This is a genomic window from Streptomyces sp. NPDC012835, assembly GCF_042900885.1.
Lineage (GTDB): Bacteria > Actinomycetota > Actinomycetes > Streptomycetales > Streptomycetaceae > Streptomyces.
The window spans coordinates 1097563-1209951 of the sequence record NZ_JBIBBW010000002.1; the positions used below are offsets into that span (position 1 = coordinate 1097563).

The window sequence follows — 112389 nt, forward strand, 5'->3', positions numbered from 1 at the left end:
CCTCGATCCCGAACTGGTCGTGTACGGGGGCGGGTTCTCCCGCTCGGCCGATCTCATCGTGGAGCCGCTGCGGCGGGAGCTGGACCGCTGGTGCATCCGTACCCCGGAGGTCAGGGTCTCCGCCTTCGGCGACGAGGGAGTGGCCCTGGGCGCGCTGCGGCTGGCGCTGGACCATGTCGACCGAGGTCTGCACGAATCCGGTGAAATCGCCGCACCGGAGAGTTTTCTGACGCCGGGTGGGCCGGGGCGGCGCCGGTCGGTCCCGCGATCCGCTCCGTGACCCAATCGAGTCTTGACTTACTTTCCCTGGAATCCATCATTAGGCATTAACTTTCACGGCCCCGGACAGCATCGCTGCCCGGGGTCGGCCGTTGGTGCGTGGCGCCTGGTGCGCCTCGTTCATGAGGAGGTCCGGGCATGGGGAAGCTGGCGCGCGTGGGAGCGGCTCTGCTGGGGGTGGTGCTGTCGGTCTCCGCCTGTTCGGGCGGAGACTCGGCGGGGAGCGGCGGCGACGGGAAGGCGGTGCTGTCGTACGCGATCTGGGACAACAACCAGAAGCCCGTGATGGAGAAGCTGGCCAAGGAGTTCCACCGGACCCACCCGGACGTGACGGTCAAGGTGCGGCTCACCGCGTGGAACGAGTACTGGGCCAAGCTGAAGACGGCCGCCTCCGGCGGCGCGACCCCCGATGTCTTCTGGATGAACGGCCCCAACTTCCAGCTCTACGCGTCCAACGGGGTGATCAGACCGCTGGACGAGAAGTCGGCCGAAGGGCCGGTCGACCTGTCCGTCTACCCCGAGCAGCTGATCGATCTGTACACGTACGAGGGCAAGCACTACGGGCTGCCCAAGGACATGGACACGGTCGGGGTCTGGTACAACAAGGCGCTGTTCGACGCCCGGGGGGTCGAACACCCGGCGGACGACTGGACCTGGAGCGACTTCAAGAAGGCCGCCGCCCGGCTGACCGATCCCGCCAAGGGGGTGCACGGCGCCGCGGCGGAGCTGACCAGCTTCCAGGAGTACCAGTACAACACCATCGCCCAGGCGGGCGGTTACGTCATATCCCCGGACGGCAAGAAGTCCGGCTACGACGACCCGAAGACCATCGAGGGCCTGCGCTTCTGGACGGACCTGATCGAGAAGAAGCAGTCGCCCGACCTCAGAACCATGACCGACACGGCCCCGCTCCAGCTGTTCGAGGCGGGCAAGATCGCCATGTACTGGGGCGGTTCGTGGAACGCCGGCGAGTTCTCCGCGAACGAGTACACCAAGGACAAGGTGGACGTGGCGCCGCTGCCGCGGGGCGAGAAACGGGCCGCCGTCATCCACGGGGTGGCCAACGTGGTCTCGGCCAAGACCGCCCACCCGCGCGAGGCCGATGAGTTCGTCCGCTTCCTCGGCTCGAAGAAGGCCGCCGCCGCCCTCGGCGAGGCCGGGCCGCTGCCCGCCTACACGGGCACCCAGGACGGCTGGGTGAAGGCGCATCCGGAGTTCGCGCTGCGGACCTTCCTGGACGCGGCCGACTACGCGGTGCCGTTCCCCGTCTCGAAGAACACCGCGGCCTGGAACGAGGCGGAGCTGACCCATCTCACCAGGGCGTGGACCGGCGAGCAGTCCGTCGCCGAGGCATCCACCGCTCTGGCCGGGGCGATGAACGACCTGCTCGCCAAGGAGTGAGATGACGATCAGCTCCAGCCGTGAGTCCCTGACCGACGGCCCCGGTCCGGCCCCCGCACCGGCCCCCTCTCCCGCTCCCGCCCCGGCCTCCGCCCCTGACCCCGCCTCCGCCCCCGCCTCCGCCTCCGCCTCCGGGAGATCCCTGTTCGGCCGGCCCCTGCCACGCCGGGACCGCGTCGCGGAGGCCCTGTGGGGGTACGCGTTCATCGCGCCCGTCGGTCTCGGCCTGGCCGTCTTCTACCTCTGGCCCGTCGTCCAGACCGGCTACTTCTCGCTCACCGAGTGGGGCGCCTTCGGCGGCCACACCTGGACGGGGCTCGACAACTACCGCCGCCTGCTGAGCGACCCGGAGGTCGGCACCTCCCTGGTCAACACCCTGACGTACACGGTGCTGGGGCTGCTCGCCATCCCCCTCGCGATCGTCTTCGCCGCCCTGCTGAACCGGGAGGGGCTGCGCGGGGTGGGCGTCTACCGGACGCTGTTCTTCCTGCCCGTCGTCACCATGCCCGTCGCCGTCGCCATGGTCTGGCGCTGGCTGTACAACGGCGACTACGGGCTGATCAACCACGCGCTGTCGCTGTTCGGCGTCGACGGCCCCAACTGGATCGCGGACCCGGACACGGCCCTGTACGCGCTGGTCCTGGTGGGCATCTGGAGCAGCGTCGGCTACAACCTGATCATCTTCCTGGCCGGGATGCAGGCGATTCCCCGGGAGTACTACGACGCCGCCGCCATCGACGGGGCGGGTCCGGTACGGCAGTTCTTCAGGATCACCCTCCCGCTGCTCTCCCCCACCGCGTTCTTCGTGTCGGTCATCTCGGTGATCGGGTCACTGCAACTCTTCGACCTGGTCTACGTCCTGGCCGGTTCGGGGCAGAGCGCGCGCGCGAACCCCGCCTTCCCCCGGCTCCAGACGGTCGTCCAGCTTTTCTACGACCGGGCCTTCGTGACCAACGACCGAGGCTACGCGGCGGCGATCGTGATGGTGCTGCTGGCCATCATCGTCGCCCTGACGGCCCTCCAGTTCCGGCTCCAGAAGAGGTGGGTGCACTATGGCTGAGTCCCGGCCGCGCGCACGGACCAGGTCCCACATCGGGGTGCACGCCGTGCTGATCCCCGCCTCGCTGGTGATGATCGCGCCGTTTCTCTGGCAGTTCATCACCTCGCTCCAGACGCTCTCCACCGCCACCCGGGTGCCGCCGTCGCTGCTGCCGGCGGGCCACTGGGAGAACTACGGCAAGGTCTTCGGAATGCTGCCGTTCGGCGAGCAGTTCCTCAATACCGTGCTGATGGCGGCGGGCCGCACGGCCGGACAGATCCTGCTCTGCCCACTGGCCGCCTACGCCTTCGCCCGGCTGCGCTTCCCCGGGCGTCAGCCGCTGTTCGGGCTGTTCCTGTGCGTACTCATGGTGCCGCCGCAGCTTTTCATCATCCCGCAATACCAGATCATGTCGTCCCTGGGGTGGCTCAACTCCCTCCAGGCGCTGATCGTTCCGGGCATGTTCAGCGCCTTCGGGGTCTTCCTGCTGCGGCAGTTCTTCCTCGGTCTGCCGCCCGAGCTGGAGGAGGCGGCCCGCCTCGACGGCGCGGGACCGTTGCGGATCTACTGGTCGATCATGCTGCCGCTGGCCCGCCCCGGAGTGATCGCACTCTCCGTGCTCGCACTGCTCTGGTCATGGAATGATCTTTTCTGGCCACTGGTGGTCAACACCGACCCGGAGCAGATGACACTCTCCGCCGGACTGGCCACGCTCCAGGGGCAGTTCCAGACCGACTATCCGGTGCTGATGGCGGGTTCCCTGCTGGCGTCGCTGCCCGTGATCGCCGTCTTCGTCTTCCTCCAGCGCCAGTTCATCCAGGGGATCGCGCACACCGGCGTCAAGGGCTGACCCCGACGCCCCTTCCCCGCCGCAGCCTTCCGGCCGCCGCACCGGCCGGATCCCCCCACCGGGCCGCGATCCCGAGAGATCCCGGCCCCGACAGAAAGGAAGCAGCCCGATGAAGAGACCAACCCCCGGCCGACTCCTCCTCAAGGGCCTCACCCTGCTGGCCCTGGTCGGCACCGTGCTCGCCGGCGCCTCGCCCGCCTCCGCCCGGCTCGCCGACGCGGCGGCCGAGAGCGAGACGAGCGCCGCCTCGGTGACGTACACCCAGACCACCGAGAACATCGCCAACCCCGAGCGCGGCTTCTACCACCACCAGGGCGACTGCGACAAGACCGACTTCAGCGCCGCCACCCTCGCGAGCTACCGCACCAACGAGTCCGTCTCGCTGGTCATGTGCGTCTTCTACCTCGCCGACTTCAAGAACAGCGCGATCAGCCAGACGGCGCTGAACCGGCTCCAGCGGCAGTTCGACACCGTGCGCGCCGCCGGGCTCAAGACCATCGTGCGGTTCGCCTACACCGAGTCCACCGACGGCGCCGACGCCACCAAGGACCGCGTCCTCTCCCACCTCGACCAGCTCGCGCCGTACCTGAGCGCCAACAGCGACGTCATCTACGTGGTCCAGGCGGGCTTCGTCGGTGCCTGGGGCGAGGGGTACTACACCAAGAACTTCGGCGACGCGGGCACGATCACCACCGCCGACTGGGCCAACCGCAAGGCCGTCGTCGACAAGACCCTCAGCTCGCTGCCGTCCACCCGGATGGTGCAGCTGCGCACGCCCAAGTACAAGCGCACGATGTACGGGACCACCGCGCTGCCGGCCGCCCAGGCGTACAACGGCTCGTCGAACGCCCGGATCGGCCACCACAACGACTGCTTCCTCGCCAGCGCCGACGACTACGGCACCTACGAGAACACGGCCGTCGAATACCCCTATCTCGCCGCCGAGACGAACTACCTGCCGATGGGCGGCGAGACCTGCGGTGTCAACACACCCCGGACGAGCTGCCCCACCTCGGTGTCCGAGCTGAAGATGTTCCACTGGTCCTACCTCAACACGGACTACGAGCCGAACGTCATCAACGGCTGGCGCAGCGGCGGCTGTCTGCCCGAGATCACCCGTAACCTCGGCTACCGCTTCGCCCTCCAGAGCGGTACATACCCGACCACCGCGAGCCGGGGCGGCACGCTGCCGGTCAGTATCACCGTCAAGAACGACGGCTACGCGGCGCCGTTCAACCCGCGCGGCCTCGAACTGGTGCTGCGCAACAACGCCACCTCGCAGGTGTACCGGCTCGCCCTGACCGGCGACCCGCGCACCTGGCTCGCTGGCACCACCACCACGATCGACCGGAGCGTGACCCTGCCCAGCACCCTGCCGGCGGGCAGCTACAGCCTGCTGCTCAATCTCCCCGACCCGGCGCTGCCGCAGAATCCGCTGTACTCGATCAGGCTCGCCAACGCCTCCACGTGGGAGGCGGCCACCGGCTACAACAACCTGCTGCAGACGGTCACCGTGAGCTGACCGGCACCAGGGGCCGGCCCCGGGCGCGTCCGACAGCGCCCGTGGCCGGCCCGCTGACATCCCCGGCAGGTGCGGGGATCTCAGCGGCCGAGCACGCCGTCGCAGGCCGTGCGCAGCCGTCGGACGCCCTCGGTGATCTCCCCGGCGCCCGCCACCGCGGCGAAGCTCAGCCGCAGATGCGCGGCGGGCGGCTCCGCCCCGAAGTACGGCCGGCCCGGTGCGACCGCGACGCCCGCGCGCAGGGCGGCGGAGACGACGGCCCGTTCGTCGGTGCCGTCCGGCAGGCGCGGCCAGAGGTGGTAGCCGCCGGCGGGGACGTACGGAAGCGCGAGTTCGGGCAGCGCCGAGCGCAGGGCGGCGGTCATCGCGTTCCTGCGGTGCGTCAACTCCGCCGAGAGGGTGCGCAGATGGCGGCTCCAGGCGGCGGATCCCACGAGTTCGAGCGCGGCTTCCTGGAGCGGGCGCGGGACGAAGAAGGTGTCGACCACATGGATGGCGCGCAGCCGTTCCAGGACCGGGCCGCGCGCGGCCAGCGCGGCGACCCGCAGGCTCGGTGAGGTCGCCTTGGTGAGCGAGCAGACGTGGACGACGACGCCGTCGGGGTCGTCCGCGGCCAGCGGGCCGGGCAGCGGGCCCGCGTCCTCGTGGACCAGCCGCCGTACGAAGTCGTCCTCCACGACGAACGCCCCGGCCTCCCGGGCGATCCGCAGCACCTCGGGCCGGCGGGCCGCCGAGAGCACCGCGCCGGTGGGGTTCTGGAACAGCGGCTGGCAGATGAAGACCTTGGCGCCGGAGGCGCGGAACGCGGCGGCGAGCAGCTCGGGCCGTACCCCCTCGGCGTCCACCGGCACCGGTACGGGGCGGAGCCCGGCCGCGCGGGCGATGGCCAGCATCCCCGGATAGGTGGGCGATTCGACGAGGAGGGGCGCGCCGGGCGGGGCGAGTGCCCGCAGCGCCGTGGTCAGCGCGCTCTGGCCGCCCGCCGTGATCAGTACCTCGGCGGCGGTGCGGGTCTCCCCGATCCCCCGGGCGAACCAGTCGCGCAGCCCCGGCAGGCCGTCGACGGGCGGCCGGCCCCAGGCGCCCGGCCGCCGGCCCGCCCTGGCCAGGGCGGCGCCCATCGCCTGCTCGAGCTGGAGCGAGGGGTGCAGATAGCCGCCGTTGAACTCGATGACGCCCGGCGCGGGTTCGGCGAGGGTGACCAGCACCCCGGAGGCGTCGACGGTGCGCGGTACCGCGTCGGCCGGGGCGTCGGCGCTGAGGGTGATCTCCTGCCAGGAGGTGTCACCGGGCCGCGGTGTCGCGGTGCGGGCGGGGGCGCGGAAGGCCCCGGCGCCGGGGCGGGTGGTCACGAGCCCTTCAGCGGCGAGCCGGGCGAGGGCGCGGGAGACGGTCACCGGTGAGACCCGGAAGCGCTCGACCAGGGCACGACTGGACGGCAGCTTTCCACCGGGTGAGTAGCGGTTCAACTCCGATCGTAGGGAGTTCGCCAGATCGGCCACGCTGCTACGCTCTTGCATGACAACACAGGATAGCGCTACCGATTCCGGATCGATAGCAGTCGGTGACGCGGCCGGCGGCGCCCACCGGGACACCGGCGGCACACTGCTCGCCGTGCTCGGCGTCGTCTCCTTCTCGCTCACCTTCCCGTCCACCGTATGGGGGCTGGAGAGCTTCGGCCCCTGGTCCCTCGTCGCCGTGCGCGGTGTGCTCGCCGCGCTCCTCGCGGGCGTTTTCCTGCTGGCGCTGCGGGTCCGGCTCCCCGGGCGCCGCCACTGGGCCGGGCTCGCGGTGGTCGGCGGCGGGGTCGTGGTGGGCTTCCCGCTGCTGACGACGCTGGCGCTGGAGACCTCCACCACCGCGCACGCCGCCGTCGTGGTGGGGCTGCTGCCGCTGACCACGGCCGCGTTCGGCGCGGTGCGCACGGGCCGGCGGCCCTCCCGGAGCTTCTGGCTCGCGGCGCTCGCCGGCGCTGCCGTGGTCATCGCCTTCGCGGTCCAGCAGAGCGGCGGCGCCCTCTCCGCCGGGGATCTGTATCTCTTCGGCGCGCTGCTGGTCTGCGCGGCGGGCTACACGGAGGGCGGCCGGCTGGCCCGGGAGATGCCCGGCTGGCAGGTGATCGGCTGGGCGCTGATCTGCTGCCTGCCGCTCTCGGTGGCGGGCGCGGCGGTGGCGCTGTCCCTCGAACCGGTGCGCCTGTCGGCCCACGGGGTGACCGGGCTGGTCTGGGTGGCGGCCGGTTCGACGTTCTTCGGGCTGTACGTCTGGTACCGGGGCATGGCGTCGATCGGCACCGCCAAGGCCAGTCAGCTCCAGCTCGCCCAGCCGCTGCTGACCCTGGTCTGGTCGGTGCTCCTGCTGGGCGAACACCTCACGCCCGCCGCCCCGGTGGCCGCCGTGGCGGTGCTGGCCTGCATCGTGGTCACCCAGCGGGCCCGTACGTGAGTCCGGGGCGGCGGCGCCCGCGCGGCGCCGCTCAGGGCAGCGGCCGGGCCCGCTTCCGGTAGTGGTCCGCCACCACCCGGCTCATGGCGCCGATCCGGTCGGCGCGGACCTCCTTCGCGGCGAAGTAGCAGTGCCCGCGCACCCCCGCGTACTCCCGGGCGAGCGTGAGGTGACGCGACAGCTCGGCCGGGTCCTGCCAGGCGGCGGGCTGCGCCGGGTCGCCCGCCTTGTAGAGGGCCTCACCGACGTACAGGTCGACGCCTGTGCCCCGGACCACCCCGTCCCACCAGCGCAGCAGTTTCGCGTAGTCGCAGGCCGCGTCGCCGATGCTCCAGTACAGCTGCGGGACGATGTGGTCGACCCAGCCCTTCCTGACCCACGCCCGGGTGTCGGCGTACAGGTCGTCGTACGTCTGGACGCCGCCCCTGGTGTGCGAGCCGAGGGGGTCGGTGGCGGCGTTGCGCCACACACCGAACGGGCTGATGCCGAACCGTACGTCCGGCTTGGTCTTCTTGATCCGCTCGCCCGTCTCCCTCACCAGCCGGTCGATGTTGTCCCGACGCCAGGCCGCCTTGCTGGAGAAGCCGGAGCCGTGGCGCCGGTAGGCCGCGGCGTCGTCGAAGGTCTGGCCGGCCACCGGGTACGGATAGAAGTAGTCGTCCCAGTGGACGGCGTCGACGGCGTACCGCTCGACCGCGTCGAGCATCGCCTTCTGCACGAACGCCCTGACCTCCGGCAGACCCGGGTTGTAGTAGAGCTTCCCGCCGTACGGGACGGTCCACTCCGGGTGGACCCTGGCCGGGTGCGTCGCGACGAGCCGCGCGGGGTCGGTGTGGTTGGCGACGCGGTACGGGTTGAACCAGGCGTGCAGTTCCAGACCGCGCGCGTGCGCCTCCCGTACGGCCGTGCCCAGTGGGTCCCAGCCGGGGTCCTTGCCCTGGGTGCCGGTGAGGCACTGGGCCCAGGGCTCGTGCGGCGAGGGCCACAGCGCGTCGGCGGTCGGCCGGACCTGGAGGACGACCGCGTTGAGTCCGCGCTCGACGGCGGTGTCGAGGTGCCCGAGCAGCTCGGTGCGCTGCGCGGCGGCCGTCAGCCCGGCCTTGGACGGCCAGTCTCGGTTGGCTACGGTGGCGATCCACATCCCGCGCAGCCCGGAGCGCGGCGCGCCGCTCCGCCCCGCTCCGGACCGGGCCTGCCCGACCGCGGACGCCGTGTCCCCTGCCGTCAGCAGGGTGGCGGCCATCCCCACCCCGGCGGCCACGAAGCCCCGTCTGCCGATCGGCCCGATCCCTCGGCCGCTCGGCCCCGTCCGCTGGTTACCACTGTGCTCCATGCGCCGTCCCTCGCGTGTGCGTACGGCCCGCCACCGGTCGCGGCGGTCCGGTCCACCCGTCTGGTCATGCCCGCCCCGGCCCACCGCCCACACCCCCCGGCGGAGTAACGTCCTGTCCCGGGCGGGCGCCGGAATCACCCGGGGGACCTGCCGGGACACGGACCAGCGAAAGGCACGATGTGACCGACACCCTGGGCGATATCGTCCGCGTCGGAGTGGTGGGTTGCGGCCAGATGGGCGCAGGCATCGCGGAGGTCGCCGCCCGCAGCGGCCTGGAGGTCATGGTCGCCGAGACCACCGGCGAGGCGCTGGAGATCGGCCGGACCCGGCTGCACAACTCGCTCTCCAAGGCCGCCGAGCGCGGCAAGATCACCGAGGAGGAGCGCGACGCCACCCTCGACCGGCTCAGCTTCACCACGGACCTCGGGGAGTTCGCCGACCGCGATCTCGTCATCGAGGCCGTCGTGGAGAACGAGCAGGTCAAGACGGAGATCTTCCAGGTGCTCGACCAGGTGGTGACCCGGCCGGACGCGATCCTCGCCTCCAACACCTCCTCCATCCCGCTGGTCAAGCTCGCCGTGGCGACCTCCCGCCCCGACCAGGTCATCGGGATCCACTTCTTCAATCCGGCCCCCGTGCAGAAGCTCGTCGAGCTGATCCCCGCGCTGACCACCTCCGAGGAGACGACGCTGCGCGCCGAGGCCGTCGTCCAGGGCGTGCTGGGCAAACACGCCATCCGCGCCCAGGACCGCTCGGGCTTCGTGGTGAACGCCCTGCTCATCCCGTATCTGCTGGCCGCGGTCCGGATGTACGAGTCGGGCATCGCGAGCCGGGAGGACATCGACAACGGGATGGAGATGGGCTGCGCCCACCCGATGGGCCCGCTCAAGCTCGCGGATCTGATCGGTCTGGACACCGTGGCCTCGGTCGCCGACTCGATGTACGCCGAGTACAAGGAACCGCTGTACGCCGCCTCCCCGCTGCTCCAGCGGATGGTGGACGCGGGCCGGCTCGGCCGCAAGACAGGCGCGGGCTTCTACGCGTACCCCACGGTCTGACCCGTGCGGCCAGTGCCCCCTCAGCGCCGCCCGCGCCGGCGCCGGGGGCGCTCGGACGGCGTGTACAGGCCCTGGGCGACCAGGCGTTGCTGACGGACGCGCTCCATGAACGCGGAGAGGCCGAAGGTCACCCCGATGGCCGCGCCGATCGCCACGCCGACGAGCGCCTCGGCCGGTCCGTCGACCGGCAGGACGGTCACGAGCGAGGCGACGGTGAGCGGGGCGGCGGCGACGAGCCCGGTCGCCAGCGGGTGACGTGCGACGAAAAGCTGGAACCGGGTCGGGGGTCTGTGCCCGCCGAGGAAACGGTCCGTCTTCGCAAGGCTCTCGTTCACCCTGCGTCGGGTCAGTGGCATGGAGCGAGGATATCGGTACGGAAGTGCTCGTACCGCCCCCGGCGCTACTCCTGGTAACCGCGATTCGCACGGCGTGTGCGAAGGGGGCGCGCATATGCCCTCCACACACCCTGACGCCGTGTACCCAGGGGTAGTTGACTCGGTTCCACTCAGCCGGTGACCCACCGGCACCTTGGGAGACCTTCCCCGAACAGGAGCGGTTCCGTGAACACCGACCCCGACCGGTCCGCGGTCGTCGAAGAGTACGCAGAGTTACGCAGGAGTCTCGACGTGGGTGTGGCGAGATCCGACGGCAGGATGGCATTGCTGGCGCAGCGCATCGACCAGACCGACAAGGACGTGACCGATCTGGCCGTGCGCGTCGCGGCGCTGGAACACGCCCGGTGGCCGCTGCCCGCTGTGGCGTCGCTCTGCGCGCTCGGCGCGCTCGCGACGACGGTCTGGCAGGCCGTCGGCCGCTGAGGCGCTGTGCGACCACGGTTTCAGCCGGTTACCCCAGCCGCAGGTGATGGAGCATCAGCAGCCCGGCCGTCATGTTGGCGGCCGGGATCTCGCCTCTGGCGATCATGCCGGGGATCAGTTTGAGCGGTACCCACTCCCGGCGCGAGGACTCGAAGTCGTCCTCGGGATGGCCCATGTACGTGGCCTCGTCGGACCAGTAGAGATGGTGCCGGGCGTCGCTCAGGCCGTTGGACGGCTCCACGGTGAGGAGATGCCGGAGCGGGCCCGGTCGCCACCCGGTCTCCTCCTCCATCTCCCGCGCCGCCGCTGTCTCGATGTCCTCGCCGTCCTCCACGACCCCCGCGGCCAGCTCCCAGCCCCAGCTGTCGGTGATGAAGCGATGGCGCCAGAGCATCAGCACCTCGTTGGCTGAGTTGACCGCGGTCGCCACGGCGACCGGGCGGAGCCGGATGAGGAAGTGATCCAGATGGCGGCCGTCGGGGAGTTTGACGTCCGCCAGATTGACTTGGAACCAGCGGTTCTCATAGACGGTTTGTTCACTTAGTTTCGTCCACTGCACGTTTCTGCCACCTTCCGACAAGTTGATGGCAATATCGCAGCAGTAGTACGAGCACGCGGGAACGCGCGGGCGCTCATGGAGGGGCTCACGAAGGGGCTCACGGAGACTTACAGCGGAACGCGCAGCGCCCCCTCGATCAGCTCCGCCGTCTCCTCCGCCACGGCGGAACCGCTGGCCACCAACTGCTCCCGGACGGTGCGCAACCGGTCCCGCAGCCGCTGGGACTCCATGCCCATGGCCCGCTCCGCCATCTCCGCCGCCGTCCTGGCGGCCCGGTCCGGTTCGCCCTGCCGCAGCTCGATATGGCTGAGCATCGCCAACCGGTGGACCCTGCCCCGGTCATGAGCCGGGGTGTCCACGGCGGCTGTCGCGTGTACCCGGGCGGCCGCGAGATCACCGAGACTGAGGAGTGCCTCCGCCACCTGTACGTTGACCAGCCCCGGTTGTACGTACCCGGTCTCGTCCGGCTCGCGGGCCGGCCGGATGCGCTCCGCCTCTGTCTCGGCCCGCCGGATGCAGCCCAGCGCGCCGCCGCCGTCCCCGAGATGGGCGTACGACTTGGCCTGCATCGCGTACAGGTCGGCGGCGAGCGCCGGGGTGATCTGACGGCCCGCCGTGCGCAGCGCGGCCTCGGCGAAGGCCACGGCCTGGCGGTACTCCCCCAGATACAGCGACTGGTTGACCAGCAGCACGATGACGTAGGCGCCCAGCCCCCGGTCGCCGCTGGCCTTGGCCAGCCGCAGCGCCTGGTGGAAGTAGCGCTGCGCGAGTCCGTGCGCGTCGGAGTCGTAGGCGCAGATACCGGCCACCGCCACCAGTCCCCCGGTGGCGCGGTGCAGTTGACGGCCCAGCGCGTCGGTGTACCCGCCGCGCAGCAGCGGCGCGGCCTCCGCGTTGAGGAAGCGGACGATACGGGCCCGGGTGGCGACCCCGCCCGCCCTGCGGTACATCAACTCGTAGTGCGCCCTGGCCGATCGCAGCAGTTCGATGTCGGCGGGGCCCACCCGATTGGTGCCGCTGCGCGAGACGTCGGAGTCCTCGGGCGGGTTCTCCCACTCCCAGACGGGCATGACCGCGGGCGTGCCGGTGACCGTGGGGGCGCCCACTATGTGCGGCCGTTGCTGTTCGTCGCTGCGCCACAGAGCGGTGGCCCGCTCCACGAAGCCGGAGAGCGGCGTGCCGTGCGGGACCGGCGCCTCGCCCGCCACGCCGAGCCCGATGTCGTCGAGGGTGAGCGGCCGGCGCAGCCGGTCGCCGAGCACCGCGCAGATCAGGTCCGGCACCTGGCCGCGCGGCCGCTGGCCCTTCAGCCACCGTGATACGGCGGTGTGTTCGTACCGCAGCGCGAGTCCCCTGCTACGGCCCGCCTGGTTGACCCGGGCGGCGAGACCGGCATGGGAGATGCCCGCCTCGTCAAGCAGGGAATCGAGCAGAGAATTGGGCTGCATGTGCCCCTCCGGTGGCTCGGCCGAACCAGAGTAGTGGAACGGGAAACGCACGGGGTGTGAACGTAATGCCCGGTTCCGCGACCTGCGCACCCTGCCGCGGACCCTCCCGGGACGATTGACTGAATCGCCACCTGAAAAAGGCGGCCGGGCCGTCGGCTCCCCCCTCGTACAGTGCGACGGCCCGCACCCCGCACCGTCCGCTCTGCCGGAACCTGCCCGACGCTCTGCCGGCAGGGCGGACGGGACCACGTGTCCGGCCCTCTCCCCCGCCGTCACCGCCCCCGCCCGTTGTGGCGAGGGCGGTGGGAGGGGGCCGGGCGGGTGGGCAGCACCGGCTCGCCGGACTGCGGGGGCACGCGTTCGCGGTCGTCCGTGGCGGGACGGTCGTTGCGCAGGACCAGGAGTGCCATGTCGTCGGTGACCCGGCCGCCGGTGTGGCGCAGCAGCGCGGAGTGGAGCTGGCGCACCATGGCGGCGGGCGGCAACGGCGGTCCGGAAGCGGCGCGTTCGAGCGCTTCGGGCAGACCGAAGAAGCGCCCGGCGGAGTCGCGGGCGTCCTCGGCGCCGTCGGTGTGCAGGACGAGCGTCTCGCCGGGCAGCAGCCGGCCGCAGCGGTACGGCGGCAGGCTGGCGGGCAGCGGCATGGTCCCCAGCGGGGGCAGCGGCTCGCCCGCGGCGAGCCGGGCCACCCCTCTGCCGAGCCGATAGGGCCACGGATGGCCGCAGTTGAGCGCCCGCACCTCGGCGTCGGCGCCGATCTCCAGGAGCAGCAGGGTGACGAACTCCTCCGCCGACAGGGACTCCTGCTCGGCGGCGCCGGCCCCCGCGCGGCCGGGGGACGCCCGCCCGCGCCCCAACTGGTCGCGCAGCTGGCGCTGGTGGGCCCGGTCGAGACGGCGCAGGACGCCGTCGAGCCCGGCCTCGTCGTACGCGGCCTCCCGGAAGCTGCCGAGGACCGCGGCGACCATGCCGATGGCGGGCAGCCCGTGGCCGCGCACATCGCCGATGACGACGCGGACGCCGTGCGCGGTGGCCACGGCCTCGTACAGGTCGCCGCCGACCTCGGCGCCCCGGGAGGCGGAGATCTGGCGGGCGGCGAGCGTCAGCCCGTCCAGCCGGTGGGGCAGCGGGCGGATCAGCGTCTCCTGGGCGGCGCGGGCCACGGCCCGGACCTCGCCCAGCTCGCGCGCCGCCCGGCGCCGTACCCGGATCAGGAGGTAGACCATCACCAGGACGAACGCCACACAGGTCACCACGCGTGCGGAGAAGTTCTCCCGGGTGGTGGTCGGGCGGGTCAGCTCCCAGGTGACGACGAGCGCGAGCAGCCCGCCGGGCACCGCGCACTCGACGAAGCCCCAGGAGGCGGACGCCTCTTCCAGCTCGTCGCGTTCGTCGGCGGACGGGCCGCGGGACGCGTCGTCCCGCGGAGTGGTCCGGTTCATCCGCCGGACCCCCTCGGCAGGTGTCCGGCCGTGCACCCCTTCCGCGGGGACCACGCCGGGCTCGGGAGCCCCCGTACCGCGCTCGAGGCACGCTGCCGAGATCCCGCTGTTGTCGGTCGCCATGACCCGGCCACGACTCCCTCCTCCACCTCGCGGTGCGCCGCACCGGACCCGCTCGCCGTTCGGCCTGATCCGCAACGCAAGACCCTGAGCCGCTCGGCGTACGTCGACCGTCGTGGCCGGATCGATTGTGTCGATCACTGGCGCCCGTTGGCGAACCACGCCCGGCATCCTCACTCGAACGAGTGAGGGGCGCGTCCAGGGAATCAGGACGCGCCCCTCACGGGCCGGTTCTCGGTCGAACAACGCACCGAACGGCCAGGTCGGACGGTACGGGGTGCGCGGGCGGTCAGGCGCCCCGCAGCACCGCCCCGGTCCGCTCGGCGGCCAGGGCCACCGCCGCGTCGCGCGCGGCCGTCGCCTCGTCGACGGTCAGCGTGCGGTCCGGCGCGCGGAACCGCAGGGCGTAGGCGAGGGACTTGCGGCCCGCGCCGATCTGCTCACCGGCGAAGACGTCGAACAGCCGCAGCGACTCCAGGAGTTCCCCCGCACCCTCGCGCAGCGCCCGCTCCACCTCGGCGGCCGGCACCTCGGCCGGGACGACCAGCGCCACGTCCTGGGTGGCGACCGGGTAGGTGGAGATCCTCGGCGCCCGGGGCACGCCGGCGGACGCCCGCTCCAGGAGGTCGAGGTCGATCTCCATGGCGCAGGTGCGCTCCGGCAGGCCGAGCGCCTTGACCACCCGGGGGTGCAGCTCCCCGGCGTGGCCGACCGGCGTCTCCTCGCCGTCGATCGGGGCGAACAGCGCCGCGCAGCGGCCGGGGTGCCACGGCTCGTACCGGCCCGCCCGGACGGTCAGTTCGACGCCGGCCTCACGGGCGACGGTACGGGCCGCCTCGACGGCGTCCGCCCACACCGAGGGCGTGCCCCTGCCCCACCAGCCGGCCTGCTCGCGCGCACCGGCCAGCACGACGGCCGCGTGGCGCGGCTGGCGCGGCAGCGCGGTGTCGAGCGCGGCCACCTCCTCGTCGGTCGGGCGCCGGTCGACGGGCAGCCGGACCGGCACGGTGTCGGCGCCGGTGGGCCGGAAGACCAGGCCGGTCTCGAAGAGCGCCAGATCGTGCGAGCCACGGCCGTCGTTGCGGCGCAGCGCGGTGATCAGGCCCGGCAGCAGCGTGGTGCGCAGCGCGGGCTCCTCGTCGGACAGCGGGTTGACGAGCGTGACCGTACGGCGGCGTTCGTCGTCGGCGGGCAGCCCGAAGGCGTCGAGGACGGCGGTGCCGGTGAACGGGTAGTTCAGCGCCTCGACATAGCCGGCGCCGGCCAGCGCGCGGCCGACCCTGCGGTGCAGCCGCTGGCGCTCGGTGAGGCCGCGTCCCGAGGGCGGGGTGGGCAGCGTGGAGGGCAGGTTCTCGTACCCCTCCAGCCGGATGACCTCTTCGGCGAGGTCGTTGGGCGCGCCGAGGTCGGGACGCCAGGACGGCACGGTGACGACCAGCTCGTCCTGCCCGTACACGTCGCAGCCGATCTGCTGGAGCCGGCGCACGACGGTCTCGCGGCCGTAGGCGACGCCGGCGACGCGGTCGGGGTGGTCGGCGGGCATGGCGATGGTGTGCGGCGCGGACGGCGCGAAGATCTCGGTGACCCCGGCCTCGGCCGAGCCGCCGGCGAGGAGCACCAGCAGGTCGACGGTGCGCTGCGCGGCGGCGGCCGTGGCCTGCGGGTCGGTGCCGCGCTCGAAGCGCTTGGACGCTTCGGAGGGCAGCTTGTGGCGGCGGGCGGTCCTGGCGATGGAGATCGCGTCGAAGTGCGCGGCCTCGATGACCACCTCGGTGGTGCCCTGCGCCTCGCCGGTCTCCGGGTGGGCCGTGGTGTCGGCGATCTCGGTGTGGGCGCCGCCCATGACGCCGGCGAGGCCGATCGGCCCCCGGTCGTCGGTGATGACCAGGTCCTGGGCGTCCAGGACGCGGGCGACGCCGTCGAGCGTGGTGATCTTCTCGCCCGGCTGGGCACGGCGGACGCCGATCGGCCCTTCGAGGCGGGCGCGGTCGTAGGCGTGCAGGGGCTGGCCCAGCTCCAGCATCACGTAGTTGGTGATGTCGACGGCGAGCGAGATCGGGCGCATCCCGGCCTTCTGAAGCCTGCGGCGCAGCCAGACGGGGCTGCGGGCCTCCAGGTCGAGACCGGTGACCGTGCGGGCGGTGAAGCGGTCGCAGCCCCTGGGGTCGGCGATCTTCACGGGGTGGCCGTACGCGTTCGGCGCGGGTACGTCGAGCAGCGCGGGGTCGCGCAGCGGCAGCCCGTAGGCGATGGCGGTCTCGCGTGCGACGCCGCGCATCGACAGGCAGTAGCCGCGGTCGGGGGTGACCGCGATGTCGAGGACCTCGTCGACCAGCTCCAGCAGGGCGATGGCGTCGGTGCCGGCCTCGTGCTCGGGCGGCAGCACGATGATGCCGCCGGTGCCGTCGTCGCCCATGCCCAGCTCGTCGCCGGAGCAGATCATGCCGTGCGAGGTCCTGCCGTACGTCTTGCGCGCGGAGATCGCGAAGTCGCCGGGGAGGACGGCGCCGGGCAGGACCACGACGACCTTGTCGCCGACGGCGAAGTTGCGCGCGCCGCAGACGATCTCCTGCGGCTCGCCGGTGCCGTTGGCGGTGCCGACGTCGACGGTGCAGAAGCGGATGGGCTTCTTGAAGCCCTCCAGCTCCTCGATGGTGAGGACCTTGCCGACGACGAGGGGGCCCTTGAGGCCGGCGCCGAGCTGCTCGACGGTCTCGACCTCCAGACCCGCGGAGACGAGTTTGGCCTGTACGTCACGGCCGGTCTCCGTCTCCGGCAGGTCGACGTACTCCCGCAGCCAGGAAAGCGGGACGCGCATCAGATCTCCATCCCGAACGGCCGGGTGAACCGGACGTCACCCTCGACCATGTCTCGCATGTCTTCGACGTTGTGGCGGAACATAAGCATCCGTTCGATGCCGAACCCGAAGGCGAAGCCGCTGTACTTCTTGGGGTCGACGCCGCAGGCGGTGAGCACCTTGGGGTTGACCATGCCGCAGCCGCCCAGCTCGATCCAGCCCTCGCTGCCGCAGGTGCGGCAGGGCCGGTCGGGGTTGCCGACGGAGGCGCCGCGGCAGACGTAGCAGACCATGTCCATCTCGGCGGACGGCTCGGTGAACGGGAAGAAGTTGGGCCGGAGCCTGGTCTTCATGTCCGTGCCGAAGAGGGCCTGGACCATGTGGTCCAGGGTGCCCTTGAGGTCGGCCATGGTGAGGCCCTCGTCCACGGCGAGCAGCTCGATCTGGTGGAAGACCGGGGTGTGCGTGGCGTCCAGCTCGTCGGTGCGGTAGACCCGCCCCGGGCAGACGATGTAGACGGGCGGTTCGCGGTCGAGCAGGGCCCGCGCCTGGACGGGCGAGGTGTGCGTGCGCAGCACCACGCCGGACTCGTCGTCCTTGGTGCCCTCCGGGCCCTGGACGAAGAAGGTGTCCTGCATCTGGCGCGCGGGGTGGTCGGGGACGAAGTTCAGCGCGTCGAAGTTGAACCACTCCACCTCGGCCTCGGGCCCTTCGGCGACCTCGTAGCCCATGGCCACGAAGACGTCGGCGACCCGCTCCATGAAGGTGGTCAGCGGGTGCCGGGCGCCGGCCGGGACGCGGTCGTACGGCAGTGTGACGTCCACCGCCTCCTCGACCAGGACCCGGGCGTCGCGCTCGGCCTCCAGCTCGCTCTGACGGGCGGCGAGGGCCTTGTTGACGGCGCCGCGCGACTGGCCCACGCGCTTGCCCGCCTCGGCCTTGGCCTGGGGCGGCAGCGCGCCGATCTCGCGGTTGGCGAGGGCGAGCGGCGACGTGCCTCCGGTGTGCGCGGTCTTCGCGTGGGCGAGCGCGTCGAGATCGCCGGCGGCGGCGAAGGCGGCGAGCGCCTCGTCCCGCATGCGCTCGATCTCTTCCGGTTTCAGTGCCTCGACCTCGACCGGGTCGTACGACTTGTTGGGTGCGGACATCTCTTCCCGTACTTCCGATTGGCTGGCGAAACGACCCTGCTCGATCACTGGGGGCGCGGAGGTGCCAAAGGTCGAGTCTAAAGGTCGTACGAAGGTGAGGGAGCCCGTGGGCGGTCCGGACCGGTCAGGACAGATGGGCCGGAGTGCCGACGGGCAGGATAAATCGGAACTCGGCGCCGCCGCCGGGTCCCCGGCCGACGGTGATCGTTCCGCCGTGGGCCGCGACGATGCCCTTGACGATGTACAGGCCGAGCCCGGTCCCGCCGCGCTTGCTGCCCCGCCAGAAGCGGGTGAAGACGCGGCTCATCGACTCCTCGGGAATGCCGGGCCCCTCGTCGCACACGGTGACGGCCGTCCCTTTCTCCGTACGGGCCGCGTGCTGGATCTCCGCGGCCGACACCTCGATGGTGACGGTTCCCTCGCCGTGGCGCACCGCGTTTTCCAGCAGGTTGCCGAGCACTTGGTCGATCTTGTCGGGATCGGCCCACAGATCGGGCAGCGGTTGCTGGATCCGGACGAGGAAGCGGTCCGGGGACTGCCCGGAGGCGGTGTGCGACTGCACGTGGCGGGCGACGGCCGTGCCGACGTCGACGGGCTGGCGGCGCAGCTCCAGTCGTCCGGAGTCGATGCGGGAGATGTCCAGCAGCTCCGCGATCAGCCGGGTGACCCGGTTGGCGTCGGCGTCGACGGTCTCCAGCATCAGCCGCTTCTGGTCGTCGGTGAAGCGCTCCCATTTGGCGAGCAGGGTGGCCGTGAACCCTTTGACGGAGGTGAGCGGGGAGCGCAGCTCGTGGGCGACGGTGGCGATCAGCTCCGCGTGGCTGAGTTCGGTACGGCGGCGGGCCTCGGTTCCGCGCACACAGACGACCAGCCGGTGGACGGGCCCGGTGGGGTAGGCGCGGACATAGCGCGCGGAGACGAGCACCTCGCGGCCGCCGGGCAGCAGGAGATTGCGCTCGGGCTGGCCGATCCGGGTCGCGAGGCCGCCGTACGGATCGGTCAGGGTCCACCAGCGGCGCCCCTTCAGGTCCTCCAGCGGCAGGGCGCGCTCCAGTGGGCGGCCGAGGGCATCGGAGCGGGGTATGGCGGTGATTCGGGCGGCGGCGGCGTTGAAGCAGACGACCCGGCCGGTCTCGTCGGCGACGATCAGCCCGTCGGGCAGGTCGTCGGGGTCGATCCCGGGGAAGCCGTCGGGCCGGTCGGCCCCCGGAGCGCTCCCGGCGTGACCGTCGCGGGCCTCGTCCGCGTCGTCCGCGCCGGGCGGGGAGTCCCTCGGGCCGGTCGTCCCGGGCGTTCCCGCGCCGGTCCCGGGCGCGGGAGGTAAACCTGCCCGGACAGCGGCGGATCCGCTCGCACCGACGGTCATGCCCGCACCCCACCTCTTCCGCGTAGCTCAGTGGGTCCCCGAAAGCGCAACAGTACTAGCTGTGGGTGACGGAGCGGACCCCCTCAGCACGTACCGCGGACCCGTTGGGCCCGTGCCGAGGCGTAGAGACATACGGCGGCGGCGGTCGCGAGGTTCAGACTCTCGGCCTTTCCGTGGATCGGCACCCGTACGACGGCGTCGGCGAGGGCCCGGGTCTCGGCGGGCAGCCCCCACGCCTCGTTGCCGAAGACCCAGGCGGTGGGCGAGCCCATGGTGCCCGCGTCCAGCTCGTCGTCCAGGTCCCGTTCGCCCGCGCCGTCGGCGGCGAGAATCCGCACGCCGGCGTCCTTGAGCCCCTGGACGGCGTGCTCGACGGGGACGCCGACGGCGACCGGCAGGTGGAACAGCGAGCCGGCCGAGGCCCGTACCGACTTCGGGTTGTACAGGTCGACCGAGGCGTCGGTGAGGACGACGGCGTCGGCGCCGGCCGCGTCCGCGCAGCGCAGTACGGTACCGGCGTTCCCGGGGTCGCGGACGTTGGCGAGGACCGCGACGAGCCGGGGCCGGGCCCGCAGGATGTCCTCGAACGGCGCGTCGAGGAAGCGGCAGACGCCGAGCAGCCCCTGGGGGGTGACGGTCTGGGACACGTCGGCGAGCACCGTGTCGGGCGCGAAGTGGACCCGGGCGCCGGTGGCCCGCGCGGCCTCGACGATGCCGGCGTACCGCTCGGCCGCCTCGGTGGTGGTGAACAGCTCGGTCAGCGTGGGCTGGCCGCCGTCCGCGCGGTGGGCCACCGCCTCACGTACGGCCTGCGGCCCCTCGGCGATGAACAGGCGTTCCTTGCCGCGGAAGGCCCGCTTGGCGAGCCGCCGCGCGGCCGTGACGCGCGGGGAGCGCGGGGAGATCAGCTCGGGGGTGCCCATCGTGCCCATCGGCGGCGGTTCTCACTTCTCGTCCGGGGAGGTCTGGCGGTCGGCAGGTCTGCGGATCAGGAGGGACAGGGGTGCGGGGGTACGGGGAGGGAACGCGCCGGACCCGCAGGCGTGATGCCTGCGGGTCCGGAGGAAGAGCACACGCTGCCTGACGGATCAGGCGGCGGCCTTCGGAGCGTTGACGTCGCTCGGGAGGGCCTTCTGGGCGACCTCGACCAGCGCGGCGAACGCGTTGGCGTCGTTGACGGCCAGCTCGGCGAGGATCTTGCGGTCGACCTCGACGTTGGCGGCCTTCAGACCCTGGATGAAGCGGTTGTAGGTGATGCCGTTGGCGCGGGCGGCGGCGTTGATCCGCTGGATCCACAGCTGACGGAAGTCGCCCTTGCGCTTCTTGCGGTCGTTGTAGTTGTAGACGAGGGAGTGGGTGACCTGCTCCTTCGCCTTCCGGTACAGGCGCGAGCGCTGGCCGCGGTAACCGCTGGCCGCCTCGAGGATTGCCCGGCGCTTCTTGTGGGCGTTGACTGCCCGCTTGACGCGTGCCACGTGTTGACTCCTTGTAGCGGGACCGTGGGGGTACTCACACGGTCCGGAAAACGAATGGGTCCCGGTCCTGCGCCGCGCCCCCGGTCACCGGGGGCCGCGACGTCACTTGCCGAGAAGCTTCTTGATCTTCTTGGCGTCGCCCGGGGCCATTTCGGCGTTGCCGGTGAGGCGACGCGTCAGCCGCGACGACTTGTGCTCAAGCAGGTGGCGCTTGCCGGCCCGCTCCCGCAGCACCTTGCCGGAGCCGGTGATCTTGAAGCGCTTGCTGGCACCGCTGTGCGTCTTGTTCTTCGGCATGGCGCCGTTCTCTCCTCGTCGGTGGCGCGTCCAGCCGGTCGGATTCGACCGGCGCGCGGGCGCGTCAGATCTCTGGTGTGTGGTTCCGGGCGGGGCCGGGGGTCGCCTGGGTGGCGACCCCGCGGATCACGCGTCGGAGGATGCCTCGGCGGGAGCTTCGGCGACAGCTTCGGCCTGGGCCTCGCCCGTCGCGTCCGCCGACTCCTCGGTCCCGTGGCCCTGACGCTCGGCCTTGCGGGCGGCCTGCGCCTCGCGGGCCTCGGCCATGGCCTCGGTCTTCTTCTTGTGCGGGCCCAGAACCATGATCATGTTCCGGCCGTCCTGCTTCGGGTTGGACTCGATGAAGCCGAGTTCCTCCACGTCCGAGGCAAGCCGCTGGAGCAGTCGGAAGCCCAGCTCGGGACGGGACTGCTCACGACCGCGGAACATGATCGTGATCTTGACCTTGTCCCCCTGCTTGAGGAACCGGACGACGTGACCCTTCTTGGTGTCATAGTCGTGCGGGTCGATCTTCGGCCGGAGCTTCATTTCCTTGATGACCGTGTGCGCCTGGTTCTTGCGCGCTTCACGAGCCTTCATGGCCGACTCGTACTTGAACTTCCCGTAGTCCATGAGCTTGCACACGGGCGGACGGGCTGTCGCCGCGACCTCGACCAGGTCCAGGTCGTACTCCTGTGCGAGCTCCAGGGCCTTGGCGAGCGGCACAATGCCCACCTGCTCACCACTGGGACCGACAAGTCGCACTTCGGGAACGCGAATCCGGTCGTTGATGCGGGGCTCGGCGCTGATGGATCCTCCTCGGTAGCACCACACGACTGTCTGGCAGACAGCCGCGTAACGTCTGTTGGCAGACCAACCGCGGCGGAGCATCAAAAATGCCCCGGACGGCACACAGGCAGCAGCTCCTTGAATACCGGAGCACCGCCGTGCACGAATCACGGGGCGCATCGGGCGGCTCCATCGTCCGTACGGAACGATGGGCACCGCCTGACCGGTGACCCGCCGCCCGCAGAGGGCAGCCAGGTGGGAGATCGGAGCCTCCACTTGTGGGCCGGGCACACATGTGTCCGGCCGGTCGTCACTCCAGGTTAGCAGCTCCCCCGGGCGCGCGCTAACCCGCTGCGTCCGGTCCGGCTCCCCGCCGTCCGCCCCCGCGCTCCCGGGGAAAGGCCCGCCCCGGCGTACGCCTATCGTGTGACACATGAGCGACGCGACGACCCCACCCGAAGAATCCCCCGGCTACGACGCCATGGCCCGCGACATCGCGGAGGTCCCCGCCGTCGAGGTGATCGTCACGGTCGCGGTGAATCTGATGAGCGCGGCGGCCGTGAAGCTCGGGCTGACCGACGAGGGCGACGAGCACAAGGACCTGGACGAGGCGCGCAAGCTCGTCCACGCGCTGGCCGGGCTGATGGACGCGAGCGCGACGGAGATCAGCTCCTTCCACGCGGCGCCGCTGCGCGACGGGCTGAAGTCGCTCCAGCTGGCCTTCCGGGAGGCGTCGCTCGTACCGGACGAGCCGGGTCAGGGGCCCGGCGAGAAGTACACCGGTCCGGTCTACGGCTGACCCGCGGCCCGTCCGCGGCCGCGGCCGGGCGCGCCGCCCGGGCGGCGGACGGGCGGCTTCCTATCCGCGTACGAACAGGGGCTCGCCGGGTGGCGTGGCCTCGGCCGGCAGCAGTGCCAGGTCGAGTCCGCGCACCAGGCGGGCCCTCAGCACGGCGTCGGCCGCGAGCGCCTCGGCGATCCGGCGGGCGGCCTCGGCCTGCGGTGCGGCCGGGTCCAGGACGAGCGCGAGGATGCCGTCCGCGCTGCCGGGCCCGAGATACGCCCGCAGCACGGCGCGCTCCGCGGTGACGGCCGACCGTACGGCGGCGGTGACCGCCGGATCGTCCAGCGGGTCGGCGCTGGCCCGGCCCTCGGCGAGGGCCAGCAGGGCGGGGCCGGTGAGCTGATACGTGACGGGCCCCGCCAGATCCAGCACCAGGGTGTCGGCCTGTTCGTGGGCGGCGGCCCGCAGCGCCTGGTGCAGCGGTACGGCGACGGGCCTGGCGCCGGGGTCCCAGCGGGTCAGCGCCTCGGTGGAGGTGAAGGCCGGCAGCGCCCGCCGGTCCCCGGACCGGAGCGTCGGCACGGCCATGTCGCTGGTCTTCTCCCGGCGCAGCCCGTTCGCGTCCTCCTCCGTCTCGCCGAGCACGGCGACGATGGGGACCAGCAGCCGGGCGTCCTGGAGCGCCGCCAGCACCCGCCCCTCGGCGGTCCGGTCGACGGACCAGGCGGCGAGGGCCGCCGCGAGAGCCGGATCGGCGGTGCCGTCGTCGTCGGAGAACGCGGATGCGGGGATGTTCTTGAGCGCCACGGGACGAGAGTAGACGAGGGCCGGGGAACGCGGGGTCGTCGGGTGGATCTCCCGGTCGTGGTGCGGTCCGGGCGACCGCCCGGCCCCGGCCCCCGCCCCGCCCGTGCGCCGCTCAGCGCCGGGTGCCGGGTGCGCCGATCCTCCGGACGCCGCCGCGCCAGAGCAGCACGGCGCCCAGGAGCAGCAGCGCCCCGGCCGCGCCCGCGGCGGGGGCGATCCAGGCAGCCGGTTCCGGGTCCTCGCGCACGGCGTCGGGGCCGTCGCCGAAGTACCGCTTGCCGTAGCTCGCGGCGCCCGCTGCCTGGCCCTTCAAGTCCGTACGGGACAGCTTCGCGCCGGCCGCGAGGGCGGCGGCGGGGTCGACGAATCCGTATCCCCTGGCGTCGTCGCGGCCGTCCTTCGGCGCGTCCCGCGCGGTGTCGGCGAGGAGCTTCTTGATCTGGGCGGGGGTGAGGTCGGGATGGGCCGAGCGGATGAGCGCGACCGCGCCCGAGACGAACGCGGCGGCGGCGCTGGTGCCCCAGCCCTCGTAGTAGCGGCGGTCGGGGTCGGCGATGATGACGTCGACGCCGGGCGCGCTGACGGTGGCGTACCAGCGGCGGGTGGAGAAGGCCGCGTGGGTGCCGTAGCGGTCGACGGCCGTCACCGCGATCACACCGGGGTAGGCGGCCGGGTAGGAGATGTTGTCGCCCTTCTCGCCCCCGTTGCCCGCCGAGGCGACGACGACGGCCCCCTTGGCGAGGGCGTACTGGACGGCGGCGTCCTCGCCCGGTTCCGGGTGGGCGGACTCGCTGTCGTCGCCCAGGGAGAGGTTGATGACATCGGCGCCCTGGTCGGCGGCCCACCGTATGCCCTCGGCGAGTGCTCCTCCTTTGGAGGAGCGTGCCTTCGTCCTGGCGGGGTCGCTGCCTTCGAGGATGACCCGGACGGGCAGGATCTTCGCCTCGGGGGCGATGCCCAGCACGCCGTCGGACCGGTCGTATCCGTGGCCGTGTCCCGCGATGATCCCGGCCATGGCGGTACCGTGCCTGGCCCATGAGCGGTCGCCGCGTACCGCCCCGAAGCCGATCAGGTCCTTGCCCGCCAGCACCTGGCCCGCCAGGTCGGGGTGGGTGTCGTCGACTCCGGTGTCCAGGACCGCGACGGTGATGCCCGTGCCCTGCGCGCTGCGCCAGGCCGCTTCGGTGTGCATCGCTTCCAGCGCCCACTGCCGGATCCGGATCGCGTCGGCGTGCGCGGGGGTGGCGGGGACGAGGAGGAAGGACGCGGCGGCGAGGACGGCGGCGGCGCGGCGGCGGCGCCCGGTGGTCCTGCGGGGCATGGCGGTCCTCGGGGGCTTCGGGGGCGGGTTCCGGGTCACCGGGGTTCCGCCGTACGGGCGTCGGCGGCCTCGCGGAACCCGCGTTCTATCCGGTCCGCGACGCCCTTCGCCTCATGGCCGAGCCCCGACTGCGCCGGCGCGGTGGTGGCTCCGGTGGCCATGGCCTCACCGGCGGGCTGCGGGGCGGTGACCTCGCGCCCGTCGGCGAAGCCGGAAACGCCGTACACGAGGACGGGCGCGTCGGTGAGGACGTTCACCGACCAGCTGGCTCGCTGCGTGGCCCCGAATCCGGCGGCGGGGGTGCCCTCGACGGGGAAGGCGCGGGGCATCAGGTCGGCGCGCCGGTCGAGCTTCTCGTCCCGGAAGCGGGCACGCAGGGTGTCCATGGCCGCCGCGTCGGCCTCGGTGAAGACGAGCCCGACGGTGGTGACGCTGCTGGAGGTGGCGTCCACGTAGGTGGCGCGCAGCACCCGTTGGCAGCCGACCTGGCCCACCGTCCTGAGCAGCAGGGGGTCGAGGGCGACGGAGCAGTCACTGTCCGGGGCGACGCCGACCCGCGTCCAGTCGCGGTCGGCGCCTCCGGGCCCGGCGCCGTCGCCGTCCAGGGTGCGGGGGAAGAGGGTGTCGACGGGGACGCTGTGCCAGAGGGAGCGCGCGGTGGCGAAGCTGTCCCGGGCGGCGGGTTCCGCCGCCGAGTCGCCGGTGAGCCAGGTGCCGGTGGCGGCGCCGCCGATCAGTCCGAGGCCGAGCACACCGCAGACGAGGGCGGTGGCGGCCCGGCCGGGGTGCCGGGGCTGCACGGGCACCAGCCGGGCGTGCTCCTCGGGTATCGCGGCGTCCGCCGGGGCCCAGGCGTAGGAGGGGTGCGGGGGCGGGAACGCCGCCTCGGCGCCGCGTTGGGGAGGGATCCGGGACGCGGGAGCGACGAGGGGGGCGGGTGGGGCGGGAGGTGCCACGGAAGCGGGCGGTGCCGGTGGTACCGGAGAGACGGGTGGTGCCGGGGACGCGGGAGGTGCCGGAGAGGCGAGGGGTGCCACCGGGGCCGTAGCTGCCGTGGCGGGAGCGTTCTCGCGGCCCGTACGGGGGCCTTCGGCGGGCGCGGTCGCGGGGCGTGGCGGGGCCGTGGGGCGCGGCGGTACGGGAGCCGAGGGGGGTACGGCGGCGCGTGGTGCCTCGGTACTCATCCGCCCCCCTGTGCCGCTGTCCTGACCGACCGGTTCACCGCATGGCCGATCACCTTACGGAAGAGGCCCGTTCGACGCGGCGTGTCCGTCACTCTACGGGCTGGGGAGGACCCGGCGGGAACGACCGCTGAGGCCGGTGGTGTTCTGCCCAGAACATCCCCCTACCGTGCGGTAGCGGGCTCTGGCAGGCTGCGGGCCATGAATCCGCGTACCACTGACCGGGCTCGGTACGACCGGGCCACCGCTCACCTCGACGCGCCGCTCGCCGTCGTGGATCTCGAAGCGTTCGACGCCAACGCCGACGATCTCGTGCGGCGGGCCGGGGGCAAGCCGATCCGGGTGGCGAGCAAGTCCGTACGCTGTCGCGCGCTGCTGGAACGGGTCCTGGCCCGCGACGGGTTCGCGGGGATCATGTCGTTCACCCTGGCCGAGTCGCTGTGGCTGGCGCGGGCCGGGTTCGAGGACGTGCTGCTGGCCTATCCGTCGGCCGACCGCGCTTCCTACGCGGAGCTGGCCGGTGATCCGCGACTCGCCGCCGCCGTCACGGTGATGGTCGACGATCCGGCCCAGTTGGACCTCATCGACGCGGCGCGTGAGGGAGGCCGGGAGGAGCTGCGGGTCTGTCTGGAACTCGATACGGCCCTGCGGCTGTTCGGCGGGCGGGTCAGGATCGGCGCGTTGCGCTCCCCGCTGCGCGAGCCCGCCCAGCTGGCCGAGCTGGCCAGGTCGATAGCCCGGCGCCCCGGATTCCGGCTGGTCGGGGTCATGGCGTACGAGGGTCATATAGCCGGGGTGGGCGACACCCTGGCCGGGCGCCCGCTGCGCTCGCGGGTGATCAGGGCCATGCAGTCCACCGCCCGCCGGGAGCTGGTGGAGCGGCGTGCGGCGGCGGTCCGCGCGGTGCGGGCCGTCGCGCCGGACCTGGAGTTCGTCAACGGCGGCGGTACGGGCAGTGTGCAGCACACGGCGGCGGAGGACGCGGTGACGGAGATCGCCGCGGGCTCGGGCCTCTACGTTCCCCGGCTGTTCGACAACTACACGTCGTTCACCGGCCGCCCCGCCGCGCTGTTCGCCCAGCCGGTGGTGCGCAGGCCGGGGGTCGGGGTGGTGACGGTGCTGGGCGGCGGCTATCCGGCGTCGGGGGCGGCGGGCCGGGACCGGCTTCCGGTGCCGTATCTGCCGCAGGGGCTGCGTTTCGACGGGCAGGAGGGCCCCGGCGAGGTGCAGACCCCGCTGATCGGCTCGGCGGCGGACGATCTGCTGATCGGTGACAAGGTGTGGTTCCGGCACGCCAAGGCCGGTGAGCTGTGCGAGCGGTTCGACACCCTGCGGCTGGTCGAGGGCGACCGGGTGGTGGCGTCCGTCCCCACGTACCGGGGTGAGGGCCGGACGTTCCTGTGAGCGCGAGCGCCCGCCGGGCCGGCCGGGCGGGCGCGGACCCGGCACCGGCCGGGTCCGGCCGGGCACGGCCCGGGAGTCGCCCTACACCGGGGTGACGTACGCCCCCGCGATGCCGCCGTCGACCAGGAAGTCGGTGGCGTTCACGAACGAGGCGTCGTCGCTCGCGAGGAAGGCGACCGCCGCCGCGATCTCCTCGGCGGCGGCGAAGCGTCCCACCGGGATGTGCACCAGCCGGCGCGCGGCCCGCTCCGGGTCCTTCGCGAACAGCTCCTGCAACAGCGGGGTGTTGACCGGCCCCGGGCACAGCGCGTTGACCCGGATGCCCTCCCGGGCGAACTGCACGCCCAGTTCGCGGGACATCGCGAGCACTCCGCCCTTGGACGCGGTGTAGGAGATCTGCGAGGTCGCTGCGCCCATCCGCGCCACGAAGGAGGCGGTGTTGATGATGGAGCCCCGGCCCTGGCTCCGCATGTAGGGGATCGCCGCCTTGCAGCACAGGTACACGGAGGTGAGGTTGACCTCCTGCACCCGCTTCCACGCTTCGAGGCCGGTGGTGAGGATCGAGTCGTCGTCGGGCGGCGAGATGCCCGCGTTGTTGAAGGCGATGTCGACGCTGCCGTAGGTGTCGTACGCGGTCTTGAACAGCGCCTCGACCTGCTCGGCGTCCGTGACGTCGACCTGGACGAAGGTCCCGCCGACCTCCTCGGCCGCGGCCCTGCCCGCGGTCGCGTCGATGTCGCCGCAGACGATGTGCGCCCCCTCGGAGGCGAGGCGCCGGGCGGTGGCGAGGCCGATGCCGCTGCCGGCGCCGGTGATGACCGCCGTACGGCCCACGAGCCGGCGGCAGACGATGTCGTTCTGGGGAGCGGTCATGGGGTCAGACCTCCGTACTGATGAAGACGTTCTTGGTTTCGGTGAACGCGGCGAGGGCGTCCGGTCCGAGTTCGCGGCCGAGTCCGGACTGTTTGTAGCCGCCGAAGGGTGTTCCGTACCGGACGGCGCTGTGCGAGTTGACGGAGAGGTTTCCGGCGGCGACGGCGCGCGAGACCCGCAGCGCGCGGCCCACGTCCCGGGTCCAGATCGATCCGGCGAGGCCGTACTCGGTGGCGTTGGCCAGCCGGACGGCGTCCGCCTCGTCGTCGAAGGGCAGCACGACGGCGACGGGTCCGAAGACCTCCTCGGTGGCGACCGGCGAGTCGGCGGCCGCCCCGGTGAGGACGGTCGGCGGGAACCAGAAGCCGGGGCCGTCCGGTGCCCGGCCCCGGATGCCCTGCGCCCCGTCGGGGACGTAGGACCGTACCCGCTCCAGCTGGGCCGCCGAGATCAGCGGGCCCATCTGGGTCCTCTCGTCGGCCGGGTCCCCGACGACGACGGACTCCACGGCGGGGGCGAGCAGTTCCAGGAACCGGTCGTGGACCTCGCGCTGGACGAGGATGCGGGTACGGGCGCAGCAGTCCTGCCCGGCGTTGTCGAGGAAGGCCATCGGCGCGCTCGCGGCGGCCCGTTCCAGGTCGGAGTCGGCGAAGACGATGTTGGGGCTCTTGCCGCCGAGTTCGAGGGTCACCCGTTTCACGAGCGAGCTGCTCCGCGCCATGATCCGCTTGCCGACGCGGGTGGAGCCGGTGAATACGATCTTGGCGACGCCGGGGTGGTCGACGAGCGCCTCGCCCGCGACGTCCCCCGCGCCGGGCAGGACCTGGAAGAGTCCTTCGGGGAGCCCGGCCGCCAGGGCGAGTTCGGCGAGCCGGAGCGCGGTGAGCGGGGTGGTCTCGGCGGGCTTGAGCAGGACGGCGTTGCCCGCAGCGAGGGCGGGTGCGGTGGCCCAGGCGGCGATCGGCATGGGGAAGTTCCACGGGGCGATCACGCCGATGACGCCGAGCGGTTCGAGGAGGGTGAGGTCGATTCCTCCGGCGACAGGGATCTGGCGGCCGGTCAGCCGCTCCACTCCCCCGGCGGAGTAGTCCAGGAGGTCCCGGACGTTGCCCGCCTCCCAGCGGGCGTTGCCGATGGTGTGGCCGGCCTGGCGGACCTCGGTCCTGGCCAGTTCCTCCTTGTGCTCGTCGACGACGACGGCGAACCGGCGCAGCGCCCTGGCGCGGTCGGCGGGGGCGAGCGCCGCCCATCCGCGCTGGGCGGCGGCGGCCCGCCGTACCGCGGCGTCGACCTCCGCGGGGGTGGTCGCCGCGACGGTGGCGACGGTCTCCCCGGTGGCGGGGTCGAGGATGTGGTGTTCGGCCACGTGGTGTTCCCGCACGTCGTCCCTCACAGGCGTTCGAAGGAGCGGCGAAGCTCCCAGTCGGTCACCGCGGCGTCGAATGCCTCCACCTCGACGCGCGCCATGTTGCGGTAGTGCGCCACCACGTCGTCGCCGAAGGCGGCGCGGGCGACGGGGCTGTTCTCCCAGAGCGCGGCGGCCTCGTGCAGGGTGGTGGGGACCTGCTCGTGGCCGGCGCTGTAGGCGTTGCCGGCGCACGCTTCGGGGAGTTCGAGTCCGTGCTCGATGCCGTGCAGCCCGGCGGCGACCAGACCGGCGACGGCGAGGTACGGGTTGACGTCCCCGCCCGGCAGCCGGTTCTCGAAGCGCAGGGACCGGCCGTGCCCGACGACCCGCAGCGAACAGGTGCGGTTGTCGTAGCCCCAGGCGACGGCGGTGGGGGCGAACGAGCCCGGCTGGAAGCGTTTGTACGAGTTGACGGTCGGCGCGTACAGCAGGGAGAAGTCGCGCAGCGCGGCGAGCTGGCCCGCGAGGAAGTGGCGCATCACGGGCGACATGCCGCCGGGTCCCTCACCGGCCATGACGTTGGTGCCGTGGGCGTCCTGGAGCGAGAGGTGGATGTGGCAGGAGTTGCCCTCGCGCTCGTTGTACTTGGCCATGAAGGTGAGCGAGACGCCCTCCTGCGAGGCGATCTCCTTGGCGCCGGTCTTGTATATGGCGTGCTGGTCGCAGGTGACGAGCGCCTCGTCGTACTTGAAGACGATCTCGTGCTGGCCGGGGTTGCACTCGCCCTTGGCGGACTCGACGGTCAGTCCGGCGGCGGCCATCTCGTTGCGGATGCGGCGCAGCAGGGGTTCGACCCGTCCGGTGCCGAGGACGGAGTAGTCGACGTTGTACTGGTTGGCGGGGGTCAGTCCCCGGTAGTCGCTGTCCCACGCCTGTTCGTAGCTGTCCTTGAAGACGATGAACTCCAGCTCGGTGCCGACGTGCGCGGTGAAGCCGTGCTCGGCGAGGCGCTCCAGCTGGCGGCGGAGGATCTGGCGGGGCGCGGGGGCGACGGGTGAGCCGTCGTGCCAGGCGAGGTCGGCGACGAGCATCGCCGTGCCCTCGTTCCAGGGGACGCGGCGCAGGGTGGCGAGGTCGGGGCGCATGGCGAAGTCGCCGTATCCGCTGTCCCAGGAGGACATCGCGTATCCGTCGACGGTGTTCATCTCGGTGTCGACGGCGAGGAGGTAGTTGCAGCCCTCGGTGCCGTGCTCCAGGACGTCGTCGAGGAAGAACGGAGCGGCGAACCGCTTGCCCTGGAGCCGTCCCTGCATGTCGGGGAAGGCCAGGACGACCGTGTCGATCTCGCCGCTCGCCACGAGGGCACGCAGCTCCTCGACGCTGAGCGGGGGTGTGCGGTCTGCCACGGGGTTACTCCTCCTTCGGTCAGCCGGAAGCCATAAGGTATGCCTGTAGACCATTGATTGGGAAGGGGAAACGGCGACGTGGCGAAGAGGGGCGAGTCGGCCGGCCCGCCGGAAGCGGACCCGCTGACTCCGGTACTGCGGCCCGTGCGGGCGGGCAACGGCTTCGAGGAGGCGCTGGAGCAGATCCTCCGGATCGTCCGGCTCGGCCTGGTGGCGTCCGGTGAACGGCTGCCCGCCGAGCGGGTGCTGGCCGGGCGGCTGGGGATCAGCCGGGTCACCCTGCGCGAGGTCATCAAGGTCCTCCAGGACCAGGGGCTGCTGGAGAGCCGGCGCGGCAGGTACGGCGGGACGTTCGTCCGCCCCCGGCCCGACGCGCCGGCCCGGGGAGCCGAGGAGGAGCTGCGGCGCCGGGTGGCGGGCGTGGACATCGAGGACGTGCTGCGCTTCCGCGAGGTGCTGGAGGTCGGCGCCGCGGGGCTGTGCGCGGCGGACGGGCTGGACGGGGAGCGGGCGGCGCGGCTGCGGTCGGCGCTGGCGGCGACCCGGGACGCGCCGCTGGCGGATTACCGCAGGCTGGACACGCTGCTGCATCTCACCCTCGCCGAGCTGGCGGGCTCCACGACGCTGACCGAGCAGTACGCGGCCGTCCGGGCGTCGGTGAACGATCTGCTGGACTGCATCCCGCTGCTGGTGCGGAACCTGGAGCACTCGCAGCGCCAGCACACGGCGCTGGTGGAGGCGGTGCTGGACGGGGACGCCGACGGGGCGCGCGAGATCGCCCGCGAGCACTGCGGCGGCACGGCGGCGCTGCTGCGCGGCTTCCTCAGCTGAGCGCCCGAACGCCCCGGCCACGCCCGCCCGGTCGCGGGCCGCGCCCGTGGGCCAGGTCCGTCCCATCCGTAACAGCCGTTTAACGCCTGAGCCTTGCGCGCGGCCATCCGGAGCGTAAAGGTGTGGCCTCACACCTTTACCCCGAGGCAGGAGCTGCTCATGTCCGACGGCACCGACGCGCTCACCCCACCGGCCGACACGGCCGACGGCGCCGACCAGCGGGACACCGACTATCTGAAACGGCGCGCGCTGCGGCGCGGCAGCGCGGGCTGGCTGCTGCTGACCGGTCTCGGGGTCGCCTATGTCGTCTCCGGGGACTTCTCCGGCTGGAACATCGGCCTCTCCGAGGGCGGCTTCGGCGGCCTCGCGATCGCCATGGTGCTGATGGGGGTGATGTACGCGTGTCTCGTCTTCTCGCTCGCCGAGCTGTCCGCCATCCTCCCCACCGCCGGCGGCGGCTACGGCTTCGCCCGCCGCGCGCTGGGCACCTGGGGCGGCTTCCTCACCGGCACGGCGATCCTCATCGAGTACATCCTGGCTCCGGCCGCGATCTCCATCTTCATCGGCGAGTACGTCGAATCCCTCCGTCTCTTCGGTCTGACGGCCGGCTGGCCGGTCTATCTGGCCTGCTTCGTGATCTTCATCGGCATCCATCTCTGGGGGGTCGGTGAGGCGCTGCGCTTCAGCCTGGTGGTGACGGCCGTCGCGGTGGCGGCGCTGCTGATCTTCGCGGTCGGCGCCTTCACCGAGTTCGACGCGAGCGGACTCAACGACATCCCCGTGGACGAGGCGGCGTTCGGCGCGAACTCCTGGCTGCCGTTCGGCGTGCTGGGCATCTGGGCGGCGTTCCCGTTCGGCATGTGGTTCTTCCTGGGGGTGGAGGGGGTGCCGCTGGCCGCCGAGGAGGCCAAGGACCCGGTGCGTTCCATGCCGAGGGCGCTGTCGATCGCCATGGGCGTGCTCGTCCTGCTGGCGCTGGTGACCTTCTTCGCCGCGACGGGGGCGCGGGGTTCGGCCGCCGTCCAGGAGGCGGGCAACCCGCTGGTGGTCGCGCTCCAGGGCGACGGCGAGCCGACTCCGCTGAGCCGGTTCGTGAACTACGCGGGTCTCGCTGGTCTGGTCGCGTCTTTCTTCTCCCTGATCTACGCCGGCTCCCGGCAGCTGTTCGCGCTCTCGCGCGCGGGCTATCTGCCCCGGTTCCTTTCCCTCACGAGCGCCCGCAAAGCCCCCTATCCGGGTCTTCTGATCCCCGGCGCGATCGGCTTCGCGCTGGCGGCGGCCACCGGGGACGGCGGCCGGATGCTCAACGTGGCGGTGTTCGGCGCGACCATCTCGTACTCCCTGATGGCCCTCTCCCATCTCGTGCTGCGCCGCCGCGAGCCGGGCCTCCCCCGCCCGTACCGCACACCGGGCGGCATGCTCACCTCCGGCGTGGCGTTCGTCCTGGCGCTGTCGGCGCTGGTCGCGACGTTCCTGGTGGACAAGGACGCGGCCTTCATCGCGCTCGGCGTCTATGTCGTCGCCCTGGCCTACTTCACCTTCTACAGTCGGCACCGGCTGGTGGCCGCGGCGCCCGAGGAGGAGTTCGCGGCGCTGGCCGCGGCCGAGGCCGAACTCGAACGGGACTGACAGTGCGCACAGCGCGAGAGACAGCACGAGAACCAGCACGGAGGACGCGACCATGAAGCCCCTCATCGGCGTCAGCACCTATCTGGAGACGTCCGTCTCCTGGGGCGTCTGGGAGCTGCCCGCCGCTCTCCTGCCCGCCGGCTACCCCCGGCTCGTCCAGCGGGCGGGCGGTCTGGCCGCGATGCTCCCGCCCGACCCCGGTCCCGGCGCCGCCGCCTCGGCGGTGGCCCGGCTGGACGGGCTGGTGATCGCGGGCGGCCCCGATGTGGAGCCGGTACGGTACGGAGCCGACCGGGACCCGCGCACCGGGCCGACGGCCCCGGAGCGCGACGCCTGGGAGCTGGCCCTGATCGGGGCGGCCCTGGCCTCCGGGACCCCGCTGCTGGGGATCTGCCGGGGCATGCAGCTGTTGAACGTGGCACTGGGCGGAACGCTGGTGCAGCACCTGGACGGTCACACCTCGGGCGTGGCCGGCCGCTTCGGCGAGCACGCGGTGAAGCCGGTGCCGGGCACCCGCTACGGCGATCTGGTGCCCGAGGAGTTCTCCGTACCGACGCACCACCACCAGAGCGTGGACCGGCTGGGGGCGGGGCTGACGCCGTCGGCGTTCGCTGCGGACGGCACGGTCGAGGCCGTGGAGCTGGCCGGCCCGGCGTGGGCGCTGGGGGTGCAGTGGCATCCGGAGATGGCCGAGGACACCCGGGTGATGGCGGCCCTGGTCGAGGCCGCGTCCGCCCGCACCGCCGGCATCGGGGCGGGCGCGGGCGCGTAGAGGGGATCAGCGGGAGGCGGCCGGTACGGGCCCCCGGTAAGGACACCCGGCACGGAGGGGGTCAGCCGGCAGCGGCGGGACCGGCCGAGCCGCCGCGCCCGGGGCCGAAGGCGCCACGCGTCAGGGAGAGCAGATCCCGCGCGGGGCCCGTCGGCCGGGTGCCGGCGGGCCAGACCGCGCGCAGGTCGCGGCGCAGCCGTACGCCCGCCACCGGCACCTCGACGAGCCGGTGGGCCGCCAGCTCCTCGCCGACCGCCAGCTCGCTGAGCACACAGGGGCCAGCCCCGCTCACCGCCGCCGCCTTCAGCGCCGTGGTGGAGGCGAGTTCCAGCAGCGGTTCGGCCGGCCCGCCGTGGGAGGCGAGGCCGGCGTCGAGGACCTGGCGGGTGCCGGATCCCGGTTCCCGCAGGATGAGCGGGGCCCCGGCCAGCTCGGCCGGGTCGAGCGGGGCGCGGCGGCGGGCCCAGGGGTGGCCGGGCGCGGCGACGATGACGAGCCGGTCGTGGCCGACGACGGCCGAGTCGAGGCCGTCGGGCGCGGCGAGGCCCTCCACGAAGCCGAGGTCCGCCTCATGGCCCAGGAGCCGTTCCGCGACGGCGACGGAATTGCCCGCGTGCAGCGAGACGGCGGTGCCGGGCCGCTCCCGGCGCAGCGCTATCAGCCAGCGCGGCAGCAAGTACTCCGCGATGGTCATGCTGGCGGCGACCCGCAGCCGCGAGTCCCGGCGCCCGCGCAGCGCCTGCGCTCCCGCGTCGAACGCCTCGGCCGCCTCCACCACGCGCCGGGCCCAGTCGGTGACCAGCGCGCCGGCGTCGGTGAGCCGTGAGCCGCGCGGTGAGCGGTCCACCAGGGCGACCCCGAGCTGACGCTCCATGGCCCGGACGCGGCTGCTGGCGGCGGGCTGGCTGATGCCGGTCTCGCGGGCGGCCCGGCCGAGGCTGCCGAGCCGGGCGACGGCGAGCAGCAGCTCCAGCGCCCCGAGGTCGGGCACCCGGTGGGCGAGGGGCCCGGTGGTGGGCGGGCAGGAGTGGGCGGCGGACGGCACATCGGTCATAAGTCCAGGTTATGACCTCATAGGGAGAACGGGCCTGGTGGGCGCCCTGTCCGAGGACCAGAGTGGTCGTATGGCCCTTCTCGCGCGCTCCGACGCGCACCCCGCCGCTCCTGCCGCCCCGGTCCGCGCGCGGGGAGACTCCGGTGGTCGGCTGCCCGCGCTGCGGCATCTCGGACCGAACTGGTACGCGACGGTGATGGGCACGGCGGTCGTCGCCGTCGCGGGGGCCGGGCTGCGGGCCGGGGCGCCTGGGCCGGCGGGCGGGATGCCGGGGCTGGCGGCCGGGTGCGTGGTGATGTGGGCGCTGTCGGCGCTGCTGCTGGTGTTCCTGCTCGCCGCCCGCGCGGGTCACTGGCTGCACCACCGCGACCGGGCCGGCGCCCATCTCCTCGATCCGGCCGTGGCGCCCTTCTTCGGATGCCTGGCGATGGCGCTGACGGCCGTGGGGAGCGCGACGCTCGCCGTGGGGCGTGAGGTGCTGGGCGAGCGGGTGGCGGTCGCCGTGGACGCGACGCTGTTCGGCGCGGGCACGCTGCTGGGGCTGGCGCTCGCGGTGACGATCCCGTACCTGATGGTCGTACGCCACCGCCCGGCGCCGGCGGACGTCTCCCCCGCCTGGCTGCTGCCGCTGGTGGCGCCCATGGTCTCGGCGGCGGCAGGGCCGCCGCTGGTGCCGTATCTGCCGGCGGGCCAGTGGCGGGCGGCCCTGCTGTTCGGCTGTTACGGACTGTTCGGGGTGAGCCTGCTCGCCACGCTGACGGTGCTGCCGCTGATCCTCGCCCGGCTGCTGCTGCACGGCCCGCCGCCGCTCGGGACGACCCCGCTGCTGTTCCTGGTCCTCGGCCCGCTGGGGCAGTCGACCACCGCGCTCCACCAGCTGGCCGGGGCCGCTCCCGCCGCCGTGGGCGCTTCGCCCGCGCGGGCGCTCGACGTCCTCGCCCTGCTGTACGGGGTGCCGGTGATGGGGTTCGCGCTGTTCTGGCTGGTGCTGGCGGCGGCGCTGGTGGTGCGGGCCGCCCGGCGCGGGATGCGGTTCACGATGACGTGGTGGGCGTTCACGTTCCCGGTCGGTACGTGTGTGACGGGCGCGGCCGGTCTGGCGGGGCGGACCGGGCTGGTGGCGCTGGAGTGGCTGGCGGCGGGGCTGTTCGCGGCCCTGGTGACGGCCTGGGCGGTGGCCGCGTGGTGCACGGCGCGCGGCGTGCTCGGCGGGACGCTGCCCGCCGCGCCGGCTCCGCCCGCCGCCCCTGCCGCGTGAGCCGCCGCCCGTGCCGGGCGGCGGGGCGTCTCAGCGCCGGGGATCGACGGTCGCGTCGATGTGCTCGGCCACGGCGACGACCAGGATGCGGGTGCCGGGCTCGGTCGCGCGCCACCGGTGGCGTACCCCGCCGGAGAGATACAGCGTGTCGCCGCGCTCCAGCCGGTACGCGCGGCCCTCCGCCTCGACCTCGGCGGCGCCGTCGGCGATGTACATGATCTCGTCGTTGCGGTGCTGGTACTCCCGGCCGGTGTCCTGCTCGCCGGTGAACTCCTTGGCGTTCAGCTGGTGCCCGCCGCGCACCACCCGGCGGACCCCGGGGCCGGGGTCGGCGGCCCGTACGACATCGACGGTGCGTGCCGAGTCGGCGGCGGCGTGCAACTGCGCGGGGGTCGTCTCCAGGGCGTCGGCGACCCGCTCCAGGGACCGGACGCTGGGCCTGGCGCGCTCGTTCTCGATCTGGCTGAGAAAGGGTACGGACAGTCCGCTGCGGGCGGCCACCGCCGCCAGAGTCATCCCCAGGGACCTGCGCCGCCTGCGGACGGCCGCGCCCACCCTGAGCGCTTCCTTGTCGTCCATGACTGGCTCCCTCCCGACCGGATCGTCATCCTCTCAGAGTTGACGCCCGCACAAGAGCTGTCCTCCATGATGCGCGCGGCCGGGGCGGAAGGGAAACACGCCGAAGGGGTGGGTGTCGCCCGATCGGGCGACACCCACCCCTGGTGCGCGGGTGCTTCCGCGCGCGGATCAGGTGCCGCGCGCGTTACCGGCTACAGCGGAGCCATCTTGTCCGCCATGCCCGGATTGTCATCCATCCAGGTCTTGACAGCCTCTTCCTCGTGCCCGGTGCCGGCCTTCTGGATCTCGTTCTCCAGGCTGCCGAGCTGGTCCTCGCTCAGCTTGAAGTCCTTGAACCACTTGGTCAGCTGCGGGTAGTTCTCCGGGAAGTCCTTGTGCGCGACCGTGGTGAGCCGGTCTCCGTCGCCGAACGCCTTCTGCGGGTCCTTCAGCTTGGTCAGCTCGAATTCGTTGTAGGCCCAGTGCGGGGTCCACAGCGCGACCGCGATCGGCTCCTTCTTGGCGTACGCGCGCTTCAGCTCGGCGAGCATGGCCGGCGTGGAGCTGTCGACGACCGTGTACTCCTTGTCGAGACCGTAACCGGGCAGCACGTCCTCCTTGAGGACGTTCATCTCCTCGGTGCCGGGCTCGATGCCGACGATCCGGCCCTTGAACTCGTCGCCGCGCCCCTTGAGGTCGGCGAGCGAGTCGACGCCCTTCATGTACGAGGGGACGGCCACCTCACGCGTGGTCGGCCCGTACCAGGAGCCGAGCTGCGTCAGGTCGTTCTTGTACTTGTCCCAGTAGCGCTTCTGCGCGTTGGGCAGCCAGGCGTCGAACTGGACGTCGACCTGGCCCCGCGACATCGCGGTGTACATCGGCCCGAGTTCGAACTGCTTCAGGTTGACCTTGTAGCCGCGCTCCTGGAGGACCGCCTTCCACAGGTAGGTGGCGGCGATGTCCTCCTCCCAGGGGAACCAGCCGATCTCCACCGCGCGCTGCCGCTCGTCCTTGCCGTCCGCGGTCTTGGCGGCGGCACCGTCACCGACGGGGGTCCACTTCTCGGCGACCCCGGGGTTGTCCTTGAGCCAGTCGCGCACGGCGCTCTGCTCCTGGCCCTTCTGGGCCGACTGGATCTTGCCTTCGAGGCTGGTGAGCTGTGCCTCGCTCATCTTGAAGTTCTTCAGCCACGAGGCGACCCGCGGGTTGTCCTCGGTGAAGCCCTTGCGCGCCAGGGTGTGCACCCCGTCGCTCTCCGCGCCGAACGCCTTCTTCGGGTCGGCGAGCTTGGTCAGGTCGTAGCTGTCGTACGCCCAGTGCGGCGACCAGAGCACGACCGCGACGGGCTCCTTCTTGGCGTACGCGCGCTTCAGCTCCGCGAGCATGCCGGTGGTGGAGCCGTCGACGAGCTTGTACTCGCTGTCGAGGCCGTACGCCTTGAGGACCTTGTCCTTGAGCAGGCCCATCTCACCGGCGCTGGGCTCGATGCCGATGATCCGGCCCTTGAAGGTGGAGCTCTTGCCCTTGAGGTCGGCGAGGGACTTGACGCCCTTCACGTACGAGGGGACGGAGATCTCCAGGGAGGTCTTGTCGTACCAGGCCCCCATGTCCTCCAGCTTGTCCTTGTACTTGGCCCAGTACGAGGCGTGGGTGACCGGCAGCCAGGAGTCGGTCTGGATGTCGATCTGACCGCCGGCCTGACCGGTGTAGAGCGAGCCGGCCTCGTACTGCCGGGCGTCGACCTCGTAACCGCGCTGCTCCAGCAGCTCCTTCCAGAGGAAGGTGGAGGCGATGCCCTCGTCCCAGGGGATGTACCCCATGCTGATCTTCTGGCCCTTGCCGACGTTGTCGGCGTCGGCGGTGGTGGAGGACGACGAGCCGCCGAAGAGGCCGATGCCGCCCGCGACGAGCGCGAGGACGACCACACCGGCGATCGCGACGACGGGCTGCGGGCGGTGGTTCCAGATCTTCGCGCCGCCGGCCAGTTCCTTGGCCTTGTTCAGCGCGCGGCGGCCGACCGGGGAGACCTGGAGGCTGAGCGAACCGGTGATCCGGTCGAGGAACACGGCCAGGATGACCACGGAGAGGCCCGCCTCGAAACCGAGGCCGATGTCGATGTTGCCCAGCGCGCGGTACACGGCGCCACCGAGGCCGCCGCCGCCGACCATGCCGGCGATGACCACCATGGACAGGCCCAGCATGATGACCTGGTTGATCCCGGCCATGATCGTCTGAAGGGCCAGCGGCAGCTGGACCCGCAGCAGGGTGTTGCGCGGGGTGGTGCCGAACGCCTCCGCGGCCTCGACCAGCTCGCCGTCGACCTGGCGGATACCGAGTTCGGTCATCCGGACGCCGGGCGGCAGGGCGAAGATGATCGTGGCGACGATGCCCGGGACCACACCGATACCGAAGAAGACCACGCCGGGGATCAGATAGACCATGGCGGGCATGGTCTGCATCAGGTCGAGCACCGGCCGGACCAGCGAGCTGACCGTCTTGGAGCGCGCCGCCCAGATACCGAGCGGCATCGCGATGACCAGCACGATGATGGTCGCGACAAGCACCAGCGACAGGGTCTCCATCGCCTCGCCCCACAACTCGATCGAGTCGATGAGGGCGAATCCGACGAAGGTGAGCGCGCCGGCGGACAGGCTGCGCAGCCACCAGGCGAGCACGGCGAGGATGCCCGCGAGCAGCAGGGGTTCCGGGGCCGACAGCACCGCGTTGATGCCGTCGTACATGCCGGAGACGATCGAGCCGATGAAGTCGAACAGCCAGGACAGGTGGTTCTGGAGGAAGTCGACAGCGCTGTCGACCCAGTCGCCGAGATGGAGCCTAGGCACGTGCGACCGCCTTGTCCGCCGCGGCCGGGGTGGCGGCGGGAGCGTCGGTGGGGGTCATCGGTTCGCCGAGCACGGCGAGCAGCCGGGCGCGCGGCACGACTCCGACGAGTTCGCCCTCGTCGTCGACGACCGCGACCGCGACGCCGCTGGTGGAGCACGGCGTGAACAGCTCGATGATCGGGGTGGACTCGGGCACGGTGGCGGGGGCCGCGTCGATGACGTCCCGCGCGGTGCGCAGTTCCTTGCCGTCGTCCGTACGGGTGCCGATGACGGTGTCCGTGTCGGCCATGATCGCGCCCGCGGTGAGCACCCGGGAGCGGTCGACGTCCTGGGTGAAGGAGGCGACGTAGTCGTTGGCCGGGGTGACGAGGATGTCCTCGGCGCTGCCCAGCTGGACGATCTCGCCGTCGCGCATGACCGCGATCCGGTCACCGAGGCGCATGGCCTCGTTGAGGTCGTGGGTGATGAACACGATGGTCTTCTTGAGCCGTTTTTGGAGCTGGAGCAGCTGGTCCTGCATGTCGCGGCGGATCAGCGGGTCGAGCGCGCTGAAGGACTCGTCCATCAGCAGCAGGTCGGCGTCGGTGGCGAGCGCGCGGGCCAGACCGACGCGCTGCTGCATACCGCCGGACAGCTCGTCGGGCCAGGACGACTCCCAGCCGCCCAGGCCCGTCAGCTCCAGCGCCTCAGCGGCGCGCCGGTCGCGCTCCTCGCGGGGCACTCCCTGTACTTCGAGTCCGTATCCCGCGTTCTCCAGCACGCTGCGGTGCGGGAAGAGCGCGAAGTGCTGGAAGACCATGCTGATCTTGGTGGAGCGGACCGCCCGCAGATCCTGCGGGCTCAGCGCGGTGAGGTCCTGCCCGTCGAACAGGACCTGTCCCGCCGTGGGCTCCAGCAGTCCGTTGAGCATGCGCAGCAGCGTGGACTTACCGGATCCCGACAGGCCCATCACGACGAATATCTGGCCGGGCTCGACCGTGAACGAGGCGTCGATCACCGCGGCGGTCGTACCGTCGGCGCGCAGCTCGTCACGGTCCGTACCGTTCTTGAGCTTCGTCACGGCTTCGTCTGGTCGTCTGCCGAAGACCTTGTACAGGTGTTCGGCTTGCAGCCTGGACACATACACCTCACGCGTTGAACGGAATACGGCCCGCAACCCCCGCGGGCGGGCCGTGGAGCGAGCGGAGTCGGCCCGCTCACCGGCTGCACTACTTGAACTTGCAACCTGGTTCGCTCCGGGTCCGCGCCTGCCCCCACTTACACAAGCCAAACAAATGAGTGATTCAGATCACATCAACTGACGGTCATCTTGGCTCGTTAGCCTCTTTCGGCTATGGGCCGGTCACCGTTCGTGACCACGGAGGCCGGGCGGGACACCCGAGGCGCCCGGCGGCCGGAATTGTCGGTGGGGCGGGGCATGATCGGAGATGTGACGCCTCGCCTGATGCTCCTCGACAGCGCTTCCCTCTACTACCGCGCCTACTTCGGGGTCCCCGACTCCGTGAAGGCCCCGGACGGCACCCCGGTCAACGCGGTGCGCGGTCTGCTCGACTTCATCGCGCGGCTGGTCCAGGACCACCGCCCCGACCAGCTGGTGGCGTGCATGGACGCCGACTGGCGGCCCGCCTGGCGGGTGGAGCTGATCCCCTCCTACAAGGCCCATCGCGTGGCCGCTGAGCACACCGGGGCCCCCGACGAGGAGGACACCCCAGACACCCTGGCCCCGCAGGTCCCGGTCATCGAGGCGGTGCTCGACGCGCTGGGCGTCGCCCGGGTCGGCGTGGCGGGGTACGAGGCGGACGATGTGATCGGCACGCTCGCCGGGCGGGCGCGCGGTCCGGTGGACATCGTCACCGGCGACCGCGATCTGTACCAGCTGGTCGACGACGCCCGGGAGGTGCGGGTGCTCTATCCCGTGAAGGGGGTCGGGACGCTCCGGGTGACGGACGAGGCGCTGCTGCGCGAGAAGTACGGGGTCGACGGCTCCGGCTATGTGGATCTGGCCCTGCTGCGCGGCGACCCGAGCGACGGGCTGCCGGGAGTGCCCGGCATCGGGGAGAAGACGGCGGCCAAGCTGATCACCGCGTACGGCGATCTGGCCGGGATCATGGCGGCGGTGGACGACCCGCGCTCGAAGCTCACCCCGACACAGCGGGGCCGGCTCGACGGCGCGCGGGAGTATCTGGCGGTCGCCCCGAAGGTCGTCCGGGTCGCCGGGGACGTCCCGCTGCCGGAGTTCGACCCCGTCCTGCCCTCGGAGCCGCGCGACCCGGCGCTGCTCGACGCGCTCGCCGTCCGCTGGGGGCTGGGCGGCTCATTGCAGCGGCTGCTCGCCACTCTCCACCACTGAGTGTTAACTTAGGCATACCTAAGCTCATGCCAGTCGAGGGAGACCACCATGGCGGAGAAGCCGGCCCGTACGTCGCCGAAAGTCCATGAGGGACAAGTCCTGCGCACCGAGTGGATCACTCCGCACATGGTGCGCGTCGTCCTCGGCGGTGAGGGGCTGGCCGCCGTCCGGGCCGGTGAGTTCAGCGACCACTACGTGAAGGTGCTGTTCGACGCCGAGGGCGTGACCTACCCCGAGCCCTTCGACATGGACCGCATCCGCGCCGAGTTCCCGCGCGAGCAGTGGCCCGCCAACCGTACGTACACGGTGCGGAGCTGGGACCCGGCCACGCTGGAGCTGGCCATCGACTTCGTCGTGCACGGGGACCAGGGACTCGCGGGCCCGTGGGCGGCGCGCGCCCAGGTGGGCGAGACGGTACGGCTCCTGGGCCCGGGCGGTCTCTACGTCCCGGAGGCGACGGCGGACTGGCATCTGCTGGTCGGTGACGAGAGCGCCCTGCCGGCGATCGCCGCCTCGCTGGAGCGGATGCCGGCGGGCGCCGTCGTGCACGCCTTCGTGGAGATCTCGGGTCCCGCCGAGGAACAGAAGATCACCGTTCCGGACGGGACCGGGGTCACCTGGCTGCACCGAGGGGACCGTCCGGTGGGGGAGGCGCTGGTCGCCGCGGTCCGCGAGCTGGACTTCCCGGCCGGTGACGTCCAGGCGTTCGTCCACGGCGAGGCCGGCTTCGTGAAGGAGCTGCGCCGCCATCTGCGGCTGGAGCGCGGCGTGCCGCGCGAGCGGCTGTCGATCTCGGGGTACTGGCGGCTCGGCCAGAGCGACGAGGCGTGGCGGGCCGTCAAGCGCGAGTGGAACGAGCAGGTGGAGCGGGAGCAGGAGCAGCCGGCCCCGTAGCCGCTCCGCCGACCTGCGTCCAGCGGATCCTTGAAGGCCATGCGTACGTGTTCCGGCGTGCGGGTGGCCTTTTCGGCGTGCCCGTGGCGGGGTGCCGGAGCGCACGGGTCCGTACGGCGGCTGCTCGCGCGTCCGGCGGCTGTCGGACCTCCGTGCGAACATCGGCCGTACCCATGAGCGCCCGGCCGGCCCCTCCCTCCCGCCCGGACCAATCCACGTGGGCACCGGCTCCGAATCCCCGGTGAAGCCCGGCCGGGTGACGCGCCCACCGGCGCGACCGGCCCGTCGCACCTGTGTCCGTACCGGAGGAAAGCCGCGTGAAAGAAGCCGTACAGATCGGGGGGCCCGCCTCGGCGGGGCCCGATATACAGGATTTGCTGGTCCAGGTGGCCAGAGGGGACCAGGACGCCTTCTCCCGCGTGTACGACCAGGTCTGCGGGCCCGTCCTGGGGCTGGTGCGCTCCGTGCTGCGCGACCCGGCCCAGTCGGAGGAGGTGGCGCAGGAGGTGCTGCTGGAGGTGTGGCGTACCGCCGCCCGCTTCCAGCCGAGCCGCGGCAGCGTCATGACCTGGGTGCTCACCCTCGCCCACCGCCGGGCGGTGGACCGGGTGCGCTCCGCCCAGGCGTCCAGCGACCGCGAGCAGCGGGCCGCCCTGCTGGAGCGCACCCCGGCCTACGACGAGGTCACCGAACAGGTCGAGGCGAGTCTCGAACGTGAGCAGGTGCGCCGCTGTCTGCGCGCGCTCACCGAACTCCAGCGCCAGTCGGTGAACCTGGCGTACTACCAGGGCCTCGCCTACCGGGAGGTCGCCGAGCTGCTCGCGGTCCCGCTGGGTACGGTCAAGACCCGATTGCGCGACGGTCTGATCCGGCTGCGTGACTGCCTGGGGGTGAACGCATGACCGTCGCCGATCTGCACACGTTGACCGGTGCGTACGCGCTGCACGCGCTGGCGCCGCAGGAACGCGCCGAGTTCGAACGCCACCTGGAGGCGTGCGAACCGTGCGCCCTGGAGGTGCGCGAACTGGCCGCCACGGCCGCCAGGCTCGCCGGAGCCGTGGCCGTGACGCCGCCGCCCGCCCTGAAGGAGCAGGTGCTGCGGCGTATCGCCACCGAGCGGCAGGACCCGCCGAAGGTGGCGCCCCGGTCCCGCCCGGGCGGGGCCGCCCGGAGCCGCTCGCTCTCCCGCTTCGCGCTCGCCGCGTGCCTGGCCGGCGCCGTCGGGTTCGGCGGCGTCGCGGTGTGGCAGCACCAGGAGGCGCGGGACGCGCGGCACCGCGCGGAGGCGTCGCGGCTCCACTCGCAGGAGCTGGCCGAGGTGCTGGCCGCCCCGGACGCCAAGGTCGTCACGGGCAGGCTGACCGACGGCGCGACGGGCACGGTCGTGATCTCCCGCGGCCGGGACAAGGCCGCGTTCATCGCGTCGGGGATGCCGGAACCGCCCAGCGGCAAGGTGTACGAGCTCTGGTACAACGACGGCGGCACCATGCGCGCCGCCGGGCTGATGGACCCGGCCGGCGGCTCCGCGTCGGTGCTGATGGAAGGTTCCGTGAAGGACGCGTCCGGAATGGGTATCACAGTGGAACCGGCCGGTGGCTCGAAACAGCCCACCTCCGACCCACTGGCCCTGATGGACTTCCCGAACGCCTGATGGGAGCGTCGCCATGAGCACAGCGGTGGTGTTGTTCACCTCCGATCTGCGGGTGCACGACCAGCCGGCGCTGCGCGCCGCGCTGGCCGGTGCCGACGAGGTCGTCCCGCTGTTCGTCGCCGACCCCGGCATCGCCGCCGCGGGCTTCGACGCGCCCAACCGCCGGGCCTTCCTCGCCGACTGCCTCGCCTCCCTGGACGCCGCGCTGCGTGAGCGCGGTGGCCGGCTGGTGGTCCGCGGCGGCGACCCCGTCGAACAGGTCTGCCGGGTGGTCCGCGAGAGCGGTGCCCGGTGGGTCCATGTGGCCGCCGGGGTGAGCGGATACGCGACGCGCCGGGAGGAGCGGCTGCGGGCGGAGCTGGAGCGGGCGGGGGCGAGCCTGGTCGCGCACGACGCGGTGGTCACAGCGGTGCCGCCGGGACAGCTCGCCCCGGCGGGCAAGGACCACTTCGCGGTGTTCACGCCGTACTTCCGCCGCTGGGAGGAGACGGGCACCCGCGCGGTGGGCGCCGCGCCCAGGACCATCCGCGTGCCCGACGGGATCACCGGGGAGCCGCTGCCGGAGCGGAGCGCGGTCCAGGGGGTCTCCCCCGGACTCGCCCGCGGCGGGGAGGCCGTGGCCCGCGAACGGTTCGCCGCGTGGTCGGCGGGCGGGATGGAATCGTACGAGGAGCGCCACGACGACCTGGCGGGCGACGCCACCTCCCGGCTCTCCCCGTACCTCCACTTCGGCTGCCTCTCGGCGGCGGAGCTGGTGCGCCGGGCGCGGCGCAGGGGCGGGGCGGGCGCCGAGGCGTTCGTACGGCAGCTGGCCTGGCGGGACTTCCACCACCAGGTGCTCGCGGCCCGGCCGCGGGCCGCGTGGTCGGACTACCGCACGCACGGCGACCGGTGGCGTACGGACGACAAGGAGATCACCGCCTGGCGCGAGGGACGCACCGGATATCCGGTCGTCGACGCGGCCATGCGCCAGCTGCTGCACGAGGGCTGGATGCACAACCGGGGCCGGCTGCTGGTGGCGAGCTTCCTCACGAAGACCCTGTACGTGGACTGGCGGGTGGGGGCGCGTCACTTCCTGGATCTGCTGGTGGACGGCGATCTCGCCAACAACCAGCTCAACTGGCAGTGGTGCGCGGGCACCGGCACGGACACCCGGCCCAACCGGGTCCTCAACCCGCTGATCCAGGCCAAGCGCTTCGATCCGCGCGGTGACTACGTCAGGCGCTGGGTGCCCGAGCTGGCCGGGGTGCCCGGCTCCTCGGTGCACCGGCCCTGGCAGCTGGACGAGCGGGACCGGGCCCGGCTGGACTATCCGGACCCGGTCGTGGACCTCGCGGAGGGCCGGGCACGCTTCGCGCGCGCCCGTGGCCTCGAAGGCGGCTAGCGCCCCTCCCCGCACTCGCTCCGCTTCGGCGGCAGCGGGAAGAAGCCGCTGGTCCGGGCGGTGTACTCGGCGAAGCCCGGCCGGTCGGCCATGTGCCGTTCCAGCAGCCGCTTTCCGCTGCCGTTGATCAGCAGGAAGCTCATCACCAGCGGGCTCACGACGGTCGCCGCCGCTGCCGCCGGGGCGTCGCAGACGATCAGGAACAGCCCCCACCAGACACAGAAGTCACCGAAGTAGTTGGGGTGGCGCGTCCAGCTCCACAGCCCCCGGTCCATGACCCGGCCCCGGTTGGCGGGGTCGGCCTTGAACCGGGCGAGCTGGCGGTCACCGACCGCCTCGAAGAACAGTCCGACCAGCCACAGCGCGCAGCCCGCGTACGCCAGGGGACCGAGCGGTCCCCTGGCGTACTGCGCCGCCTGGACGGGCAGCGAGACCAGCACCACCAGCGCTCCCTGGAGCAGGTAGACCATGCGCAGGGCGTACAGGTTCCGGTGGCCGGGGGCCTTGGCGAGCATCGCCTCGTACCGCGCGTCCTCGCCGTGGCCGCGTCCGCGCGCCGCGATATGACCGGCCAGCCGCACCCCCCACACGGCGGTCAGGACGGTGACCAGCAGCCGCCGCGCTTCGTCGCCCTCGCCCGCCGAGACGGCGTACGAGACGAGCGCGACCGCGGTGAAGGCGATGCCCCAGGCGATGTCGACGATCCGGTGGAGCCCCCGGGCGACGGCGATGGCGAACGTCACGAGCATGACGGCGAGCGCGGCCACAGCGGCGGCGCCGATCCCCTGGCCGAACGCCGCCCACGGGAAGCCGTTCACCGGGAGGTCTCCTTGGTCAGCAGCATCTGCTGCACATCGAGATAGCCGGAGCGGAAACCCGCTTCGGAGTAGGCGAGGTAGAAGGTCCACAGCCGGCGGAAGACGGCGTCAAAGCCGAGCGCGTCCACCTGCTCGGCCCGTTCGGTGAAGGTCTCGCGCCACAGCCGAAGCGTCTCGGCGTAGTGCGGTCCGAAGCCGTCCCGGGCGGCGACGCGCAGCGCCGTGTGCGCGGCGGTGATCCGCTCGATGGCCTCGACGGAGGGCAGGAAACCGCCGGGGAAGACGTACTTCTGGATCCAGGTGAAGGTGTCCTCGGAGGCGAGCATCCGGTCGTGCGGCATGGTGATCGCCTGGAGGGCGATCCGGCCGCCGGGCGCCAGCAGCCGGTCCAGCGTGCCGAAGTACTCCTGCCAGAACTCGGCTCCGACGGCCTCGATCATCTCGACGCTGACGATGGCGTCGAAGGAACCCTCCACCGCGCGGTAGTCGCACAGTTCGACCCGGACCCGGTCGGCGTAACCCGCTGCGGCGATCCGCTCGCGGGCCAGGTCGCGCTGTTCCCGCGAGAGCGTGACGGTGAGGACCCGGGCGCCGCGCGCGGCGGCGCGCAGGGCCAGTTCGCCCCAGCCGGTGCCGATCTCCAGCAGTTCGGTACCGGGACCGGCCCCGGCCTCGTCCAGCAGCCGGTCGATCTTGCGGTGCTGGGCGGCGGCGAGCAGGGAGCGGTCGGCGGGAAAGCCGCGGAAGAGGGCCGAGGAGTAGGTGAGCGTCTCGTCGAGGAAGAGCGTGAACAGGTCGTTCGACAGGTCGTAGTGGCGGCTGATGTTGTCGCGCGACCCCTCGGGGGTGTTGCGCTGGGCGGTGGGCCGCTTCGGCGCCCAGACGCCGCGCAGCTTCTGGAGCGGCCCGGGGATCAGGGTCGCCGCGCGTTCGGCGAGCACGGTCAGCACACCGACCAGGTCGCGGGCCTCCCACTCACCGGCCATGTAGGACTCGCCGAAGCCGATGAGCCCGCCCGCGCCGATCCGGCGGAAGAACGCCTTCGGATCGCGGACCTCCATCAGCGGGCCGCCGAGGCCGACGGTCTCGCCGCCGGCGAGGCGTACGCGCAGCGGCAGCCGGGCCAGGGCGTGCCGGACGACCCGCTCGGCGACGGCTGTACGGAGCCATGAGGCGGGAGGCTGACGCGCCACGTCGGGCCAGCGCCGCTCGTCCACGGCGGTGGGCCGCGCGGTGGCCGCCGCCGGGGCCGGCGACTCGGGAGTCCGGTGGGACTCCGGGGACAGAGGGGACACGGACACGCTCACTTCACACCTTCCTGCGGGCTGTGGTGGGGACGGGGACGTACGGGCAGCCGGCGCAGCAGGAGCCGGATGCCGTGCAGACGGATGCCGAGGGAGACGAGGGCGGTCGGCCAGGGGTGCCGCAGGGCGGTGCGGACCAGGGCTCCGGTGGTGGCGAGGCGGCGCTCGCCCCGTACGGTCGCGGTGAAGGGCCGCCCCCCGTCCCGCTCCAGCCGGACCGTGAGGCTCAGCCGCTCCCCCGGCTCCGGCAGCCGCATCCGGTAGGCGCCGTCGACGGGGAAGAACGGGGAGACGTAGAACTCCTTGTCCACCGTGGCCCGTCCGCTCCCGTCGGGCCGCAGCAGATAGCAGTGCCGCTCGCCGTAGGTGTTGTGGACCTCGGCGACGACGCACAGCTGCCGGCCGTCGGACCCGTGGCACCAGAAGAGGGTGAGCGGGTTGAAGACATGGCCGAAGACCCGGGCGTGGGCGAGCATCGTCACCCGCCCGTCGGCCAGATCGATCCCCCGGGCGGCGAGGAACTCCTCCAGGCCGGCGCGGATGGTCGGCCGCGTGCCGCCGAAGTGGTCCCGGGCGTCGAACCGGGCGAGCGGGCGCAGCGGGCGGGGCAGCCGCGGCGGCCGGTCGGGGTCGATCAGCCACATGTAGGTGCGGTGGCGCAGGGTGTAGCGGGTCGGCGCGGTCCTGACATGGCCGACGAGGCAGGTGTAGAGGGCGGGGACGGTGGTCGCCGGCCGGGCGGTGGTGCTCACCACGTCACCCCCAGGGCCGCCGCCGCTTCGACGCCGGAACGGCAGCCGTCCTCGTGGAAACCCCAGCCGTGGTAGGCGCCCGCGAAGGCGGTCACGGGGCCGCTGAGGGCGGGCAGTTCGTGCTGGGCGGCGACGGACTCGGGGGTGTAGACGGGGTGTTCGTAGACCATGCGAGCGATGACACGCTCCGGGTCCACCAGGTCGGCGCCGTTGAGGGTGACGACGTGGGTCTCGGGTGCGTCGAGCCGCTGGAGCCGGTTCATGTCGTAGCTGACCCGTACGGCGTCGGCGCCCGCGTCGCAGGACGGCATCGAAAAATTCCAGGACGCGCGGGCGTTCCTGGCGCGGGGCAGCACGCTCGTATCGGTGTGCAGCTGGGTGGGGTTGCGGGAGTAGCGGAACGCGCCGAGGACGCGGCGCTCGTCGTCGGTGGCGTCGGCGAGCATCCGCAGCGCCTGGTCGGGGTGGACGGCGACGACCACCGCGTCGTAGCGCCGGGGGGCGGCGTCGTCGGTGACGATCTCGACCCCGTCCGTGAGGCGGCGCACGGCTCGCACCGGGGTGTTGGTGCGCACGGTGTCCAGGTGTTTGCCGACCTGCTCCACATACGCGCGCGAACCGCCGCTGACGGTGCGCCAGACCGGGGAGCCGCCGATGGCGAGCATGCCGTGGTGCGCCATGAAGCGGAAGAGGTAGCGGGCCGGGTAGCGCATCGCGGTCCGCGCGTCGCAGGACCAGACCGCCGAGACGACCGGGGTCATGAAGTGCGAGGTGAAGTACGGGGAGAAGGCGCCCTCGGCGAGGAACTCGCCGAGGGTCCGCTCCGGGCGGCCGCCGTCCTCGGCCGCGGCCGTCGCGAGGAGGGCGCGGGCGCGCCGGTGGAAGACCGGCACCTCGGTGAGCAGCCGCAGATAGCGCGGGCCGAGCGCGTTGCGCGGCCGGGCGAAGAGTCCGGCGGGGCCGCGTGCCCCGGCGTATTCGAGGCCGCAGCCGTCGCACCGTACGGACATGCTCATCTCGGATTCCTGGGTGGCGACCCCCAACTCCTCGAAGAGTCTGAGCAGATGGGGGTAGGTGCGCCTGTTGTGCACGATGAACCCGGAGTCGACGCGGTGCACCCGCCCGTCGGCGGACGGTACGTCGTGGGTGTGGGCGTGGCCGCCGAGCCGGTCGTCGGCCTCGTACAGCGTCACGTCGTGTGCGCGCCGGAGCACATAGGCGGCGGTCAGTCCCGCCACTCCGCTGCCCACCACGGCCGTACGCGGGCGTTCGCCGCTCATCGCCACTCCCTTGTCCGTCCGGATCACCGGGGCCCGGCCCCTCTGCGGTGCGTTCGGTAGTGCATTCGGACCAACGGGTCCGGGGGATTGGTCGGCGGTGCGATCTTTCTGCGCGCGGTACGTTTTTTACTTCGTTCGGGTGGCCGACCAATCCGTTCGGCGGGCGGCGCCGAATGGCCGGTGTGAGCGAAGACCGAGAAGTTCCGGCCCCGCAGGCCCGTCCCCGTGACTGGCCGGCCCGACTGCTGCGCGGCGGCTGCGGCGCGCTGAGCGGGCTGATCACGGGGTTCACGGCGCTGGGCGTCGCGGAGCTGGTCGCGTCGGCCGTACGGCCCGAATCGAGTCCGGTCACGGTGGTCGGCGGTGCGGTCATCGACCTCACCCCGCCCGCTCTGAAGGACTTCGCCGTACGGAACTTCGGGACCGACGACAAGCTGGTGCTCCAGCTCGGCATCCTGGCCCTCCTGGCGCTCTTCGCCATGGCGGTCGGAGTGGCCGCGCCGCGCCACCGGTTGTCGGGCTCGGCGGCGGTCCTGGTCTTCGGCGCGATCGGAGCGGTGGCGGCGGTGAGCCGGCCCGACGGCGGTCTCCTCGACGCACTGCCTTCGGTCGTGGGCGCTCTGGTGGCCTCGGCGGTGCTGTACACGCTGGCCGGCAGGCTCTCGCCCCGTCCTCGATCCGCTGCCGTCGCGGACGGGGACGGAACCTTCGACCGGCGCGGCTTTGTGATCGCCGCGACGGCCGCCGTGGCGGCGTCGGCCGGAGCGGGCGTCCTCGGGCGCCGGCTCAACGCGTCGGGGGCGGCCGACGCCGTCGCGTCGCGGGCCGGTGCCGTACTCCCGAAGCCCGCCTCACCGGCCCGTGCGGTGCCGGCGGGCGCGGACCTCGGAATCCGGGGCCTGTCCTCCTTCACGACGTCCAACAAGGACTTCTACCGGGTGGACACCGCGCTGGTGGTGCCCCGGGTCGATGCCACCGCATGGCGGCTGAGGATCCACGGCAAGGGCGTCGCCCGTCCACTGACGTTCGGTTATGACGATCTGCTCCGGCGGGAGTTGATCGAGCGCGACATCACCCTGACCTGTGTGTCCAACGAGGTCGGCGGTCCCTATGTGGGCAATGCCCGCTGGATCGGCGTCCGGTTGGCCGACCTGCTGCGCGAGGCCGGGGTACGGCCCCCGTCCCGGGGCGGTCCGGCCGACCAGATAGTGGCGCGCTCGGTCGACGGGATGACCATCGGATCACCGGTGGAGACGGTGATGGACGGGCGCGACGCCATGCTGGCGCTGGGGATGAACGGGGAACCGCTCCCCTTCGACCACGGCTTTCCGGTACGGATGCTGGTGCCCGGCCTGTACGGCTACGTCTCGGCCTGCAAGTGGCTCCAGGACCTGGAGATCACCACGTTCGCCGAGTACGACGCGTACTGGGTGAAGCGCGATTGGTCCAAGGAGGCTCCGATCAAGACCGAGTCGCGGATCGACACGCCCCGGCCGTTCGCCTCCCCCAAGCCGGGCAGGGTCCCGGTCGCCGGGGTCGCCTGGGCCCAGCACCGGGGCATCGCCCGGGTGGAGGTCCGGGTCGACGGCGGCGACTGGCACCCGGCGAAGCTCGCGGCCGAGGACACCAGGGACACCTGGCGCCAGTGGGTGTGGGAGTGGCCCGCGACCAGCGGCAACCACACCCTGGAGGTCAGGGCCACCGACCGGGACGGCCACACCCAGACCTCCGAGCGCGTCGGGACCGTACCCGACGGCGCGACCGGCTGGCACTCGGTGGTGGTCGCCGTGACCTGACCGGGCCGGCGCCGTCACCTTCCGCGACACCGTGCTCCCACCACGGCACCCCCATGCCGGAGCACGCCCCACAGACCAGCACACAAGCCATGAACACCCCCCGTGTGCGGAACAGTCCGCGCATGACTTCCAAGGAGATACGACATGATCGCCACCCGTTTCCAGCGTGCCGCCATCGCCCTCGTGGGCGCCGCCGTGCTGCCGCTGGCCCTCACCGCCTGCTCCGGTGACGACGGCAAGGACAGCAAGGACTCGGCGACCGCCGCCGCTCCCAAGGAGTCGGCGACCACCGACGACGCGGCCGGCACCGGCGACCAGCCCTTCGGTACGGCCTGTGCCTCGGTGCCGAAGACCGGCGCGGGCAGCTTCGACGGCATGTCGAAGGACCCGGTCGCGACCGCCGCCTCCAACAACCCCGACCTGTCCACGCTGGTCACCGCGGTGAAGAAGGCCGGCCTGGTGGACACCCTGAACAACGCCAAGGACGTCACGGTCTTCGCGCCGACCAACGAGGCGTTCGCCAAGATCCCGAAGGCCGACCTGGACAAGGTCCTCGCCGACAAGGAGACCCTGACGAAGATCCTCACGTACCACGTCGTGGGCGAGAAGCTGGCCCCCAAGACGCTGGACAGCGGCACTTTCCCGACCCTGGAGAAGAGCACGCTCACCACCGCGGGCTCGGGCGAGTCGTACACCGTGAACGACTCCGCCAAGGTCGTCTGCGGCAACGTGCCCACCGCCAACGCGACCGTCTACATCATCGACACCGTCCTGATGCCGAAGATGTGACCCGGTCCGTCCCCGCCTCGGGGACCGGCCGCTGAGGACGGGAGCGGCCGGCGCGATCTTCTCGCGCCGGCCGCTCCCGTGGGCGACTTCGCCGGGCCGTCAGCCGACCGAGCTGTAGGCCACCACTCCGCGCAGCACCTCGTCGACCGCCTTGCGGGCGTTCTTCGCGACCGTGCTGTTCTCGCGCGGGGCCGCGGCGGCGATCTGGCCGAGCACGTCGATGACCTGCTTGCACCAGCGCACGAAGTCCCCCGCCGGCATCTCCGCCTCGCGCAGCACCTCGTCGAGCCCCTTGCCGGAGGCCCACATGTGGACCGGCCAGGCGAAGCCGACGTCGGGCTCGCGCTGTCCGACGCCCTCCGTCTGGCTGATCTTCAGGTCCTCCTCCAGGGCGTCGAGCCGGCCCCAGATACGGACCATCTCGCCCAGCGCCTTCGCCGCCGCGCCCGAGGGCACCTTGGGCGCCACCGCGTCATCGGCCTGCCGCGCCTCGTACACCAGCGCCGAGACGCAGGCGGCCAGTTCGGCCGGTGAGAGCCCTTCCCAGACTCCCTCGCGCAGGCACTCGCTCGCCAGCAGATCCAGCTCGCCGTAGAGGCGGGCCAGCCGCTTGCCGTGCCGGGTGACCTCGTCGCCGCGCAGGTAGTCCAGCTCGGTGAGGAGGGCGACGATCCGGTCGAAGGTGCGGGCGATCGTGTTCGTCCTGCCCTCGATCCGGCGCTCCAGCTGCCGGGTGTCCCGCTGGAGCCGGTGGTAGCGCTCGGCCCAGCGGGCGTGGTCCTCCCGCTCGTCGCAGCCGTGGCAGGGGTGCGCGCGCAGATCCGCGCGGAGCCGGGCGATCTCCCGGTCGTCGGCCGCCGCGGCCCGCTGCTTGCGGTGCCGATCGGGCACGATGTGGCCGGCCTTGGTGCGCAGCGCGGAGGCCAGATCGCGCCGGGACTGCGGCGAGCGCGCGTTGAACGACTTGGGGATGCGCATCCGCTCCAGGGCCTCCACCGGGACCGGGAAGTCCATCGAGGCCAGCCGCTTGACCTGGCGCTCGGCGGTCAGCACCAGCGGACGCGGGCCTTCCTGGTACTCGAAGCCGCGGTGTCCATTGGCGCGCCCGGCCGGCAGCCCCGGTTCGAGCACCAGCGCGAGGCCGGCGAACTTGCCGGTCGGCACATGGATGACATCGCCCGCCTTGAGCTTCTCCAGCGACGCGGCGGCTGCCGCCCTGCGCTGGGCCGCGCCCTGTTTGGCCAGCTCCGTCTCGCGGTCCTTGAGATCGCGGCGCAGCCGCGCGTACTCCTCGAAGTCTCCGAGATGACAGGTCATGCCCTCGCGGTAGCCGTCGAGGCCCTCCTCGTTGCGCTGGACCTGACGGGAGATCCCGACGACCGACCGGTCGGCCTGGAACTGGGCGAAGGAGGTCTCCAACAGCTCCCGCGAACGATGGCTGCCGAACTGCTGCACGAGATTGACGGCCATGTTGTACGAGGGCCGGAAGCTGGAGCGCAGCGGATACGTCCGGGTCCCGGCCAGTCCCGCCAGCGCGCCGGGGTCCATGCCGCGCTGCCAGAGCACCACGGCGTGGCCCTCGACGTCGATGCCCCGGCGTCCCGCCCGGCCGGTCAGCTGGGTGTACTCGCCGGGGGTGATGTCGGCGTGCGTCTCGCCGTTCCACTTGACGAGCTTCTCCAGGACCACGGACCTGGCGGGCATGTTGATGCCGAGCGCCAGCGTCTCGGTGGCGAAGACCGCCTTGACCAGGCCGCGGACGAACAGCTCCTCCACGACCTCCTTGAAGGTCGGCAGCATCCCGGCGTGGTGCGCGGCGACGCCCCGCTCCAGCCCCTCCAGCCACTCGTAGTAGCCGAGGACATGGAGGTCCTCACCGGGGATGGAGGCGGTGCGCTCCTCCACGATCTCGCGGACGCGGTGGCGCGCGTCCTCGTTGTTGAGCCGCAGTCCCGCGTACATGCACTGCTGCACGGCGGCCTCGCAGCCGGCCCGGCTGAAGATGAAGGTGATGGCGGGGAGCAGCCCCTCGGCGTCGAGGCGCTCGATGACCTCGGGCCTGGCGGGCGTCCAGATCCGGCCGCGCTGGCGCCGCTCGCGCTCCCGGTCCGCCTCGCGGACCATCTTGCCGCGGCGGCGCTCGCGCGGGTTGTACGTGCGCTGGTTCTCCATCCGGGCGAGCCGGACGAGATCGGGGCTGACCTCCCGCTTGCCGACTCCCCGGCCGCCGTGGTCGGTCTCCTCCTCGAACAGGTCGTACATCCGCCGCCCGGCCATCACGTGCTGCCACAGGGGCACGGGCCGGTGCTCGGAGACGATCACTTCGGTGTCTCCCCTGACGGTGTCCAGCCAGTCGCCGAACTCCTCGGCGTTGGAGACGGTCGCCGAGAGCGAGACCAGGGTGACCGACTCGGGGAGATGGATGATCACCTCTTCCCAGACGGCGCCCCGGAAGCGGTCGGAGAGGTAGTGCACCTCGTCCATCACCACATAGCCGAGCCCCAGGAGCGACTGCGAGGAGGCGTAGAGCATGTTCCGCAGGACCTCGGTGGTCATGACGACCACCGGAGCGTCCGCGTTCACGCTGTTGTCACCGGTCAGCAGGCCGACCTTGTCCGCGCCGTAGCGCTTGGCCAGATCGGTGTACTTCTGGTTGGAGAGCGCCTTGATGGGGGTGGTGTAGAAGCATTTGCGGCCTTCGGCGAGGGCCAGGTGCACGGCGAACTCGCCGACGATCGTCTTGCCGGAGCCGGTGGGCGCGGCCACGAGCACGCCCTTGCCCGACTCCAGGGCCCGGCACGCCTCGATCTGGAACGGGTCGAGAGCGAAGTCGTACATCTCGCGGAACGGCGCGAGGGCCGTGGCCTGGTCGGCGGCGCGGATCCGGGCAGCGGCGTAGCGCTCGGCTGGGGAGAGGTCCTCTGTCATCTTGCGTTCGAGCCTACCCGCCACCTCCGACAGTCAGCCCGATCTTTCCGCGCGCTCGGCCGACCGCCCGTGGGCGCGGGGGCCGGTCACCGTCGGCCGGCCGCCCCCGACCGCCCGTCGGCCCGCGCTACGGGAAGCGGCCCGCCGGATCGTCCGGGCGGGCCGCTCGGGGCGCCGGGGGCGCCGTCGGGTCAGGTGACGTCGTCGTAGCCGTTCAGCCGGTCGGTACGGCCGCCGTCCGACTGGCCGGGCAGGGCGGGCCGCGAGGAGCCGGAGGTGATCCCGCCGATGGGCTCGGGTGTCAGGTCGAGGTCGGACGCCTCGTCGTCGCCGAGATCGCGGTCCGGGTTGCCCAGCTGCCTGCGCCGGTCGTTGAGCAGCGAGAAGCCGCACGCCACGAAGTAGAGCACCGCGAGCGGACCGGCCAGGACCAGCATGGAGATGGGGTCGCCGCCGGGGGTGGCGATGGCGGCGAAGATCGTCAGGCCGACGACCATGCCGCGCCACCAGCCGAGCATCCGCTTGCCGCTGAGCACCCGGGTCAGATTGAGCAGGATCAGCAGGAGCGGCAGTTCGAAGGCGAGGCCGAAGACGATGACCATGCGTGTGATGAGGTCGAGGTAGTCGTCGAGCGGCAGCAGGTTCTTGGCGTCCTCGGGGGTGAAGCTCAGCATGATCGACGCCGTTTCCGGCAGGATCGTGTAGGCGAGGGTCGCGCCGCCCAGGAACAGCGGGACGCCGAGCGCGACGAAGCCGAGCGCGTAGCGCTTCTCCTTGTTGTGCAGCCCGGGGGCGACGAACGCCCACAGCTGGTAGAGCCACACGGGGGTGGCGGCCAGCACGCCCGCCATCAGCGACACCTTGAGCGCGATGGTGAAGGGCGACATCAGGCCGCTGGTGACCATGTCGGCGCACGGCTTGCCGTTCACCATGGTCGTGGCGCCGTTCGCGCAGCCGACCGACGTGAGGATCGGATCCATCAGGAATTTGAAGATCCGCGCCTGGAAGAACATCGCGATGACGATCGCGATGAGAATGGCGAGAACCGACTTCAGCAGACGGTTCCGCAGCTCGCGCAGGTGCTCCGTGAGAGGCATGCGCCCCTCGGTGTCTCTCTCCTGCTTCGGGGCAGACTTGCGCAACCCGCGTCCCTCGTCTCGTTCCGGCAAACGTCGCTGTGGTCGGTGGTCGCGTCAGCTCTGCGCGGTGCGGTTCTGCTCGGTGACGGGACGAGCGCTGGACACATCACCCGGCGCGGCCTGGATGGTGCGCGCTGCGGTCTGCGGCGCCGCGGCGTCGGGCTCGGCTGCGGCCGGGGCCGGCTCGTCGTCCTTCTTCATGGCCTTGGCCTCGCTCTTGAGGATGCGGGCCGACTTGCCGAGCGAACGCGCCATGTCGGGCAGCTTCTTGGCACCGAACAAAAGAACGATGATGCCGATGATCAGAAGGAGCTCGAGAGGCTTGAGATTGCCGATCATGGACGACTTCCTTCTCACTGGGCGGCTGGTGGGGGGCTGCCGGTACCGCCGAACGTACGTCTGGCCAGGATGCTCCCAGCGATCGTAACGTGCGGGGGTGAACGAAGGGCAATCCCCGTGCGTACTTCGGTATCCGTCCCCCGGCCCGCACACGCCGGGCCCCGCTCAGCAGCGTACCCGCTGAAAACTCCGCACAGGAGGGGGCGTACCCGTACGGAAAGCACCCGTACGGAAACTAGCGGAGCGCGTCCCCCGTGGCGGCCAGCCGGGTCGCCGCCCGCTCCAGGTCCTCGGCCGCCAGGTTGATGCGCTCGGCGGTGGCGGCGACCTGCCGGCCCAGCCGCCGGGCTTCGAGGAAGACACGGACCGCCAGCACGCCGAGTACGGCGATCCCGCAGAAACCCAGGGCGATGGCGAGCATGGGCCAGAACATGGACGGAACCTCTGCCGTTCTACGGAGGGGAGTACGCACCGGGCGCGGCGCGGGTGCGGGTGCGGGTGCGGGTGCGGGTGCGGGTGGGGTTCTACGGGGTGGAGTGCAGTCGCAGCGTGCGCACTCCGCCGCCGGTGAGGAGTTCCACGATCCGCTCCCCCGCCGGCTTGCGGACGGCCGCTTCGCATTCGGGGCAGGTGAAGGAGTAGAAAGTGGTGCTGCGGCTGGCCCCGATCGCCAGCCGCAGCGCCCCGGCGGACAGCTCGAAGGCGGCGCGGCACTCGGGACAGGCGGCCTTGAAGAGGACCGGGATCACGGTCGAGAGCCCCGGCAGCCCAGAAGTCGCCGACATTGTTCGTGGTTCTCCCTCGTCGTCGTGCTGCACGCTTCGTGTGTCGTACGTGTGCGCTGTGCTCGTGCGTCGCGCGCGGCCCCGGCCGTCCCGCGGCCCGTTCTCCGGCGCCCGCGGGAGGCCGCCCGGCTCAGCCCCGGCCGGCGTAAGCGGCGAGCGCCTCGGCCGCCGCCCGCCGCGCGCTCTCGGCCACCTCCGGCGGGGAGACGATCCGGCCGTCACCGCCGAGCCGCAGCGCGAGCCTCCCCAGTGAGGCGGGCTCGGGGGTGCGCAGCGTGATCCGGAGCCCGCCGTCGGGCAGCTCGGCCGCGCTGTCGTGCGGGTAGTACTCGGCCACCCAGCGACCGCCGGGGCCCACCTCTATCACCACCTCGGGGTCCTCGGCCGAGGGCTGCACCAGCCCCTCCGAGAGATCCCTCAGCTCCAGCTCGGGAGGGGCGGCCGGGGCGTCCAGCAGCTTGATCTCGGCCACCCGGTCGAGCCGGAACGTACGCCGGGCCTCGGAGAGCCGGCACCACGCCTCCATATAGGTGTGCCCCACGGCGAACAGCCGGATCGGGTCCACCTCGCGCTCCGTCAGCTCGTCGCGCGCCGGTGAGTAGTAGCGCAGCCAGAGCCGGCGGCGCTCGGAGATCGCGCGGTCGACCTCGGCGAACACGCCGCCCTCGGATTCGAAGATCACCGACAGCCTGGAGCTGGCACCGGCCGCCTCGCCCGCCGCGGTCTCCAGCTTGGCGGTGGCCCGCAGCAGCGCCTCCCGGTCGCCCTCGCGCAGCCCCGGCAGGGTGGCCACCGCACGGGCGGCGACGAGCAGCGCCGTCGCCTCGTCGGCGGCCAGCCGCAGCGGTTCGGCGACATCGTCCGGGTTGTGCCACCAGATGCGGTCGCCGTCGGTGTCGATGTCCAGCAGATCCCCGCCCCGGAAACTCGTCCCGCACATGGGCAGGACGTCGAGGTCGGAGATCAGCTCGTCCTCGCTGATGCCGAAGGCCCGGGCGACATCGCTGACGTGCGCGCCCGGTCGCTCCCGCAGATAGGTGACCAGCGAGAGCATCCGCCGGGTCTGGTCGATGGCGTTGGCTGCCATGGTTGTACGAGTCCCCCTCAGCCCAGGGCCACGGCGCGCAGCCGTTCCAGGACATCGGCCCGCAGGTCAGCGGGCTCCAGTACGAGCACGTCCGGGCCGAACTCCACCAGCCAGGCGTCGAGTCCGTGGCCGTACGGGATCTCCAGCTCGTCCCAGCCGTCGCCCAGCTCCCGCGACGACACCGCCCGGGCGCGCAGCGGGTAGCCGCATCCGGCGCGCAGCCTGATCACCGCGGAGCGGGTCGCGGTCTCGCCCGCCCAGGTCTCCACGGTCTCCCTGACGGTGACCACATCGGGTACGGGTGCGCTGAAGGCGCCCGCGCGGGAGCGGACCCGCCCGGAGATACGGGAGAGCCGGAAGACCCGCTCGGCGCCCCGGTCCCGGTCCCAGCCCGCCAGATACCAGTGTCCGCGCCAGCACTCCAGGGTCCAGGGCTCCACCTGGCGCGGCTCGGCCGTGGCGGCGTTGGCCTTGCGGTAGTCGAAGGCGACGGGGCGCCGGTCGCGGCAGGCGAGCATCAGCGGCTCGAAGGCGGCCTCGTGGACGGGGATCCGGGGCTCCAGAGCGCCGTGGTGTGCCTCGTACGAGTCCTCCGCCTCCGGCATCCCGGCGGCCCGCAGCTTCTGGAGCGCGCCGCTCGCCGCGCCCGCCAGCCGTGCCTGCTGCCAGACCTTGGCCGCGAGCCCCAGGGCCGCGGCCTCCTCGGCGTCGAGCGTGATCGCGGGGAGGCGGTTGCTGTCGCGGCGGGCCAGATAGCCCGCGTCGCCGTCCAGGCTCTCCACCGTCTCGATGACCAGGCCGAGTTCGCGCAGGTCTTCCTTGTCGCGCTCGAACATCCGGTTGAACGAGTCGTCGGTGCCCGCTTCCAGATACGCCTCGATGGAGCCCCGCAGCTCACGCTTGCTGAGCGGACGCCTGGTCCCGAGGAGACACAGCGCCAGATTCATCAGTCGCTCGGCCTTGGCAATGGCCATCGACGTCTCGCACCCCTTTTTGATCGTGCCGCCTGCGCCCGCTGACCGTACCGCTCCGGGGTGTCACCGCCAAAGTGGAGGGGGCCGGGCACGGCGGAGGGCCCGTGCCGGACGGCACGGGCCCTCATGATCCTGCCGCGCGACTCAGGCGGAGACGAGGTCGCAGACGAAGATCAGCGTCTCGCCCGGCGCGATGGCACTGCCGGCGCCCCGGTCCCCGTACGCGAGGTGCGCGGGGATGATCAGCTCACGACGACCGCCGACCTTCATGCCCTGCACACCCTTGTCCCAGCCCGCGATGACGTGTCCGGCACCGAGAGTGAACGGGAGCGGCGCGCCGCGGTTCCACGAGGCGTCGAACTCCTCACCGGTGGAGAAGGCCACGCCGACGTAGTGGACCTTGACCTGGGCGCCGGCCCGGGCCACCGGGCCGTCGCCCTCCCAGATGTCCCTGATCTGGAGATCGGCCGGCGGCTCGCCACCCGGGAAGTCGACCTCGGGCTTCTCGATGCTCACTGAACTGCTCCTCTAAATGATGAACGGGCAACCGGAACAGTCTTACACCTTCGCCAGGATGTCCACGGCGAACACCAGGGTGGAGTTCTTCGGGATGCCCTGCTGCTCCTGGCTGCCGAACGCCTGGTCGGGCGGGATCACGACCAGGATCCTGCTGCCGACCTTCTTGCCCACGATCCCCGACTTCAGGCCCTTCAGCGTGAGCTGCGGCAGCGGGAAGGTCGTCGTGCGGCCGGTCTTGTACGTCGAGTCGAACTCCTTGGCGCCCTTCCAGACGTACGCCGCGTAGTTCAGCACCACGGTGTCCGACTCCTTGACGACCTCGCCCTTGCTCTCCAGCACGTAGTCGGAGACCAGCTTCTTGGGCGGATCGGTCTTCGGGACGGTGACCTTCGGCTCCTTGCCGTCGTCATTGGTCCCGACGACGGGGAGCGCCTTGTCGTCCTGCGGAACGGCGGTGCCCTCGGCGGACTTCGGCACCTTGGTCGCCTTCAGGATGTCGACGACGAAGACGAGGGTGGAGTTGGCCTTGATGCCCGTCTGGGCCTGCGCGCCGTAACCCAGGTCCGGCGGGATCGACAGCTCGACCCGGCTGCCGACCTTCTGGCCTTCGAGGCCCTGGTCCCAGCCCTTGATGACCATGCCGGCGCCGAGCGTCAGGTCGAACGGCTGCTTGCGGTCGAAGCTGTTGTCGAACGGCTTGGCCGAGTCCCAGGTCTGTCCCAGATAGTTGACCTGGATCGCTTCGCCCTTGGCGACCTTCGCGCCGTCGCCCTGGCTCAGGACATCGACCTTCAGCTCCTTCGGCGGTGTGCCCTCCCCCTTGTCGAGGGTCGGCTTCTCTCCGAACTTGGCGCCCGCTGTGATGGCGGGGAGGCCGTTCTTGGACGGGGTGGAGTCGGAGCCTCCGTCGCTGCCGCACGCCGCACTCAGCAGCAGCACGGGGACAACGATGAGGCCGGCAAGTCGGCGCACGTGTTCCTCAGATCTCAGACGGCACGGTAGGCGCCCACTCTAAGGCGTGCCATGGGCCCCGTACGCGATATGTACGGGGCCCATGGGCGCCTTTTCCCCGATGGATGTCACATTGCGGCTCACATACCGGCGATGAGCTTTTCCACCCGTTCGTCCACGGAGCGGAACGGGTCTTTGCAGAGCACCGTGCGCTGCGCCTGGTCATTGAGCTTGAGATGCACCCAGTCGACGGTGAAGTCCCTGCGCTGTTCCTGGGCCCGGCGGATGAAATCGCCGCGCAGTCGCGCCCTGGTGGTCTGCGGGGGCACCGACTTGCCCTCGAAGATCTTCATGTCATTGCAGATCCGGGCGGCCTGGCCCTTCTTCTCCAGCAGGTAATAGAGACCGCGCCGTCGGTGGATGTCATGGTAGGCGAGGTCTATCTGAGCGACCCTCGGATGCGACATCGTCATGTTGTGCTTGGCCCGGTACCGCTCGATGAGCTGGTATTTCATGACCCAGTCGATCTCGGTGCCGATACGGTCGAGGTCCTCCGCCTCGATCGCGTCCAGTGTGCGGCCCCACAGCTCCAGGACCTGTTCGACGGTGCCGGTACGGATTCCCCGGCGGTCCACGAAGTCCACGGCCTTCTCGTAGTACTCGCGCTGGATCTCCAGGGCGGACGCCTCCCGGCCGCTCGCCAGCCGGACCCTGCGCTGGCCGGTGAGGTCGTGGCTGACCTCGCGGATCGCCCGGATGGGGTTCTCCAGGGTCAGATCGCGCATCACCGTGCCCGCCTCGATCATGCGCAGCACGAGATCGGTGGCGCCGACCTTGAGCAGCATGGTCGTCTCGGACATGTTCGAGTCGCCGACGATGACGTGGAGACGCCGGTAGCGCTCGGCGTCGGCGTGCGGTTCGTCGCGGGTGTTGATGATCGGACGGGAGCGGGTGGTGGCGGAGCTGACGCCTTCCCAGATGTGCTCGGCGCGCTGGCTGGCGCAGTAGACGGCTCCCCGGGGGGTCTGGAGCACCTTGCCGGCGCCGCAGATGAGCTGCCGGGTGACGAGGAAGGGGATGAGGATGTCCGCGAGCCGGGAGAACTCTCCGTGGCGGGCGACGAGATAGTTCTCGTGGCAGCCGTAGGAGTTTCCCGCCGAGTCGGTGTTGTTCTTGAAGAGATAGACGTCGCCCGCGATTCCCTCCTCGTGCAGGCGGCGTTCGGCGTCGACGAGCAGTCCTTCGAGAATGCGCTCGCCCGCTTTGTCGTGCGTGACCAGTTCGGTCACGTTGTCGCATTCGGGAGTCGCGTATTCCGGATGCGAACCCACGTCGAGGTAGAGGCGGGCGCCGTTCCGCAGGAAGACATTGCTGCTGCGGCCCCATGACACAACACGGCGGAAGAGGTAGCGCGCCACTTCGTCAGGTGACAGTCGGCGCTGTCCCCTGAACGTGCACGTGACGCCGTACTCGTTCTCCAGCCCGAAAATGCGGCGGTCCATGTCTGAACATTACGCCTGATGCCCTGAGCTGAAACCGGGTTCGGCCGCACCGCTCGGATCATTTTCCGTCCGGACGGCGGCGCCGGCCGGGCGGACGGGCGCGACGAGCAGCCGCTGAGTGGCCAACAGGACCAGCAGCGCGGCGAACCCGCCCGCCCCCGCGACGCCGAAGCTCGCGGCCGTACCGCCGATCTCGACGGCGGGTCCGGCGGCGGCGGTGCCGAGTGCGGCGCCGACGCCGAAGGTGGTCACGAGCCAGGAGAACGCCTCGGTGACGGTGCCGCGCGGGGCGTGCCGGTCGACGACGATGAAGGCGCAGGCGATGGCGGGCGCCAGGAAGAAGCCGGCGAGGGCGCAGAGCCCGATCATCGGGAGGACGCCGGGGACGAGCGTCAGCGGCAGACAGCACACGGCCAGCAGCGCGACGATGACCCGCAGCCGGCGTTCGGGGGTGGCGCTCCACTGTCTGGCCCCGTACCCCAGCCCGCCCACCAGCGCGCCGAGGCCGAGCGCCGCCATCAGCCAGCCGTAGACGGACTCGCGTCCCTGGTCGTCGGCGTACGCCACGCCGGCGACGGTGATCGAGCCGAGGGCGAGCCCGATGAAGAGGAACGCGCCGAGCAGGGCGAGCAGTCCCGGCGAGCGCAGGGCGCCGAGCCAGTGCGCCTCACGGGGTGCGGAGCGCCAGCGGCGGGAGGGCTCGGAGACGACCACGGAGAGCGCGCCGAGTACGCCGATGGCGTTGATGACGAGCAACGCGGCGGCCGGGGACCAGAGGGAGACCAGCAGGGTGACGAGCAGCGGGCCGACCGTGAACATGACTTCCTGGGCCACCGCGTCCATGGCGTATGCCCGGTGGACCCGTTCCTCGCCGCCGAGGACGCCGGGCCACAGCGCCCGCAGCCCGCCCTCCAGCGGTGGGGTGAACACACCCGCGACCGCGACGGCCGTGTAGGCGAGGAGCGGGGAGTCCGTTCCGACGAGGACGAGCAGCACCACCCCCGCGGCGGAGACCACGGCGGCGGGCAGCTGCACCCGGGGCTGGCCGTGGAGGTCGACGGCCCGGCCGAGCAGCGGCTGGCCGATCGCCGTGCCGATGCCGTAGACGGCCGCGAGCGCTCCGGCGAGGCTGTAGCTGCCGCCGCTCGCCCGGGCGAGCAGGACGATGGCGATGGGCGCCGTGGCGTTCGGCAGCCGTCCCACCAGTGTGCCGGTCAGCAGCCTCGCGGCGTGCGGTGCTTTGAGGATGTCCGCGTACCCGGTGGTTCCGCCGGCCATGTGCCCGTCCCTCGTTCTGTGCTCGGCGCTCTCGCGAGCGTCGGGTTTTACGTATAACGTCGGTGTCATACGTACCATGAGCGCAGTCTGCGGGTCCACCGCGATTCTCACCGCACCACGGAGAGCGACAGCGATGACAGAGCGGTCCGCCAGGCCCACGAGCAGGGATGTGGCACGGGCGGCGGGCGTGTCCCAGGCCACGGTCTCCCTCGTCCTCGGCGGCAAGTGGCCCGGCCGGGTCTCCGAGCGGACCGCCGGGCTGGTGCGGGAGGCGGCGCTGACGCTCGGCTACCGGCCCAATCTGGCGGCGCGCAATCTGCGGCTCGGCACGACCAGGACGGCGCTGCTGGTGGTGCCGGCGCTCACCAACGAGTTCTTCGCGCGGGTCTACACCGGCGCCGCCGAGGTGGCCGCCGAGCACGGCTTCGGCGTGGTCCTCTACCCCTCGCCCGCCGGGGTGGGGCCGGCCAGGGACCCGTTCGCCTCGTCGCGGGCGGCGCTGGACGGGGTGATCGCGTCCTCCATGGCGGCCGACGCGCTCGACGCGATCCGGGGCACGGACGGGGCGGATCTGCCCCTGGTGATGCTGGACAGCGATCCGGCGGCCCCGGGCACCGCCGCCCGGGTGAATCTCGATATCGCGGACGGCATGCGGCAGGTGACCGAACATGTGCTCGGGCTCGGCCACCGCCGGCTGCTCCATCTGGCCTCCGGCGTCGCCTCCTGGACCTTCGACGTCCGGTCCGACGCCCTGGCGCGGGCGGTACGGAAGGTACCGGGCGCGGTCGTCCGGAGCGCGTCCGCCGCGCTGGACGTCGACGCCGCGCGGGTGGCCGTGGAAGGCGCCCTCGCCGCGCCGGGCCCCCGCCCCACCGCGGTGGTCTGCGACGACGACGTCCTGGCCGCCGGCGCCTGCAAGGCGGTACGGCGGCTGGGGCTGCGGGTGCCCGAGGACATCTCGGTCACCGGCTTCGACGACCTGGCACTGGCCTCGGCGGTGGAGCCGGAACTGACCACGGTACGGCTGCCGGCCGAACAGGTGGGCCGGCGCGGCATGTCGGCGCTGCTGAGGGTGCTGGACGGGCAGCGGCCGGAGACGGGGGACCTGCCGGTCTCCCTGATGGTCCGCGGCTCGACGGCGCCGCCCCGGGAACAGCACATCCGGGACGTCTCCTCACGGTAGCGCCGTCCGCCCGGCCGCCGACCCGCCCGTGCCCCCGGCGTCCGCTTCGGCGGGCCGGGGGCACGGGTGGCGCTACGCCTCGCCGTCCTCGGGCTTCTCGGCGGCGGACGTGTCGTCCGTCGTGGCGGCCGGCGTCGTGGCGGCCGGACCACCGTCCGGCTCCTCGGTGTCCGAGGGCGCGTCCGTCGGGGTGGAGGCCGCGCCGTCCGCCTCCAGCAGCCGGGAGAGCTGACGGCCGACGATCCGCTTGAACTTGCGCTGCTGGGGTCGCGTACGGTCCAGGACCGCCACTTCGAGCCGCTCCGCGGGGATCTCCCGCTCGCCGCCGTTGGTGTCCCTGGACAGCGCCTGGACGGCCAGCTTCAACGCCTCGGCGAGCGACATCCCCTCCCGGTGCCGCTGATCGAGATAGGTGCTGATCTGCTCCGAGCTGCCGCCGACCGCGACCGAGCCGTGCTCGTCCACGATCGATCCGTCGTGGGGCAGCCGGTAGATCTGGTCGCCGTCCACGGTGTCGCCCACCTCGGCGACGACCAGCTCGACCTCGTACGGCTTCTCCCCCGAGCTGGAGAAGATCGTGCCCAGCGTCTGGGCGTAGACGTTGGCCAGGCCACGGGCCGTCACATCGTCGCGGTCGTAGGTGTATCCCCGCAGATCGGCGTAGCGGACGCCACCGATGCGCAGATTCTCGTACTCGTTGTACTTACCGGCGGCGGCGAAGCCGATCCGGTCGTAGATCTCGCTGAACTTGTGCAGCGCGCGGGACGGGTTCTCGCCGACGAAGACGATGCCGTCGGCGTACTGGAGCACGACCAGGCTGCGACCGCGGGCGATGCCCTTACGGGCGTATTCCGCCCGGTCGGCCATGGCCTGCTGGGGTGAGACATAGAACGGCGTCGACACCGGCTATCCGTCCCTTTCTGTCAATGGCAGGTTCTGGTTCATCAGAGCAGCGCGGCGCGCGGGCCGTCGGGCTGGGTCAGCCGGCGCTCGAGGATCGCGCGGGCGATCTCGGAGGACTCGTCGTCGGTCAGCCGCCGGAAGCCCTCGTCCGTGATGACCGTGACGATCGGATAGATCCGGCGGGCCACATCGGGGCCGCCCGTCGCGGAGTCGTCGTCCGCCGCGTCGTACAGGGCCTGGATGACCAGGGTGGTGGCCTGCTGCTCCGTCAGGTCCTCGTGGTAGAGCTTCTTCATCGCGCCCCGGGCGAAGATCGAGCCCGAACCGGTGGACGCGTAGCCCTTCTCCTCGGAGCGGCCGCCCGTCACGTCGTACGAGAAGATGCGGCCCCGCTCGCGGTCCACGTCCCAGCCCGCGAAGATCGGCACGACGGCCAGGCCCTGCATGGCCATGGCCAGGTTGGAACGGATCATCGTGGAGAGCCGGTTGGCCTTGCCCTCCAGGGAGAGCTGCACCCCTTCGACCTTCTCGAAGTGCTCCAGCTCCAGCTGGAAGAGCTTGACCATCTCCACGGCGAGCCCGGCGGTGCCCGCGATGCCCACCGCCGAGTACTCGTCGGCGGGGAAGACCTTCTCGATGTCGCGCTGCGCGATCATGTTGCCCATCGTCGCCCGGCGGTCGCCGGCGAGGACCACTCCGCCGGGGAAGGTCACCGCGACGATCGTCGTGCCGTGCGGCGCCTCGATCGCGCCCTGAAGGGGCGGCAGCGAGCGGTTGCCGGGCAGCAGGTCCGGCGAGTTGTGGGACAGGAAGTCCATGAACGAGGACGAGCCGGGCGTCAGGAAGGCTGCTGGTAGACGCCCGGTGCTACGAGTGTTGGCTTCCACGCGTTTCCCTCCGGGTATGCGACGGCCCGACGCGTGGTGAGGGGAATGTCTCCCAACGTGCCGACGGCCGAATTGCAGTTGAAGCACAGTACGCCACGGACCCTACCCGCCCCGTGGCGGTGATCCACCTGAACCGCGGGACCGGTCCCGCGCCGGGGACGCGCCCCCGCGCGGGGGCGCGACGCGCCTCGCCACGGGGACCGTCGCACCGCGTCCGCCGCGGCGAGGGCATCGCCTCACCCGACCTCGCCGTTCACATCCGTGGACTACTGGCCGCCCTTTTGGACGAAGGAGCGCACGAAGTCCTCGGCGTTCTCCTCCAGCACGTCGTCGATCTCGTCGAGAACGGAGTCCACGTCGTCCGACAACTTCTCCTGGCGCTCCTTGAGGTCCTCGGACGCCTGCGCGTCCTGCGCCTGCTCCTCGGTCTGCTCGGTGGAACGCGTCGCCTTCTGCTGTCCGCCGTCGGTGTCCTTGGCCGCCATAACCCTCACCCCGCTCGGTTCGCCCCGCTCGATGTGACCTTCAAGATCCGACCCTACAAGGAGGGTCGGACATCGGCCCCGTGGTTCCTCGACCTCTTCGACGTCCAGGGGCCACCTCGATCATTCCCCGCGGGAACCCGTTTCAGCCTCCGGAGAGCACCCGGACCAGCTCCTCCGCCGTGCGGCAGCGGTCCAGCAGCTCCTTGACGTGGTTCCTGGTGCCGCGCAGCGGCTCCAGCGTGGGTACCCGCTGGAGCGAGTCGCGGCCCGGCAGGTCGAAGATGACCGAATCCCAGGAGGCGGCGGCCACGTCGTCCGCGTACTGCTCCAGGCAGCGGCCCCGGAAGTACGCCCTGGTGTCCTCGGGCGGGTCCGTCCTGGCGCGCTCGACGTCCCGCTCGTCCAGCAGCCGCCGCATCCTGCCGCGGGCCACCAGACGGTTGTAGAGGCCCTTCTCGGGGCGCACGTCGGCGTACTGGAGGTCCACGAGGTGCAGCCGGGGCGCGTCCCAGTCCAGGCCGTCCCGGCGGCGGTACCCCTCCAGTATCTCCCGCTTGGTGATCCAGTCCAGCTCGCCCGACAGGCTCATCGGGTCGTTCTCCAGCCGGTTGAGCGTGTCCTCCCACCGGGCGAGGACATCCTTGGTCTGCTCGTCGGCGTCGGGTCCGTACCGCTCCTCGACGTACTTCCTGGCCAGCTCGTAGTACTCCATCTGAAGCTGGACGGCGGTGAGTGTCCGGCCGCTGCGGAGAGTGACCAACTGGCCGAGGGTGGGGTCGTGCGAGACCTGGTGCAGGGTACGGACCGGCTGGTCGACGGCGAGGTCGACGTTGATGAAGCCGTCCTCGATCATGGAGAGCACCAGCGAGGTGGTGCCGAGCTTGAGATAGGTGGAGATCTCCGACAGGTTGGCGTCACCGATGATCACGTGCAGCCTGCGGTACTTCTCCGCGTCCGAATGGGGCTCGTCGCGGGTGTTGATGATGGGGCGCTTGAGGGTCGTCTCCAGCCCCACCTCGACCTCGAAGTAGTCCGCGCGCTGGCTGATCTGGAAGCCGTGCTCGTGGCCGTCCTGGCCGATGCCGACCCGGCCCGCGCCCGTCACGACCTGCCGGGAGACGAAGAACGGCGTCAGATGGCGCACGATGTCCGAGAAGGGGGTCTCCCGCTTCATCAGGTAGTTCTCGTGCGTGCCGTAGGACGCGCCCTTGTTGTCGGTGTTGTTCTTGTACAGGTGGATCGGCTGGGCGCCGGGGAGCTGCGCGGCCCGCTCGGCGGCCTCGGCCATGACGCGCTCGCCGGCCTTGTCCCAGAGGACCGCGTCGCGCGGGTTGGTGATCTCCGGGGAGCTGTACTCCGGATGGGCGTGGTCGACGTAGAGCCGAGCGCCGTTCGTGAGGATCACATTGGCCAGGCCGATGTCCTCGTCGGTGAGCTGACTGGAGTCGGCGGTCTCGCGGGCGAGGTCGAAGCCGCGGGCGTCCCGCAGCGGATTCTCCTCCTCGAAGTCCCAGCGGGCCCGCCGCGCCCGGTGCATCGCCGCCGCGTAGGCGTTGACGATCTGGGACGAGGTGAGCATGGCATTGGCGTTCGGGTGGCCCGGAACGGAGATGCCGTACTCCGTCTCGATGCCCATTACTCGCCGTACGGTCATGCGGCCCTCCTAGCCCGGCGGCGCTCCCCTCCGGGAAGCGGCGCTCAAGTCCGCTGCGTCCGAGTTGCACGTGCGGTGCCCGTCCCGCACCGCGTGACGCCGCGGTACGAACGAGACTAGAACGCCGCCGCTCCGGAGGGGAGATCATTTCCGTCATTGGCCTGGTGTGGTGGACGGTGCGGGGGTAGCGGGGGGTGAATGGGCGGAAAGCAACCGGCTGCGGATGCCCTTCCGGACATCCGCAGCCGGTCCGCGCTCTACAGGTACTGGCCGGTGTTGGCCACCGTGTCGATGGAGCGTCCGGTGTCCGCGCCCTGCTTTCCGGTCACCAGGGTGCGGATGAAGACGATCCGCTCGCCCTTCTTTCCGGAGATACGGGCCCAGTCGTCGGGGTTGGTGGTGTTCGGCAGGTCCTCGTTCTCCTTGAACTCGTCCACACATGCCTGGAGGAGATGGGAGACCCGCAGACCCTTCTGATTGTGGTCCAGGAATGCCTTGATGGCCATCTTCTTGGCCCGGTCGACAATGTTCTGGATCATCGCGCCGGAGTTGAAGTCCTTGAAATAGAGGACTTCCTTGTCGCCGTTGGCGTACGTGACCTCAAGGAAGCGGTTCTCCTCGGACTCCGCGTACATCTGCTCCACCACGGACTGGATCATTCCGTGGGCGGTGGCCTCCCGGGAGCCCCGGTGCTCGGAAATGTCGTCCACGTGCAGCGGCAGCGTGGAGGTGAGGTACTTCGCGAAGATGTCCTTCGCGGCCTCCGCGTCCGGACGCTCGATCTTGATCTTCACATCGAGCCGGCCGGGCCGCAGGATCGCGGGGTCGATCATGTCCTCGCGGTTGGAGGCGCCGATGACGATGACGTTCTCCAGGCCCTCCACACCGTCGATCTCGGCGAGCAGCTGCGGGACGATGGTGTTCTCCACGTCCGAGCTGACGCCGGATCCCCGGGTACGGAAGAGGGATTCCATCTCGTCGAAGAAGACGATGACGGGGGTGCCCTCGCTCGCCTTCTCCCGGGCACGCTGGAAGACCAGGCGGATATGGCGCTCGGTCTCCCCGACGTACTTGTTGAGCAGCTCCGGACCCTTGATGTTCAGGAAGTAGCTCTTCCCGGCGGGCCGGCCGGTCACCTCGGCGACCTTCTTGGCGAGCGAGTTGGCCACGGCCTTGGCGATCAGTGTCTTGCCGCAGCCGGGCGGACCGTAGAGCAGGATGCCCTTCGGCGGCCGCAGCTCGTGCTCCTTGAAGAGGTCCGGGTGGAGATACGGAAGCTCGACCGCGTCGCGGATCATCTCGATCTGGCCGCCCAGACCGCCGATCTTGTCGTAGTCGACGTCCGGGACCTCTTCGAGGACCAGTTCCTCGACCTCGCTCTTGGGAACCACTTCGTAGACATAGCCGGAGCGGGGTTCGAGCAGGAGGGCGTCGCCGGGGCGGATGGTGATGTCCAGCAGCGGCTCGGCCAGCCGCACCACCCGTTCCTCGTCGGTGTGCCCGATGACCAGGGCGCGCTCGCCGTCCTCGAGGATCTCCTTGAGGGTGACGATGTCCCCGGCCCGCTCGAAGGCCATCGCCTCGACCACATTGAGGGCCTCGTTGAGCATGACTTCCTGGCCGCGCCGAAGCTCGTCGAGCTCGACGCCCGGGCTGACGTTCACCCGGAGCTTGCGGCCGCCGGTGAAGATATCGGCCGTGCCGTCCTCATTCGCCTGCAGAAAGACGCCGAAGCCGGCCGGCGGCTGTGCGAGCCGGTCGACTTCTTCCTTGAGGGCCACGATCTGATCACGGGCCTCACGCAGCGTATTGGCGAGCCGCTCGTTCTGCGCGGACACCCCCGCCAGATTCGTCTGCAACTCGACGATCCGCTCTTCGAGAATTCTCGTGTGCCGCGGAGAGTCGGCGAGCTTGCGTCGCAGGACGGCGATTTCCTGCTCGAGATAGGCAACCTGGCCGGCTGGGTCTTCGGACCCCCGCCCGGGCCGGATGCCGCGGTTGATGTCGTCGTCGTGGGCTGCCACGGTCCTCACCTCCTCCAAGGGGAGCTGGACGCTTCCTGACCCTACCTGGGTGGGTGATGATTGAAACCCCTAGATCACAAAGACTGTCGGGGTGTGTCCCATCTTCACCCTTGCGCCCTCTCCCTCACGCGGAGGGAATACCCACCCAGCGGCGCCGGAAAGCCGCCGGTTGTATCGTCGAGGTGTTCAACACCGTCAGGGCTGGCGCGATTTACTCGAAACGCACCGCCCGGCGCAGCCGATGGCAGGAGAGATGACCGTGCAGCAGCAGGCTCCCACCGAAGGCGTCACCGAGACCGGTGAGCCGCTGGAGGTCTGGATCGACCAGGACCTCTGCACCGGCGACGGGATTTGCGCGCAGTACGCCCCGGACGTCTTCGAGCTGGACATCGACGGGCTGGCGTATGTGAAAAGCGCCGACGACGAGCTTCTCCAGTCCCCCGGAGCGACCACCCGCGTACCGCTGCCGCTCCTGCGCGACGTGGTGGATTCGGCCAAGGAATGTCCGGGCGACTGCATTCACGTGCGCCGGATCACGGACCGTGTCGAGGTGTACGGGCCCGACGCGGAGTGAGCGGTGCGGTGGACGGGACCCGGGGCGGGCCGGAGTCGGTGCGGCCCGGAGTCGGTGCGGCCCGGCGCCCGTTCGGCGGTGTGAGCGACTCGGTGTGAGCGACTCGGTGTGAGCGTTCACACACCCCGCGCGACAGGGCGCTCCCCGCGTACGAACGCGCCGTTCTTCCAGTGCCAGGAGACGTGCTCCTCCTGGTCGGGACAGCAGCTCGGCACCTCGGGGCCCGAGTAGCCCAGCAGCGTCGCCAGCACGGTCCCGTCGCGTATCGCGAAGTCGGGACCGACACTCCGCCGCTCCCCCGGGTCCACGAGCGTCGCCACGACCCGGGGCTCGCCGCCCGCGCCCGTCAGCACGTAGACACCGCTGGGCGGGGTGCCGGAGCCGGCTTCGCAGCGGACCACCGCCACGGTCTCCGGGGTGCCGTCGCCGTCGAGGTCCCCGTACGCCTTCTTCACCACGACCGTGCCCGCTCCCCCGCACTCCAGCGGGAAGTCCACCGCCGCCGGATCGGGGGCGGACGGTGCGGCCGGGCCGGGAGCGGCGGCCACCTGGTGGTCGCCCGGCTGGGAGGCGGTCGCGGCGCCGGGCTGCGACAGACTCGCCAGGCCCACCACACCGGCCAGCGCGGTGGCGGTCGCGAGCCAGTGGACCGGCCGGGGCCGGGCGTGCGCGAGGTCCGGAACGTCGGGGATCTGCACGCGGAGCGTCTCCTGTGAAGGCGGTGCCGACGGGTTTGATCGGGAGCGGGGAGGGACAGCATCGTGCCACAGGTCACAGCAGGCCGGCACACCGGGGTCAGTGCCGCGCGAGGTGTGCGGCGTCAACACGGAGAAGCCGCCGCCGAGTTCTCCCGGAGCGGGGAGAATCCGACGGCGGCTGCGGCGTGTTGACGGCCGGAGGGGGCGGCCCGGTCAGCGGGCCGCGCCTCCACTGGCGCTGCCCGGACCGTCGTAGTCGTCGCCGTACGCGCCCTTGGAGGGGCGGCGGCGGCGCAGCGGGGGCTCGACACCGTCCGCGAGGCGGCGGGCGGTCACCAGGAAGCCGGTGTGGCCGATCATCCGGTGGTCGGGGCGTACGGCGAGACCCTCGACGTGCCAGTTGCGGACCATCGACTCCCAGGCGGCCGGCTCGTTGAACGTGCCGAACTCCCGGATCGTCTCGACGGTGCGGGACAGCTGGGTGGTGGTCGCGACGTAGGCGCAGAGAATGCCGCCGGGCACGAGCGCCTTGGAGACGGCTTCGACGCACTCCCAGGGGGCGAGCATGTCGAGGATCACTCGGTCGACGTCGGTGTCCGACAGGTTGTCCTGAAGGTCACCGACTGTCAGTTCCCAGGCGGGGTGCGGTTCGCCGAAGTAGCGCTCGACGTTCTGCCGCGCGATGTCGGCGAAGTCCTGCCGGCGCTCGTAGGAGTGCAGCATGCCCTGGTCGCCGATGACGCGCAGCAGGAAGCTGCTGAGCGAGCCGGAGCCGACGCCGGCCTCGACGACGCGGGCGCCGGGGAAGATGTCGGCGAAGGCCAGGATCTGGCCGGCGTCCTTCGGATAGACCACCGCGGCTCCGCGGGGCATGGACAGGACATAGTCGGGGAGCAGGGGGCGCAGCGCGAGATAGGCGACGTTTCCCGTGGTGCGGACAACACTGCCCTCGGGAGCACCGATCAGCTCGTCGTGCGGGAAGGACCCTTTGTGGGTGTGGAAGTTCTTCCCGGCTTCGAGCGTGAACGTGTAGTGGCGTCCCTTGGGGTCGGTGAGCTGGACCTGGTCCCCGACCTTGAAGGGGCCGCGACGTCGGGCGGCACCGGTCGGTTCGGACATACGGTCAGCTTAACGCGTCTTTTCGGGGGCTCGGACCCCTCCCGCCGGGGGCCCGGCGGGAGCGCGCGGGTCTACTGCGGGCGGGCCATCGCGGAGACGAAGGCGCGCTCGACGTCCGCCGTCGAGAGGACTCCGTAGATCTCCCCCGTCTCCTCCAGCACCAGGTACTCGGTGGCGGGGCTGGCTCTGAGCCGTTCCAGCAGCGCTTCGCCCGCGAGGTCGGCGGGGACCTTCATGCCGTCCGTGAGGTCCTGGGCGAGGCCGCTGACGGCGACCCAGGGGCGGCGGTGCTGCGGGACCCCGACGATCGCGGACTCCCGGACCAGGGCCGTCGGCTCGCCCTGGCCGTCCACGACCACCAGGGCGCGGGCACCTGCCTCGTTGGCGCGGCGCAGCGCCTCGGAGAGCGGGGTGCCCGCCTCGACCGGGACGGCGCGCCGGGTGAGCGCGCGGGCCTGGAGTTCGGGGAGGTGCTCGCGGAGCCTGGCCATCCGGAGGCTGTTGCCCGCGCCGGTCCAGATGATGGCGGCCAGGATGGCGGCGAGCAGCGCGTCGGTGACGGTCTCCATTCCGCTGACGTCACGAGTCGAGGAGGAGAGCGCGCCCGTACGGGTGAGGAGCGGGAGGCCGACCAGGACGGCGACGGCCAGCGCCCGGCCGACCCAGGCGGCCGCGACGGTGCCGCTCATGGGCTTGCCGGTGATCTTCCAGACGACGGCACGCAGCATCCGGCCGCCGTCGAGCGGAAGGCCGGGCAGCAGGTTGAAGGCGGCGACGATCAGGTTGGAGACCATCAGGCCGGCGAACAGGACTCCGGGGACGGTGCCCGGCTCGACGGTCAGCAGGCAGAGGTAGAAGATGCCGGAGAGCACCAGCGAGAGCAGCGGTCCGACGAACGCGAGGACGAACTCGCGGCCCGGGGTCTCGGTCTCCTTCTCGATCTCGGAGACGCCGCCGAAGAACTGGAGCTGGATACGGCGCACGGGCAGTTTGAAGCGCAGGGCCGCGACCGTGTGCGCGAGTTCGTGCACGAGTACGGAGGCGTAGAAGGCGACGGCGAAGAACAGCGCCACCAGATACCGCAGGTTGCCCAGCTCGGGAAGGACCCGGCCGAGCTGGCCGCCGAAGATCCAGGTGATGAGCGCGGCCACCACGAACCAGCTGGGGGCGACGTAGACGGGCACGCCGAAGGGGCGGCCCATGAGAATGCCACCGCCGGGATCCTCGCGGCGCGGCGGCTTGCCGCCGGGGCCCGAGTCCCCCTTGCCGGGCTGCGGCCGCTCGCTCTTGCCGCCCTCGTCGTCCTCTTTCACGGGTTCCCTTCGTCGGCAGTGTCGCTCGCTCGATCATGCGGTGCGAGAGGCTCCGTGGTCGATGGTATTCGTCTCGCTGTCAGTGTCGGGTCGTAGGGTCTGCGTCATGAGTACGAGCCTGCCGCCTTCCTCGCTGTCTCCGTCGCGCGCGAACGACTTCATGCAGTGTCCGCTGCTGTACCGGTTCCGGGTGATCGACAAGCTGCCGGAGAAGCCGAGCGAGGCCGCGACGCGCGGCACCCTGGTGCACGCGGTGCTGGAGCGCCTCTTCGACGCCCCGGCGGCCGAGCGCACCGCTCCGCGCGCCAAGGCGCTGGTGCCCGGTCAGTGGGACCGGCTGCTGAAGGCCAGGCCGGAGCTGTCGGAGCTGTTCGAGGGCGACGGGGCGGGCGAGCGGCTGTCGCGCTGGCTGACGGAGGCGGAGCAGCTGGTCGAGCGGTGGTTCTCGCTGGAGGACCCGACCCGTCTCGAACCGGCGGAGCGCGAGCTGTTCCTGGAGACGGAGCTGGACTCGGGGCTGCGGCTGCGCGGGGTGATCGACCGTGTCGATGTGGCGCCGACCGGCGAGGTGCGGATCGTCGACTACAAGACGGGCAAGGCCCCCCGTCCGGAGTACGCGGAGGGGGCGCGGTTCCAGATGACGTTCTACGCGCTGGTGGTGCGGCGGTTGAAGGGGGTGCTGCCGCGCCGCCTCCAGCTGGTGTATCTGGGCAGCGGCGAGGTCGTGACGTACGACCCGGTGGACGCGGACCTGGACCGGGTGGAGCGCAAGCTGCTGGCGCTGTGGGAGGCGATCGAGCGGGCCACGGCGACCGGCGACTGGCAGCCCCGGCGCACCAAGCTGTGCGGCTGGTGCGACCACCGGGCGGTGTGTCCTGAGTTCGGTGGTACGCCACCGGTGTATCCGCTGAGTGTGACGCGGCCGGCGGAGGCGGGTGTGCGGGCGGGCGTGCCGCAGAGCGTGTAGACGCCGCCCCGGGGGCCGGCGCGGGCGGTCAGGCAGAATGGGGCCGGTCCAGCGCCCCTCCGAAGGAGTCTCCCGTGACCGTCCGCGTTCTACTGGTCGACGATCAGCCGCTGCTGCGCACCGGATTCCGGATGATCCTGGAGGCGGAGCAGGACATCGCGGTCGTCGGCGAGGCCGGGGACGGTCTTCAGGCGATCGACCAGGTGCGCGCGCTCCAGCCGGACGTGGTGCTGATGGACATCCGGATGCCCCGGATGGACGGCGTCGAGGCGACGCGCCAGATCACGGGTCCTGGCCGGGACGGCCCGGCGAAGGTGCTGGTGCTGACGACCTTCGACCTCGACGAGTACGTGGTGGAGGCGCTGCGCGCGGGGGCCAGCGGCTTCCTGCTCAAGGACGCGCCCGCCCATGAGCTGGTGCAGGCCATCCGGGTGGTCGCCGCGGGCGAGGCGCTGCTCGCGCCGAGCATCACGCGCCGGCTGCTCGACAAGTACGCGGATCATCTGCCGTCCGGCGAGGAGCCGTTGCCGGACACCCTGCACACCCTGACCGACCGTGAGCTCGAGGTGCTGAAGCTGGTGGCCCGCGGGCTGTCCAACGCCGAGATCGCGGCGGATCTGTTCGTCAGCGAGACCACGGTCAAGACCCATGTGGGCCATGTGCTGACGAAGCTGGGTCTGCGCGACCGGGTGCAGGCCGCGGTGTACGCGTACGAGAGCGGGCTGGTGCGCCCCGGCGCCCAGTAGGGCCGTGTCCCGCCCGTTCGGCGCGGGCACGGAGCGGACGAGACCACGAAGGGCTGCCGGGGAGGTTCCCGGCAGCCCTTCGTGGTGTCCGACGGTGGATCAGGTGGCGGAGCCCCTGCGCAGCTCCCACAGGTGGAGTTCGGCGGAGGAGTTGACCGCCCACTCGACCCCGGTGATCTCGGTGCGGGCCGCGACGTACTGCTTGCCCTGCCAGAGCGGCAGGAAGGGGACGTCCTCGGCGACGATGTCCTGGATCTCACCGAAGATCTTCGTGGCGGCGCTGCGGTCGACTTCCTTGCGCGACTGCGGTAGCAGATCCTTGCGCAGCCTGGGGTTGTCGTACGGGCTGGAGAGGAAGTTGCCGTCGTCGAGGAAGGAGGAGCTATAGGTGTCCGGGTCCGGGAAGTCGGGGAACCAGCCCATGCCGTAGGCCGCGTACTCCCGCTTGACCTCCTTGGGTCGGAAGACCGACCACTCGGTGCCCTTGATCGTGATGTCGAAGAGCTTGCTGCCGTTGAGCTGGTCCCGGAGAGTCTCGAACTCCTTGGCCGTCGCCGATCCGTAGTGGTCGGTGGTGTAGTTCAGCGTGAGCTTCACCGGTGTGGTGATGCCCGCCTCCTGGAGCAGGCTCGCCGCCTTGGCCGTGTCGCCGTCGCCGTACTTGTTGAAGAACGGGTTGGTGTGTGTGGCGATGCTCGACGGGATGAGCGAGTAGAGCGGCTCGGCCATGCCGGCGTACACCTTGTTGATCAGCTGGCCGCGGTCGATGGTGTACGCCATCGCCTGGCGTACCGCCTTCTCCTTGACCGTCGGCGCCTCGGTGTCGAATCCGAGGTAGCGGATCTCCAGGCCGGGCATCTCGGTGAGCTGGATGTCGTCCTGGGGCTTCTCGATCAGCGCCCGCACCTGCTCGGGGGACATCGCGCGGGTCATCACGTCGATGTCGCCGCTCTCCAGGGCCTCGCCCATGGAGTCGGCGTCCTTGTAGGGACGGATCTCGATCTTGTCGTTCGAGAGGCTGACGGCGCCCTTGTAGTTCGGGTTCTTGGTGAAGACGGCCTTGACGATGGCTTCGTCCTTGACCTCGGCCTTCATCGTGTACGGGCCCGAGCCGGTCAGGTCGAAGCCATCGCGGAACTTCTTCGCCGGGTAGTCCTTCGCGCTGACGATGCCGGCCACCGGGGTCGTCAGCTTGTACGGGAAGGTCGCGTCCGAGGACTTCAGATGGAAGATGATCCTGGAGTCGCCGTCGGTCTCCATGGTGTCGATGGTGTTCACAAGAGCGGCGATACCGTTGGGGTCATCGATGTCCAGGGCGCGCTGGATGGAGTACTTGACGTCCTTGGCGGTGATGGGGTCGCCGTTGGCGAACTTGAGCCCCTCGCGCAGCGTGCAGCGGTAGCTCTCGTTCGCCCGGTCCGTGAACGTGCACTCCGAGGCCGCGTCGGGCATCGGCTTGCCGCCGCCGCGGGGCACGTACATCAGCGTCTGGACGACCTGGCGCAGCACGTTCCAGGTACCGGTGTCGTACGCGTAGGCCGGGTCCAGAGGGGCGGGGGCTTCCTCCGTGGCGATGTACTGGTCCGTGGTCCCCACGACAATGGCATCACCGCCGGAGCCACCGTCCGAGTCACCGCAACCGGCGAGCACGGGCGCAAGCAGGCCGATCACGACCGGCAGCACCAAAGTCTTGCGGTTCATCCTGGACGTACTCCCTCATCCGGCACTGAGATACAGCGGTGCAAGGAGACTCCGCCGCGTTTACCCGGTCGGGGCAGTGCGATCGGGCCGGGATCCAGGGCGATCGGTCCGGTGTACATGGCGACTTGGGTGGCCGTCGGGACACGTCGTTGATGCGGCGAAGTACTCGGCACGAGATTAGTCGGAGGCACCGGGAATGCCGGAACGGGCCCGATCTGAAACGTAATCACACAGTGATCGACAATAGCGGCCAGTGAATATGCCAGCGCGGGAATGTTTCGTACACGCCTCCATCAATACGGACACAAGGGCACAGGAAAGAGGGCCCGGGGTGGCCGTGGAACGACCCCACCCGCCGCTGTCGATGAGACGACAGGTGATAAAGGTCACTCAGCCAGCATTTCGGCGGCGGCTTCGATTGGCCCCGGCCGGGCAGCCGAGTGGGTCACGGAAAATATCCGCGCCCGTGCGATGAGTTCCCTTCCCGCATTCCGGCGCGACGCTCAGTGTGCGCGCCGGTTCATTTGTGTCATCAGATCGCGCAGGAATACCAGATCGACCTCTTCCAGCGATCCCACGACAGTGCGGCCGGGCGCGGGGGCGATGGCGGCGACGGACGGTACGGCGACCACCGGGCAGCCCGCGGCCTCGGCCGCCGCCACTCCGGTGGCGGTGTCCTCGATGACCACGCAGCGCGCCGGATCGGCGTCGAGTCCGCGCGCGGCGACGAGATACGGGTCCGGATGGGGCTTGGTGCGGGCGACCTCGTCGCCCGCCACGGTCAGCGCGAAGTTCTCCGGGCCCAGCGAGATCAGCACCCGGTCGATGATGCGCCGGTGCGAGGCGGAGACCAGGGCGGCGGGCACCCCGTGGACGGCCAGTTCGGTGAGCAGGCGCCGGGCGCCCGGCATCAGCGGCACCCCGAGCCCGATGCGCCTCTCGAAGGTCTCGTTGAGGAGCACGGTCAGCTCGGCGAGGGTGACGGCGGCGCCGGTGGCCTCGATGAGGAAGCCGGCGCTGCGGGTCATGGGCCCGCCGACCACCACGTCGCGCCAGGACTCGTCGAGGACGTGGCCGAGGGTCTTGAAGACCTCGACCTCGGCGTCCCACCAGAATCCCTCGCTGTCGACGAGTGTGCCGTCCATGTCGAGGAGAACACCCTGAAGGGCGGCCCCTTCGGCCGTACGGGTCAGGGACGCGGGGACCGTACTGGTCATCCGGCACACCTCCATGAGGGACGAGAAGGCCGGTCACCTCTCCCGCGGGCTCTCCCCGCCGGGACAGGCGACCGGCCTGCACTGGACCGGTAAGTGTACGACCCGTCCGCCGTTCGCGCCCCTCCGATTCCGTCGGGGCCGGCGGGCCGGCTCAGCGCGCGTTGAAGTACTTCGCCTCGGGGTGGTGGATGACGATGGCGTCGGTGGACTGCTCGGGGTGGAGCTGGAACTCCTCGGAGAGCTGGACGCCGATGCGCTCGGGCTCCAGCAGCTGGGCGATCTTGGCGCGGTCCTCCAGGTCGGGGCAGGCGCCGTAACCGAGCGAGAAGCGGGCTCCTCGGTACTTGAGGGCGAACATGTCCTCGACCTCGGCCGGGTCCTCGCCGGCGAAGCCCAGCTCGGAGCGGACCCGGGCGTGCCAGTACTCGGCGAGCGCCTCGGCGAGCTGGACGGAGAGACCGTGCAGTTCGAGGTAGTCGCGGTAGGCGTTGGCCTCGAACAGCTCCGCGGTCGCCTCGCCGATCTTCGAGCCGACGGTGACGACCTGGAGACCGACGACATCGGTCTCGCCGGATTCCTCCGGGCGGAAGAAGTCCGCCAGGCAGAGCCGGCGGCCGCGGCGCTGGCGGGGGAAGGTGAAGCGGGTCCGCTCGGAGCCGTCGTCGTTCAGCAGGATCAGGTCGTCGCCCTTGGACACACAGGGGAAGTAGCCGTAGACGACGGCCGCCTCCAGCATGTTCTGGGTGTGCATCCGCTCCAGCCAGCCGCGCAGATGGGGCCGGCCCTCGCTCTCCACCAGCTCCTCGTAGCTGGGGCCGCCCTTGCGGGACTCCTTCAGACCCCACTGGCCCTTGAAGAGGGCGCCCTCGTCGAGCCAGGAGGCGTACTCCTTGAGCTGGATGCCCTTGACGACCCGGGTGCCCCAGAACGGCGGCTCGGGAACGGGGTTGTCCACCGATACGTCGGAGCGGACGGTGCCCTCCTCGGGGCGCTCCTCCACCACGGTGCTGGGCGCCGCCTTGACCCGGCGCTGCTTCAGCTCGGGGAGCACGGCGCCGGGGACGCCGCGCTTGACGGCGATCAGGGCGTCCATCAGCCGCAGACCCTCGAACGCGTCGCGCGCGTAGCGGACTTCGCCCTCGTAGATCTCATGGAGGTCCTGCTCGACATAGGCCCTGGTGAGCGCGGCGCCGCCGAGGATCACCGGGTAGTCGGCGGCCATCCGGCGCTGGTTCAGCTCCTGGAGGTTCTCCTTCATGATCACCGTGGACTTGACCAGCAGACCGGACATGCCGATGACATCGGCGCGGTGTTCCTCGGCCGCGTCGAGGATCGCGGCGACGGGCTGCTTGATGCCGAGATTGACCACGTTGTAGCCGTTGTTGGAGAGGATGATGTCGACGAGGTTCTTGCCGATGTCGTGGACGTCGCCGCGGACGGTGGCGAGCACGATGGTGCCCTTGCCGTCGTCGTCGGTCTTCTCCATGTGCGGTTCCAGGTACGCGACCGCGGTCTTCATGACCTCGGCCGACTGGAGGACGAACGGCAGCTGCATCTGGCCGGAGCCGAACAGCTCGCCGACGACCTTCATGCCCTCCAGCAGTGTGTCGTTGACGATGTCGAGCGCGGGCCGGGAGGTGAGTGCCTCCTCCAGGTCGGTCTCCAGGCCGTTCTTCTCACCGTCGATGATCCGTCGCTGCAGGCGCTCGTCCAGCGGCAGCGCGAGGAGTTCCTCGGCCCTGCCGTCCTTCATCGACTTGGTGTTGACGCCCTCGAACAGCTCCATGAGCTTCTGGAGCGGGTCGTACCCCTCGGCGCGCCGGTCGTAGATCAGGTCGTGGGCGGCCTTGACCTGCTCCTCCTCCAGCCGTGCGATCGGCAGGATCTTGGAGGCGTGCACGATCGCGGAGTCCAGGCCGGCCTTGACGCATTCGTCCAGGAAGACCGAGTTGAGGACGATGCGGGCCGCCGGGTTCAGTCCGAACGAGATGTTCGACAGGCCCAGCGTGGTCTGGACGTCGGGGTGGCGGCGCTTGAGTTCGCGGATCGCCCCGATGGTGGCGATGCCGTCGCCCCGGGACTCCTCCTGGCCGGTACAGATGGTGAAGGTGAGGCAGTCGATGAGGATGTCCGACTCGTGCACTCCCCAGGTGGTGGTGAGGTCGTTGATCAGCCGTTCGGCGATGGCGACCTTGTGTTCGACGGTACGGGCCTGGCCCTCCTCGTCGATGGTGAGCGCGATCAGCGCGGCGCCGTGCTCGACGGCCAGCTCGGTGACCTTGGTGAAGCGTGACTCGGGGCCGTCGCCGTCCTCGTAGTTGACGGAGTTGATGACGGCCCGGCCGCCGAGCTTCTCCAGTCCGGCGCGCAGGACGGGCAGTTCGGTGGAGTCGAGCACGATGGGCAGGGTGGAGGCGGTGGCGAACCTCCCGGCCAGTTCGGCCATGTCGGCGACGCCGTCCCGGCCCACGTAGTCCACGCAGAGGTCCAGCAGATGGGCGCCCTCGCGGATCTGGTCACGGGCCATCTCCACGCAGTCGTCCCAGCGGCCGGCCAGCATGGCTTCCCGGAACTTCTTCGAACCGTTGGCGTTGGTCCGCTCGCCGATCGCGAGGTAGGAGGTGTCCTGCCGGAACGGCACGGTCTGGTAGAGGGAGGCGGCGCCCGGCTCGGGGTGCGGGGTGCGCTCGGTCAGGGCCGTACCCCTGACGCGTTCGACGACCTGGCGCAGGTGCTCCGGGGTCGTGCCGCAGCAGCCGCCCACCAGCGAGAGACCGTATTCGCGGACGAAGGTCTCCTGCGCGTCGGCCAGTTCACCGGCGGACAGCGGGTAGTGCGCCCCGTCCTTGCCGAGCACGGGCAGCCCCGCGTTGGGCATGCAGGAGAGCGGGATACGGGAGTGACGGGCGAGATAGCGCAGGTGCTCGCTCATCTCGGCGGGGCCGGTGGCGCAGTTGAGGCCGATCATGTCGATCCCGAGCGGCTCCAGGGCGGTGAGGGCCGCGCCGATCTCGGAGCCGAGGAGCATGGTGCCGGTCGTCTCCACGGTCACCGAGCAGATGATCGGAAGGTTCAGCCCGGAGGTCTCCAGGGCCCGGCGGGCGCCGAGGACCGCCGCCTTGGTCTGGAGCAGGTCCTGGGTGGTCTCGACCAGCAGGGCGTCGGCGCCGCCGGCGATCAGGCCCTCGGCGTTCTGCTGGTAGGCGTCGCGCAGCGTCACATAGGGGGCGTGGCCCAGGGTCGGCAGCTTGGTGCCGGGGCCCATCGAGCCGAGCACCCAGCGCCGCTGCCCGGTGGAGGCGGTGAACTCGTCGGCGACCTCCCGGGCGATCCGGGCACCCGCCTCGGCCAGCTCGAAGACACGCTCGGGAATGTCGTACTCGGCCAGCGCGGCGTGGTTCGTGCCGAAGGTGTTGGTCTCCACGCAGTCGACACCGACGGCGAAGTACTCCTGATGCACGGAGCGGACGATGTCCGGGCGTGTCACGTTGAGGATCTCGTTGCAGCCTTCCAGATCCTGGAAGTCCTCCATCGTCGGATCCTGGGCCTGGAGCATCGTGCCCATGGCGCCGTCGGCCACCACCACGCGGGTGGCGAGCGCCTCGCGGAGGGCGTCGATGCGGGTCCGGCTGTCGGTAGAGGGGGTAGGCGACGAGGCCATGAAAGTGCTCCCGGGGCTGCGACGGCTGTCGGCTTTGCGCCCGACTGGTGGCAGGCGCACCCGGCCAGCGTAGCCGGGACCGTCCCGGTCCGGTGCGTCGTCCCAGCGTGCGGACGGCATCCTGTGCACGGGAATCTCCCGGGTGCGCGGTCTCGACAGACCTCTCCATGAGGAGAAAAGGTCGGCATCGACCGATAGTGTTCAGCATTGTCGAACGTAGTGGAGGTCCGGGTCCGATGGCGAAGAACATCCAGTCACTGGAACGGGCGGCGGCCATGCTCCGGCTGCTCGCGGGCGGAGAGCGCCGGCTCGGGCTGTCCGAGATCGCTTCCTCGGTGGGTCTGGCGAAGGGCACCGCGCACGGCATCCTGCGCACGCTCCAGGCCGAGGGCTTCGTCGAGCAGGACACCGCCTCCGGGCGCTACCAGCTGGGGGCGGAGCTGCTGCGGCTGGGCAACAGCTATCTGGACGTGCACGAGCTGCGCGCCAGGGCACTGGTCTGGACCGACGATCTGGCCCGCTCCAGCGGCGAGAGCGTCCATCTGGGCGTCGTCCACCAGCAGGGCGTGCTCATCGTCCACCATGTCTTCCGTCCGGACGACAGCCGGCAGGTCCTGGAGGTCGGCGCCATGCAGCCGATGCACTCGACCGCGCTGGGCAAGGTGCTGTCGGCGTACGACCCGGTGGCGCACAGCGAGGCGGTGGAGGGCGAGCGCGCGGCGTTCACCGCGCGCACCATCACCGCCCTGGCCGAGTTCGAGTCGGTGCTCGACCTGACCAGGGCGCGCGGCTGGGCGGCGGACGTCGAGGAGACCTGGGAGGGGGTGGCCGCGGTGGCGGCGCCCATCCACGACCGGCGGCGGATGCCGGTGGGGGCCATCGCCATCACCGGCGCGGTGGAACGGCTCTGCCCCTCGGGGGAGCTGCGGCCGGAGCTGGTGGCCGCCGTGCGCGAGTGCGCGCGTGCCGTGTCCCGGGACATCGGCGCCGGGCGCTTTTGAGCGGTATGCCCGATCATCGGTATTGATCGAGGTTTCGACCCACCGAACTCTTGACGGAGGGTAGCCCCAAGGACAAAACTGCCGTTCAACGGTCGGCATTGTCGAACACTTGCCGGTAATACGAGTTAGTGTGTGACAACGCCATGTACCGGTAACGCCCTCCCCCTGAGGGCGCGGACCATCTGGTGCGAACCGGAGGTTTGTCCTCCCCCTGGACGAAGGAGTCTCGGGTGTCCAACTTCGACATCTTCATAGGCGAGACCACTGGCACGGCCCTGCTGATCCTGCTCGGTGGCGGCGTGGTCGCCGGGGTCACGCTCAAACGTTCCAAGGCCCTGAACGCGGGGTGGCTGGCCATCAGCTTCGGCTGGGGCTTCGCCGTCATGGTGGGCGCCTACCTGGCGACCCCGCTGTCGGGGGCCCATCTGAACCCGGCCGTCACCCTCGGTCTCGCGATCGAGGGCGGCACCAAGTGGAGCGATGTGCCGCTCTACCTCGGCTCCCAGCTGCTGGGAGCGATGATCGGTGCTTTCCTGGTCTGGGTGGCCTACCAAGGACAGTTCAAAGCGCATCTCACCGATCCGGAGACCGTGGCCGCGCAGCCGGCGGCCGAGGGGATGGTCGACCAGAAGTCGGCCCCCCAGGCGGGCCCCGTCCTCGGCATCTTCGCCACGGGCCCCGAGGTCCGGAACGTGGCGCAGAACATGCTCACGGAGATCATCGCGACCTTCGTCCTGGTCATCGCGATCCTCACGCAGGGTCTCAACGACGAGGGCAACGGACTCGGTGTACTGGGGGTGCTGATCACCGCGTTCGTCGTGGTGGCCATCGGCCTTTCGCTGGGCGGCCCGACCGGTTACGCCATCAACCCCGCCCGCGACCTGGGACCGCGCATCGTCCACGCGCTGCTCCCGCTGCCCAACAAGGGCGGCTCCGACTGGGGCTACGCCTGGATACCCGTGGTCGCCCCGTTGATCGGCGGCGCACTGGCCGGCGGTTACTACAACTGGGTCCTGACGTGATCCCCCTTCCCCTTCGCACCGAGCCCCTTCGCACCGAGCAGGAGCAGACACCGTGAGCGACACCACCACCACCGGCACCTCCTCCCACGGGACGGGCCCGTTCATCGCGGCCATCGACCAGGGCACCACTTCCAGCCGCTGCATCGTCTTCGACCGGGACGGGCGCATCGTCGCCGTCGACCAGAAGGAGCACGAGCAGATCTTTCCCAAGCCCGGCTGGGTGGAACACAACGCCACCGAGATCTGGACGAACGTCCAGGAGGTCGTGGCCCGCGCGATCGAGAAGGCGGGCATCACGTCCGCCGACGTCAAGGCGATCGGCATCACCAACCAGCGCGAGACCACCCTGCTGTGGGACAAGAACACCGGTGAGCCCGTCCACAACGCCATCGTCTGGCAGGACACCCGCACCGACGCGCTCTGCCGGGAGCTGGGCCGCAATGTGGGCCAGGACCGCTACCGCCGCGAGACGGGCCTGCCGCTGGCCAGCTACTTCGCCGGGCCGAAGGCCCGCTGGCTGCTGGACAACGTGCCGGGGCTGCGCGAGCGCGCCGAGCGCGGCGACATCCTCTTCGGCACGATGGACTCCTGGGTCATCTGGAATCTGACCGGCGGGACCGACGGCGGGGTGCACGTCACCGACGTCACCAACGCCTCCCGCACGATGCTGATGAACCTGCACACCCTCCAGTGGGACCCGAAGATCCTGGAGTCGATGCAGGTCACGGCCGCCATACTGCCGGAGATCCGGTCGTCGGCCGAGGTGTACGGAAACGCCAAGGGCGGCGTACTGGACGGCGTCCCGGTCGCCTCGGCACTCGGTGACCAGCAGGCGGCCCTCTTCGGCCAGACCTGTTTCGCCGAGGGCGAGGCCAAGTCCACGTACGGCACCGGCACCTTCATGCTGATGAACACCGCGCAGAAGCCCGTCAACTCGTACAACGGCCTGCTGACCACGGTCGGCTACCGGATCGGCGACCAGCCGGCGGTGTACGCGCTGGAGGGGTCCATCGCCGTCACCGGATCGCTGGTGCAGTGGATGCGCGACCAGATGGGCCTGATCAAGTCGGCGGCCGAGATCGAGACGCTGGCGTCCTCGGTCGAGGACAACGGCGGCGCGTACTTCGTACCCGCCTTCTCCGGTCTCTTCGCGCCGCACTGGCGCCCCGACGCGCGGGGTGTCATCGCCGGTCTGACCGGCTACGTCACCAAGGCGCACATCGCCCGCGCGGTGCTGGAGGCCACGGCCTGGCAGACCCGCGAGATCAGCGATGCCATGACCAAGGACTCCGGCGTCGAGCTGACCTCGCTCAAGGTCGACGGCGGAATGACCTCCAACAACCTGCTGATGCAGACGCTCTCCGACGTCCTCGACGCACCCGTGGTGCGGCCGATGGTCGCCGAGACGACCTGCCTCGGCGCCGCCTACGCCGCCGGACTGGCCGTGGGCTTCTGGCCGGACACCGACGCCCTGCGCGCCAACTGGCGACGGGCCGCCGAGTGGACACCCCGGATGGACGCGGCCGTGCGCGACCGCGAGTACAAGAACTGGCTCAAGGCCGTCGAGCGGACCATGGGCTGGCTCGACAACGAAGACAGTTGAAACCGGACAGCTGACGAGCCGATGAGCCGGCGAGAGCTGAAGAGGAGTTAAGTATGAGCACCCTGCAGAGCGTCCCCGCACTGGGGACGCACCCGGCCGGCGGTTCCCTGCCGAGCCGAGCCGAGACACGTGACCAGCTGTCCAACGCGACATACGACCTGCTGGTGATCGGCGGCGGCATCCTGGGCATCTCCACCGCCTGGCATGCCTCCCAGTCGGGACTGCGGGTGGCCCTGGTGGACGGCGGGGACTTCGCCGGCGCCACCTCCTCCGCTTCCTCGAAGCTGCTCCACGGCGGACTGCGCTACCTCCAGACCGGCGCGGTCAAGCTGGTGGCGGAGAACCACTTCGAACGGCGCGCGGTGTCCCGGCAGGTGGCGCCCCACCTGGCCAATCCGCTCACCTTCTACCTGCCGGTCTACAAGGGCGGTCCGCACGGCGCGGCCAAGCTCGGCGCGGGCGTCTTCGCCTACTCCGCGCTCTCCGCTTTCGGTGACGGCGTCGGCCATGTGATCAGCCCGGCCAAGGCACGGCAGGCCGTGCCCGAGCTGCGCACGGACAACCTGAAGGCCGTCGCCGTGTACGGCGACGACCAGATGAACGACGCGCGGATGGCGCTGATGACGGTCCGCGCGGCCGTCGACTCCGGCGCCACCGTCCTCAACCACGCCTCGGTGACCGGCCTGCGCTTCACCGGCGGCCGGGTCACCGGCGCCGAGCTGAAGGACCGGCTCGACGGTACGGAGTTCGGCGTCGACGCCCGCCTGGTGCTCAACGCCACCGGACCCTGGGTCGACCACCTGCGCAAGCTGGAGGACCCGAACGCGGCGCCCTCCATCCGGCTCTCCAAGGGCGCCCACCTGGTCCTCAAGCGCACCGCGCCCTGGAAGGCGGCGCTGGCCACCCCCATCGACAAGTACCGCATCACCTTCGCCCTCCCCTGGGAGGACATGCTGCTGCTCGGTACGACCGACGAGGAGTACGAGGGCGAGCCCGGCGACGTCGCGGTCAACGAGAAGGACATCCACCAGATCCTGGACGAGGCGGCCTTCTCCGTACGGGACCAGCAGCTGCGCCGGGACCTGATCACCTACTCCTTCGCGGGGCTGCGCGTCCTGCCCGGCGGCCCGGGCGACACCTCCAAGGCCAAGCGCGAGACGGTCGTGACGGAGGGCAGCGGCGGCATGCTGTCGGTCGCCGGCGGCAAGTGGACGACCTTCCGCCACATCGGCCGTACGGTCCTGAAGAAGCTGGAGTCCCTGCCGGGGCATCCGCTCGGCCAGGGCATGGAGCCGGTTTCCCAGCTGCCCAAGAAGCTGCCGCTGCCGGGCATCGCGAGCCCGAACGCCGTCGCGCACCGGCTGCTGATCGACGGCGGCGGTACCGGCCCGTCCATGGCGGTCGACACGGCCCGCCATCTCGCCACCCACTACGGGTCGCTGGCCTTCGACATCGTGCGGCTGGCGAACGAGTACCCCGAGCTGGCCGGGCGGATCCACCCGGACGCCCCGGAGATCTGGGCGCAGGTCGTCTACGCCAGGGACCACGAGTGGGCCGAGACGGTGGACGACGTACTGCGCCGCCGTACCACCCTGACCATCCGCGGCCTGGACACCGAGCCGATCCGCGCCAGGGTCGCCGAGCTGCTCGCCGAAGGGTCCTGATCCACGGGTCGTCCCGGGCGGTGCCCGTCCGGGACGACCCCGGGCGCGATATGAGGGACGCTCCCCGCCGGGAGCGTCCCTCACCCGTGTGTACGGCGCGCATAATGGGCCCGATACATCGGATGTCTGGAGGTCGCCCGTGGCTGTCACCGACGAGGCCATCGAGAAGATCAAGGAAATGATCGTCTCCGGCGCGCTGCGGCCGGGCGACCGCCTCCCCAAGGAGAGCGAACTCGCCGCCGAGCTGGGGCTCTCCCGCAATTCGCTGCGCGAGGCGGTACGGGCGCTCTCGCTCATCCGCATCCTCGACGTACGCCAGGGCGACGGCACCTACGTCACCAGCCTCGATCCGCAGCTGCTGCTGGAGGCGATCGGCTTCGTCGTGGACTTCCACCGGGACGACACCGTGCTGGAGTTGCTGGCCGTACGCCGCATCCTGGAGCCCGCCGCCACCGCGATGGCGTGCACCCGGATCTCCGGCACGGAGCTGGACTCGCTCGAAGCCCGGCTCACCGCGCTGGGGCCGGAGCCCTCCGTGGAGGCGCTGGTGACGGCGGACCTGGAGTTCCACCGGGAGATCGTGCGGCACAGCGGCAACGCGGTGCTCTGCTCGCTCCTGGACGGACTCGCCGGGCCGACCACGCGGGCCCGGGTCTGGCGCGGGCTGACCCAAGAGGACGCCGTCAGCCGCACGCTCCACGAGCACCGGGCCATCCTCTCGGCGCTCCGCGACCGGGACGCTGAGGCGGCCAGGTCCTGGGCGACGGTCCATGTCGCGAGCGTCGAGATGTGGCTCAGATCGGCGCTGTGACCCGCACGACGTGCCTCACGGGGTGGTGACGGGGCGCAGCCGCAGCCCCTGCATCCCGCCGTCGACCGCGAGCGCCGTGCCGGTGACGGCGGCGGCGGAAGGACCGGCGAGATAGGCGACGGCCGCGGCCACCTCGTCCGCGCCGACCAGCCGTCCGGTGGGCTGGCGCGCTTCGAGGGCGGCGCGTTCCGCCGCGGGGTCCTCGGCCCGGTCGAGCAGCCGGCCGACCCAGGGGGTGTCCGCTGTGCCGGGGTTCACGCAGTTGACCCGGATGCCCTCGCGGACGTGGTCGGCGGCCATGGCCAGGGTCAGGGAGAGCACCGCGCCCTTGCTGGCGCTGTAGAGGGCGCGCTGCGGCAGCCCCGCGGTGGCGGCGATCGAACAGGTGTGGGTGATCGAGACGGCCCCGGGCCGCTCCCCGGCGGAGCGGCGCAGATGGGGCAGGGCGTGCCGGGCGGTGCGGACCATGCCGAGGACATTGGTGTCGAGGACTCGCCGCCACTCCTCGTCGGGGTTGTCCGCGACGGTGCCGACGGCGCCGGTCCCGGCGTTGGACACGACGGTGTGCAGCGCGCCGAACTCCGCGGCGGCCCGATCCACCGCGGCCCGTACCGCCGCGTCGTCGGTGACGTCGGCGGTGAGCGCCAGGGCCCCGGCGGGCGCGCCCTCGGTCCGCAGGTCGAGCACGGCGACCCGCGCGCCCCGCTCCAGCAGCAGCGCCGCGACGGCCGCGCCGATGCCCGAGGCGCCGCCGGTGACCAGCGCGCCGAGCCCCTCGAAGTCCCGTGCCCCGGTCGCGCGGTCCCGTGCTCCGGTCATGCGGTGGCCTCCTCGGCAGGACGGCGGGCCGCCCAGACGGGCCCGTCCGGGTAGCGGTACGCGGCGATGGACGCGGGGAGCATCCGGGCGGAGAAGCCCGGCGCGGTGGGAGCGGTGTAGCGGCCTTCGACGATCACCACGGGGTCGGCGAAGTGTTCGTGGAGGTGGTCCACGTACTCGATGACCCGGTCGTCCCGGCTGCCGGAGACGGCGATGTAGTCGAACATTGCGAGGTGCTGGACGAGTTCGCAGAGCCCGACGCCGCCCGCGTGCGGGCAGACGGGCACCCCGAACTTGGCCGCGAGCAGCAGGATCGCGAGGTTCTCGTTGACCCCGCCCACCCTGGCCGCGTCGATCTGCACATAGTCGACGGCCCCCGCCTGGAGCAGCTGTTTGAAGACGATCCGGTTGGCGGCGTGCTCGCCGGTGGCCACCTTGACCGGCTGTCCCGCCCGTACGGCGGCGTGGCCGAGGATGTCGTCCGGACTGGTCGGCTCCTCGATCCAGTGCGGGGCGTACGGAGCGAGCGCGGCCATCCAGCGCAGCGCTTCGGGCACGTCCCAGCGCTGGTTGGCGTCCACGGCGATGCGGACACCGGGGCCGACTGCGGCGCGGGCCAGGCCCAACCGCCGTACGTCGTCGTCCAGATCGGCGCCCACCTTGAGCTTGATCTGCCCGAACCCGTCGGCCACCGCCTGTTCGGCCAGGGCGACGAGCCTGGTGTCCGGATAGCCGAGCCAGCCGGGCGAGGTGGTGTACGCGGGGTATCCCTCGGCCCGCAGCCGTGCGGTCCGCTCGGCCCGCCCGGGTGCCGCGGCGCGCAGGAGGGCCAGCGCCTCGTCCGGGGTGAGCGCGTCGGTGAGATGGCGGAAGTCGACGAGGGAGACGAGTTCCTCGGGCGTCATCGCGGCGAGGAACTCCCAGACCGGCAGGCGCGCGTTCTTGGCGGCCAGGTCCCAGGCCGCGTTGAGGACCGCGCCCGCCGCCATGTGCGTCACGCCCTTCTCCGGTCCCAGCCAGCGCAGCTGCGAGTCGTGCGTGAGCGCGCGGGAGAGCGCGGCGAGATCGGCGGCGGTGCGGGGTGCCGGGCGGCCGACGACATGGGGGCGCAGCGACTCGATGGCGGCGGCCATGACCTCGTTGCCGCGCCCGATGGTGAAACAGAACCCGTGCCCCTCGGGGCCGGCGGCTCCGAGGTCCGTGCCGGTGGTGCGCAGGACCACATAGGCGGCCGAGTAGTCGGGGTCGGGGTTCATGGCGTCGGAGCCGTCGAGCTGTTCCGAGGTCGGAAAGCGGATGTCGTGGACCTCGAATCCGGTGACGGTCTGAGTCATGCGCACCCCTTGAGTGACCTTGAGGAGAACATCGGATCGCGTGCGGTCATCCGATGTATAACGCCGGGATGGCGGGAGCGTCCAGGGCCGGGACGAAAATCAGGGGCAGCGCTCGGATGAATCACCGGAGAAGTGGACAGGGAGAGGGGGGAAGTTCCGGTCCGCGCGACCCGGTACGGCGAAGTTCACCCAGCCGTGCAAGGGGCTGCGGGCGGGAAGCGGGAAAGCCGTAAGGTTGGTGCGTACGAGAGGGAACTGAGGAAGGAGGCACTGGGTGATCGAGCTCGACGGGGTTCCCGAGCTGGTCGACCCGGTCATGGTGGCCGCGTTCGAGGGCTGGAACGACGCGGGCGACGCGGCCTCCACAGCGGTGGCTCATCTGCACCGGGAATGGAAGGGCGAGGTGTTCGCGGCGCTGGACGCCGAGGACTACTACGACTTCCAGGTCAACCGGCCCACGGTCTATCTGGAGGGCGGCCAGCGGAAGATCACCTGGCCGACCACCCGGCTCTCCGTGGTCCGCGTGGGCGGGGAGAAACCCCGCGACCTGGTGCTGGTGCGCGGCATCGAGCCGTCCATGCGCTGGCGCTCGTTCTGCAACGAGCTGCTGGGCTTCGCCCACGAGCTGGGCGTGGAGATGGTGGTCATCCTGGGCGCGCTCCTCGGGGACACTCCGCACACCCGGCCGGTGCCGGTCAGCGGGGTCACCTCGGACGCGGATCTGGCCCGGACGATGGACCTGGAGGAGACCCGGTACGAGGGGCCGACCGGCATCGTCGGCATCCTCCAGGAGGCGTGCACGCACGCCGGCGTGCCGGCGGTGAGCCTGTGGGCAGCCGTGCCGCACTACGTCTCACAGCCGCCCAACCCCAAGGCGACGCTGGCGCTGCTCAACCGTCTTGAGGACCTGATCGGTCTGCGGGTCCCGCAGGGCGAGCTGGCCGAGGACGCGCGGGCGTGGCAGCTGGGGGTCGATCAACTGGCCGCCGAGGACACCGAGGTCGCGGAGTACGTCCAGTCGCTGGAGGAGGCGCGGGACACCGCCGAACTCCCCGAGGCGAGCGGCGAGGCCATCGCCAGGGAGTTCGAGAGGTATCTGCGGCGCCGCGACGGCGGGCCGGGGCAGTCTCCCGGCGGTCACGCCACGGAGAGCGGTGACGGGGCGTCATACCTGCGCGACACGCCGGGCACCGGGCGGGCCCGCCCGCAGAAGCCGCCGCGCGGAGGTCCCGACACGGGCGAGAGCCCGGAACAGGGACCCGATTCGGAGACGGAGCCGGGGACCGAGCCGGGCGAGGACGAGGGCGATTCGCCCAAGGGGTGAGTCCGAGTCACGGGACACGGACGGCGCGCAAGCACCCGCGCGGGAAACGGAAGAGGGGCGGCGCCGTCTGGCGCCGCCCCTCCGTGTTGTCCCTATGTCCGTGTCGCCGTACGGTCCGTGTCGCCGTACGGTCCGTGTCGCCGTACGGTCCGTGTCGCCGTACGGTCCGTGTCGCCGTACGGTCCGTGTCGCCGTACGGCCCGTGTCGCCGTACGGCCCGTGTCGCCGTACGGCCCCTCTCGGCCCTGCGGTCCTTCGCGTCCGTACGCCGCTCTACAGCGCGACGCCGAGCAGTGCGTCGACCGTCCGCGAGACCACGCCCGGCGCGCCCTCCTCCGTGCCGCCCGTGGCGTTCTGGAGCGCGGCCCAGCGGTCGACGGCGGCGAGCGCGGCGGGCGCGTCGAGATCGTCGGCGAGCGCCGCGCGCACCTCTTCGACCAGCGCCTCGGCGGACGGCCCGTCGGGCCGCGACACCGCGGCCCGCCAGCGCGCCAGCCGCTCGACGGCGTCCTGAAGGACCTGGTCCGTCCACTCCCAGTCGGAGCGGTAGTGGTGGGCGAGGAGCGCCAGCCGGATGGCCGCCGGATCCACGCCGTCGCGGCGCAGCGCCGAGACGAAGACGAGGTTGCCCTTGGACTTGGACATCTTCTCGCCGTCCAGTCCGACCATCCCCGCGTGCACGTACGCGCGGGCGAACGGGTGCTCCCCCGTCAGCGCCTGCGCGTGCGAGGCGCCCATCTCGTGGTGCGGGAAGGCCAGGTCGCTGCCGCCGCCCTGGACGTCGAAGCCCATGCCCAGATGATCGAGGGCGATGGCGACGCACTCGATGTGCCAGCCGGGCCTGCCGCGCCCCAGCGTGCCGCCGTCCCAGCTCGGCTCGCCCGGCCGGGCGGCGAGCCACAGCATCGGGTCGAGGGGGTTCTTCTTGCCGGGGCGCTCGGGGTCGCCGCCGCGCTCGGCCGAAAGCAGCCGCATCGCCTCGGCGTCGAGCCGCGACACCTCGCCGAAGTGCGGATCGGCCGCCACGGAGAAGTAGATGTCGCCGTCGAGTTCGTACGCGGCGCCCGCCTCGATCAGCCGCTCCACCAGCGGCACGATGCCCGGTATCGCCTCGACGGCACCGATGTAGTGCCGGGGCGGGAGCATACGCAGGGCGGTCATGTCCTCGCGGAAGAGGGCCGTCTCGCGCTCCGCGAGCCCGACCCAGTCCTCCCCGTCGCGGATCGCGCGTTCCAGCAGCGGATCGTCGACGTCGGTCACGTTCTGGACGTAGTGGACCTGCCGCTTTGTGTCGAGCCACACGCGCTGCACAAGGTCGAACGCGTTGTAGGTCGCCGCGTGACCCATGTGGGTCGCGTCGTACGGAGTGATGCCGCAGACGTAGATACGGGCGACAGGACCGGGCGCGAGGGTGACGCGGCCGTCGGTCGACGTGTCGTGAATCGAGAGGTCGCGGCCCTTGCCGGGCAGGGCGGGGACCTCGGAAGCGGGCCAGGCATGCATGTCATGAGCGTAACCGGACGGAACTTCCGGATACGAACCGGATACGCGCTGATGGCCGGTTGGGCCCTCTTGCGCGATCCGCCGGAAGCCGGTTCCGGGGTGGGGCCGCGGCCCCGTCCGGCGTTCGCGCGCCCGCGCTCACACCGGGGGCCAGGGAATCGGCGGCCACTGGCCCGACGGCTCGGGGTGGCGCCCGGTGTGGCGCAGCTCACGGACCCGGGCGCGTACGGCGTCGGTCTCGGCCGCGGTGAGGAGTTCGGCCAGCCGGGTGGCGAGGGGCGCGTCCGGGGCGAGGGCGTCCGCCAGCCGGGCCAGCACCGCCGTCGCCTCGTCGGTCAGCGGCTCGCCCGCCCAGCCCCACAGCAGCGTGCGCAGCTTGTCGTCCGCGTTGAAGGTGACGCCGTGGTCGATCGCGTACAGCCGTCCGTCCGGTGCGGGCAGCAGATGGCCGCCCTTGCGGTCCCCGTTGTTGATCACCGCGTCGAGCACGGCGAGGCGCCGCAGCCGCTCGTCGTCGGCGTGCACCAGCAGGGCGGTCCTCCCCTCGCCGACCTCGGCGAGGCCGACGGCCTTCCAGCCCTCGCCCGGTTCCTCCCCGTCGACGAGGGCCAGCAAGGGGCCGGGGACGTCGTCGTCGGGCTCGTCGCCGGCGGGTTCGGCATCGGCGGGACCGGCGGCGGGACCGTGCTCACCGCCGGCCCCGTGGTCGCCGTCGGGCCGGGTGTCGATCCACAGCTGGCACATGCCCTCGCCGTAGGGTCCGTCGCGCAGCACGGTCGGCGGGACGAGCCCCCAGCCGGTCGCCTCGGAGACCTCGTACGCCGCCACCTCGCGCTGGGCGAGCGTCCCGTCGGGGAAGTCCCACAGGGGCCGCTCCCCCGCGACCGGCTTGTAGACGCAGTGGGCCTCCCGGCCCTCGTACGCGACGGAGCAGTAGAGCACCGCGTTGGACGCCTCGCGGATCCGGCCCCGTACCGTCAGCTCCCCCTTGGTGAGCAGCTCGACCACGCTCACGCTCCGCGGCGGTATCCGTTCTGGCGCGGGCATACGTGTCCTTCCGGGTCGAGCGGCAGGCTGCACAGGGGGCACGGCGGCCGGCCCGCGTTGACCACGTCCAGGGCACGCTTGGCGAAAGCCCTGGCCTGGGCGCCGGAGAGCCGGACGCGGAGCATCGGCGGACCGTTCTCCTCGTCCTGGAGCAGCCGCTCCTCGGCCTCGGCGAGGTCCTCGTCGGTGTCGGCCTCCAGCTCGACGAGGGCCTGCGCCTCGATGATCATGCGTTGCTCGTCGCCGTCCCAGGCCAGCGCCATGGTGCCGACGCGGAACTCCTCCTCGACGGGAGCGTCGAGCGGGGCGGAGTCGGAGATCTCGGAGGGCGCCATGGCCGGTACGGGGGCATTGCCGCCGGTGCGGCGCACGACCTCGTCGAGCAGCTCGTCGATGCGCTCGGCGAGCGCCGCCACCTGGGTCTTCTCCAGGGCGACGCTGGTGACGCGCCCGGCGGCGGAAGCCTGGAGGAAGAACGTACGGCGGCCAGGCAGCCCGACCGTACCGGCCACGAAGCGGTCCGGTGGGTCGTAGAGGAACACCTGACGGGACACGTCCTGTCTCCCTTGGAAAGTCGTCGGAAACGGAAATCAGCTGCGGAACAGGGCGGACCGGGGGTCCGGGAAGGGCCGCCCCGATCGCGCGGACGGCGCGTCCACCCTACTGCGCCGATCGATCACGGTGCTCCCGCGCCGCCGCCCACCACACCGGCTCCGCCACCGCCGCTCCCGCGCGGCGCCAGCCCGCCGAGGTCTCCCGTGTCACCGAGCCGCAGCACAAAGGGGCGCAACCGGGTGTATCGGATGGCGGTCACCGAGCACGGGTCCGCGTGGATGCGCTGGAAGAGGTCGAGATGCATTCCCAGGGCGTCCGCCACGAGGGACTTGATGATGTCGCCGTGCGAGCACATCAGGAAGAGGGCGTCCTCGCCGTGCTCCTCCTCCACCCGCGCGTTCCACTCCCGTACCGCCTCGACCGCGCGCGCCTGCATGGCGCGCATCGACTCCCCGCCGGGGAACACGGCGGCGGACGGGTGCTGCTGCACGACCGCCATCAGCGGCTCGTCGGCCAGCTCCGCGAGCTTGCGGCCCGACCAGTCGCCGTAATGGCACTCCCCGATCCGCTCGTCGGTCCGGACATCGAGCCCGGGACGGGCGTCGAGCAGCGGCTGGAGCGTCTCCAGGCAGCGCTGCAACGGGCTGGAGACGACGGCGGCGAGCGGCACGCCCGCCAGCCGCTCCGGCAACCCGGCGGCCTGCGCGGCGCCGCGCTCGTCGAGTGCGACGCCGGGTGTCCAGCCCGCGAGCAGCCCGGCGGTGTTGGCGGTGGACCGCCCATGACGTACGAGGATCAACGTGGCCATGCCCGCAAGCCTAGGCCGTGACCACGCGGCGCGGGCCGGACGCGTAGGGGCGCCGGGCGGCCGGGGGCGGTCGTCGGGGACGGTCACTGTCGGTCGGGCCCGGTCAAGGGGTGCGGTCGGGACCGGAAAAGGGAAGAATGCCCGCCGTGATCGTGGACTGCGCCATCTACCGCGACGGACGCCGCACCGACGGGCCCGCCGACTTCTCCGACGCCCTCGCCGAGGCACGGGCCGAGGGCGACGCCTTCCTGTGGCTCGGGCTGCACGAGGCGACGCCGGCCGAGTTCGAGAGGGTGAGCAGCGAGTTCGGGCTGCACCCGCTGGCCGTGGAGGACGCGCTCACCGCGCATCAGCGGCCCAAGCTGGAGGTCTACGACGACTCGATCTTCATGGTCCTCAAGCCGGTGCGCTACGACCCGCACAGCGACGTGGTCACCACGGGGGAGCTGATGGTCTTCATAGGCGACTCCTTCGTGGTCACCGTCCGGCACGGCGAGGGGGCCGCGCTGGCGGCCGTACGGCGGCGGCTGGAGGCCGAGCCCGATGTCCTCAAGCACGGCCCCACCTCCGTCATGTACGCCGTCAGCGACGCGGTCGTCGACCACTACATCGAGGTGGCCGGGGAACTCCAGGTGGATCTGGAGGAGTTGGAGGCCGGTGTCTTCGCGCCGGACGGCGGCGACAGCGGACGCGTTACGCGGGCGGCGGGCCAGGGGACGCAGACCGCGGCCCGGATCTACAACTTCAAGCGCCAGGTGCTGGAGTTCCGCCGGGCCACCGGACCGCTGGGCGCGCCGATGGCCAGGCTGGCGGGCGCGGGGGTGCCCTTCGTCCACGAGCACGCGCAGCCGTTCTTCCGCGATGTCAACGACCATCTGATGCACGCCAACGAACAGGTGGAGGGGCTCGACCGGCTGCTCTCCGACATCCTCTCGGCGCATCTGGCGCAGATGGGCGTGCGGCAGAACGACGACATGCGCAAGATCTCCGCCTGGGCCGCCATGGCGGCCGTCCCCACGATGGTCGCCGGCATCTACGGCATGAACTTCAGGCACATGCCGGAGCTGAAGTACGTATGGGCCTATCCCACCGTGATCGCCTTCATGGCGGTCGTGGTCTTCGGCCTGTACCGGCAGTTCAAACGGCGCGGCTGGCTCTGACCCGCTCGCGCGCGCTCCGGTCGCGGGTGCCGGAGGGAGCGGGGTCCGGTCGCGGGTGCCGGTGGACGCGGGGTCCGGTCGCGGGTGCCGGTGGGCGCGGGCGGGCCGCTCAGAAGGCCGGGGCTGCGGTCGCGGGACGGCCGAGGGGGTCGGGCCGCTCCGGCATCCTGAGCGTGACCATCCGGCGCCAGCCGACGAGCCGTTCGTACCGGTACAGCGCGTGGATACCGGCCGCGAGCAGCGCCGCCTTGGGCCGGGGCCAGCCCAGGAGGCGGCCCATCCGGTCCATCACGGCGATACTCACCTCGTGGTAGACCTCGATCTCGGCGAGGGCGCACTCCCGCAGCACCCGTTGGATCATCCGGCCGCGGCCCGCCCGCGCCAGCCGCAGCAGTTCTTCGTGGCAGTAGCCGAGGTGGTTGTCCTCGTCGGCGCTGATCGCCCTGATGGCCCGGCCGACCTCGGGGTGGTCACCGAAGAACCTGACCAGCATCTTCATCTGGTCGGCGGCCCGTTGCTCGGTGATGCGGCTGTGCGCGAGGTAGACGACGACGTCCTCCTCGGTAAGCGGCCGGTCCGCCCGCAGCTTGCTGTGTGTGAGCCCGATGCCGCGCTGTTCCAACAGCATGGTGTAGTCCGTCTCCGGCGGTACCTCGACGGGTTGGAGGCGGCGCTTTCGCAGCAGGGCGTGGAAGATCCGTCCATGTTTGTCCTCGTCCGTGCCGTGCCGGGTGATCTTGGGGGCCAGATCGCGCATGGACGCGGGCACCAGAGCGGCGATCCGGCTGTTCTCCCAGCCGCCCTGGGCCTCGCCGCTGGCCGCGATGGAGCAGAACAGCCGGTAGGTACGGTCGTTGTCCAGGATCTCCTGGAACAGACTTCGGGCCGAGAGCACCACTGCCGCCTCCATTGCCGTCATCCGTGGGAACAGACCCCCGGACATCGAGTCAGCCCCCGGACATCGAGTCAAAGGGGGCGCGGGGCGACAGGCAACAGGTGCGCCGTTCCGCTGAGCCGAACGAAGGACCACGGGGGCCGTCCGGCGCGTGACCGAGGACACCCGGAGGCGTTGCGGGAGAAGACGGCCGTGGCGGGGACGCCCTCCCCCGAGCCCCCGCCACGGCCGCGGAGCTCCCCGGGGTCGGGCCACCCCCGGCGCCGCCGGCCCGTTCACGCCGGTCCGGTCACGACGCCAGCCCGGCCCGCTCCAGGGCGCGCGTGCCCACCCGCAGCGCTTCGATCCGCTCGTCGAGCGTGAACCCGGCCGGGGCGAGCGTCAGCGTGGTGACCCCGGCGGCGCCGTACTCCCGCATCCGGTCGGCGATCCGGTCGACCGTGCCGAGCAGCGTGGTCGAGTCGATCAGCTGGTGCGGTACGGCGGCCGCCGCGCCGTTCTTGTCGCCGGAGAGGTACTTGTCCTGGATCTCCGCGGCCTCCTTCTCGTACCCCATGCGCGCCGCCAGCCGGTTGTAGAAGTTCTGGCTGCGGCTTCCCATCCCGCCCACGTACAGGGCGGTGTACGAGCGGAAGGTGTCGGCCAGGGCGTGGATGTCCTCGCCCACGGCGATCGGAACGGTGGGGCAGACGTCGAAGCCCTCCATGGTCAGCCCGGCCTTCTCCCGGCCCGCCCGGAGATGGCTGATCGCCGTCTCCTCCAGATGCGCGGCCGAGGGGAAGATCAGCAGCGCGCCGTCGGCGATCTCCCCGGTCTGCTCCAGGTTCTTCGGGCCGATCGCGGCGATGTAGAGCGGAATGTGCTCGCGCTGCGGGTGGACGGTGAGCTTCAGCGGCTTGCCGGGGCCGCCGGGCAGCGGCAGCGTCCAGTGCGCGCCGTCGTACGACAGCCGTTCGCGGGTCATGGCCCGGCGGACGATCTCGACGTACTCCCGGGTGCGGGCCAGCGGCTTGTCGAACTTCACGCCGTACCAGCCCTCGGACACCTGCGGCCCCGAGACGCCGAGGCCGAGCCGGAACCGGCCGCCGGACAGGGAGTCGAGGGTGGCGGCGGTCATCGCCGTCATCGCGGGCTGGCGCGCCGGGATCTGGAGGATCGCGGAACCGACGTCGATGGACTCGGTCTGCGCGGCGACCCAGCTCAGTACGGTCGGAGCGTCGGAGCCGTACGCCTCGGCGGCCCAGCAGACGTCGTAGCCGAGCCGGTCGGCCTCCTGCGCGACCGCGAGATTGTCGCTGTCCATCCCCGCGCCCCAGTAGCCGAGGTTGATGCCGAGCCGCATAGCCACTCCCTTGCCGTATACCGGTGAACCGACGACCCGATTTTCGAGCGCCGATTACCGATGAGTAACGTCCCTGTCTGCGGGACTCTAGCGCGCCGTCCCGGCATCCGTCAGGGCCCCGTTGTCCACAGGCTCTCTCGGCGTGCGGCCGTGGCCAGTAATCTCAACCGCCATGGAGCAGAGGCATCTCGGCCGTACCGGCCTGCGTGTGTCCAGGATCGGGCTCGGCACCCTGACCTGGGGACGGGACACCGACGAACACGACGCCGCCGACCAGTTGAAGACATTCTGGGAAGTCGGTGGAACGCTGATCGACACGGCGGACGTGTACGGCGGCGGGGAGGCCGAATATCTGCTCGGCCGCCTCGTCGAGCGGCTCGTGCCGCGCCGGGATCTGATCATCGCGACGAAGGCGGGCAGCGTGCCCGATCCGTACCGCCGCTTCGACGGGTCGCGCGGGTATCTGCTCTCGGCGCTCGACGCGTCGCTGGAGCGGCTGGGGACGGACTACGTGGATCTGTGGCAGATCCACGCCTTCGACGCCGACACACCGCTGGAGGAGACCCTCAGCGCGCTGGACATCGCGGTCACCAGCGGCCGGGCCAGATACGCGGGGGTGTCGAACTTCTGCGGCTGGCAGCTGGCCAAGGCGGCCACCTGGCAGCTCGCCGCGCCCGGGATACGCACCCGGCTGGCCAGCACCCAGATGGAGTACTCACTGCTCCAGCGCGGAGTGGAGCGCGAGGTGCTGCCCGCCGCGAACGACCTGGAGGTCGGCCTGCTGCCCTCGTCCCCGCTCGGCCGCGGGGTCCTCACCGGCAAGTACCGGAACGCCGTACCGCCGGATTCGCGGGGCGCGTCCGAGCAGATGGGGCCGTTCGTCGAGCCGTATCTGGACGAGGCGGCGCGACGGATCGTGGACGCCGTCGTGACCGCCGCCGAGGGGCTGGCGGCGACCCCCCTGGAGGTGGCGCTCGCCTGGGTCAGGGACCGCCCGGGCGTCGTGGCGCCGATCGTGGGCGCGCGCAACGCACAGCAGCTCACGGAGGCGTTGTCAGTGGAGAGCCTTAGTCTTCCTGACGAGATCTGCCAGGCGCTCGACGATGTGTCGGCGCCCGTGCACCGCTATCCCGACCAGGACTGGAGCACGCTGTGAGTACGGACCGCGACCCCGCCGCCGTGGCGGAGGCCGAGCCGGCGCCCGAGCCGGCCGACCGGGCCGCCGACGAGGTCACCGAGGCCGTGCCGGACCCGGCGGTCGAGTCCGGCGCTCCGGCTTCGGCTTCCGACGTGGGCGCTTCGGACGACGACGCTTCGGGCGACGACGGTACGGGCGACGACGCTTCGGGCGACGAGGGTACGGGCGACGAGGGTACGGGCGGCGACGGTACGGAGGCCGAGGCCGCCGAGGCCGCCGGGGAGAAGTCCGGGGACGGTGCCGAGGCGGCGGCTCCGTCGGAGGCCGAGGCCGAGTTGGCCGCGCAGCGGGAGCTGCGGGAGCGGATCGAGCGGCGGAAGGCGGAGAAGGACGGGCCGATCACGGCCGGCGCGAAGCTGAGCGGACAGGCCGCCGATCTGCTCGCCGCCGTACGGGCCATGGAGAGCGGCGCCCCTGTGGACCCGGCCCTGCTGGCCCGTGCGGCGCCCGAGCGGGCTCCGGCGGCCGCCATCCGCCCGCAGCCGGCCGAGGCGTCACCCGGCGCCCCCCAGCCCGGCTCCACGCCCTCCTCGGCCGCCGCCCAGGACCACGCGCAGCTCCGCTCCCCGTCCCCCTCGGCCGGGGCATCGGCCGGGGCACGGGCCACACCGCCCGAGGCCGTGGCCGCCGTCCGGGCCGTGCTCGGGGAGGGCGGCGCGCCGGAGGCGCTCGCCGGGCAGCTGTGCGAGGCGCTCGGGGAGCGGGCCGCCGACGCGCTGCGTGAGAATCCGTGGCTGCTGCTCGCCGCCCCGGTGGTGCGGCCCGAGCAGGCCGACGGGTTCGCGCGGGCGCTGCTGGGGGCGGCGTGCGGCCCCGGCGACGAGCGCAGGGCCGCCGCGCTCGTCGGCCGGCTGCTGGAGCGCGCCGCGCTGCGCGGGCACACCGCGCTGGAGGCGTCCTCGGTGCGCGAGGCGCTCGCCGGGCACGCGGTGCCCGACCCGGACGCCGCGGTCCGGCACGCCGTCGCCGAGGGGGCCGTGCTGGTCTTCCAGGACGGTGGCCAGGACGACGGGAGCGCCGCGGAGCCGGCCCCCGGCGGGGAGGACACCCCGGCGTCCGGGACGGACCGCGCGCCGGTCCCGGTGCTGCTGGGACTCGACCGGTACGCGCTCGCCGAGGAGAGCCTCGCGGACGGACTCGCCCGGCTGGTCAAGACCGGGCAGCAGATCTCCGGCGCCGCCGCCGAATCCTGGGCCGAGGCGGCGGCCGGAGCCCCCTCTCCCTCGGCGGCCGAGCTGATCCGCGCCGTCGCCGGCCACGGGCTCGTACTGCACACCGGCGGCGAGGCGGCGCGGGCCGAGCCCGTCGCCCTGGCCGGGGCGGCGCGCTCGCTCGGGCTGCGCGCGCTCGTCGCGGTCCACAGCGAGAACGGCCGCGCCCGGCTGGGCGCCGAGGTCGGCGCGGTCACCGTGGCCGGGCTGCTCGCCGGTGCCCAGGGTCCGGGGCGGGACGCCGAGGGAGCCTTCGCACTGGACCTCCTCGTGGTGCTGGACGCGCCACAGCTGGATGTGGAGACGGCCGCGATGCTCGTGGAGTCCCTGCCCGACGCTGCCCGGCTGGTGCTCAGCGGCGATCCCGGGGTGCTGTGGTCGGCGGGCGCCGGCCGGGTGTTCGGCGATCTGCTGGCGTCCGGGGTGTGTCCACGGGTGGCCTCCCGTACCCCCGATCCCGGACCGGTGGGCGAACTGGTGTCGGGGATCGGCGTCGGCGAGCTGAACCAGGTCGAGGCGCCCGGCAGGGAAGTGGTGATCGTCCCGGTCCGTGACGCGGGGGAAGCCGTGCACCGCACGGTGCAGCTGGTCACCGAGTCGGTGCCGCGCGCCTTCGACATGGCGCCGGGGCAGACGCAGGTCATCACGGTGGGCCACGGCGGCTCCGCCGGCACCCGCGCCCTGAACGCGGCGCTCAAACAGCGCCTCAACCCGGGCCCCGGCGCGTTCGGCGGCTTCGACCCGGGCGACAGCGTGGCCTACGGACCGGCGCCCGGCCGGACGCTTCAGGGCACGGTGCTCTCGGCGGACGCCGAGGGGCTGCGGCTGGACTGCGCGGGGGTGGCGGTCGTCGTCCCCCGGGACCGCGTCGAGTCGGCCGTCCGCCACGGCTGGGCCCTCACCGCGCACCAGGCGGCGGGGATGCGCTGGCCAGCGGCGGTCGTCGTCCTCCCCGGGGACGCGGCACCGGGCCTCAGCCGCCCCTGGGTCTTCACGGCCTTCGGCCGGGGTGAGCGCCATCTGTCGGTGGTCCACGGCGTCGAGGGGGCGCTGGCCCGCGCGGTGGCGGACATCCCGTCCGAGGAGCGCACCACCCGGCTGCGCCCGCTGCTGGAGACGCTGCTGGCCCCGGCGGCGCGACAGCCGGACCGGTGACCGGCCGGCCGGGCCCCCTGGAGCGTTCCGGGGGCCCGGCGCGGGCGCCGTCAGGCGTCCTGTTCCTCCAGGTCGTCCAGGTCGGCGTCGAGGTCGTCCTCGTCGAAGACGGCACTGACGTCGAACCGGCACACCACCTGCTGGGGGTCCGCCTGATCGAAGGGGGCCGACAGCCACTCCCCCGGTTCCGGGAGTTCTTCCGCCGCCGCGACCCAGAGTGTGGAATCGCCCTCTTCGAGGCCGAACTCCTTGTGCCGGGAGGCGATCTCATCCGGTTCGTACTCGCCGAAGAGCACTCCGAGGGCGGCGTGCACACTGCCGCCCACCACGGCTCCGGTGTCGCTGTCGCGCTCCACATCGGCGATGCGCTGTGCCTGTGCGAGCAGCCGCTGCGGCTCCACCACCGCGTAGTCACGCCGGATCAGCACGCTGAGGGCGTTGGGCTCCTCGGGACCGTTGTAGGGCGGCAGGGAGTCGTCCGGGTCCGGGATCTCGAAGGGGGTGACCTCGTCGTAGCGGTTGTAGAGCCGCTCGTCGTACACCTCGGCGGCGACGGCGAGGGCGTTGAACGCGTCGGAGACGGCCGGGTCGTCCTCGCCCGTACGGTTTTCGACCGCTGCCAGGTGGCGGTCCAGAGCGGCCTTGACCGCCTCGGCGGCAGCGCGTACCTCGGCAGCGGTGGGCTGCGCAGCATCAGACATAGTGCAGACGCTATCCGTACCGGGGCTCTGCCCGCACAATAGATGCGATGCCGGAATACGAATTTGTCGACGTGTACGTGCCGCGCGGGGTCTCCCGCAAGGATGCGGCCCGTCTGCTCACCGACCACGCCGAGTACGGGCACTGGGAACTTGACCGTCTGAGCCTGCACCGGGACGGCAGCCGCAGGGTGCGGCTGCGCCGGCGCATCATCCGCCAGGTGCGCGCCACCTGGTGACTACGGCGGAACGGGCCCCGCTGCTGCGGGGCCCGCCCCTGGTGTCCCGGACCTGTCGCCGGGGTCCCGCCCGCCTCCGGGCGGAGATGACCGCTCCCGAGGACGGGCTCCGGGCGTGCGACTACGCGGAGGCGCGGGCGCGGCGGTAGAGAACGGTGCCCGCCAGCAGCATGCCGGCGCCCACCGGGATCGCGATGCCGAGGCCGCCGGCACCGGTCGAAGCGAGCACTTCCTCCTCGGCCTCCGGCTCGGTCTCCGCGACGGTCTGCGTCTCCGGGGTGTTCGGAGTGTGCGGAGCCGGGGGGACGACGCGCGGGCCGGTCGGCTCTCCGGGCTTGCCCGGTGTGCCGGGCTCACCGGGCTTCTCGGGCTGGACCGGCGGCGGGGTGACGGGAGACTCGATGTTCTCGCAGTCGTTGCCGAAGGTGGGGTTCAGCAGCCCGACCACGTCGATGCTGTTGCCGCACACATTGACCGGGATGTCGATCGGCACCTGGACGTTGTTCCCCGAGCCGACGCCCGGCGAGTTGGCCGTACCGCTCTCGGCGTGCGAGCCACCGGCGTGCGAACCGCCCGCGTGGGGGCCCTCGGCCGGCAGGGTGTGCGTGCCGCCCGGGTGCGATCCGCCCTGGTGGGAGCCTTCGTGGGCCGGGGTGGTGTGCGCGCCGCCGCCGTGCGCCTCACCGTATCCGCCGGACGGCTTGCCCGACGTGTTGGCGCACTTGTTGCCGAAGGCCGGGTTGAGCACCCCGACGACGTCGACGGTGTTGCCGCACACGTTGACCGGCACGTGCACCGGCACCTGGACGTTGTTCCCCGACAGCACGCCCGGGGAATTCGCCGCGGTACTGCCGGCTCCGGCGTCCGCCTGCGCGTGGCCGCCACCGAGGGCGAGCACGCCGCCCGCCGCCGCCACGGTGATCAGGCTCTTGCGCGTGACCTGCCTCATTGCTTCGATCCCTGTCCTTCTGCCTTTGGTGACTGCCCTGGGCATCGGTGCCGGGGCAGGATGCCCAGCGGCCCCGGAGCGCGAGGAGCGCGCTCCGGGGCCGGGGCCGGGCTCAGACCCGCACGGGGTGAGAGCTACGACGTCACTTGTTGATGCAGACGTTGCCGAAGCTGGGGTTCAGCAGCCCGATCACGTTGATGCTGTTGCCACACACGTTCACCGGGATGTGAACGGGGACCTGGACCACGTTGCCGGAGAGCACACCGGGCGAACCGATGGCGGCGGCCTGTGCGCCGGAGTCGGCGACGGCCATGCCCGCGCCCGCGAGCACGAGACCACCGGTGACAGCCGCGGCAGCGACGACCTTCTTGATCATTCTTCCTCCTTGGAGAGCACGTGCGGTCCCAGCCGCGGACCGCACACCTGTAACGAGGAGGAATCAGTGAGGCTACGACCGTTTGGCGGCATTCACTCTTCTCAGGTGCATACGCACAGGCTGACGAATTACGAGGCGTTCCGGGACCCCGCCATTTGGCGGAGGCCCCGGCGGGGCTCAGCTGTGGTCGATGAAGCGGTCGAGGACGCGCACACCGAACGTGAGGCCGTCCACCGGCACCCGCTCGTCGATGCCGTGGAACATCCCGGCGAAATCCAGCTCCGGCGGCAGCTTCAGCGGGGCGAAGCCGAAGCCCCGGATGCCGAGGTCGTCGAAGGACTTGGCGTCCGTACCGCCCGACAGCATGTAGGGGACGGCCCGCGCGATCGGGTCCTCGGCCGAGAGCGCCGTCTGCATGGCGTCCACCAGCTTCCCGTCGAAGCTCGTCTCCAGCGCCTTGTCGCCGTGCACGTCCTCGCGCCTGACCCGGGGGCCGAGGATCCGGTCGAGGTCGGCGAGGAACTCCTCCTCGTACCCGGGCAGGAAGCGGCCGTCGACATGCGCGGTCGCCTGGCCGGGGATCACGTTCACCTTGTAGCCGGCGCCGAGCATGGTCGGCGCCGCCGAGTTGCGCAGGGTGGCGCCGATCATCTTGGCGATGCCGCCGAGCTTGGCGAGCGTGGCGTCCATGTCCTCCGGGTCGAGCGGGGTGTCGAGCGCGTCGGACAGCTCGTCCAGGAAGGACCGCACGGTCTTGGTGACCCGCACCGGCCACTGGTGCCGGCCCAGCCGCCCCACGGCCTCGCACAGTTCGGTGATCGCGTTGTCGTTGTTGGTCATCGAGCCGTGCCCCGCGGTGCCGTCCACCGTGAGCCGCATCCAGTGCATGCCCTTCTGGGCCGTCTCGACCAGATAGAGGCGCAGGTTCTCGTTGACGGTGAAGGAGAACCCGCCGACCTCGCTGATCGCCTCGGTGACGCCCTCGAAGAGTTCCGGATGCTTGTCGACCAGGAAGCGCGCGCCGTACGTACCGCCCGCCTCCTCGTCGGCGAGGAAGGCCAGCACGATGTCGCGCGGGGGCTTGCGTCCGCTGCGCATCCTGTCCCGTACGACCGCGAGGGTCATCGCGTCCATGTCCTTCATGTCGACCGCGCCCCGGCCCCACACGCAGCCGTCCGCGATCTCGCCAGAGAAGGGGTGGTGGCGCCAGTCCTCGGCGTTGGCCGGGACGACATCGGTGTGGCCGTGGATGAGCAGGGCCGGCTTGGAGGGGTCCTCGCCCTCGATCCGGGCGACGGTGGAGGCGCGGCCCTTGTGCGACTCGAAGATCTTCGGTTCGAGCCCCACCTCGGCCAGTTTCTCCGCCACGTACTCGGCGGCGGCCCGCTCCCCCGGCCCCGAGTGGTCGCCGTAGTTGCTGGTGTCGATCCGGATCAGGTCACGGCAGAGGTCGACGACCTCGTCCTCGCCCGATACGGTCCTGCCCGCGTTCGGCTCGCTCACGCTGCTCACTCCCACGGTTGTCACTGGTGGTCCCCCGGCCCGGTTCCGGGCTGCTGGTCCTCCATACTCCCGCGATCCGCTCCCGCGCCCAAGGCGGGCCCCGGCCCGTCACACGCCCGTCACACGGGACCGGCCGTGATCGGGCACCCCTGAATGTTTGCTATGGTTTTCCACGTCGGAACGCCCCAGGGCGAACCGGCAGACACCTGGTCCGGGTGGCGGAATGGCAGACGCGCTAGCTTGAGGTGCTAGTGCCCTTTATCGGGCGTGGGGGTTCAAGTCCCCCCTCGGACACCAGCAGAGACCCCAGTTCACCTGGGGTTTTTCTGTTTCTCCGGCTGTGGCGTGACCAACCACGTGACCAACAGCCGAGCGAATCTCCTGGTCAGACCAGGGATGACAGGCCGAGTCGGCCCGCTCCGGAAGCGGCCAGCCGCGTGGCCGAACTGGCCGAGTACCCGGGCGTCACGCCCGCGTGGGTCTACAACAACCACCGGCCGCTCAACATCCTTGCCCGAAAGATCGGCGGGCACCTGCGCTTCCGCCTTGCGGACGTGGATCGCTGGGTCGATCGGGAGTGCCCGGCCGTTGCATAGCCGGATCCTGCCTACCGCCTCACGATGGGAGACCCGAACGGGGCGGGAGCCATAGTCTTCGCCGTACTCGCTGTCAGCGCGGAAGTCGAGCGAGAGGGCATCCGGGAGAAAACGTTGGAGGGGCTGGACACTGCGGCCCGCAAGGGCAACCACGGCGGACACTCCACCGTCGTGGACGACGACAAGCTAGCCGCAGCCCGTGCTCGGCACGCCAAGGGAGAGAGCGTCACCGCCATCGCCAAGGCCGTGGGCGTCTCCCGGGCCACCTTGTACCGGCACATCGGTGAGAGCGCCTGAGCCAGGCGCACAGGGGGGCAGTCAGGCGCTCAGCTCGGAGTGCACCGGGACGGGCGGGCGCACTCCGGTGAGCGCCCCTGCACGGGCCACGAGGTGAGGTGCAAGGTCGGGGTACCAGCCACGGGCTACGGCTTGCAGCATCTCGGCCAGGGCTGCCAGTTCCCCGATTCGGCCGGCGGGGGTGTCGAGGACCGGCGCGAACTCCTTGCGGATGCGGGCGGCTACGTGAGGAACAAGCAGGCTGTTGGCGTGGAGGAGTCCCGCGTCGTAGCCGAAGGGCACCTGTCCCCATCGCTCCCAGTCCAGCAGGCACAGGGGTGCGGCGGTGAGGTTGCCCCAGTGCAGGTCACCGTGACCGGTCACCCGCTCCACCTTCGCGGGGGCCGGGACGCCGAGGAACTGGGGGAAGGCCCGTTCGATCCAGCCGCCCCGGACGGTGACCTTCACCCCCTCCGCTTCAGCGAGCAAGGCAAGGGCTTGGCGAAGGTCCGACCACCACTCGTCAGGCAAGCCGGGGTCGTGGTCGATGTCGGCTCGGTCCGGGGACACGATGGGTTGCGTGACGTAGTCAAGGACTTCCGCCTCGAAAGCCCACTCGCCGTCAGTCCAGTCGTGCACCTCGTACAGGCGGGGGCGACGGACACCGTCAGGCACCAGCTCTGAGGCGCCGACGATGCCCTCCCCCCGCTTCCTGCCCGCGTTCCTCTTCGCCGTCCGACTCACCCGTAGCCACCGGTCCCCCGCTCGGCGTCCGAGGGTGACACCGAGGAAGCCCCACGCCAGCGGCCCCGTGCACGTGAGCCCGAGTTCCTGAGCCGCCCGGTCGTGGGCGGCCTCCATCAGGGCCTGTACCTCCTCATTTACCGGCGAGTTCATCCGTCACCCTCCTGAGTTCCTGGGCCGTCAGCGGCGCAGCCAGAGCCTTGGCTGCATCGTCCCAGTGCTCGCGGGTGCTCGCGGAGGTGAGGACGACGTCGAGGCCAGGGCACGAGCCAGCGGCCAGCAGGGCAGCGGCTGCGGGCGATAGGCCGGGGCGGATGAGGTTCACCAGTTCGGGTGTCATGGCATCGAGGAGTTCGCCCCCGTGCAGCGGAGCGGAGCCGAACGTGATCAGCCCGGCGTCCTTCGCCTGCACGAGCGGCCCACCGCCGTTCAGGGCCTGTGTGATCGGAGCATCCATGACCAGGCTCACGGGCATCTGCAACCCCGTGAAGTGGTGCTCGGCGGAACCCGCCGCCTGCCGGGCCAGCGTGAGCAACTCGGGCACGCTGAACGCCCCGGAGGTCAGGCCCGACCATGTGGCGACGCCGTACCCGCCGATCCTGCCCGCGTGGGCGAACTCCTCCAGCGCGGTGAAGGCTTCCCTCACACGCCAGTGCAGAGCGGCACGGTCAAGGCCGTGCCCGTGGTGCTCGGGGTTGTGGACGAACACCAGGTCCACGCGCCCAAGCGCGGCCAACGACCGCTCCGTCTGCCAGCGGACGAAGCCCCGCTCAAGGCTGTGCCTACCGGCCATCTCTGCCCTGGTGAGCACGCCCTCAGCCAGGGCGGTGCGGCCTTGCTCCGCCGTGAAGAACCCCGTCTTCGTGGCTACCCGCACGGTCGGGTACTGCCCGAGAACCGGGCGCAGTTCCTCATGCGCCTGACCATGGGCGTAGTTGGGTGCCGTGTCCACCCAGGGGCTACCGGCAGCCAGGGCGGTGCGTGCCGCCTGGCTGACGGCACGCACGCGGTATGTCCCCAGGCAGAGCGCGGCGGTCACAGTGCCGTCCCCACGACTGCAACGGCGTGACCGTCGATGAGGACGGAGACCAGTTCGGCCACGTCCTTGACCTCCAGTCCGGCGGAGTCGGCGAGTTCGCCGAGCGTGGTCGGCTGGTTGGTCAGCAGCGTGCCCAGCGCGGGAGCTGCGGACTCGGAGAAGTCCCACGCCGTACCGGCCGCCGAGAGGGTGACTGTGCCCTGTTCGCGGTTCGCCGTCAGGCGGCCCCTCGGGGTGGTGAGCTTGACCGTGATGTCCGACCGTGCGGGGAGTCCGCCCACGTAGGGCAGGGACGGGATCGCGTGGCCCAGGTCCGTCGTGTCGATCGACTCTGCCCACCGCTCCACGAGGCGGGGGTCCGCCATCATGTCGGCCACCTCACGGCGCAGCGCGTCGGTGAAGTCCGACTGTTCCGTCAGCGAGCCGAAGCGCGGGATCTCTCTCCGCAGCGCGAGGGATGCCCGGAGCTGATCGACGACCCACAGCATCAGGTCAGCGCCCGTGTGCGGGACCATGCCGAACGTCAGGTGAAGGGATTCCGTCCCCTGGTCAGCGGTGACCGCGTGCCACCAACCGCGCGGCAGGTAGAGCACGTCACCCGGGGACAGAACGAGGTCCGCCATCGGGTCGCCCTCCGGCTCCTCCGGCGACTCCACGTCCCGGAAGGTGGGCGCCTCACGTGTCATCCCCCACAGGCGCCACCGCTTCGCACCGTGCAGTTGCACCACCACAACGTCATGGTCGTCCCAGTGCCGTCCGAAGCCCTCCCGCTCGGTCCACGAGGCGTACACGTTGGCCTGCACGGAAGTCCCGAGGAAGCGAGCCAGCCCCTCCGCAGCCACCCCCACAGCGGGGTGGATCTTCTCCACCGCGTCGAGGACCAGCGACGCTCCGTCCCTGAGCTGGGCGTGGAAGTCGGACGGCTGGATGCGGGACCAGGTGACCGCGCGGCGGTTCGCGGTGGGGATCGCATAGCGGTGCAGCGGGACCATCTCGCCGTCGACCGACAGGCGCAGCCGGGGCGGTTCCAGCCGTTGCGTGGCGATGATCCGGTTCAGGTCGTCCCAGGAGAACAGGCCCGCCGTGTCGGCGGCCCCGGGGAGGTGCGCGTAGGAGCGGTGGTACGTCTGGGCGAGGAACGTGTCCCCGCCCAGGCGCCCCGCCCACGAGGCTGCATCAAGCAACGTGGGCGCTCCCGTCAGTCGTTGCCGTCGGAACGGCCACTGCTGACGTCAGACTCCTGCTCAGCGCGGGTGCGCGCGGCCACGATCTTCCGCTTCGCGACGAGCAGGCCACCCCCCTCGGGGGCCACCGAACCGGTGTTCTCCTCCACCATCGGACTACCTTTCTCTTCTCGGGGATTCCCGCCCGGGATCAGGCGGGAAGCAAAGGGGGACAGCGGCGAGTCCGGCGGTTACCGGGTCGCCAGGGCTCCGGCGCAAACCAGGGCACAGCCGCTGAGGATCATGGCCAGGTACAGCGGCCCCGCGTACCGGCCGAAGTGGCGCAGCACCCAGCGGCCCAGGCCACGACTCACGCCGTCTTCGGCTCCGCCGCGACAGGGCGGAGATCACTCACAGACGGCGAGCTGCGGCCCGTGCAGCGAGGGCACCCGCAGGGCGGGTACTTGG

103 protein-coding genes, 1 tRNA gene and 1 pseudogene (1 of these 105 only partly in view) are annotated in these 112389 nt (G+C 71.6%); 38 read left to right on the top strand and 67 right to left on the bottom strand.

The window, feature by feature from the left end:
* The 5 genes from ACFY6S_RS12285 to ACFY6S_RS12305 all read left to right on the top strand — a co-directional run.
* Positions 1-280 carry the end of an ROK family transcriptional regulator gene (locus tag ACFY6S_RS12285; protein ID WP_388826226.1) on the top strand. The gene continues 929 nt to the left of window position 1, outside the view, so the window shows 280 of its 1209 coding nt (coding positions 930-1209); the start codon falls outside the window, past its left edge; it ends in the stop codon at positions 278-280.
* Between the two features lie 137 nt (positions 281-417).
* Positions 418-1680, top strand: a complete 1263-nt coding sequence (locus ACFY6S_RS12290) for an ABC transporter substrate-binding protein (RefSeq protein WP_388826229.1) — start codon at positions 418-420, stop codon at positions 1678-1680.
* Position 1681: 1 nt separating this feature from the next.
* Complete coding sequence (locus ACFY6S_RS12295) at positions 1682-2740, top strand: carbohydrate ABC transporter permease (protein WP_388826232.1); 1059 nt, start codon at positions 1682-1684, stop codon at positions 2738-2740.
* Positions 2733-3569 carry a carbohydrate ABC transporter permease gene (locus tag ACFY6S_RS12300; protein WP_388826235.1) on the top strand — a complete coding sequence of 279 codons (837 nt, stop codon included), beginning with the start codon at positions 2733-2735 and terminating at the stop codon, positions 3567-3569. The genes ACFY6S_RS12295 and ACFY6S_RS12300 overlap by 8 nt, the downstream gene beginning before the upstream one ends.
* 109 nt (positions 3570-3678) lie before the next feature.
* Positions 3679-5091, top strand: coding sequence for a DUF4832 domain-containing protein (locus ACFY6S_RS12305; protein WP_388826238.1), 1413 nt, complete (start codon positions 3679-3681; stop codon positions 5089-5091).
* An 80-nt stretch (positions 5092-5171) separates the two neighbouring features.
* Here ACFY6S_RS12305 and ACFY6S_RS12310 read toward each other — a convergent pair whose 3' ends face one another.
* Entirely contained in the window at positions 5172-6611 is a 1440-nt protein-coding gene (locus tag ACFY6S_RS12310) for a PLP-dependent aminotransferase family protein (RefSeq protein ID WP_388826241.1), read from the bottom strand.
* On the opposite strand from ACFY6S_RS12310, the gene ACFY6S_RS12315 reads away from it, so the two are divergent.
* Entirely contained in the window at positions 6610-7536 is a 927-nt protein-coding gene (locus ACFY6S_RS12315; RefSeq protein WP_388826244.1) for a DMT family transporter, read from the top strand. The genes ACFY6S_RS12310 and ACFY6S_RS12315 overlap by 2 nt on opposite strands.
* A 31-nt stretch (positions 7537-7567) precedes the next feature.
* Here the strand turns inward: ACFY6S_RS12315 and ACFY6S_RS12320 are convergent, their stop codons facing one another.
* Entirely contained in the window at positions 7568-8869 is a 1302-nt protein-coding gene (locus ACFY6S_RS12320) for a glycoside hydrolase family 10 protein (RefSeq protein WP_388826247.1), read from the bottom strand.
* A 191-nt stretch (positions 8870-9060) separates the two neighbouring features.
* Here ACFY6S_RS12320 and ACFY6S_RS12325 point away from each other — a divergent pair, with 191 nt between their 5' ends.
* Positions 9061-9927 carry a 3-hydroxybutyryl-CoA dehydrogenase gene (locus ACFY6S_RS12325; protein WP_388826820.1) on the top strand — a complete coding sequence of 289 codons (867 nt, stop codon included), beginning with the start codon at positions 9061-9063 and terminating at the stop codon, positions 9925-9927.
* A 20-nt stretch (positions 9928-9947) separates the two neighbouring features.
* Here the strand turns inward: ACFY6S_RS12325 and ACFY6S_RS12330 are convergent, their stop codons facing one another.
* A complete protein-coding gene (locus ACFY6S_RS12330; protein WP_388826251.1) occupies positions 9948-10283 on the bottom strand; it encodes a hypothetical protein in 336 nt (111 codons plus the stop codon).
* Positions 10284-10553: 270 nt separating this feature from the next.
* On the opposite strand from ACFY6S_RS12330, the gene ACFY6S_RS12335 reads away from it, so the two are divergent.
* Entirely contained in the window at positions 10554-10745 is a 192-nt protein-coding gene (locus tag ACFY6S_RS12335) for a hypothetical protein (RefSeq protein ID WP_388826254.1), read from the top strand.
* 28 nt (positions 10746-10773) lie between these two features.
* On the opposite strand, the gene ACFY6S_RS12340 is transcribed toward ACFY6S_RS12335, so the two are convergent.
* The 10 genes from ACFY6S_RS12340 to infC form a co-directional block, all read right to left on the bottom strand.
* A complete protein-coding gene (locus tag ACFY6S_RS12340; protein ID WP_388826257.1) occupies positions 10774-11304 on the bottom strand; it encodes an NUDIX hydrolase in 531 nt (176 codons plus the stop codon).
* A gap of 107 nt (positions 11305-11411) precedes the next feature.
* Entirely contained in the window at positions 11412-12752 is a 1341-nt protein-coding gene (locus ACFY6S_RS12345) for a transcriptional regulator (RefSeq protein WP_388826260.1), read from the bottom strand.
* A 272-nt stretch (positions 12753-13024) separates the two neighbouring features.
* A complete protein-coding gene (locus ACFY6S_RS12350) occupies positions 13025-14194 on the bottom strand; it encodes a PP2C family protein-serine/threonine phosphatase (protein ID WP_388826263.1) in 1170 nt (389 codons plus the stop codon).
* Positions 14195-14603: 409 nt separating this feature from the next.
* Positions 14604-17132: a phenylalanine--tRNA ligase subunit beta gene (pheT, locus tag ACFY6S_RS12355; protein ID WP_388826266.1), complete on the bottom strand. Its 2529-nt coding sequence runs from the start codon at positions 17130-17132 to the stop codon at positions 14604-14606.
* Positions 17132-18259, bottom strand: coding sequence for a phenylalanine--tRNA ligase subunit alpha (gene pheS, locus ACFY6S_RS12360; RefSeq protein WP_388826269.1), 1128 nt, complete (start codon positions 18257-18259; stop codon positions 17132-17134). Before pheS ends, pheT begins: the two co-directional genes overlap by 1 nt.
* 124 nt (positions 18260-18383) lie before the next feature.
* Positions 18384-19625, bottom strand: a complete 1242-nt coding sequence (locus tag ACFY6S_RS12365; protein WP_388826273.1) for an ATP-binding protein — start codon at positions 19623-19625, stop codon at positions 18384-18386.
* A gap of 83 nt (positions 19626-19708) precedes the next feature.
* A complete protein-coding gene (locus ACFY6S_RS12370; protein ID WP_388826823.1) occupies positions 19709-20548 on the bottom strand; it encodes a TrmH family RNA methyltransferase in 840 nt (279 codons plus the stop codon).
* 165 nt (positions 20549-20713) lie between these two features.
* Positions 20714-21100, bottom strand: a complete 387-nt coding sequence (gene rplT, locus ACFY6S_RS12375) for a 50S ribosomal protein L20 (protein ID WP_114626556.1) — start codon at positions 21098-21100, stop codon at positions 20714-20716.
* Between the two features lie 102 nt (positions 21101-21202).
* Positions 21203-21397 (bottom strand): 50S ribosomal protein L35, encoded by a 195-nt coding sequence (rpmI, locus tag ACFY6S_RS12380; protein WP_030560333.1) that lies wholly within the window; start codon positions 21395-21397, stop codon positions 21203-21205.
* Between the two features lie 126 nt (positions 21398-21523).
* Positions 21524-22210 carry a translation initiation factor IF-3 gene (infC, locus tag ACFY6S_RS12385; protein WP_388826277.1) on the bottom strand — a complete coding sequence of 229 codons (687 nt, stop codon included), beginning with the start codon at positions 22208-22210 and terminating at the stop codon, positions 21524-21526.
* 388 nt (positions 22211-22598) lie between these two features.
* Here infC and ACFY6S_RS12390 point away from each other — a divergent pair, with 388 nt between their 5' ends.
* On the top strand, positions 22599-22964 hold the full coding sequence (locus ACFY6S_RS12390; protein WP_388826280.1) for a DUF1844 domain-containing protein: 366 nt from the start codon (positions 22599-22601) through the stop codon (positions 22962-22964).
* A 60-nt stretch (positions 22965-23024) separates the two neighbouring features.
* On the opposite strand, the gene ACFY6S_RS12395 is transcribed toward ACFY6S_RS12390, so the two are convergent.
* The 3 genes from ACFY6S_RS12395 to ACFY6S_RS12405 all read right to left on the bottom strand — a co-directional run bounded on the left by ACFY6S_RS12395 (position 23025) and on the right by ACFY6S_RS12405 (position 26033).
* A complete protein-coding gene (locus ACFY6S_RS12395) occupies positions 23025-23756 on the bottom strand; it encodes an SseB family protein (RefSeq protein WP_388826283.1) in 732 nt (243 codons plus the stop codon).
* A gap of 112 nt (positions 23757-23868) precedes the next feature.
* Positions 23869-25077, bottom strand: a complete 1209-nt coding sequence (gene mycP, locus ACFY6S_RS12400; protein WP_388826286.1) for a type VII secretion-associated serine protease mycosin — start codon at positions 25075-25077, stop codon at positions 23869-23871.
* A 35-nt stretch (positions 25078-25112) separates the two neighbouring features.
* A complete protein-coding gene (locus ACFY6S_RS12405; protein WP_388826289.1) occupies positions 25113-26033 on the bottom strand; it encodes a hypothetical protein in 921 nt (306 codons plus the stop codon).
* Positions 26034-26459: 426 nt separating this feature from the next.
* On the opposite strand from ACFY6S_RS12405, the gene ACFY6S_RS12410 reads away from it, so the two are divergent.
* The gene (locus ACFY6S_RS12410; protein ID WP_388826292.1) at positions 26460-27662 is read left to right on the top strand and encodes an amino acid deaminase/aldolase; all 1203 of its coding nucleotides are present in this window, start codon (positions 26460-26462) and stop codon (positions 27660-27662) included.
* A gap of 81 nt (positions 27663-27743) precedes the next feature.
* Here ACFY6S_RS12410 and ACFY6S_RS12415 read toward each other — a convergent pair whose 3' ends face one another.
* Genes ACFY6S_RS12415 through ACFY6S_RS12425 form a run of 3 tightly spaced genes read right to left on the bottom strand, consistent with a single transcriptional unit; the run spans position 27744 to position 31289 of the window.
* A complete protein-coding gene (locus tag ACFY6S_RS12415; protein ID WP_388826295.1) occupies positions 27744-28535 on the bottom strand; it encodes a 3-oxoacyl-ACP reductase in 792 nt (263 codons plus the stop codon).
* Positions 28536-28539: 4 nt separating this feature from the next.
* Positions 28540-29901 (bottom strand): aldehyde dehydrogenase family protein, encoded by a 1362-nt coding sequence (locus ACFY6S_RS12420; RefSeq protein WP_388826298.1) that lies wholly within the window; start codon positions 29899-29901, stop codon positions 28540-28542.
* A 23-nt stretch (positions 29902-29924) separates the two neighbouring features.
* Positions 29925-31289 carry a glutamine synthetase family protein gene (locus ACFY6S_RS12425; RefSeq protein ID WP_388826301.1) on the bottom strand — a complete coding sequence of 455 codons (1365 nt, stop codon included), beginning with the start codon at positions 31287-31289 and terminating at the stop codon, positions 29925-29927.
* A 78-nt stretch (positions 31290-31367) separates the two neighbouring features.
* Here ACFY6S_RS12425 and ACFY6S_RS12430 point away from each other — a divergent pair, with 78 nt between their 5' ends.
* From ACFY6S_RS12430 to ACFY6S_RS12440, 3 genes are all read left to right on the top strand, one after another.
* The gene (locus ACFY6S_RS12430; protein WP_388826304.1) at positions 31368-32120 is read left to right on the top strand and encodes a FadR/GntR family transcriptional regulator; all 753 of its coding nucleotides are present in this window, start codon (positions 31368-31370) and stop codon (positions 32118-32120) included.
* A 159-nt stretch (positions 32121-32279) separates the two neighbouring features.
* On the top strand, positions 32280-33749 hold the full coding sequence (gene eat / locus ACFY6S_RS12435; protein WP_388826307.1) for an ethanolamine permease: 1470 nt from the start codon (positions 32280-32282) through the stop codon (positions 33747-33749).
* 52 nt (positions 33750-33801) lie between these two features.
* A complete protein-coding gene (locus tag ACFY6S_RS12440; protein WP_388826310.1) occupies positions 33802-34521 on the top strand; it encodes a gamma-glutamyl-gamma-aminobutyrate hydrolase family protein in 720 nt (239 codons plus the stop codon).
* A gap of 61 nt (positions 34522-34582) precedes the next feature.
* Here ACFY6S_RS12440 and ACFY6S_RS12445 read toward each other — a convergent pair whose 3' ends face one another.
* Positions 34583-35575: a LysR family transcriptional regulator gene (locus ACFY6S_RS12445; RefSeq protein ID WP_388826313.1), complete on the bottom strand. Its 993-nt coding sequence runs from the start codon at positions 35573-35575 to the stop codon at positions 34583-34585.
* A 70-nt stretch (positions 35576-35645) separates the two neighbouring features.
* On the opposite strand from ACFY6S_RS12445, the gene ACFY6S_RS12450 reads away from it, so the two are divergent.
* Positions 35646-36833 carry a TDT family transporter gene (locus ACFY6S_RS12450; protein ID WP_388826316.1) on the top strand — a complete coding sequence of 396 codons (1188 nt, stop codon included), beginning with the start codon at positions 35646-35648 and terminating at the stop codon, positions 36831-36833.
* A gap of 30 nt (positions 36834-36863) precedes the next feature.
* Here ACFY6S_RS12450 and ACFY6S_RS12455 read toward each other — a convergent pair whose 3' ends face one another.
* The 3 genes from ACFY6S_RS12455 to ACFY6S_RS12465 all read right to left on the bottom strand — a co-directional run bounded on the left by ACFY6S_RS12455 (position 36864) and on the right by ACFY6S_RS12465 (position 41345).
* On the bottom strand, positions 36864-37412 hold the full coding sequence (locus ACFY6S_RS12455) for a helix-turn-helix domain-containing protein (protein WP_388826319.1): 549 nt from the start codon (positions 37410-37412) through the stop codon (positions 36864-36866).
* Positions 37413-37603: 191 nt separating this feature from the next.
* A complete protein-coding gene (locus ACFY6S_RS12460; RefSeq protein WP_388826322.1) occupies positions 37604-40234 on the bottom strand; it encodes an ABC transporter permease/substrate binding protein in 2631 nt (876 codons plus the stop codon).
* Positions 40227-41345: a glycine betaine/L-proline ABC transporter ATP-binding protein gene (locus ACFY6S_RS12465; RefSeq protein WP_388826826.1), complete on the bottom strand. Its 1119-nt coding sequence runs from the start codon at positions 41343-41345 to the stop codon at positions 40227-40229. Before ACFY6S_RS12465 ends, ACFY6S_RS12460 begins: the two co-directional genes overlap by 8 nt.
* A gap of 333 nt (positions 41346-41678) precedes the next feature.
* Here ACFY6S_RS12465 and ACFY6S_RS12470 point away from each other — a divergent pair, with 333 nt between their 5' ends.
* The 5 genes from ACFY6S_RS12470 (at position 41679) to ACFY6S_RS12490 (ending at position 46513) form a co-directional block, all read left to right on the top strand.
* Positions 41679-42584 (top strand): 5'-3' exonuclease H3TH domain-containing protein, encoded by a 906-nt coding sequence (locus tag ACFY6S_RS12470; protein WP_388826829.1) that lies wholly within the window; start codon positions 41679-41681, stop codon positions 42582-42584.
* Positions 42585-42632: 48 nt separating this feature from the next.
* On the top strand, positions 42633-43478 hold the full coding sequence (locus ACFY6S_RS12475; protein ID WP_388826325.1) for a siderophore-interacting protein: 846 nt from the start codon (positions 42633-42635) through the stop codon (positions 43476-43478).
* A gap of 317 nt (positions 43479-43795) precedes the next feature.
* Positions 43796-44380, top strand: a complete 585-nt coding sequence (locus ACFY6S_RS12480) for a sigma-70 family RNA polymerase sigma factor (protein ID WP_388826328.1) — start codon at positions 43796-43798, stop codon at positions 44378-44380.
* Complete coding sequence (locus tag ACFY6S_RS12485) at positions 44377-45129, top strand: anti-sigma factor domain-containing protein (protein ID WP_388826331.1); 753 nt, start codon at positions 44377-44379, stop codon at positions 45127-45129. The genes ACFY6S_RS12480 and ACFY6S_RS12485 overlap by 4 nt, the downstream gene beginning before the upstream one ends.
* A 13-nt stretch (positions 45130-45142) precedes the next feature.
* On the top strand, positions 45143-46513 hold the full coding sequence (locus tag ACFY6S_RS12490) for a cryptochrome/photolyase family protein (protein WP_388826334.1): 1371 nt from the start codon (positions 45143-45145) through the stop codon (positions 46511-46513).
* Here ACFY6S_RS12490 and ACFY6S_RS12495 read toward each other — a convergent pair.
* The 4 genes from ACFY6S_RS12495 to ACFY6S_RS12510 form a co-directional block, all read right to left on the bottom strand.
* Positions 46510-47331, bottom strand: a complete 822-nt coding sequence (locus ACFY6S_RS12495) for a DUF1295 domain-containing protein (protein WP_388826337.1) — start codon at positions 47329-47331, stop codon at positions 46510-46512. The two genes, ACFY6S_RS12490 and ACFY6S_RS12495, sit on opposite strands and share 4 nt — an antisense overlap.
* Positions 47328-48548 (bottom strand): class I SAM-dependent methyltransferase, encoded by a 1221-nt coding sequence (locus ACFY6S_RS12500; protein ID WP_388826832.1) that lies wholly within the window; start codon positions 48546-48548, stop codon positions 47328-47330. Before ACFY6S_RS12500 ends, ACFY6S_RS12495 begins: the two co-directional genes overlap by 4 nt.
* Before the next feature lie 86 nt (positions 48549-48634).
* Complete coding sequence (locus ACFY6S_RS12505) at positions 48635-49387, bottom strand: DUF1365 domain-containing protein (RefSeq protein ID WP_388826340.1); 753 nt, start codon at positions 49385-49387, stop codon at positions 48635-48637.
* The gene (locus ACFY6S_RS12510; protein WP_388826343.1) at positions 49384-50667 is read right to left on the bottom strand and encodes an NAD(P)/FAD-dependent oxidoreductase; all 1284 of its coding nucleotides are present in this window, start codon (positions 50665-50667) and stop codon (positions 49384-49386) included. The genes ACFY6S_RS12505 and ACFY6S_RS12510 overlap by 4 nt, the downstream gene beginning before the upstream one ends.
* Before the next feature lie 173 nt (positions 50668-50840).
* Here ACFY6S_RS12510 and ACFY6S_RS12515 point away from each other — a divergent pair, with 173 nt between their 5' ends.
* Both ACFY6S_RS12515 and ACFY6S_RS12520 read left to right on the top strand, forming a co-directional pair.
* A complete protein-coding gene (locus ACFY6S_RS12515; RefSeq protein ID WP_388826346.1) occupies positions 50841-52463 on the top strand; it encodes a molybdopterin-dependent oxidoreductase in 1623 nt (540 codons plus the stop codon).
* A 144-nt stretch (positions 52464-52607) separates the two neighbouring features.
* Positions 52608-53252 (top strand): fasciclin domain-containing protein, encoded by a 645-nt coding sequence (locus ACFY6S_RS12520; protein ID WP_388826349.1) that lies wholly within the window; start codon positions 52608-52610, stop codon positions 53250-53252.
* A 99-nt stretch (positions 53253-53351) separates the two neighbouring features.
* Here ACFY6S_RS12520 and ACFY6S_RS12525 read toward each other — a convergent pair whose 3' ends face one another.
* The 11 genes from ACFY6S_RS12525 to ACFY6S_RS12575 form a co-directional block, all read right to left on the bottom strand.
* The gene (locus ACFY6S_RS12525) at positions 53352-56180 is read right to left on the bottom strand and encodes a DEAD/DEAH box helicase (protein ID WP_388826352.1); all 2829 of its coding nucleotides are present in this window, start codon (positions 56178-56180) and stop codon (positions 53352-53354) included.
* A 191-nt stretch (positions 56181-56371) separates the two neighbouring features.
* Complete coding sequence (gene tatC / locus ACFY6S_RS12530; RefSeq protein WP_388826355.1) at positions 56372-57322, bottom strand: twin-arginine translocase subunit TatC; 951 nt, start codon at positions 57320-57322, stop codon at positions 56372-56374.
* A gap of 51 nt (positions 57323-57373) precedes the next feature.
* A complete protein-coding gene (gene tatA, locus ACFY6S_RS12535) occupies positions 57374-57658 on the bottom strand; it encodes a Sec-independent protein translocase subunit TatA (protein ID WP_388826358.1) in 285 nt (94 codons plus the stop codon).
* A 235-nt stretch (positions 57659-57893) separates the two neighbouring features.
* Entirely contained in the window at positions 57894-58091 is a 198-nt protein-coding gene (locus ACFY6S_RS12540; RefSeq protein ID WP_388826361.1) for a hypothetical protein, read from the bottom strand.
* A gap of 91 nt (positions 58092-58182) precedes the next feature.
* Complete coding sequence (locus ACFY6S_RS12545) at positions 58183-58443, bottom strand: hypothetical protein (protein ID WP_388826364.1); 261 nt, start codon at positions 58441-58443, stop codon at positions 58183-58185.
* A gap of 130 nt (positions 58444-58573) precedes the next feature.
* Positions 58574-59530 carry a helix-turn-helix transcriptional regulator gene (locus tag ACFY6S_RS12550; protein ID WP_388826367.1) on the bottom strand — a complete coding sequence of 319 codons (957 nt, stop codon included), beginning with the start codon at positions 59528-59530 and terminating at the stop codon, positions 58574-58576.
* A 17-nt stretch (positions 59531-59547) separates the two neighbouring features.
* Positions 59548-60504 (bottom strand): helix-turn-helix transcriptional regulator, encoded by a 957-nt coding sequence (locus ACFY6S_RS12555; protein ID WP_388826370.1) that lies wholly within the window; start codon positions 60502-60504, stop codon positions 59548-59550.
* A gap of 144 nt (positions 60505-60648) precedes the next feature.
* Entirely contained in the window at positions 60649-61020 is a 372-nt protein-coding gene (locus tag ACFY6S_RS12560) for an FKBP-type peptidyl-prolyl cis-trans isomerase (protein ID WP_388826373.1), read from the bottom strand.
* 42 nt (positions 61021-61062) lie between these two features.
* On the bottom strand, positions 61063-61995 hold the full coding sequence (locus ACFY6S_RS12565) for an FKBP-type peptidyl-prolyl cis-trans isomerase (protein ID WP_388826375.1): 933 nt from the start codon (positions 61993-61995) through the stop codon (positions 61063-61065).
* A 119-nt stretch (positions 61996-62114) separates the two neighbouring features.
* Positions 62115-63476, bottom strand: a complete 1362-nt coding sequence (gene pafA, locus ACFY6S_RS12570) for a Pup--protein ligase (protein ID WP_388826378.1) — start codon at positions 63474-63476, stop codon at positions 62115-62117.
* Positions 63477-63485: 9 nt separating this feature from the next.
* Positions 63486-64754, bottom strand: coding sequence for an MFS transporter (locus ACFY6S_RS12575; RefSeq protein WP_388826381.1), 1269 nt, complete (start codon positions 64752-64754; stop codon positions 63486-63488).
* Positions 64755-64887: 133 nt separating this feature from the next.
* Here ACFY6S_RS12575 and ACFY6S_RS12580 point away from each other — a divergent pair, with 133 nt between their 5' ends.
* The gene (locus ACFY6S_RS12580; RefSeq protein ID WP_388826384.1) at positions 64888-65937 is read left to right on the top strand and encodes a LacI family DNA-binding transcriptional regulator; all 1050 of its coding nucleotides are present in this window, start codon (positions 64888-64890) and stop codon (positions 65935-65937) included.
* 72 nt (positions 65938-66009) lie between these two features.
* On the opposite strand, the gene prcA is transcribed toward ACFY6S_RS12580, so the two are convergent.
* From prcA to arc, 6 genes and pseudogenes are all read right to left on the bottom strand, one after another.
* Entirely contained in the window at positions 66010-66840 is an 831-nt protein-coding gene (prcA, locus tag ACFY6S_RS12585; RefSeq protein ID WP_388826387.1) for a proteasome subunit alpha, read from the bottom strand.
* A 41-nt stretch (positions 66841-66881) separates the two neighbouring features.
* Positions 66882-67727 carry a proteasome subunit beta gene (gene prcB / locus ACFY6S_RS12590; protein ID WP_388826390.1) on the bottom strand — a complete coding sequence of 282 codons (846 nt, stop codon included), beginning with the start codon at positions 67725-67727 and terminating at the stop codon, positions 66882-66884.
* A pseudogene (locus ACFY6S_RS12595) lies at positions 67679-67867 on the bottom strand (endonuclease domain-containing protein); the annotation flags it as partial. The pseudogene ACFY6S_RS12595 and the gene prcB, both read right to left, overlap by 49 nt.
* A 126-nt stretch (positions 67868-67993) precedes the next feature.
* Positions 67994-68212 carry a ubiquitin-like protein Pup gene (locus ACFY6S_RS12600; RefSeq protein ID WP_388826393.1) on the bottom strand — a complete coding sequence of 73 codons (219 nt, stop codon included), beginning with the start codon at positions 68210-68212 and terminating at the stop codon, positions 67994-67996.
* Between the two features lie 142 nt (positions 68213-68354).
* Positions 68355-69866: a depupylase/deamidase Dop gene (dop, locus tag ACFY6S_RS12605; protein ID WP_388826396.1), complete on the bottom strand. Its 1512-nt coding sequence runs from the start codon at positions 69864-69866 to the stop codon at positions 68355-68357.
* A 257-nt stretch (positions 69867-70123) separates the two neighbouring features.
* The gene (arc, locus tag ACFY6S_RS12610) at positions 70124-71890 is read right to left on the bottom strand and encodes a proteasome ATPase (RefSeq protein ID WP_388826399.1); all 1767 of its coding nucleotides are present in this window, start codon (positions 71888-71890) and stop codon (positions 70124-70126) included.
* Between the two features lie 253 nt (positions 71891-72143).
* Between arc and ACFY6S_RS12615 the strand changes: the two genes are divergently transcribed.
* Complete coding sequence (locus ACFY6S_RS12615; protein ID WP_388826401.1) at positions 72144-72464, top strand: ferredoxin; 321 nt, start codon at positions 72144-72146, stop codon at positions 72462-72464.
* 116 nt (positions 72465-72580) lie between these two features.
* Here the strand turns inward: ACFY6S_RS12615 and ACFY6S_RS12620 are convergent, their stop codons facing one another.
* From ACFY6S_RS12620 to ACFY6S_RS12630, 3 genes are all read right to left on the bottom strand, one after another.
* Positions 72581-73162, bottom strand: coding sequence for a hypothetical protein (locus ACFY6S_RS12620; protein ID WP_388826404.1), 582 nt, complete (start codon positions 73160-73162; stop codon positions 72581-72583).
* Between the two features lie 213 nt (positions 73163-73375).
* Entirely contained in the window at positions 73376-74281 is a 906-nt protein-coding gene (locus ACFY6S_RS12625; protein WP_388826407.1) for a tRNA (adenine-N1)-methyltransferase, read from the bottom strand.
* 71 nt (positions 74282-74352) lie between these two features.
* Positions 74353-75594: a site-2 protease family protein gene (locus ACFY6S_RS12630; protein ID WP_388826410.1), complete on the bottom strand. Its 1242-nt coding sequence runs from the start codon at positions 75592-75594 to the stop codon at positions 74353-74355.
* A gap of 106 nt (positions 75595-75700) precedes the next feature.
* On the opposite strand from ACFY6S_RS12630, the gene ACFY6S_RS12635 reads away from it, so the two are divergent.
* A complete protein-coding gene (locus ACFY6S_RS12635; protein WP_388826413.1) occupies positions 75701-76561 on the top strand; it encodes a RecB family exonuclease in 861 nt (286 codons plus the stop codon).
* 74 nt (positions 76562-76635) lie between these two features.
* Positions 76636-77307, top strand: a complete 672-nt coding sequence (locus ACFY6S_RS12640; RefSeq protein WP_388826416.1) for a response regulator — start codon at positions 76636-76638, stop codon at positions 77305-77307.
* Between the two features lie 99 nt (positions 77308-77406).
* Here ACFY6S_RS12640 and ACFY6S_RS12645 read toward each other — a convergent pair whose 3' ends face one another.
* From ACFY6S_RS12645 to metH, 3 genes are all read right to left on the bottom strand, one after another.
* Complete coding sequence (locus ACFY6S_RS12645) at positions 77407-79008, bottom strand: ABC transporter substrate-binding protein (protein ID WP_388826419.1); 1602 nt, start codon at positions 79006-79008, stop codon at positions 77407-77409.
* A gap of 503 nt (positions 79009-79511) precedes the next feature.
* The gene (locus ACFY6S_RS12650; RefSeq protein WP_388826422.1) at positions 79512-80225 is read right to left on the bottom strand and encodes an HAD family hydrolase; all 714 of its coding nucleotides are present in this window, start codon (positions 80223-80225) and stop codon (positions 79512-79514) included.
* 151 nt (positions 80226-80376) lie between these two features.
* A complete protein-coding gene (gene metH, locus ACFY6S_RS12655) occupies positions 80377-83886 on the bottom strand; it encodes a methionine synthase (protein WP_388826425.1) in 3510 nt (1169 codons plus the stop codon).
* Between the two features lie 236 nt (positions 83887-84122).
* Between metH and ACFY6S_RS12660 the strand changes: the two genes are divergently transcribed.
* The 5 genes from ACFY6S_RS12660 to ACFY6S_RS12680 all read left to right on the top strand — a co-directional run bounded on the left by ACFY6S_RS12660 (position 84123) and on the right by ACFY6S_RS12680 (position 89987).
* Positions 84123-84887 (top strand): IclR family transcriptional regulator, encoded by a 765-nt coding sequence (locus ACFY6S_RS12660; protein ID WP_388826428.1) that lies wholly within the window; start codon positions 84123-84125, stop codon positions 84885-84887.
* A 230-nt stretch (positions 84888-85117) separates the two neighbouring features.
* Positions 85118-85909 (top strand): MIP/aquaporin family protein, encoded by a 792-nt coding sequence (locus tag ACFY6S_RS12665; RefSeq protein WP_388826431.1) that lies wholly within the window; start codon positions 85118-85120, stop codon positions 85907-85909.
* 52 nt (positions 85910-85961) lie between these two features.
* Positions 85962-87512 (top strand): glycerol kinase GlpK, encoded by a 1551-nt coding sequence (gene glpK, locus ACFY6S_RS12670; RefSeq protein ID WP_388826434.1) that lies wholly within the window; start codon positions 85962-85964, stop codon positions 87510-87512.
* Between the two features lie 53 nt (positions 87513-87565).
* Positions 87566-89176, top strand: coding sequence for an FAD-dependent oxidoreductase (locus ACFY6S_RS12675; RefSeq protein WP_388826437.1), 1611 nt, complete (start codon positions 87566-87568; stop codon positions 89174-89176).
* 139 nt (positions 89177-89315) lie between these two features.
* Positions 89316-89987, top strand: coding sequence for a FadR/GntR family transcriptional regulator (locus tag ACFY6S_RS12680; RefSeq protein WP_388826441.1), 672 nt, complete (start codon positions 89316-89318; stop codon positions 89985-89987).
* Between the two features lie 15 nt (positions 89988-90002).
* Here the strand turns inward: ACFY6S_RS12680 and ACFY6S_RS12685 are convergent, their stop codons facing one another.
* Together ACFY6S_RS12685 and ACFY6S_RS12690 are read right to left on the bottom strand one after the other, a co-directional pair.
* On the bottom strand, positions 90003-90806 hold the full coding sequence (locus ACFY6S_RS12685; RefSeq protein WP_388826444.1) for an SDR family NAD(P)-dependent oxidoreductase: 804 nt from the start codon (positions 90804-90806) through the stop codon (positions 90003-90005).
* Positions 90803-92140 carry an enolase C-terminal domain-like protein gene (locus ACFY6S_RS12690; protein ID WP_388826447.1) on the bottom strand — a complete coding sequence of 446 codons (1338 nt, stop codon included), beginning with the start codon at positions 92138-92140 and terminating at the stop codon, positions 90803-90805. The genes ACFY6S_RS12685 and ACFY6S_RS12690 overlap by 4 nt, the downstream gene beginning before the upstream one ends.
* Before the next feature lie 274 nt (positions 92141-92414).
* On the opposite strand from ACFY6S_RS12690, the gene ACFY6S_RS12695 reads away from it, so the two are divergent.
* Positions 92415-93464, top strand: coding sequence for a PAC2 family protein (locus tag ACFY6S_RS12695; protein ID WP_388826450.1), 1050 nt, complete (start codon positions 92415-92417; stop codon positions 93462-93464).
* Positions 93465-93737: 273 nt separating this feature from the next.
* Here the strand turns inward: ACFY6S_RS12695 and mshC are convergent, their stop codons facing one another.
* From mshC to ACFY6S_RS12715, 4 genes are all read right to left on the bottom strand, one after another.
* A complete protein-coding gene (gene mshC, locus ACFY6S_RS12700; protein ID WP_388826453.1) occupies positions 93738-94967 on the bottom strand; it encodes a cysteine--1-D-myo-inosityl 2-amino-2-deoxy-alpha-D-glucopyranoside ligase in 1230 nt (409 codons plus the stop codon).
* A gap of 138 nt (positions 94968-95105) precedes the next feature.
* The gene (locus ACFY6S_RS12705; RefSeq protein WP_388826456.1) at positions 95106-96014 is read right to left on the bottom strand and encodes an SCO1664 family protein; all 909 of its coding nucleotides are present in this window, start codon (positions 96012-96014) and stop codon (positions 95106-95108) included.
* A complete protein-coding gene (locus ACFY6S_RS12710) occupies positions 95978-96568 on the bottom strand; it encodes a DUF3090 domain-containing protein (RefSeq protein ID WP_329069970.1) in 591 nt (196 codons plus the stop codon). The genes ACFY6S_RS12705 and ACFY6S_RS12710 overlap by 37 nt, the downstream gene beginning before the upstream one ends.
* Positions 96569-96690: 122 nt before the next feature.
* The gene (locus ACFY6S_RS12715; RefSeq protein ID WP_388826459.1) at positions 96691-97377 is read right to left on the bottom strand and encodes a histidine phosphatase family protein; all 687 of its coding nucleotides are present in this window, start codon (positions 97375-97377) and stop codon (positions 96691-96693) included.
* A gap of 137 nt (positions 97378-97514) precedes the next feature.
* Here ACFY6S_RS12715 and ACFY6S_RS12720 point away from each other — a divergent pair, with 137 nt between their 5' ends.
* The gene (locus tag ACFY6S_RS12720; protein ID WP_388826462.1) at positions 97515-98537 is read left to right on the top strand and encodes a magnesium and cobalt transport protein CorA; all 1023 of its coding nucleotides are present in this window, start codon (positions 97515-97517) and stop codon (positions 98535-98537) included.
* Positions 98538-98646: 109 nt separating this feature from the next.
* Here ACFY6S_RS12720 and ACFY6S_RS12725 read toward each other — a convergent pair whose 3' ends face one another.
* Both ACFY6S_RS12725 and ACFY6S_RS12730 read right to left on the bottom strand, forming a co-directional pair.
* Complete coding sequence (locus ACFY6S_RS12725; RefSeq protein WP_388826835.1) at positions 98647-99432, bottom strand: ferritin-like domain-containing protein; 786 nt, start codon at positions 99430-99432, stop codon at positions 98647-98649.
* A 289-nt stretch (positions 99433-99721) separates the two neighbouring features.
* A complete protein-coding gene (locus ACFY6S_RS12730) occupies positions 99722-100774 on the bottom strand; it encodes an LLM class F420-dependent oxidoreductase (protein ID WP_388826465.1) in 1053 nt (350 codons plus the stop codon).
* A gap of 172 nt (positions 100775-100946) precedes the next feature.
* Between ACFY6S_RS12730 and ACFY6S_RS12735 the strand changes: the two genes are divergently transcribed.
* A complete protein-coding gene (locus ACFY6S_RS12735) occupies positions 100947-101930 on the top strand; it encodes an aldo/keto reductase (protein WP_388826468.1) in 984 nt (327 codons plus the stop codon).
* On the top strand, positions 101927-104338 hold the full coding sequence (locus ACFY6S_RS12740) for a helix-hairpin-helix domain-containing protein (protein ID WP_388826471.1): 2412 nt from the start codon (positions 101927-101929) through the stop codon (positions 104336-104338). The genes ACFY6S_RS12735 and ACFY6S_RS12740 overlap by 4 nt, the downstream gene beginning before the upstream one ends.
* Positions 104339-104388: 50 nt before the next feature.
* Here the strand turns inward: ACFY6S_RS12740 and ACFY6S_RS12745 are convergent, their stop codons facing one another.
* The gene (locus tag ACFY6S_RS12745) at positions 104389-105039 is read right to left on the bottom strand and encodes a hypothetical protein (RefSeq protein ID WP_388826473.1); all 651 of its coding nucleotides are present in this window, start codon (positions 105037-105039) and stop codon (positions 104389-104391) included.
* Between the two features lie 47 nt (positions 105040-105086).
* Between ACFY6S_RS12745 and ACFY6S_RS12750 the strand changes: the two genes are divergently transcribed.
* Complete coding sequence (locus tag ACFY6S_RS12750) at positions 105087-105275, top strand: DUF5703 family protein (RefSeq protein WP_114625034.1); 189 nt, start codon at positions 105087-105089, stop codon at positions 105273-105275.
* Between the two features lie 121 nt (positions 105276-105396).
* On the opposite strand, the gene ACFY6S_RS12755 is transcribed toward ACFY6S_RS12750, so the two are convergent.
* From ACFY6S_RS12755 to ACFY6S_RS12765, 3 genes are all read right to left on the bottom strand, one after another.
* Positions 105397-106224 (bottom strand): chaplin family protein, encoded by an 828-nt coding sequence (locus ACFY6S_RS12755; RefSeq protein WP_388826476.1) that lies wholly within the window; start codon positions 106222-106224, stop codon positions 105397-105399.
* A 142-nt stretch (positions 106225-106366) separates the two neighbouring features.
* Positions 106367-106600 carry a chaplin ChpH gene (gene chpH, locus ACFY6S_RS12760; protein ID WP_388826479.1) on the bottom strand — a complete coding sequence of 78 codons (234 nt, stop codon included), beginning with the start codon at positions 106598-106600 and terminating at the stop codon, positions 106367-106369.
* 177 nt (positions 106601-106777) lie between these two features.
* Positions 106778-108103: a M20/M25/M40 family metallo-hydrolase gene (locus ACFY6S_RS12765; RefSeq protein WP_388826482.1), complete on the bottom strand. Its 1326-nt coding sequence runs from the start codon at positions 108101-108103 to the stop codon at positions 106778-106780.
* Between the two features lie 209 nt (positions 108104-108312).
* On the opposite strand from ACFY6S_RS12765, the gene ACFY6S_RS12770 reads away from it, so the two are divergent.
* The 3 genes from ACFY6S_RS12770 (at position 108313) to ACFY6S_RS12780 (ending at position 108996) form a co-directional block, all read left to right on the top strand.
* Positions 108313-108400: transfer RNA gene (locus ACFY6S_RS12770), tRNA-Leu, on the top strand.
* 140 nt (positions 108401-108540) lie between these two features.
* The gene (locus tag ACFY6S_RS12775) at positions 108541-108699 is read left to right on the top strand and encodes a helix-turn-helix domain-containing protein (RefSeq protein ID WP_388826485.1); all 159 of its coding nucleotides are present in this window, start codon (positions 108541-108543) and stop codon (positions 108697-108699) included.
* Between the two features lie 24 nt (positions 108700-108723).
* The gene (locus ACFY6S_RS12780) at positions 108724-108996 is read left to right on the top strand and encodes a helix-turn-helix domain-containing protein (RefSeq protein ID WP_388826488.1); all 273 of its coding nucleotides are present in this window, start codon (positions 108724-108726) and stop codon (positions 108994-108996) included.
* 21 nt (positions 108997-109017) lie between these two features.
* Here the strand turns inward: ACFY6S_RS12780 and ACFY6S_RS12785 are convergent, their stop codons facing one another.
* From ACFY6S_RS12785 to ACFY6S_RS12805, 5 genes are all read right to left on the bottom strand, one after another.
* Positions 109018-109872 (bottom strand): hypothetical protein, encoded by an 855-nt coding sequence (locus tag ACFY6S_RS12785; protein ID WP_388826491.1) that lies wholly within the window; start codon positions 109870-109872, stop codon positions 109018-109020.
* On the bottom strand, positions 109853-110758 hold the full coding sequence (locus ACFY6S_RS12790) for an aldo/keto reductase (protein ID WP_388826494.1): 906 nt from the start codon (positions 110756-110758) through the stop codon (positions 109853-109855). Before ACFY6S_RS12790 ends, ACFY6S_RS12785 begins: the two co-directional genes overlap by 20 nt.
* Positions 110755-111942 carry a cupin domain-containing protein gene (locus tag ACFY6S_RS12795; RefSeq protein WP_388826497.1) on the bottom strand — a complete coding sequence of 396 codons (1188 nt, stop codon included), beginning with the start codon at positions 111940-111942 and terminating at the stop codon, positions 110755-110757. The genes ACFY6S_RS12790 and ACFY6S_RS12795 overlap by 4 nt, the downstream gene beginning before the upstream one ends.
* Positions 111943-111956: 14 nt before the next feature.
* Positions 111957-112094 (bottom strand): hypothetical protein, encoded by a 138-nt coding sequence (locus ACFY6S_RS12800; RefSeq protein WP_169435287.1) that lies wholly within the window; start codon positions 112092-112094, stop codon positions 111957-111959.
* Between the two features lie 78 nt (positions 112095-112172).
* Positions 112173-112295: a hypothetical protein gene (locus tag ACFY6S_RS12805; RefSeq protein WP_388826500.1), complete on the bottom strand. Its 123-nt coding sequence runs from the start codon at positions 112293-112295 to the stop codon at positions 112173-112175.
* Positions 112296-112389 lie beyond the last annotated feature (94 nt).

Excerpts from the sequence above, each read along its gene's own strand:
- ACFY6S_RS12555 (WP_388826370.1), bottom strand. The coding sequence starts at position 60,504 with ATGGCCATTGCCAAGGCCGAGCGACTGATGAATCTGGCGCTGTGTCTC.
- ACFY6S_RS12800 (WP_169435287.1), bottom strand. The coding sequence starts at position 112,094 with ATGGTGGAGGAGAACACCGGTTCGGTGGCCCCCGAGGGGGGTGGCCTG.
- ACFY6S_RS12330 (WP_388826251.1), bottom strand. The coding sequence starts at position 10,283 with ATGCCACTGACCCGACGCAGGGTGAACGAGAGCCTTGCGAAGACGGAC.
- ACFY6S_RS12300 (WP_388826235.1), top strand. The coding sequence starts at position 2,733 with ATGGCTGAGTCCCGGCCGCGCGCACGGACCAGGTCCCACATCGGGGTG.
- ACFY6S_RS12690 (WP_388826447.1), bottom strand. The coding sequence starts at position 92,140 with ATGACTCAGACCGTCACCGGATTCGAGGTCCACGACATCCGCTTTCCG.
- ACFY6S_RS12475 (WP_388826325.1), top strand. The coding sequence starts at position 42,633 with ATGGCGGAGAAGCCGGCCCGTACGTCGCCGAAAGTCCATGAGGGACAA.
- ACFY6S_RS12705 (WP_388826456.1), bottom strand. The coding sequence starts at position 96,014 with ATGCCCGCGCCAGAACGGATACCGCCGCGGAGCGTGAGCGTGGTCGAG.
- ACFY6S_RS12510 (WP_388826343.1), bottom strand. The coding sequence starts at position 50,667 with ATGAGCGGCGAACGCCCGCGTACGGCCGTGGTGGGCAGCGGAGTGGCG.
- ACFY6S_RS12615 (WP_388826401.1), top strand. The coding sequence starts at position 72,144 with ATGACCGTGCAGCAGCAGGCTCCCACCGAAGGCGTCACCGAGACCGGT.
- ACFY6S_RS12580 (WP_388826384.1), top strand. The coding sequence starts at position 64,888 with ATGACAGAGCGGTCCGCCAGGCCCACGAGCAGGGATGTGGCACGGGCG.
- ACFY6S_RS12455 (WP_388826319.1), bottom strand. The coding sequence starts at position 37,412 with ATGGACGACAAGGAAGCGCTCAGGGTGGGCGCGGCCGTCCGCAGGCGG.
- ACFY6S_RS12450 (WP_388826316.1), top strand. The coding sequence starts at position 35,646 with ATGGCCCTTCTCGCGCGCTCCGACGCGCACCCCGCCGCTCCTGCCGCC.
- ACFY6S_RS12730 (WP_388826465.1), bottom strand. The coding sequence starts at position 100,774 with ATGCGGCTCGGCATCAACCTCGGCTACTGGGGCGCGGGGATGGACAGC.
- ACFY6S_RS12320 (WP_388826247.1), bottom strand. The coding sequence starts at position 8,869 with ATGGAGCACAGTGGTAACCAGCGGACGGGGCCGAGCGGCCGAGGGATC.
- ACFY6S_RS12600 (WP_388826393.1), bottom strand. The coding sequence starts at position 68,212 with ATGGCGGCCAAGGACACCGACGGCGGACAGCAGAAGGCGACGCGTTCC.
- ACFY6S_RS12745 (WP_388826473.1), bottom strand. The coding sequence starts at position 105,039 with ATGTCTGATGCTGCGCAGCCCACCGCTGCCGAGGTACGCGCTGCCGCC.
- ACFY6S_RS12315 (WP_388826244.1), top strand. The coding sequence starts at position 6,610 with ATGACAACACAGGATAGCGCTACCGATTCCGGATCGATAGCAGTCGGT.
- ACFY6S_RS12675 (WP_388826437.1), top strand. The coding sequence starts at position 87,566 with ATGAGCACCCTGCAGAGCGTCCCCGCACTGGGGACGCACCCGGCCGGC.
- ACFY6S_RS12625 (WP_388826407.1), bottom strand. The coding sequence starts at position 74,281 with ATGTCCGAACCGACCGGTGCCGCCCGACGTCGCGGCCCCTTCAAGGTC.
- mycP (WP_388826286.1), bottom strand. The coding sequence starts at position 25,077 with ATGCCCCGCAGGACCACCGGGCGCCGCCGCCGCGCCGCCGCCGTCCTC.
- mshC (WP_388826453.1), bottom strand. The coding sequence starts at position 94,967 with ATGCATGCCTGGCCCGCTTCCGAGGTCCCCGCCCTGCCCGGCAAGGGC.
- ACFY6S_RS12785 (WP_388826491.1), bottom strand. The coding sequence starts at position 109,872 with ATGAACTCGCCGGTAAATGAGGAGGTACAGGCCCTGATGGAGGCCGCC.
- ACFY6S_RS12735 (WP_388826468.1), top strand. The coding sequence starts at position 100,947 with ATGGAGCAGAGGCATCTCGGCCGTACCGGCCTGCGTGTGTCCAGGATC.
- ACFY6S_RS12440 (WP_388826310.1), top strand. The coding sequence starts at position 33,802 with ATGAAGCCCCTCATCGGCGTCAGCACCTATCTGGAGACGTCCGTCTCC.
- pheT (WP_388826266.1), bottom strand. The coding sequence starts at position 17,132 with ATGCGCGTCCCGCTTTCCTGGCTGCGGGAGTACGTCGACCTGCCGGAG.
- chpH (WP_388826479.1), bottom strand. The coding sequence starts at position 106,600 with ATGATCAAGAAGGTCGTCGCTGCCGCGGCTGTCACCGGTGGTCTCGTG.
- pheS (WP_388826269.1), bottom strand. The coding sequence starts at position 18,259 with ATGTCCGCACCCAACAAGTCGTACGACCCGGTCGAGGTCGAGGCACTG.
- ACFY6S_RS12685 (WP_388826444.1), bottom strand. The coding sequence starts at position 90,806 with ATGACCGGAGCACGGGACCGCGCGACCGGGGCACGGGACTTCGAGGGG.
- ACFY6S_RS12490 (WP_388826334.1), top strand. The coding sequence starts at position 45,143 with ATGAGCACAGCGGTGGTGTTGTTCACCTCCGATCTGCGGGTGCACGAC.
- ACFY6S_RS12370 (WP_388826823.1), bottom strand. The coding sequence starts at position 20,548 with ATGGGCACCCCCGAGCTGATCTCCCCGCGCTCCCCGCGCGTCACGGCC.
- ACFY6S_RS12650 (WP_388826422.1), bottom strand. The coding sequence starts at position 80,225 with ATGACCAGTACGGTCCCCGCGTCCCTGACCCGTACGGCCGAAGGGGCC.
- ACFY6S_RS12525 (WP_388826352.1), bottom strand. The coding sequence starts at position 56,180 with ATGACAGAGGACCTCTCCCCAGCCGAGCGCTACGCCGCTGCCCGGATC.
- ACFY6S_RS12550 (WP_388826367.1), bottom strand. The coding sequence starts at position 59,530 with ATGGCAGCCAACGCCATCGACCAGACCCGGCGGATGCTCTCGCTGGTC.
- ACFY6S_RS12635 (WP_388826413.1), top strand. The coding sequence starts at position 75,701 with ATGAGTACGAGCCTGCCGCCTTCCTCGCTGTCTCCGTCGCGCGCGAAC.
- ACFY6S_RS12410 (WP_388826292.1), top strand. The coding sequence starts at position 26,460 with ATGAATCCGCGTACCACTGACCGGGCTCGGTACGACCGGGCCACCGCT.
- ACFY6S_RS12350 (WP_388826263.1), bottom strand. The coding sequence starts at position 14,194 with ATGAACCGGACCACTCCGCGGGACGACGCGTCCCGCGGCCCGTCCGCC.
- rpmI (WP_030560333.1), bottom strand. The coding sequence starts at position 21,397 with ATGCCGAAGAACAAGACGCACAGCGGTGCCAGCAAGCGCTTCAAGATC.
- ACFY6S_RS12445 (WP_388826313.1), bottom strand. The coding sequence starts at position 35,575 with ATGACCGATGTGCCGTCCGCCGCCCACTCCTGCCCGCCCACCACCGGG.
- ACFY6S_RS12390 (WP_388826280.1), top strand. The coding sequence starts at position 22,599 with ATGAGCGACGCGACGACCCCACCCGAAGAATCCCCCGGCTACGACGCC.
- ACFY6S_RS12520 (WP_388826349.1), top strand. The coding sequence starts at position 52,608 with ATGATCGCCACCCGTTTCCAGCGTGCCGCCATCGCCCTCGTGGGCGCC.
- ACFY6S_RS12310 (WP_388826241.1), bottom strand. The coding sequence starts at position 6,611 with ATGCAAGAGCGTAGCAGCGTGGCCGATCTGGCGAACTCCCTACGATCG.
- ACFY6S_RS12715 (WP_388826459.1), bottom strand. The coding sequence starts at position 97,377 with ATGGCCACGTTGATCCTCGTACGTCATGGGCGGTCCACCGCCAACACC.
- ACFY6S_RS12470 (WP_388826829.1), top strand. The coding sequence starts at position 41,679 with ATGCTCCTCGACAGCGCTTCCCTCTACTACCGCGCCTACTTCGGGGTC.
- ACFY6S_RS12780 (WP_388826488.1), top strand. The coding sequence starts at position 108,724 with ATGGGAGACCCGAACGGGGCGGGAGCCATAGTCTTCGCCGTACTCGCT.
- eat (WP_388826307.1), top strand. The coding sequence starts at position 32,280 with ATGTCCGACGGCACCGACGCGCTCACCCCACCGGCCGACACGGCCGAC.
- metH (WP_388826425.1), bottom strand. The coding sequence starts at position 83,886 with ATGGCCTCGTCGCCTACCCCCTCTACCGACAGCCGGACCCGCATCGAC.
- ACFY6S_RS12290 (WP_388826229.1), top strand. The coding sequence starts at position 418 with ATGGGGAAGCTGGCGCGCGTGGGAGCGGCTCTGCTGGGGGTGGTGCTG.
- ACFY6S_RS12660 (WP_388826428.1), top strand. The coding sequence starts at position 84,123 with ATGGCGAAGAACATCCAGTCACTGGAACGGGCGGCGGCCATGCTCCGG.
- dop (WP_388826396.1), bottom strand. The coding sequence starts at position 69,866 with ATGACCGTACGGCGAGTAATGGGCATCGAGACGGAGTACGGCATCTCC.
- ACFY6S_RS12645 (WP_388826419.1), bottom strand. The coding sequence starts at position 79,008 with ATGAACCGCAAGACTTTGGTGCTGCCGGTCGTGATCGGCCTGCTTGCG.
- pafA (WP_388826378.1), bottom strand. The coding sequence starts at position 63,476 with ATGGACCGCCGCATTTTCGGGCTGGAGAACGAGTACGGCGTCACGTGC.
- ACFY6S_RS12545 (WP_388826364.1), bottom strand. The coding sequence starts at position 58,443 with ATGTCGGCGACTTCTGGGCTGCCGGGGCTCTCGACCGTGATCCCGGTC.
- ACFY6S_RS12345 (WP_388826260.1), bottom strand. The coding sequence starts at position 12,752 with ATGCAGCCCAATTCTCTGCTCGATTCCCTGCTTGACGAGGCGGGCATC.
- ACFY6S_RS12720 (WP_388826462.1), top strand. The coding sequence starts at position 97,515 with ATGCCCGCCGTGATCGTGGACTGCGCCATCTACCGCGACGGACGCCGC.
- ACFY6S_RS12750 (WP_114625034.1), top strand. The coding sequence starts at position 105,087 with ATGCCGGAATACGAATTTGTCGACGTGTACGTGCCGCGCGGGGTCTCC.
- ACFY6S_RS12365 (WP_388826273.1), bottom strand. The coding sequence starts at position 19,625 with ATGACCGTCGGTGCGAGCGGATCCGCCGCTGTCCGGGCAGGTTTACCT.
- ACFY6S_RS12295 (WP_388826232.1), top strand. The coding sequence starts at position 1,682 with ATGACGATCAGCTCCAGCCGTGAGTCCCTGACCGACGGCCCCGGTCCG.
- ACFY6S_RS12575 (WP_388826381.1), bottom strand. The coding sequence starts at position 64,754 with ATGGCCGGCGGAACCACCGGGTACGCGGACATCCTCAAAGCACCGCAC.
- ACFY6S_RS12515 (WP_388826346.1), top strand. The coding sequence starts at position 50,841 with ATGGCCGGTGTGAGCGAAGACCGAGAAGTTCCGGCCCCGCAGGCCCGT.
- ACFY6S_RS12755 (WP_388826476.1), bottom strand. The coding sequence starts at position 106,224 with ATGAGGCAGGTCACGCGCAAGAGCCTGATCACCGTGGCGGCGGCGGGC.
- ACFY6S_RS12305 (WP_388826238.1), top strand. The coding sequence starts at position 3,679 with ATGAAGAGACCAACCCCCGGCCGACTCCTCCTCAAGGGCCTCACCCTG.
- ACFY6S_RS12415 (WP_388826295.1), bottom strand. The coding sequence starts at position 28,535 with ATGACCGCTCCCCAGAACGACATCGTCTGCCGCCGGCTCGTGGGCCGT.
- ACFY6S_RS12540 (WP_388826361.1), bottom strand. The coding sequence starts at position 58,091 with ATGTTCTGGCCCATGCTCGCCATCGCCCTGGGTTTCTGCGGGATCGCC.
- ACFY6S_RS12485 (WP_388826331.1), top strand. The coding sequence starts at position 44,377 with ATGACCGTCGCCGATCTGCACACGTTGACCGGTGCGTACGCGCTGCAC.
- tatA (WP_388826358.1), bottom strand. The coding sequence starts at position 57,658 with ATGATCGGCAATCTCAAGCCTCTCGAGCTCCTTCTGATCATCGGCATC.